Source organism: Synechococcus sp. Cruz-7E5, from assembly GCF_024345995.1.
In the GTDB taxonomy this organism is placed as follows: Bacteria; Cyanobacteriota; Cyanobacteriia; order PCC-6307; family Cyanobiaceae; genus Regnicoccus_A.
Genome location: NZ_JAGQCE010000002.1, coordinates 110,929 through 220,366, shown reverse-complemented (window position 1 = coordinate 220,366; position 109,438 = coordinate 110,929). Strand labels below are relative to the sequence as shown.

Annotated in this window: 115 protein-coding genes, 1 tRNA gene and 1 pseudogene (2 of these 117 running past the window's edge); 65 read left to right on the top strand and 52 right to left on the bottom strand. The window is 66.3% G+C overall.

Annotation, left to right across the window (positions count from 1 at the left end):
• The 3 genes in view from hsdR to KBY77_RS03845 are tightly spaced (at most 30 nt apart) and all read right to left on the bottom strand, a layout consistent with a single transcriptional unit that may run on beyond the window.
• Positions 1-1,773 carry the 5' portion of an EcoAI/FtnUII family type I restriction enzme subunit R gene (gene hsdR / locus KBY77_RS03855; RefSeq protein WP_255102263.1) on the bottom strand. Its footprint begins 573 nt before the window's first position, so the window shows 1,773 of its 2,346 coding nt (coding positions 1-1,773); its start codon is at positions 1,771-1,773; the stop codon falls past the left edge of the window.
• Positions 1,774-1,803: 30 nt separating this feature from the next.
• Positions 1,804-2,151 (bottom strand): nucleotidyltransferase domain-containing protein, encoded by a 348-nt coding sequence (locus KBY77_RS03850; RefSeq protein ID WP_255102262.1) that lies wholly within the window; start codon positions 2,149-2,151, stop codon positions 1,804-1,806.
• Positions 2,148-2,570: a nucleotidyltransferase substrate binding protein gene (locus KBY77_RS03845; protein WP_255102261.1), complete on the bottom strand. Its 423-nt coding sequence runs from the start codon at positions 2,568-2,570 to the stop codon at positions 2,148-2,150. Before KBY77_RS03845 ends, KBY77_RS03850 begins: the two co-directional genes overlap by 4 nt.
• Positions 2,571-2,842: 272 nt before the next feature.
• Between KBY77_RS03845 and KBY77_RS03840 the strand changes: the two genes are divergently transcribed.
• Together KBY77_RS03840 and KBY77_RS03835 are read left to right on the top strand one after the other, a co-directional pair.
• A complete protein-coding gene (locus KBY77_RS03840) occupies positions 2,843-3,118 on the top strand; it encodes a type II toxin-antitoxin system Phd/YefM family antitoxin (RefSeq protein ID WP_255102260.1) in 276 nt (91 codons plus the stop codon).
• The gene (locus tag KBY77_RS03835; protein ID WP_255102259.1) at positions 3,105-3,374 is read left to right on the top strand and encodes a Txe/YoeB family addiction module toxin; all 270 of its coding nucleotides are present in this window, start codon (positions 3,105-3,107) and stop codon (positions 3,372-3,374) included. The genes KBY77_RS03840 and KBY77_RS03835 overlap by 14 nt, the downstream gene beginning before the upstream one ends.
• Before the next feature lie 106 nt (positions 3,375-3,480).
• Here KBY77_RS03835 and KBY77_RS03830 read toward each other — a convergent pair whose 3' ends face one another.
• The 6 genes from KBY77_RS03830 to nrdJ form a co-directional block, all read right to left on the bottom strand.
• Positions 3,481-4,677, bottom strand: coding sequence for a restriction endonuclease subunit S (locus KBY77_RS03830; protein ID WP_255102458.1), 1,197 nt, complete (start codon positions 4,675-4,677; stop codon positions 3,481-3,483).
• On the bottom strand, positions 4,674-6,464 hold the full coding sequence (locus KBY77_RS03825; RefSeq protein WP_255102258.1) for an N-6 DNA methylase: 1,791 nt from the start codon (positions 6,462-6,464) through the stop codon (positions 4,674-4,676). Before KBY77_RS03825 ends, KBY77_RS03830 begins: the two co-directional genes overlap by 4 nt.
• Before the next feature lie 761 nt (positions 6,465-7,225).
• Positions 7,226-8,983: an ATP-dependent endonuclease gene (locus tag KBY77_RS03820; protein ID WP_255102257.1), complete on the bottom strand. Its 1,758-nt coding sequence runs from the start codon at positions 8,981-8,983 to the stop codon at positions 7,226-7,228.
• Positions 8,984-9,125: 142 nt separating this feature from the next.
• Positions 9,126-9,956 carry a DUF4393 domain-containing protein gene (locus tag KBY77_RS03815; protein WP_255102256.1) on the bottom strand — a complete coding sequence of 277 codons (831 nt, stop codon included), beginning with the start codon at positions 9,954-9,956 and terminating at the stop codon, positions 9,126-9,128.
• A gap of 211 nt (positions 9,957-10,167) precedes the next feature.
• Positions 10,168-10,437, bottom strand: coding sequence for a hypothetical protein (locus tag KBY77_RS03810; RefSeq protein ID WP_255102255.1), 270 nt, complete (start codon positions 10,435-10,437; stop codon positions 10,168-10,170).
• Positions 10,434-12,752: a ribonucleoside-triphosphate reductase, adenosylcobalamin-dependent gene (gene nrdJ / locus KBY77_RS03805; RefSeq protein WP_255102457.1), complete on the bottom strand. Its 2,319-nt coding sequence runs from the start codon at positions 12,750-12,752 to the stop codon at positions 10,434-10,436. The genes KBY77_RS03810 and nrdJ overlap by 4 nt, the downstream gene beginning before the upstream one ends.
• Before the next feature lie 653 nt (positions 12,753-13,405).
• Between nrdJ and KBY77_RS03800 the strand changes: the two genes are divergently transcribed.
• The 3 genes from KBY77_RS03800 to KBY77_RS03790 all read left to right on the top strand — a co-directional run bounded on the left by KBY77_RS03800 (position 13,406) and on the right by KBY77_RS03790 (position 16,151).
• Positions 13,406-15,070 carry a peptide chain release factor 3 gene (locus KBY77_RS03800; protein ID WP_255102254.1) on the top strand — a complete coding sequence of 555 codons (1,665 nt, stop codon included), beginning with the start codon at positions 13,406-13,408 and terminating at the stop codon, positions 15,068-15,070.
• Positions 15,071-15,130: 60 nt separating this feature from the next.
• A complete protein-coding gene (locus KBY77_RS03795; RefSeq protein WP_094556608.1) occupies positions 15,131-15,355 on the top strand; it encodes a hypothetical protein in 225 nt (74 codons plus the stop codon).
• 106 nt (positions 15,356-15,461) lie between these two features.
• A complete protein-coding gene (locus KBY77_RS03790; RefSeq protein ID WP_255102253.1) occupies positions 15,462-16,151 on the top strand; it encodes a CPP1-like family protein in 690 nt (229 codons plus the stop codon).
• Here the strand turns inward: KBY77_RS03790 and hslO are convergent.
• Both hslO and KBY77_RS03780 read right to left on the bottom strand, forming a co-directional pair.
• The gene (gene hslO, locus KBY77_RS03785; protein ID WP_255102252.1) at positions 16,148-17,062 is read right to left on the bottom strand and encodes an Hsp33 family molecular chaperone HslO; all 915 of its coding nucleotides are present in this window, start codon (positions 17,060-17,062) and stop codon (positions 16,148-16,150) included. The two genes, KBY77_RS03790 and hslO, sit on opposite strands and share 4 nt — an antisense overlap.
• Positions 17,063-17,081: 19 nt before the next feature.
• Positions 17,082-17,729 (bottom strand): ABC transporter ATP-binding protein, encoded by a 648-nt coding sequence (locus tag KBY77_RS03780; protein WP_255102251.1) that lies wholly within the window; start codon positions 17,727-17,729, stop codon positions 17,082-17,084.
• Positions 17,730-17,814: 85 nt separating this feature from the next.
• On the opposite strand from KBY77_RS03780, the gene KBY77_RS03775 reads away from it, so the two are divergent.
• Together KBY77_RS03775 and KBY77_RS03770 are read left to right on the top strand one after the other, a co-directional pair.
• A complete protein-coding gene (locus KBY77_RS03775) occupies positions 17,815-18,267 on the top strand; it encodes a DUF3531 family protein (protein ID WP_255102250.1) in 453 nt (150 codons plus the stop codon).
• Positions 18,268-18,275: 8 nt separating this feature from the next.
• Positions 18,276-19,055 (top strand): 16S rRNA (uracil(1498)-N(3))-methyltransferase, encoded by a 780-nt coding sequence (locus KBY77_RS03770; RefSeq protein WP_255102249.1) that lies wholly within the window; start codon positions 18,276-18,278, stop codon positions 19,053-19,055.
• Here KBY77_RS03770 and KBY77_RS03765 read toward each other — a convergent pair.
• A complete protein-coding gene (locus tag KBY77_RS03765; protein ID WP_255102248.1) occupies positions 19,021-19,413 on the bottom strand; it encodes a hypothetical protein in 393 nt (130 codons plus the stop codon). The genes KBY77_RS03770 and KBY77_RS03765 overlap by 35 nt on opposite strands.
• Before the next feature lie 152 nt (positions 19,414-19,565).
• On the opposite strand from KBY77_RS03765, the gene KBY77_RS03760 reads away from it, so the two are divergent.
• On the top strand, positions 19,566-20,312 hold the full coding sequence (locus KBY77_RS03760) for a TIGR00297 family protein (protein WP_255102247.1): 747 nt from the start codon (positions 19,566-19,568) through the stop codon (positions 20,310-20,312).
• On the opposite strand, the gene KBY77_RS03755 is transcribed toward KBY77_RS03760, so the two are convergent.
• The 7 genes from KBY77_RS03755 to KBY77_RS03725 form a co-directional block, all read right to left on the bottom strand.
• Positions 20,230-21,168, bottom strand: coding sequence for a sigma-70 family RNA polymerase sigma factor (locus tag KBY77_RS03755; RefSeq protein WP_255102246.1), 939 nt, complete (start codon positions 21,166-21,168; stop codon positions 20,230-20,232). The two genes, KBY77_RS03760 and KBY77_RS03755, sit on opposite strands and share 83 nt — an antisense overlap.
• 128 nt (positions 21,169-21,296) lie before the next feature.
• Positions 21,297-21,977 carry a GDSL-type esterase/lipase family protein gene (locus tag KBY77_RS03750; RefSeq protein WP_255102245.1) on the bottom strand — a complete coding sequence of 227 codons (681 nt, stop codon included), beginning with the start codon at positions 21,975-21,977 and terminating at the stop codon, positions 21,297-21,299.
• An 11-nt stretch (positions 21,978-21,988) separates the two neighbouring features.
• Entirely contained in the window at positions 21,989-23,560 is a 1,572-nt protein-coding gene (locus KBY77_RS03745; protein WP_255102244.1) for an ABC transporter permease subunit, read from the bottom strand.
• On the bottom strand, positions 23,557-24,312 hold the full coding sequence (locus KBY77_RS03740) for an ATP-binding cassette domain-containing protein (RefSeq protein ID WP_255102243.1): 756 nt from the start codon (positions 24,310-24,312) through the stop codon (positions 23,557-23,559). Before KBY77_RS03740 ends, KBY77_RS03745 begins: the two co-directional genes overlap by 4 nt.
• Positions 24,313-24,386: 74 nt before the next feature.
• A complete protein-coding gene (locus KBY77_RS03735; protein WP_255102242.1) occupies positions 24,387-24,632 on the bottom strand; it encodes a hypothetical protein in 246 nt (81 codons plus the stop codon).
• Positions 24,633-24,657: 25 nt separating this feature from the next.
• Positions 24,658-25,626: a putative selenate ABC transporter substrate-binding protein gene (locus KBY77_RS03730; protein WP_399212158.1), complete on the bottom strand. Its 969-nt coding sequence runs from the start codon at positions 25,624-25,626 to the stop codon at positions 24,658-24,660.
• Between the two features lie 15 nt (positions 25,627-25,641).
• The gene (locus tag KBY77_RS03725; RefSeq protein ID WP_255102456.1) at positions 25,642-26,820 is read right to left on the bottom strand and encodes a pyridoxal phosphate-dependent aminotransferase; all 1,179 of its coding nucleotides are present in this window, start codon (positions 26,818-26,820) and stop codon (positions 25,642-25,644) included.
• A 199-nt stretch (positions 26,821-27,019) separates the two neighbouring features.
• On the opposite strand from KBY77_RS03725, the gene KBY77_RS03720 reads away from it, so the two are divergent.
• From KBY77_RS03720 to KBY77_RS03710, 3 genes are all read left to right on the top strand, one after another.
• Complete coding sequence (locus KBY77_RS03720) at positions 27,020-27,676, top strand: uracil-DNA glycosylase family protein (RefSeq protein WP_399212247.1); 657 nt, start codon at positions 27,020-27,022, stop codon at positions 27,674-27,676.
• 38 nt (positions 27,677-27,714) lie between these two features.
• Positions 27,715-28,959 (top strand): (E)-4-hydroxy-3-methylbut-2-enyl-diphosphate synthase, encoded by a 1,245-nt coding sequence (gene ispG / locus KBY77_RS03715; RefSeq protein ID WP_255102454.1) that lies wholly within the window; start codon positions 27,715-27,717, stop codon positions 28,957-28,959.
• Between the two features lie 101 nt (positions 28,960-29,060).
• Positions 29,061-30,395, top strand: coding sequence for a S41 family peptidase (locus KBY77_RS03710; protein ID WP_255102240.1), 1,335 nt, complete (start codon positions 29,061-29,063; stop codon positions 30,393-30,395).
• Here KBY77_RS03710 and KBY77_RS03705 read toward each other — a convergent pair.
• From KBY77_RS03705 to mfd, 5 genes are all read right to left on the bottom strand, one after another.
• Positions 30,386-30,838 (bottom strand): hypothetical protein, encoded by a 453-nt coding sequence (locus tag KBY77_RS03705; protein ID WP_255102239.1) that lies wholly within the window; start codon positions 30,836-30,838, stop codon positions 30,386-30,388. The two genes, KBY77_RS03710 and KBY77_RS03705, sit on opposite strands and share 10 nt — an antisense overlap.
• Positions 30,835-31,401, bottom strand: coding sequence for a hypothetical protein (locus KBY77_RS03700; RefSeq protein ID WP_255102238.1), 567 nt, complete (start codon positions 31,399-31,401; stop codon positions 30,835-30,837). The genes KBY77_RS03705 and KBY77_RS03700 overlap by 4 nt, the downstream gene beginning before the upstream one ends.
• 126 nt (positions 31,402-31,527) lie before the next feature.
• Entirely contained in the window at positions 31,528-31,716 is a 189-nt protein-coding gene (locus tag KBY77_RS03695; protein ID WP_255102237.1) for a hypothetical protein, read from the bottom strand.
• A 123-nt stretch (positions 31,717-31,839) separates the two neighbouring features.
• Positions 31,840-32,127, bottom strand: a complete 288-nt coding sequence (locus KBY77_RS03690; RefSeq protein WP_255102236.1) for a SemiSWEET family sugar transporter — start codon at positions 32,125-32,127, stop codon at positions 31,840-31,842.
• A 117-nt stretch (positions 32,128-32,244) separates the two neighbouring features.
• On the bottom strand, positions 32,245-35,808 hold the full coding sequence (mfd, locus tag KBY77_RS03685) for a transcription-repair coupling factor (RefSeq protein WP_255102235.1): 3,564 nt from the start codon (positions 35,806-35,808) through the stop codon (positions 32,245-32,247).
• Positions 35,809-35,947: 139 nt separating this feature from the next.
• Between mfd and KBY77_RS03680 the strand changes: the two genes are divergently transcribed.
• The gene (locus KBY77_RS03680) at positions 35,948-36,850 is read left to right on the top strand and encodes a hypothetical protein (protein WP_255102234.1); all 903 of its coding nucleotides are present in this window, start codon (positions 35,948-35,950) and stop codon (positions 36,848-36,850) included.
• Here the strand turns inward: KBY77_RS03680 and KBY77_RS03675 are convergent.
• On the bottom strand, positions 36,759-37,586 hold the full coding sequence (locus tag KBY77_RS03675; RefSeq protein ID WP_255102233.1) for a hypothetical protein: 828 nt from the start codon (positions 37,584-37,586) through the stop codon (positions 36,759-36,761). The two genes, KBY77_RS03680 and KBY77_RS03675, sit on opposite strands and share 92 nt — an antisense overlap.
• Positions 37,587-37,647: 61 nt before the next feature.
• Here KBY77_RS03675 and KBY77_RS03670 point away from each other — a divergent pair, with 61 nt between their 5' ends.
• Together KBY77_RS03670 and KBY77_RS03665 are read left to right on the top strand one after the other, a co-directional pair.
• Positions 37,648-38,433, top strand: coding sequence for a TerC family protein (locus tag KBY77_RS03670; RefSeq protein WP_255102232.1), 786 nt, complete (start codon positions 37,648-37,650; stop codon positions 38,431-38,433).
• Positions 38,430-38,792, top strand: coding sequence for a DUF6464 family protein (locus KBY77_RS03665; protein ID WP_255102453.1), 363 nt, complete (start codon positions 38,430-38,432; stop codon positions 38,790-38,792). The genes KBY77_RS03670 and KBY77_RS03665 overlap by 4 nt, the downstream gene beginning before the upstream one ends.
• 24 nt (positions 38,793-38,816) lie before the next feature.
• Here KBY77_RS03665 and KBY77_RS03660 read toward each other — a convergent pair whose 3' ends face one another.
• From KBY77_RS03660 to KBY77_RS03635, 6 genes are all read right to left on the bottom strand, one after another.
• Positions 38,817-39,464, bottom strand: coding sequence for a TMEM165/GDT1 family protein (locus KBY77_RS03660; RefSeq protein WP_255102231.1), 648 nt, complete (start codon positions 39,462-39,464; stop codon positions 38,817-38,819).
• Positions 39,465-39,484: 20 nt separating this feature from the next.
• The gene (locus KBY77_RS03655; RefSeq protein ID WP_255102230.1) at positions 39,485-39,766 is read right to left on the bottom strand and encodes a P-II family nitrogen regulator; all 282 of its coding nucleotides are present in this window, start codon (positions 39,764-39,766) and stop codon (positions 39,485-39,487) included.
• 28 nt (positions 39,767-39,794) lie between these two features.
• On the bottom strand, positions 39,795-40,790 hold the full coding sequence (locus KBY77_RS03650) for a sodium-dependent bicarbonate transport family permease (protein WP_255102229.1): 996 nt from the start codon (positions 40,788-40,790) through the stop codon (positions 39,795-39,797).
• Positions 40,791-40,942: 152 nt separating this feature from the next.
• Complete coding sequence (locus tag KBY77_RS03645) at positions 40,943-41,776, bottom strand: carbohydrate ABC transporter permease (protein ID WP_255102228.1); 834 nt, start codon at positions 41,774-41,776, stop codon at positions 40,943-40,945.
• On the bottom strand, positions 41,773-43,395 hold the full coding sequence (locus tag KBY77_RS03640; protein ID WP_255102227.1) for a 2-isopropylmalate synthase: 1,623 nt from the start codon (positions 43,393-43,395) through the stop codon (positions 41,773-41,775). The genes KBY77_RS03645 and KBY77_RS03640 overlap by 4 nt, the downstream gene beginning before the upstream one ends.
• A gap of 39 nt (positions 43,396-43,434) precedes the next feature.
• On the bottom strand, positions 43,435-44,085 hold the full coding sequence (locus KBY77_RS03635; RefSeq protein WP_315856455.1) for an NYN domain-containing protein: 651 nt from the start codon (positions 44,083-44,085) through the stop codon (positions 43,435-43,437).
• 99 nt (positions 44,086-44,184) lie between these two features.
• Between KBY77_RS03635 and KBY77_RS03630 the strand changes: the two genes are divergently transcribed.
• From KBY77_RS03630 to KBY77_RS03620, 3 genes are all read left to right on the top strand, one after another.
• The gene (locus tag KBY77_RS03630) at positions 44,185-45,798 is read left to right on the top strand and encodes a glycoside hydrolase family 57 protein (protein ID WP_255102226.1); all 1,614 of its coding nucleotides are present in this window, start codon (positions 44,185-44,187) and stop codon (positions 45,796-45,798) included.
• Positions 45,791-46,810 (top strand): acyltransferase, encoded by a 1,020-nt coding sequence (locus tag KBY77_RS03625; protein WP_255102225.1) that lies wholly within the window; start codon positions 45,791-45,793, stop codon positions 46,808-46,810. Before KBY77_RS03630 ends, KBY77_RS03625 begins: the two co-directional genes overlap by 8 nt.
• A gap of 75 nt (positions 46,811-46,885) precedes the next feature.
• A complete protein-coding gene (locus KBY77_RS03620) occupies positions 46,886-47,329 on the top strand; it encodes a universal stress protein (RefSeq protein WP_255102224.1) in 444 nt (147 codons plus the stop codon).
• A gap of 15 nt (positions 47,330-47,344) precedes the next feature.
• Here the strand turns inward: KBY77_RS03620 and crtL are convergent, their stop codons facing one another.
• Both crtL and gyrA read right to left on the bottom strand, forming a co-directional pair.
• A complete protein-coding gene (gene crtL, locus KBY77_RS03615; protein ID WP_255102452.1) occupies positions 47,345-48,583 on the bottom strand; it encodes a lycopene beta cyclase in 1,239 nt (412 codons plus the stop codon).
• Positions 48,580-51,183, bottom strand: coding sequence for a DNA gyrase subunit A (gyrA, locus tag KBY77_RS03610; protein ID WP_255102223.1), 2,604 nt, complete (start codon positions 51,181-51,183; stop codon positions 48,580-48,582). The genes crtL and gyrA overlap by 4 nt, the downstream gene beginning before the upstream one ends.
• A gap of 68 nt (positions 51,184-51,251) precedes the next feature.
• On the opposite strand from gyrA, the gene KBY77_RS03605 reads away from it, so the two are divergent.
• The 7 genes from KBY77_RS03605 to rsmD all read left to right on the top strand — a co-directional run bounded on the left by KBY77_RS03605 (position 51,252) and on the right by rsmD (position 57,261).
• Complete coding sequence (locus KBY77_RS03605) at positions 51,252-52,415, top strand: homocysteine biosynthesis protein (protein WP_255102222.1); 1,164 nt, start codon at positions 51,252-51,254, stop codon at positions 52,413-52,415.
• A 412-nt stretch (positions 52,416-52,827) separates the two neighbouring features.
• Positions 52,828-53,196, top strand: coding sequence for a CAAD domain-containing protein (locus KBY77_RS03600; RefSeq protein WP_255102221.1), 369 nt, complete (start codon positions 52,828-52,830; stop codon positions 53,194-53,196).
• Positions 53,197-53,267: 71 nt separating this feature from the next.
• Positions 53,268-54,431: a GuaB3 family IMP dehydrogenase-related protein gene (locus KBY77_RS03595; protein WP_255102220.1), complete on the top strand. Its 1,164-nt coding sequence runs from the start codon at positions 53,268-53,270 to the stop codon at positions 54,429-54,431.
• 214 nt (positions 54,432-54,645) lie between these two features.
• Complete coding sequence (gene trxA, locus KBY77_RS03590; protein WP_006170349.1) at positions 54,646-54,969, top strand: thioredoxin; 324 nt, start codon at positions 54,646-54,648, stop codon at positions 54,967-54,969.
• Between the two features lie 35 nt (positions 54,970-55,004).
• Positions 55,005-56,060, top strand: a complete 1,056-nt coding sequence (locus KBY77_RS03585; protein ID WP_255102219.1) for an LOG family protein — start codon at positions 55,005-55,007, stop codon at positions 56,058-56,060.
• On the top strand, positions 56,057-56,689 hold the full coding sequence (gene hisH / locus KBY77_RS03580) for an imidazole glycerol phosphate synthase subunit HisH (protein WP_255102218.1): 633 nt from the start codon (positions 56,057-56,059) through the stop codon (positions 56,687-56,689). The genes KBY77_RS03585 and hisH overlap by 4 nt, the downstream gene beginning before the upstream one ends.
• Entirely contained in the window at positions 56,686-57,261 is a 576-nt protein-coding gene (rsmD, locus tag KBY77_RS03575; protein WP_255102217.1) for a 16S rRNA (guanine(966)-N(2))-methyltransferase RsmD, read from the top strand. The genes hisH and rsmD overlap by 4 nt, the downstream gene beginning before the upstream one ends.
• 1 nt (position 57,262) lies before the next feature.
• Here the strand turns inward: rsmD and petG are convergent, their stop codons facing one another.
• Positions 57,263-57,376: a cytochrome b6-f complex subunit V gene (gene petG / locus KBY77_RS03570; RefSeq protein WP_006170345.1), complete on the bottom strand. Its 114-nt coding sequence runs from the start codon at positions 57,374-57,376 to the stop codon at positions 57,263-57,265.
• 73 nt (positions 57,377-57,449) lie between these two features.
• On the opposite strand from petG, the gene KBY77_RS03565 reads away from it, so the two are divergent.
• From KBY77_RS03565 to KBY77_RS03500, 14 genes are all read left to right on the top strand, one after another.
• Positions 57,450-57,848 (top strand): cytochrome c, encoded by a 399-nt coding sequence (locus tag KBY77_RS03565; RefSeq protein ID WP_255102216.1) that lies wholly within the window; start codon positions 57,450-57,452, stop codon positions 57,846-57,848.
• Positions 57,845-58,639 (top strand): RNA methyltransferase, encoded by a 795-nt coding sequence (locus KBY77_RS03560; RefSeq protein WP_255102215.1) that lies wholly within the window; start codon positions 57,845-57,847, stop codon positions 58,637-58,639. Before KBY77_RS03565 ends, KBY77_RS03560 begins: the two co-directional genes overlap by 4 nt.
• Positions 58,640-58,672: 33 nt before the next feature.
• Positions 58,673-59,761, top strand: coding sequence for a serine hydrolase (locus KBY77_RS03555; RefSeq protein ID WP_255102214.1), 1,089 nt, complete (start codon positions 58,673-58,675; stop codon positions 59,759-59,761).
• A gap of 6 nt (positions 59,762-59,767) precedes the next feature.
• Positions 59,768-61,219 carry a DUF3370 domain-containing protein gene (locus KBY77_RS03550; protein ID WP_255102213.1) on the top strand — a complete coding sequence of 484 codons (1,452 nt, stop codon included), beginning with the start codon at positions 59,768-59,770 and terminating at the stop codon, positions 61,217-61,219.
• Positions 61,216-62,301: a magnesium chelatase ATPase subunit I gene (gene bchI, locus KBY77_RS03545; RefSeq protein WP_255102212.1), complete on the top strand. Its 1,086-nt coding sequence runs from the start codon at positions 61,216-61,218 to the stop codon at positions 62,299-62,301. The genes KBY77_RS03550 and bchI overlap by 4 nt, the downstream gene beginning before the upstream one ends.
• 4 nt (positions 62,302-62,305) lie before the next feature.
• Positions 62,306-62,767: a crossover junction endodeoxyribonuclease RuvC gene (ruvC, locus tag KBY77_RS03540; protein ID WP_255102211.1), complete on the top strand. Its 462-nt coding sequence runs from the start codon at positions 62,306-62,308 to the stop codon at positions 62,765-62,767.
• On the top strand, positions 62,767-63,372 hold the full coding sequence (locus KBY77_RS03535; protein ID WP_255102210.1) for a 5-formyltetrahydrofolate cyclo-ligase: 606 nt from the start codon (positions 62,767-62,769) through the stop codon (positions 63,370-63,372). Before ruvC ends, KBY77_RS03535 begins: the two co-directional genes overlap by 1 nt.
• A gap of 53 nt (positions 63,373-63,425) precedes the next feature.
• Entirely contained in the window at positions 63,426-63,641 is a 216-nt protein-coding gene (locus KBY77_RS03530) for a hypothetical protein (protein ID WP_255102209.1), read from the top strand.
• A 51-nt stretch (positions 63,642-63,692) separates the two neighbouring features.
• Positions 63,693-64,214: a hypothetical protein gene (locus tag KBY77_RS03525; RefSeq protein ID WP_255102208.1), complete on the top strand. Its 522-nt coding sequence runs from the start codon at positions 63,693-63,695 to the stop codon at positions 64,212-64,214.
• Positions 64,215-64,260: 46 nt separating this feature from the next.
• Positions 64,261-64,680, top strand: a complete 420-nt coding sequence (locus tag KBY77_RS03520; RefSeq protein ID WP_255102207.1) for a SufE family protein — start codon at positions 64,261-64,263, stop codon at positions 64,678-64,680.
• 34 nt (positions 64,681-64,714) lie between these two features.
• Positions 64,715-66,019, top strand: coding sequence for a homoserine dehydrogenase (locus tag KBY77_RS03515; protein WP_255102206.1), 1,305 nt, complete (start codon positions 64,715-64,717; stop codon positions 66,017-66,019).
• Positions 66,020-66,318: 299 nt separating this feature from the next.
• Positions 66,319-66,591 carry a hypothetical protein gene (locus KBY77_RS03510; RefSeq protein ID WP_255102205.1) on the top strand — a complete coding sequence of 91 codons (273 nt, stop codon included), beginning with the start codon at positions 66,319-66,321 and terminating at the stop codon, positions 66,589-66,591.
• A gap of 47 nt (positions 66,592-66,638) precedes the next feature.
• Positions 66,639-68,225 (top strand): ABC transporter substrate-binding protein, encoded by a 1,587-nt coding sequence (locus tag KBY77_RS03505; RefSeq protein ID WP_315856456.1) that lies wholly within the window; start codon positions 66,639-66,641, stop codon positions 68,223-68,225.
• Positions 68,222-69,241 (top strand): ABC transporter permease, encoded by a 1,020-nt coding sequence (locus KBY77_RS03500; protein WP_255102204.1) that lies wholly within the window; start codon positions 68,222-68,224, stop codon positions 69,239-69,241. Before KBY77_RS03505 ends, KBY77_RS03500 begins: the two co-directional genes overlap by 4 nt.
• 9 nt (positions 69,242-69,250) lie before the next feature.
• On the opposite strand, the gene KBY77_RS03495 is transcribed toward KBY77_RS03500, so the two are convergent.
• Positions 69,251-70,858, bottom strand: a complete 1,608-nt coding sequence (locus KBY77_RS03495) for an alpha/beta fold hydrolase (RefSeq protein WP_255102203.1) — start codon at positions 70,856-70,858, stop codon at positions 69,251-69,253.
• 41 nt (positions 70,859-70,899) lie between these two features.
• Here KBY77_RS03495 and KBY77_RS03490 point away from each other — a divergent pair, with 41 nt between their 5' ends.
• Positions 70,900-72,075 carry an MFS transporter gene (locus KBY77_RS03490; protein WP_255102202.1) on the top strand — a complete coding sequence of 392 codons (1,176 nt, stop codon included), beginning with the start codon at positions 70,900-70,902 and terminating at the stop codon, positions 72,073-72,075.
• A 14-nt stretch (positions 72,076-72,089) separates the two neighbouring features.
• On the opposite strand, the gene KBY77_RS03485 is transcribed toward KBY77_RS03490, so the two are convergent.
• Positions 72,090-72,320: a hypothetical protein gene (locus tag KBY77_RS03485; protein ID WP_255102201.1), complete on the bottom strand. Its 231-nt coding sequence runs from the start codon at positions 72,318-72,320 to the stop codon at positions 72,090-72,092.
• A 130-nt stretch (positions 72,321-72,450) separates the two neighbouring features.
• Between KBY77_RS03485 and KBY77_RS03480 the strand changes: the two genes are divergently transcribed.
• The 5 genes and pseudogenes from KBY77_RS03480 (at position 72,451) to KBY77_RS03460 (ending at position 75,567) form a co-directional block, all read left to right on the top strand.
• The gene (locus KBY77_RS03480; RefSeq protein ID WP_255102200.1) at positions 72,451-73,164 is read left to right on the top strand and encodes a peptidase; all 714 of its coding nucleotides are present in this window, start codon (positions 72,451-72,453) and stop codon (positions 73,162-73,164) included.
• Between the two features lie 161 nt (positions 73,165-73,325).
• Complete coding sequence (locus tag KBY77_RS03475; protein ID WP_255102199.1) at positions 73,326-73,745, top strand: hypothetical protein; 420 nt, start codon at positions 73,326-73,328, stop codon at positions 73,743-73,745.
• A 152-nt stretch (positions 73,746-73,897) separates the two neighbouring features.
• Positions 73,898-74,197: pseudogene (locus KBY77_RS03470) on the top strand (methyltransferase); the annotation flags it as partial.
• Positions 74,198-74,251: 54 nt separating this feature from the next.
• Positions 74,252-75,043: an SDR family NAD(P)-dependent oxidoreductase gene (locus KBY77_RS03465; RefSeq protein WP_255102198.1), complete on the top strand. Its 792-nt coding sequence runs from the start codon at positions 74,252-74,254 to the stop codon at positions 75,041-75,043.
• Positions 75,044-75,081: 38 nt separating this feature from the next.
• Positions 75,082-75,567: an N-acetyltransferase gene (locus tag KBY77_RS03460; protein WP_255102197.1), complete on the top strand. Its 486-nt coding sequence runs from the start codon at positions 75,082-75,084 to the stop codon at positions 75,565-75,567.
• A 91-nt stretch (positions 75,568-75,658) separates the two neighbouring features.
• On the opposite strand, the gene ychF is transcribed toward KBY77_RS03460, so the two are convergent.
• Positions 75,659-76,750, bottom strand: a complete 1,092-nt coding sequence (ychF, locus tag KBY77_RS03455) for a redox-regulated ATPase YchF (protein ID WP_255102196.1) — start codon at positions 76,748-76,750, stop codon at positions 75,659-75,661.
• Positions 76,751-76,853: 103 nt separating this feature from the next.
• On the opposite strand from ychF, the gene KBY77_RS03450 reads away from it, so the two are divergent.
• Positions 76,854-78,050, top strand: coding sequence for an efflux RND transporter periplasmic adaptor subunit (locus tag KBY77_RS03450; protein ID WP_255102195.1), 1,197 nt, complete (start codon positions 76,854-76,856; stop codon positions 78,048-78,050).
• 18 nt (positions 78,051-78,068) lie between these two features.
• Here KBY77_RS03450 and wecB read toward each other — a convergent pair whose 3' ends face one another.
• Positions 78,069-79,193, bottom strand: a complete 1,125-nt coding sequence (gene wecB, locus KBY77_RS03445; protein ID WP_255102194.1) for a non-hydrolyzing UDP-N-acetylglucosamine 2-epimerase — start codon at positions 79,191-79,193, stop codon at positions 78,069-78,071.
• Positions 79,194-79,298: 105 nt separating this feature from the next.
• On the opposite strand from wecB, the gene KBY77_RS03440 reads away from it, so the two are divergent.
• Positions 79,299-80,507 (top strand): type IV pilus twitching motility protein PilT, encoded by a 1,209-nt coding sequence (locus KBY77_RS03440; RefSeq protein WP_255102193.1) that lies wholly within the window; start codon positions 79,299-79,301, stop codon positions 80,505-80,507.
• A 15-nt stretch (positions 80,508-80,522) separates the two neighbouring features.
• Here the strand turns inward: KBY77_RS03440 and KBY77_RS03435 are convergent, their stop codons facing one another.
• Together KBY77_RS03435 and tsaD are read right to left on the bottom strand one after the other, a co-directional pair.
• Positions 80,523-80,705 (bottom strand): high light inducible protein, encoded by a 183-nt coding sequence (locus KBY77_RS03435; RefSeq protein ID WP_255092993.1) that lies wholly within the window; start codon positions 80,703-80,705, stop codon positions 80,523-80,525.
• Between the two features lie 33 nt (positions 80,706-80,738).
• The gene (tsaD, locus tag KBY77_RS03430; RefSeq protein ID WP_255102192.1) at positions 80,739-81,803 is read right to left on the bottom strand and encodes a tRNA (adenosine(37)-N6)-threonylcarbamoyltransferase complex transferase subunit TsaD; all 1,065 of its coding nucleotides are present in this window, start codon (positions 81,801-81,803) and stop codon (positions 80,739-80,741) included.
• 77 nt (positions 81,804-81,880) lie between these two features.
• On the opposite strand from tsaD, the gene KBY77_RS03425 reads away from it, so the two are divergent.
• Both KBY77_RS03425 and psaJ read left to right on the top strand, forming a co-directional pair.
• A complete protein-coding gene (locus tag KBY77_RS03425; protein ID WP_255102191.1) occupies positions 81,881-82,360 on the top strand; it encodes a Photosystem I reaction center subunit III in 480 nt (159 codons plus the stop codon).
• An 11-nt stretch (positions 82,361-82,371) separates the two neighbouring features.
• Positions 82,372-82,488, top strand: coding sequence for a photosystem I reaction center subunit IX (gene psaJ, locus KBY77_RS03420; protein WP_255102190.1), 117 nt, complete (start codon positions 82,372-82,374; stop codon positions 82,486-82,488).
• Positions 82,489-82,579: 91 nt separating this feature from the next.
• Here psaJ and gmk read toward each other — a convergent pair whose 3' ends face one another.
• Positions 82,580-83,155 (bottom strand): guanylate kinase, encoded by a 576-nt coding sequence (gene gmk, locus KBY77_RS03415; RefSeq protein WP_255102189.1) that lies wholly within the window; start codon positions 83,153-83,155, stop codon positions 82,580-82,582.
• 67 nt (positions 83,156-83,222) lie between these two features.
• Here gmk and KBY77_RS03410 point away from each other — a divergent pair, with 67 nt between their 5' ends.
• The gene (locus KBY77_RS03410; protein WP_255102188.1) at positions 83,223-85,022 is read left to right on the top strand and encodes an NFACT family protein; all 1,800 of its coding nucleotides are present in this window, start codon (positions 83,223-83,225) and stop codon (positions 85,020-85,022) included.
• Positions 85,019-85,834: a twin-arginine translocase subunit TatC gene (gene tatC / locus KBY77_RS03405; protein ID WP_255102187.1), complete on the top strand. Its 816-nt coding sequence runs from the start codon at positions 85,019-85,021 to the stop codon at positions 85,832-85,834. The genes KBY77_RS03410 and tatC overlap by 4 nt, the downstream gene beginning before the upstream one ends.
• 12 nt (positions 85,835-85,846) lie before the next feature.
• Here tatC and KBY77_RS03400 read toward each other — a convergent pair whose 3' ends face one another.
• On the bottom strand, positions 85,847-86,197 hold the full coding sequence (locus tag KBY77_RS03400; protein WP_255102186.1) for a DUF3067 family protein: 351 nt from the start codon (positions 86,195-86,197) through the stop codon (positions 85,847-85,849).
• 148 nt (positions 86,198-86,345) lie between these two features.
• On the opposite strand from KBY77_RS03400, the gene petC reads away from it, so the two are divergent.
• From petC to KBY77_RS03375, 5 genes are all read left to right on the top strand, one after another.
• Positions 86,346-86,882: a cytochrome b6-f complex iron-sulfur subunit gene (petC, locus tag KBY77_RS03395; RefSeq protein ID WP_197165427.1), complete on the top strand. Its 537-nt coding sequence runs from the start codon at positions 86,346-86,348 to the stop codon at positions 86,880-86,882.
• Positions 86,883-86,928: 46 nt separating this feature from the next.
• Positions 86,929-87,861, top strand: coding sequence for a cytochrome f (gene petA / locus KBY77_RS03390; protein ID WP_255102185.1), 933 nt, complete (start codon positions 86,929-86,931; stop codon positions 87,859-87,861).
• Positions 87,862-87,897: 36 nt separating this feature from the next.
• The gene (gene lgt, locus KBY77_RS03385) at positions 87,898-88,791 is read left to right on the top strand and encodes a prolipoprotein diacylglyceryl transferase (RefSeq protein WP_255102184.1); all 894 of its coding nucleotides are present in this window, start codon (positions 87,898-87,900) and stop codon (positions 88,789-88,791) included.
• On the top strand, positions 88,791-89,630 hold the full coding sequence (gene cobM / locus KBY77_RS03380; RefSeq protein ID WP_255102450.1) for a precorrin-4 C(11)-methyltransferase: 840 nt from the start codon (positions 88,791-88,793) through the stop codon (positions 89,628-89,630). Before lgt ends, cobM begins: the two co-directional genes overlap by 1 nt.
• Before the next feature lie 28 nt (positions 89,631-89,658).
• A tRNA-Val gene (locus tag KBY77_RS03375) sits at positions 89,659-89,730 on the top strand.
• Positions 89,731-89,770: 40 nt separating this feature from the next.
• On the opposite strand, the gene KBY77_RS03370 is transcribed toward KBY77_RS03375, so the two are convergent.
• Positions 89,771-90,190: a tellurite resistance TerB family protein gene (locus tag KBY77_RS03370; RefSeq protein WP_255102183.1), complete on the bottom strand. Its 420-nt coding sequence runs from the start codon at positions 90,188-90,190 to the stop codon at positions 89,771-89,773.
• 68 nt (positions 90,191-90,258) lie between these two features.
• Positions 90,259-91,887, bottom strand: a complete 1,629-nt coding sequence (locus KBY77_RS03365) for a Ppx/GppA phosphatase family protein (protein WP_255102182.1) — start codon at positions 91,885-91,887, stop codon at positions 90,259-90,261.
• Between the two features lie 111 nt (positions 91,888-91,998).
• On the opposite strand from KBY77_RS03365, the gene KBY77_RS03360 reads away from it, so the two are divergent.
• Both KBY77_RS03360 and KBY77_RS03355 read left to right on the top strand, forming a co-directional pair.
• Entirely contained in the window at positions 91,999-92,880 is an 882-nt protein-coding gene (locus tag KBY77_RS03360; protein WP_255102181.1) for a 4-hydroxybenzoate polyprenyltransferase, read from the top strand.
• Positions 92,877-93,788, top strand: coding sequence for an LD-carboxypeptidase (locus KBY77_RS03355; protein ID WP_255102180.1), 912 nt, complete (start codon positions 92,877-92,879; stop codon positions 93,786-93,788). The genes KBY77_RS03360 and KBY77_RS03355 overlap by 4 nt, the downstream gene beginning before the upstream one ends.
• On the opposite strand, the gene ispD is transcribed toward KBY77_RS03355, so the two are convergent.
• On the bottom strand, positions 93,785-94,474 hold the full coding sequence (gene ispD, locus KBY77_RS03350) for a 2-C-methyl-D-erythritol 4-phosphate cytidylyltransferase (protein ID WP_255102449.1): 690 nt from the start codon (positions 94,472-94,474) through the stop codon (positions 93,785-93,787). The two genes, KBY77_RS03355 and ispD, sit on opposite strands and share 4 nt — an antisense overlap.
• Before the next feature lie 78 nt (positions 94,475-94,552).
• On the opposite strand from ispD, the gene KBY77_RS03345 reads away from it, so the two are divergent.
• From KBY77_RS03345 to fabG, 3 genes are read left to right on the top strand one after another with little or no spacing between them, the layout of a single operon-like run.
• Positions 94,553-95,401, top strand: a complete 849-nt coding sequence (locus tag KBY77_RS03345) for a glycosyltransferase family 9 protein (RefSeq protein WP_255102179.1) — start codon at positions 94,553-94,555, stop codon at positions 95,399-95,401.
• Positions 95,402-95,430: 29 nt separating this feature from the next.
• Positions 95,431-96,561, top strand: coding sequence for a TrkA family potassium uptake protein (locus KBY77_RS03340; protein ID WP_255102178.1), 1,131 nt, complete (start codon positions 95,431-95,433; stop codon positions 96,559-96,561).
• A gap of 48 nt (positions 96,562-96,609) precedes the next feature.
• On the top strand, positions 96,610-97,368 hold the full coding sequence (gene fabG, locus KBY77_RS03335) for a 3-oxoacyl-[acyl-carrier-protein] reductase (protein WP_255102177.1): 759 nt from the start codon (positions 96,610-96,612) through the stop codon (positions 97,366-97,368).
• A 7-nt stretch (positions 97,369-97,375) separates the two neighbouring features.
• Here the strand turns inward: fabG and KBY77_RS03330 are convergent, their stop codons facing one another.
• Positions 97,376-97,624 carry a hypothetical protein gene (locus KBY77_RS03330; protein ID WP_006170298.1) on the bottom strand — a complete coding sequence of 83 codons (249 nt, stop codon included), beginning with the start codon at positions 97,622-97,624 and terminating at the stop codon, positions 97,376-97,378.
• Positions 97,625-97,823: 199 nt separating this feature from the next.
• On the opposite strand from KBY77_RS03330, the gene groL reads away from it, so the two are divergent.
• Entirely contained in the window at positions 97,824-99,509 is a 1,686-nt protein-coding gene (gene groL, locus KBY77_RS03325) for a chaperonin GroEL (protein WP_255102176.1), read from the top strand.
• Positions 99,510-99,530: 21 nt separating this feature from the next.
• Here the strand turns inward: groL and KBY77_RS03320 are convergent, their stop codons facing one another.
• Genes KBY77_RS03320 through KBY77_RS03295 form a run of 6 tightly spaced genes read right to left on the bottom strand, consistent with a single transcriptional unit; the run spans position 99,531 to position 105,593 of the window.
• Positions 99,531-100,238: an N-acetylmannosamine-6-phosphate 2-epimerase gene (locus KBY77_RS03320; RefSeq protein WP_255102175.1), complete on the bottom strand. Its 708-nt coding sequence runs from the start codon at positions 100,236-100,238 to the stop codon at positions 99,531-99,533.
• Between the two features lie 5 nt (positions 100,239-100,243).
• On the bottom strand, positions 100,244-101,605 hold the full coding sequence (locus KBY77_RS03315; protein WP_255102174.1) for a hypothetical protein: 1,362 nt from the start codon (positions 101,603-101,605) through the stop codon (positions 100,244-100,246).
• Positions 101,606-101,613: 8 nt separating this feature from the next.
• Positions 101,614-102,486 carry an ABC transporter permease gene (locus KBY77_RS03310; protein ID WP_255102173.1) on the bottom strand — a complete coding sequence of 291 codons (873 nt, stop codon included), beginning with the start codon at positions 102,484-102,486 and terminating at the stop codon, positions 101,614-101,616.
• Positions 102,487-102,546: 60 nt separating this feature from the next.
• Positions 102,547-103,554, bottom strand: a complete 1,008-nt coding sequence (locus KBY77_RS03305; protein ID WP_255102172.1) for an ATP-binding cassette domain-containing protein — start codon at positions 103,552-103,554, stop codon at positions 102,547-102,549.
• 52 nt (positions 103,555-103,606) lie between these two features.
• Positions 103,607-104,605: a heme o synthase gene (locus KBY77_RS03300; protein ID WP_255102171.1), complete on the bottom strand. Its 999-nt coding sequence runs from the start codon at positions 104,603-104,605 to the stop codon at positions 103,607-103,609.
• Positions 104,598-105,593, bottom strand: coding sequence for a heme A synthase (locus KBY77_RS03295; protein ID WP_255102170.1), 996 nt, complete (start codon positions 105,591-105,593; stop codon positions 104,598-104,600). Before KBY77_RS03295 ends, KBY77_RS03300 begins: the two co-directional genes overlap by 8 nt.
• A gap of 200 nt (positions 105,594-105,793) precedes the next feature.
• Here KBY77_RS03295 and KBY77_RS03290 point away from each other — a divergent pair, with 200 nt between their 5' ends.
• The 4 genes from KBY77_RS03290 to KBY77_RS03275 form a co-directional block, all read left to right on the top strand.
• Entirely contained in the window at positions 105,794-106,693 is a 900-nt protein-coding gene (locus tag KBY77_RS03290; protein WP_255102169.1) for a cytochrome c oxidase subunit II, read from the top strand.
• A gap of 89 nt (positions 106,694-106,782) precedes the next feature.
• Complete coding sequence (gene ctaD / locus KBY77_RS03285) at positions 106,783-108,453, top strand: cytochrome c oxidase subunit I (RefSeq protein WP_255102168.1); 1,671 nt, start codon at positions 106,783-106,785, stop codon at positions 108,451-108,453.
• Between the two features lie 208 nt (positions 108,454-108,661).
• Complete coding sequence (locus KBY77_RS03280) at positions 108,662-109,186, top strand: cytochrome c oxidase subunit 3 (protein ID WP_255102448.1); 525 nt, start codon at positions 108,662-108,664, stop codon at positions 109,184-109,186.
• A 93-nt stretch (positions 109,187-109,279) separates the two neighbouring features.
• Positions 109,280-109,438: the 5' end (the start) of an AbrB family transcriptional regulator gene (locus tag KBY77_RS03275; protein WP_255102447.1), read on the top strand. Its footprint extends 234 nt past the window's final position; only the first 159 of its 393 coding nucleotides appear in the window; it begins with the start codon at positions 109,280-109,282; the stop codon falls past the right edge of the window.

Genomic DNA, 109,438 nt, shown 5'->3' with positions numbered 1-109,438 from the left:
GATGCAGACCTTGGCGGGGCGGGGCGGGCGCCCCTCGGGTTCCTCGGTCTCCGCGCTGACGTCCGCCTTGGCCTCAGTGGGATCAGCAGGAGACGGCGAACGGCGATCAATCACATCAGGCTCCACCACCCCATCCCACTCCGGATCGCTGAAGTGGTGATGGGCCTTCACGAAGTCGTAGATCGTGAAATAGTCCTTGCCATCGAACAGGCGGGTGCCGCGGCCGATGATCTGCTTGAACTCGATCATCGAGTTCACGGGCCGCAGCAGCACGATGGCGCGCACATTGCGGGCGTCCACACCGGTGGAGAGCTTCTGAGAGGTGGTGAGGATGGTGGGGATCGTCTTTTCGTTGTCCTGGAAGGCGCGCAGCCAGGTGTTGCCCAGCTCGCCGTCGTTGGCAGTGACCCGCTGGCAGTAGTTGGGATCCGTGCTGCTTTTGAGCTGGTTGATCAGGTCGCGGATCGCCAGGGCGTGGTCCTGGGTGGCGCAGAACACGATCGCCTTCTGGCGCTGATCGATCTGCTCCATGAAGATGCGCACCCGTTCCCGCTCGCGCCGCTCGATCTCGATGATCTTGTTGAAATCGGCCTCCTTGTAGAGCTTGCCGGCCTCGATCTCCCCTTCCACCACCGTGTCGTCGGGGGTGTAGATGTATTCATCGAGGGTGGTGCTGATCTGCTTGACGCGGAAGGGCGTGAGGAAGCCGTCGTTGATGCCCTCCTTGAGCGAGTAGCTGTACACCGGCTCGCCGAAGTAGGCGTAGGTGTCTGTGTTGCCTTGGCGGCGGGGGGTGGCGGTGAGGCCCAGCTGCACGGCGGGGGCGAAGTATTCGAGGATGCCGCGCCAGGTGGATTCGTTGTTGGCACCGCCACGATGGCATTCGTCGATCACGATGAAGTCGAAGAAATCGGGCGGGTACTGGCCGAACCAGGGGGAGGGCTTGCCGTCCACCGGCGGGCCGCTCATGAAGGTCTGGAAGATGGTGAGGAACACGCTGGCGTTGGTGGGCACGCGGCCCCTCTTGCGCAGGTCGCCCGGTTCGATCCGCGCCAGGGCGTTCTCTTCGAAGGCGGCAAAGGCGGTGAAGTCGTTGAAGGCCTGATCGGCGAGGTTGTTGCGATCGGCCAGAAACAGGATGCGGGGTCGGCGCGTGGGTGCGCCGGAGAGGTTCCAGCGGGCGGCAAACAGCTTCCAGAGGATCTGGAAGGCGATCGAGGTTTTGCCGGTGCCGGTGGCCAGGGTGAGCAGGATGCGGTTGCGGCCGGCGGCGATCGCCTCCAGCACCTGGGTGACGGCGATCTCCTGGTAGAAGCGGATCTGCCAGCTGCCGCCCTTGTCGGGGTAGGGGATGGCGGCGAAGCGATCGCGCCAGGCGTTCTCGACCGCGAAGGTGCGCTGCCACAGCTCCTGGGGGCTGGGGAAGCCATCGACTTCCCCCTCCTCGCCCGTGGCGCGATCGATGGCGTAGACGCCCTTGCCGTTGCTGGCGTAGGTGAAGCGGATCTGGAGCTTGGCGGCATACTCCTTGGCCTGGCCCACGCCTTCGCTGAGCGGCAGGGAATCGGCCTTGGCCTCCACCACCGCCAGCTTGGTGTTGCGGTGGATCAGCACGTAGTCGGCGCTGAGGGACTTACCGCGCCGGCCACCGCCCTGCAGGCGCCCCTGGGTGATCGAAAACTCGCGGCGGATGCGGCTGCCCTCCACCACGCCCCAACCAGCGGCAGCGAGCAGCGGATCAATCAGCTCGGCGCGGGTTTCGGCCTCGTTCATGGCAGCAGGGAGGCCGAGGGCGCCATGGGATCAGTCTGGCCCATCCGGCCGGCGGTATAGCTCCAGGCCGGCCCGCTGGATGTGCTCCAGCAGGGCGGGATGACGAATCGCGCTGTAAGCGGAGAGATCGATCATCCAGGGCAGCAGCAGGTCGTCGAGATCGGCATCGATGCGGGCCAGGGCGGCGGCGTTGATGGCGGGGCCGATCAGGGTGAGATCGATGTCGGAGGCGGGGCGGTGGCGAGCGAGGGCGCGGGAGCCGTAGAGGATCGCGGCTTCCACCTCGGGGTGGCTGGCGAGCACCTGTTGGATGGCCCCAACCGCCGCTTCCGGCAGGCCGATCGCCTGCGCTGTGGCCGGGGGAGGACGCACGGTCATGACGGCAGCTGGCTCAAGGCCGAGAACCGATTCCGTAGGGCACCGAACAACGGCGCATAGCAATCGATCACATCGCGGGCGATCGCCTGGGCCTGCTCGAGGTTGTAGGTGTGCGAAGACTGATTGCGGGCCTTGATCATCGCCATCCAACCCTCGCCGTCGCTGATCAGTGCGTTCTGGAACGCCAGACGGGTGGCATCCCGCGAGCCGATGAGGCCGGTGATCCCCTGGTGCTGCAGATAGTCCTTCAGCAGATTCCAGGCGAGTTCATGGGTGAACTCAAAACTCTGGATCAGGCCCTGCTGCTCCAGCTCAGTCAGCGGCCGTTGGCGCGCCAGAGCCACGCCACGCTCCAGCACCTGGAGGGCCCGCTCGAAGTTGTCGAACCGCTGGCGCCAGCGGACGTCTGCATCGGCCATCGACTCAGGCTAGGGAGAACATCGCCCCAAGGCAGTTCAGCCCAGGGATGTGGCACCTCCAATGCAGGAAAAGTAGGCCGGCGGATGCAGGAAAAGCCGAGCCCGCGCTTCTGGCCGCCATAGGCGCCAGCGGTGAGTGCCACGGCGTGGAAGCCCTTGCGGGGGCCGCCCACGTCGATGCCGATCACGGTGGGGACGGTCAGGGTGGGGACGGTCACAGCGGCCACGCCCTCCACCCAGCTAGCCTGATGTACAGGTTATTGGACAACACCATGCAGGTGGTCAGCTTTTCGGAGGCCCGGGAGAGCTTCAAGGCCGTGCTGGATCGGGTGGAGGCCGATGCAGACGTGACCCTGATCACCCGGCGGCACGCCAAGGGGGCGGTGGTGATGTCGCTCGACACATACAACAGCCTGATGGAAACCGTGCACCTGCTGCGTTCCCCGGCCAATGCGGCCCATCTGCAGCGGTCGCTGGAGCAGGCCGGGCGTGGGGAGCTCCTTTCCCATGGGCTGATCGATCCGGATCTGGCCGATGCCGGCGATTGAGCGGCTGGCCTGGACGGCTGCCGCCTGGGACGACACCCTCCACTGGCAGAGCCAGGACCGCAGGCAGCTGCGACGCATCAACCAGCTGATCCAGGCTTGCCTGCGCGATCCCTTCGCTGGCATCGGCAAACCCGAGCCCCTGCGGGAAAACCTGGCCGGCTGCTGGTCGCGCCGCATCGATGAAGAGCGCCGGCTGGTTTATCGGTTGGATGGCGAGCTTCTTGTGATCCTGGCCTGCAGGGTTCACGACCGGTAAGACAGCGCGGCGAGGTGCCAGCAGGTCGCCTACGCAGCCGTCATGGCAGCGTCTGAACTGGTTGGAGGGCTGAAGGCGCGATGAACTGGAGGCCAAAGCCTGGGGCTCAGAGTTCGCCGTTGAACGCCTGGTGCAGGAGGGTCTTCTTGAGTTCCTCCAGGGCGGCGAGTTTGAGTTCGTAGATGCTGGCGAGGCGCTGGGTTTCTTGACGGAGGTCGGCGAGCTCCTTAACAATCAACTTCTGGTCGGCAAGTGGTGGAAGGGGCGCAACGAAATCGCCAAGGCTTCGGGCGGACAAATTAGGCTGAGCAGTACCATTCTTAAATTCATTGATCATACTTGCACAAAGTGAGCTTCTGAAGTATGCGATGAGATACTCATTCAAGGCTGTTTCATCAGGGCGCACGATAACCAAAGATGAGGCGATTGCGCCTTCGGTCAAATCACCGACGCATGCAAACTTTCCGAGCGAACCGCGCAGGCAGAAGAGGATGTCTCCTGCACGTATCTTGCCATTGCTCAGCAGGTCGAAACGCTCTCTCGGAATGTAGTCCATATTTGCGAGATCAAGTCCATCGTCTGTCAGATGGCCTGCATTAATGAAGGGAATCCCCGTTGCACTTCTGGCCTTCTTTGATGGATAGTTCGAGCCTCTATCTCCATTCTCAAAAGCACAGAAGTTTCTAAGTTGTTTCTCCTCCCACCCCTCCCCGCGCCGGCTGAATACGGATTGAAGATGGCTCTCAAAGAGCGCGCGGGCGTTCTGAAGGTTCCGCTCGGCGTTGGCTTTGGCGGTGGCGAGGCCCGCAAACGCTTCGTCGAGCAGGGCGACGATTCGCTGCTGTTCGGGAAGTGGGGGGTATGGAATCTCAACGGACATTGCCAATCCGATGTTGAGATTCCTAACGGTGCTGCCCGCCGCAAGTCGATCAAACTGGCTAAACACCAGATCAGAACTAAGAACGTAATAAAGGTATTCTGGATCGACTTTTGGTTGGCGCAACACAAGCCATCCATCATGAATGCAACCCGTGGTTTTCATGATGTATGGCCGGCCGAAACTCATCGAGTTCGATAGGATGAAATCGCCTTCGTAAACAACTCGCGAACGCCTAGCGCCCTCAGGCTTTATCTTCTCTTCTGTTTTGTAGATGTATTTGCCGCTCGCTGTCGCGTCTCCAATCTTGATCCAGTTGATGCCATTCGAGTCAGCAGATAGGTAATTCTGAATTGGGCGAGGTGAACCTCCCCGTTCGATTTCGCAGATTTCACCCAGCTGCCTTGTCTGCCATCCTTCCTTCATACCCACGCCCTGATCCTCCCCAGCACCTCCGCACTTTCCGCATCCAGCGACACGATCTCTGCCATGATCTCCTGCGGGCTCCGCAGCGCCACCGCCTCTCCCCCATGGGGGTTCTTCACCGAAAGATCCCAGCTCTCTGGATCAATGGAGTCCATCGCCACGCTCCAACTCTTGGGCGAGTCGGCAAACGACTTCTGCAGCTCCACGAACTCCGCCAGGTCGCGGTCGTTAAGGGGGTTCGTTTTGCCAAGGTTGCGGCCGGGATCGAGCTGGTAGAACCACACCTTGTGGCTGGGCGCACCCTTCTCGAAGAACAGCACCACCGTTTTCACACCCGCGCCCTGGAAGGTGCCGCCGGGGCAGTCGAGCACCGTGTGCAGGTTGCAATCGGACAGCAGCTTCTGGCGCAGGGCCACCGAGGCGTTGTCGGTGTTGGAGAGAAACGTGTTTTTGATCACCACGCCGGCGCGGCCGCCCGCGCGCAACAGGCGGATGAAGTGCTGCAAAAATAAAAAAGCGGTTTCGCCGGTGCGGATCTCGAAGTTCTGCTGCACCTCCTTGCGTTCACTGCCGCCAAACGGCGGATTGGCGAGGATCACATCGAAGCGGTCGCGCTCCTGCACATCGCTGAGGTTTTCGGTGAGGGTGTTGGTGTGCAGCACCTTGGGCGCCTCGATGCCATGGAGGATCATGTTCATGATCGCGATCACATAGGCGAGGCTCTTCTTCTCCTTGCCGGTGAAGGTGCGCGACTGCAGCGTCTCCAGATCCTCCGTGCTCAGTTCGCGCCCCTCGGCACCGCCCTTGCGCATGAACTCAAACGCTTCGCACAGGAAGCCGGCGGAACCCACCGCCGGGTCGTAGACCGACTCGCCGATCTGCGGGTTCACCACCTGCACGATGGCGCGAATCAGCGGCCGGGGCGTGTAGTACTCACCGCCGTTGCGGCCGGCGTTGCCCATGCGCTTGATCTTTTCCTCATAGAGCATCGAGAGCTCGTGCTTCTCGGCCTGGGAGCGGAAGCGCAGACCATCGATCACATCGATGATTTCGCGCAGGTTGTAGCCGCTGCTGATCTTGTTGCGCAGTTCACCGAAGATCTCGCCGATCTTGTACTCAATCGTGTTCGGCCCGCTGGCGCGCTGCTTGAAGCGCTCCAGGTAAGGGAACAGGCGCTGGTTCACGAAGTCGCGCAGGTCGTCGCCGGTGAGGGCGGCGTGGTGATCCAGCTGGCCGCTGGCGGTCTTCGGTGCCGCCCAGCTGTTCCAGCGGTAGGGCTCTTCCAGGATGGGAGCGTAGCTGCGGCCCTCCAGGGCAGCCACGGCGGCCTTGTCGTCTTCGAGCCCGTCGAGGTACTTGAGGAACAGCAGCCAGGAGGTCTGCTCGGTGTAGTCGAGCTCGGTGCCGCAGCCGGCCTCCTTGCGCAGGCAGTCGTCGATGGCGCGGAACGCCTGCTCGAAGGAGCTGGGGGCCGAGGCGGCGCGGGAACCGTTGGGAGCGCGGGTGCGGGGGGCGCGGCTGGCGGCTTGGCCGTTGCCTGAGGCTTCCACTGCCGACCCATCCGCCAGGGCCACCGAGCCACCGCGACCCCGGCCAGGCACGATCAGCCGTCGGCTCAACAGATCAGCCTTCACCGCTTCGTAGCTGGCTTCGTCCCACTCCAGGGTTTCGCGGAGGCGGCCGTTGCCAGCGGATCCGCCCAGGGCTTCGAGGGCGCCGAGGAACTCGTCGGCGAGGTCGTCGTTGCGTCCGGCGTCGCTCAGTGGGTTCTCAGCGGCGTAGGTCAACGGGGAGAGGAGTTCTGTTCTCTCAGGATGCCAGCAGGCTTACGAGCTGGGCAAGGCTGATCGACGATGAACTCCGCCCAGAGGTTGCGGCAAGGAGATGCACGCAGGCTTGAGCTTCTCGGAGTAGATCAGCAGTCTGGGTTTCGGGGAATTGAAATGTGTTTATCCCCGCCTAGACACTGGCATGGAACGAGCCATAGCATTCCAGGCGGTTCATCGAGAATCAGTTTGATTGTTCTGTTCACCAATTGACGTCTCGGATATCCGGGTCGGACCCAAGAATCTTCTCAAGTGCTTCCGCCACGCGCCGGACCTGGGATGTCGTGTCAATCTTTTTGAACCATTTCCTGATTGTCGATTTGCAAGGATTAGTAAAACACAGGAACTCGTCAGCGTCTCCGCTCTGGTGGCCACAGCAAAGAGCAAGACGGAATCCGTCGTTCTTGATGGGGATGTACAGTCCCCAGTCTTATGGGATCATCTCATGAGTTTCGATTCCATGGTCCTTGAGCTTTGCCAGGAGATATTCGGCAAGTCGTTGGTCCCAGAGACCCGGATTGATCTTCTCTTCCTCGCCTTCGTAGGGCGCAAACTTTGCCGAGCGGAAACCAGCATGAGTTTTCATCGTCCTCCTGCCGAACGATTGAGCTGAGGCGCGAGCGCCGGTGTGGCGCTCGGCCCGCTGGACGGATGAAGGACCACTCCGAGAGGTGGGCCAATTGCCATGCTGATGCGAGTCGACTCCTACGAAGGGTTAGAATTCACATAATTGCCCACGCGAGCATTTGTTGGATAGATGCAGGGTGTGGACATGCCGCATGCAGTCCTCTTGTATTTAGATCGACGTTGAAACGCGCCCACTCACGCTCTGACTTTTCGGCAAGGCCCAAGTGCGCCTCAATGTCGCCGAGCTGCCAAAGCCAGATGTTCTGCGCGAGAAGTTTCGAGTGAAGAGAAACTATGTGCGGCTGAGCGCCGATATGTTGTGCTAAAAGAACGAATGCCTGCGCCGAGGTAACGACTCCGCCCTGAGGCAGGCCGTTAGGGCCAACCGAGACCCTACCGGCGGCGGCTAGTGACGCCAACTCCAGCTTCAATGCAGATATGTCGGGATCGGTAGCTACCAGGTATCCATCGCGGACTGCTCCACTGAACGCGTAGTCCAAGTCGACAATTGCTTTGCAAGGTACGTCCATTGCGGCGAGGATTTCAGTCGACTTCCTAGTGTCGTTGACGCCGCTCTGAGCAACAAGCGCGCAGCGCTCTTGGCCGAGGCTGCGGCCGGCTATGGCCTCATAGATGGCAGGAAGCAGGCGCAATTCGGTCTTTCCTTCAGTTAGCAACACTCGGTCGGCAAAGAGAACTTGGCTTGAGTTCCCAAGAGTGAAGAGTTGCTCCATCTGATGAACCGAGTTCGGCACTGCTCTCTGGATGGCGTCACGCAACCTACTCCTGGCATACGTACCCCGCGCAGCATCTTTCCTCATGAGCAGGGCGAACTGCGCATCGGACGCAGGCACGAGCTGAGCCGAGTGCGTCGAAAAGATAACTTGGTATCCTGTCCTTCCAAGAGACTTGAGTGCGGCACGAATTTGCTCTACAGCGAACGGGTGGAGGTAGAGCTCTGGTTCATCGATAAGTAGAAGCGTCGTGCCAAGCCCAGGTCCAGCGCCACGGCGGACCTCTGCCAAGTGCCGGACCAATGCCATCTGCACTGAACGCTGGGTTCCGTGACCATACGAGCCAAAGTCACGGGGAGAGTTTGTGCCCTCTTGAAGTCGCAGTGTGCCGCCCTTGACGAGGTCTTCAAGCTCGGGGACCGGAAAGTGCAGCTTCGCGCCAATACCAGGAAAGAGGTCGTTGACCTTGACTGTGATCTGATTCTCGATCGTGACTAGCTCGGCAAAGCGCATGTCGCCATCTGCGCTGACACGACGGGAGATCTCCTGAAGGAAGCCGGACAGCTCTACGGCGTGGGCCGCTCTGACCGGTGCAATGAACTCAGCGAGCAACTTGCCGATAGTGGTCGTTGTCTTCGACTTTGCCGCGTCTTCTGCAGCGTTCTCCATCGCGCCAATACGGATTGGCTCTGGAAGTAGGGCGCCCAGCGCGTTGTCGATTCCTGTTGGATTGGCGTTCCAAGACAATGTTGTCGGATCCCATACCGATAGGGTGATCTCGCCGGCTTTGCTAGCAGTAGGTGGCTGTGTGCGCTTCACCTTCAGCGTCTCTCCTGCTATGTAAGGTGTGATCTGCCGCTGCTGAGGGGGAGGCATTTCCGCCACATGCGCCGCCGTAACGCCAGTGATTGTTCCAACGACCTCGATGGGCAGTGCGGCACTATGAAAATCTGCTTTCGCAAGCAACGATCGCCGAAGCAGCCACTGAATAGCGGTGATTGAGTTGCTCTTGCCCGAGTTGTTATAGCCGATGATCGGCGTGTAAGTGCTTAGCGGAAGGGCGCAACTAGAGACCGATCTGAAGTTCGAGATCTCGACCGAATCAAGCAAGATTGCCATTGGCGTGCCTCTCTGACGGGCGGTTTTTTTGTGAAGCCTAACGCTCTCTCAGCAGCGGGCGAAAGTGTTTTGGAGGATCTCCTCCTAGGTTCCGGAAAGTGGCATTTCCCGCCTGCTGGAGTGGACTGGTTGGCCTTGCTTCTTATGAATCAGAAAGGCCAACTGCCTTAGCGAATCGTTCTCCCCAATCAGTGCGATACATCACGCCTAATCCCAACTCAACAACCTTTCCACTCTGTGTGTTGCCCTCCCTCAACCGTATGACGTCTGGGTGGTCATCAGCCCAGTCATACAACGTGTCACCGACGAGCATTATTGCATAGTCAACCACGATCAACCCCAGCCGCTGCCAGTTCTCGACGATTGCCGCTAAGCCAGGAATTGCCACTAGAGCATCATCATCAGAATCAGCTGTTCTAAGAATATGATTCTGAAGTACACTAAATCCATCTTTACCTTCGGTTTTAAGAATTGCCCGAACAATACCGATTGAGCCAGCTTTTCCAGCAAGCACCGACTTAAGAAGCGCTGCATCTTCAGCACTTAACTGCCTTATGACTTCTACAAAAGCTGGGTGTGCGTTTGAAGCAACTTGCTTGTCCATGGAAGTAGCAAGGAGATTCAGATACATCTCCTTAAGATCTGCTTCTTCAAAGCAAAATGCGAGGCCTTGAAGCGCTGGTCCAGCAATTGACGCCTTGGGCTCGACAAGCTGATCAACAGGTATATTTGCTGCCTTTGCAGAAAGCTCATCTCCAAATCTTTCTGAAAAGTATATTCGTGCCTTTTCGATTGCGAAGTTTACAGCCGCGAGTGGCAGAAGTGCATTGTTGATCGTTTGTGAAATTGTTACTGCCGCTTCGCCTAGATGCGCAGCCGCTTCACGTGCCTTTGGGTCCTCGCCGGCAAGCCTGATCAGCTCCCCAGCCAGTACAAGCCCGTCTTTTGCATCCTGGAGGGGATTCGCTGACATCTTCACTCTGTTGCGATGAGCATTGCTCAATATAGGCCTACCTTGATATTGGATGGTTTCCGTGAACCATCCCTGACGGGCTTTCCTTCCCGTGAACCAGTCGATGGCGGTTTGGATGATGAGATAAGAATCCCTCTGGGGCGAAGGTTTTAGTTACCGACTATTCAACCGTAGCCGTGGTCTGCAAACCCACCTCCCAGCAGATATTCACTCAATACAAAGAGGAGCAGGTGCTGGTGGGCGTGAGCTTCATCAGCGACCACAGCGCGCCGTATTGAGCCTGGCTGAGCGACAACTCGTTCTGCATGCGCTTGCCCATCGGTGTGCCCGGGGCTGCAGTAGCCCCCAGCTCGGTGTTGATCACCGCCAGCCCCTGGCACATCTTCTCGATGTCAGGGTTGAGATCACTGCTGGCCCGGGCAGGCAGGCTCAGGCACAGCAGACTGATCACCACGCCCGCAGGCCAGCTGCGGCAGCTCATGAGGCGGGTTTGGCCAGGGGCATCAGGCACTTGTCGGAATCACAGCCGGCGGGTCCAGCTTCCACCAGTTCGCCCTGGTCGTAACGCTGCAGCGCTTCAAAGAAATCTGCGGTGCGGCAGCGGGCGGCCACTTCCTGCTGCAGGCGCGTGTAAGTGGCCTGGTCGATCGGCTCGAACGGCAGCCGCGGGAAGGTGGCATTGGCATCGAAGCGGGCCAGCAGCGCCGCCGAGATGTAACCCTCCCCTCCATCGATCGCCTGGTGGATCGCCTCGGCCAGTGGCTCGATCTCGTTCTCGCGGAACTCCACCGTGGCGGAGGTGTTATGGGCCGTGTAGTGCTTCTGCACCTGCATGTAGAAGTCGAACTGGGCCAGGGCCGAGAAGTTGTTGATCTCCACCGCATCGGCGCCCGGGATGTTCGCCCAGCTCACCTCAGTGGGAATCTCCACCAGCCATTCGCCGCAGCGGGGATCAAAGGGATCATCCAGCAATCGCCCCTGCTCGTCCTTGTCGGATTGGCTGGGAACGATCGTGTAGCCGTAGTCCATACAGGCCAGCGCCACCGGATCGTTCTTGCGGAAGGTGATGCGGCGGATGAAGCGCTGCGCCTTGGGCGGATGCCAGCCGGGGCTGGCGCCCGTGAGCAGGCTCTTGGTGCCGGCCGGTTGCACGGTGGTGCAGCGGTTGGGGCGACGCAGACCGTGGCGGTCGCAGTAGTCCCACACCGCTTCATTCACGATCTGCTTCCAGCGGCCCAGATACTCCGCTTCCTGGGCCTTGAACTTCAGCCCCTGCTCCGTTTCAGGGCGGCCCTGCTCCCACCAGTTCAACCAAGGGGTGCCGAAGGCATGCACGAAGAAGTCGAACAGGCCGGTGAAGCTCACCCCCACAATCGGATCCCAGGCGCGGCTCTGGCGGTAGCGCTCCACTTCGAAGTCGTGGTTGAGCAGGCAGGCCACCGCCAGGCCGCCAGCCTTGAACGCATCGGCCTGGGCCTGGTGGTCAGCCGGATCGATCCGGTTCAGATGAACTTCCGCCAGGTTGCAGTGGAAATCAGCACCCAATATTTCACCGCATGGATTCAGCCCATAGCGCCCTAGACGGTGCTCCAGCTCGGCGGCACTGATCTCTGGATGATTCAGCTGCAACCAGCGGCCGGCTTCCTCGCGGCCCTGGTCCACATAGATGTCGATGAACTCGCTGCGCAGCTCCGGGGTGGTCAGCAGGTCGGCATTGGAGCGGGCAATCGCTTCGGGCGCGAACTGGATTGCCCCTTCGCCGCTCTGGAACTGCTTGACCACCGCCTCCAGCACCACTTCTTTTGAAGGGCGGCTGTGGAACACCCGGGTGTGGTTGGCCATCCGCAGCGCATCGCGCTCGGGGTCAATGCTCCAGTTGCCCTCGGCGTCCTGTTGCCAGAGGTTCTCCTTGGCGCCGGCAGCAGAGGAATCCTCCGCGGAGAACTGGCGCATGCCGGCGCTGCGGCGGATATTGCCGGCCACGATCGTGACCGCCGCCTCATCGATCAGCAGGCAGCACTCCACCGAGCTGAGCCGGCGGCCGATCGCCTTGTTGAGGATCTGGGCCACGCGGCCGTACAGGTCGCCCAGCTTCACGGGGTTGGCCATGCCGCCGAAGCCCTTGAGCGTTTCGCCCACCGGCCGCACATCGGAAAGGTCCACGCTCACCGTGATCGGCGTCTCGGCGTCGAAGCGCTCATCACTGCTGAGCTCCAGCAGCAGCTGGTAGCTGTCGACCCAGCCGCGGCGGGTGTCGCCCACCTTGATCGACACCCGGTTGCCATCGATGCTGTGGCTGGTGGCCTCCTGGCGCGCTCCGGCGGGGGTGAGGCCGATCGGGCTGACGCTCTCGATCACCAGCCGGTTGCGCACCAGCGGCAGCCGCTCGATCAGGTGCGGCTCGATGATGGCGCCGGTTCCGCAGCCCATCATCGCCAGGTCCATCATCAGACCGAAGGCTTCCCAGTCGATCAGGTTGGTGGAGGTGCAGTTGTAGGCGCCGGAGAAGTTATGGCGCTGCTCGATCCAGGGGGTGCCACCAATCCACAGCCAGCGCCCCGACGGCAGCGCCTGCTGGTGCTTCTGCATGCGCCGGATCAGCTCCACTTCCTCGGCATTGAGCTGGCCCAGCTGGCGCAGACCCTCCAGGTTGCGCTCGGCCACCTGGAGCCAGCTCTCGCGGCCGCCTGGGGTGCGGCGGGAATAGGTGCGGTAAAAAACGGGGTTAGCCGCCGGGGCCGTGGGCGGGAAATCAGGCTCCAGCAGGCCGTTGGCGCCGATCTGGCCGCCCTGCAGCCGGCCCGAGCCGGTGCCACTGGCATGCGTTGCCACGAGATTTACAAAATCAACTTGTTCGACCTTTGGAAGCGGCTTGGCTGAGAGGGTCACAACAAAGAATCTCGGAGCTTGAGCGGCAACTTACGCCAGGGCTAGCGGCCAGACCAGGGGCTAACCCCACAGATTGTGTGAATTGTAGCCAGCCTTACCGTTCCATTCGAGAAGCTGGTGGGCCTCCATCGAACTGGCCATTCGCGCAACAAGCCCCTATCGCCAAGGGGAATCCACACCTCTTTCAACCTGGGCAGGCAGGATGCTCATCACTTGAGGGGTCTAAGCGAAACCGTTCAAGAATCATAATGAGATTACGCTCTTCAGTCGTGAACAGCTGAGCTTGGTCTTTGTGTCGATTTTCAAAATGGCTGCTTTCCTTCCCATCGATTGGAAGATTTTGGGATGATAATTTGGATTGGTCTGGGCTGAGGAAGAAGCTTTGATCCACTTGGTTTGACCTCCAAGAAACAGTTTCAAGCTCAAGGCGTTGCAGCGCCTTGAGCTTTTTCGCGTGGGTTCCCCCAAACGCATCATCAAGGCTACCGCCACCAATGGGGTCTGCAAGCTCTGGCGGCCACCAGTGGCAGCGCCCTGGCGTGGCCTGTCAGGCTGGCTCCATGACCAGCAGCACCAGCACCAGGGCACCACAGAGCGGGGCCGTGGACCCCGAGCAGCAGGCCCTGGCTGATGCCGTGGCCCGGCGCCGCAATTTCGCGATCATTTCCCACCCCGACGCGGGCAAGACCACCCTCACCGAGAAGCTGTTGCTCTACGGCGGTGCCATTCAGCAGGCCGGGGCGGTGAAGGCCAAGGGCGAACAGCGCAAGGTGACCTCCGACTGGATGGAGCTGGAGAAGCAGCGCGGCATCTCGATCACCTCCACCGTGCTCCAGTTCGACTACGACGGCAGCACGATCAACCTGCTCGATACCCCCGGCCACCAGGACTTCTCGGAAGACACCTACCGCACCCTGGCCGCCGCCGATAACGCGGTGATGCTGGAAGACGCCGCCAAGGGCCTCGAGCCCCAGACCCGCAAGCTGTTCGAGGTCTGCCGCATGCGGCGGATTCCGATCTTCACCTTCATCAACAAGATGGATCGGCCCGGGCGTGACCCGCTGGAGCTGATCGATGAGATCGAGAGCGAGCTGGGCCTCACCTGCTGGCCGGTGAACTGGCCGATCGGCAGCGGCGACCGCTTCCGCGGTGTGATCGATCGCCGCAGCCGCGACGTGATCCTGTTCACCCGGGCCGAGAGGGGTCGACAGGCCGCCGAGCGGCGCCTGGCTGCCGGCAGCCCCGAACTGGCCGACCTGGTGGAGCCGGAACTCCTGGCTCAGGCCCTTGAGGAACTGGAGCTGCTGGATGGCGCCGGTGCCGACCTCGACCTGGAGCTGGTGCATGCAGGTGAGCTCAGCCCGGTGTTCTTCGGTTCGGCGATGACCAACTTCGGTGTGCATCCCTTCCTCGATGCCTTCCTTGAGCTGGCCCAGCGGCCGGTGGCCCGCACCAGCCACGACGGCCCCGTCGATCCGCTGCGGCCCGAGTTCAGCGGCTTCGTGTTCAAGCTGCAGGCCAACATGGACCCCCGCCACCGCGACCGCATCGCCTTCGTGCGGGTCTGCTCAGGCCGCTTCGACAAGGACATGAGTGTGCGCCATGCCCGCAGCGGCCGCACCATCCGCCTCTCACGCCCCCAGAAGCTGTTCGGCCAGGACCGCGAGGTGGTCGAAACCGCCTACCCCGGTGATGTGATCGGCCTGAACAACCCCGGCATGTTCGCCATCGGCGACACCCTCTACGTGGGCCAGAAGGTGGAATACGAGGGCATTCCCTGCTTCAGCCCGGAAATCTTCGCCTGGTTGCGCAACCCCAACCCTTCGGCCTTCAAGAGCTTCCGCAAGGGGGTCAATGAGCTGCGCGAGGAGGGGGCGGTGCAGATCCTCTACGACACCGACGCCAGCAAGCGCGATCCGATCCTGGCGGCCGTCGGTCAGCTGCAGATGGAGGTGGTGCAGTACCGGCTGGAGAACGAATACGGGGTGGAGACACGCCTGGAACCGCTTGGCTTCAGCGTGGCGCGCTGGGTGGCGGGCGGCTGGCCGGCGCTGGAGAAGGTGGGCCGCATCTTCAACTGCAAGACCGTGCGCGATGCCTGGGACCGGCCGGTGCTGCTGTTCAAGAACGAGTGGAACCTCAACCAGCTCAAGGAGGATCACCCCGAACTCGAACTCAGCGCCGTGGCGCCGGTGGTGAGCGGCGTGGAGCCGATCGCGATCTGAGCCACAGCCCGCCGCTGGCCTCGCCAGAATCAATTGCAACGAAAGGTCAAGGTGACGGCCATGCCTCAGCCGATCTGGCTGGTTCGCCCCCGCCGGGATGGAGGGTCTGATTACGTCCGCTTCCTGCCCAGCCATGAAGCCGTGGAGATCCGCGAAGGCAGCCACCTGCCCCCCCAGATGCCTCTGCTCAAGCGCCGTCACTGGCTGGCGATCGAGGAAGCGGAAGCCCGGCGCCTTGAGCTGCAGCAGGACGCGGGCTACCACTGCAGCGAACCCCTGTTCTGAGCCGCCGCCACCGGGCCGTCAGGTCTCATTAAGCCCCTGATGCACAGCGCCTCGCCCCGCGCCTCGATACGCTCGGGCCACGACCCAGCCCCACGCAGCGGAGGCCATGACCATCGGTTCTGAACCTGCCCCCAGCGGCAGTCCCTACGAAAGGCTCGGTGTCACCCCCGACGCCAGCTTCGATGAGGTGCAGGCGGCTCGCCAGCATCAGCTCGATGCGGTCGCTGACGACCCCCAGGCCCGCGCCCAGGTGGAAGCCGCCTACGACGCGGTGCTGATGGAGCGGCTGCGGGAGCGGCAGCAGGGCAAGGTGAGCAGCGCTGCGGCCACCGCCTCCAAGCGGGAGGAGATCAAACCACCGGCGGCGAGGGTCCCCTCCCGGCCTTCCCTGCCCCAGTTGCCCTCACTGCCCCAGTTCAGCGGCGGCAACAAGCTGCAGGCACCCAGCTTCTCCATGCCCAGCTTCTCCCTGGCCGAAGGCCGTGAGCGCTGGTTTCCCCTGGTGGCGGATGGCTTGCTCCTGCTGCTGCTGCTGGTCACGCCGCCTGGCTCAGCCGAAGTGCTGCTGGCCCTGGCCACCGGCGTCACGGTGGTCAATCTCAGGCGCCGCAACGGTCGCTTCCTTGCCGCTGTTGGCTGGAGTTTCGCCTTGCTGAGCGTTGGCCTGCTCCTGGGCGGTCTGCTCACCCTGGGGCTTGATCCGGCCCTGCCGCTCGGGCTGCCCCTGTCATTGCAGCAGGTGCAGAGCCTGCCGGCCCTGATCCTGCTGCTGCTCGGTGCACTGCTGATCGCCTAAGCCAGCGAGAACTCGGCGATCAGCTCCCGCAGCTCTCCTTCCTCCACTCCATACACCTCATTGCAGAAGTGGCAGGTGAGTTCAGCGCGGCCGTCCTCGCGCAGGATCGAGGCGAGCTCCTGCTCACCCAGCATTCGCAGCGCATTGACGCTGCGGCGGCGGGTGCAGGGGCAATGGAAGGTCACATCCTGACGGGCCTCGGCGTCCTCCAGCAGCTGGGGATCGAGGTCGGGGAAGATGTCTTCCAGCAGCAGTTTGAGGTCGTCCTTGCAGGCGGCCAGGCGAGCGCTGAAGCCGCTGATCTCCCGGCAACGATCCTCCAGCAGCGCCACCAGCGCAGGCTCTCTCGCCGCCTTGGGCAGCACCTGCACCAGCACGCCGCCGGCGCAACGCACCCCGCTGCTGTCGATCTGCTCGCCCACGAACACCGCCGAGGGGGTCTGCTCGGAATGGAGCAGGTAGGAGGCCACGTCGTCGCCGATGCCGCCGCTCACCAGTTCCACCGTGCTGCTGAACGGCTCCCCCTTGCCCTGGTCGCGCACCACGTGCAGGTAGCCGGTGCCGGTGGCCTGGCGGAAGTCGAACTGATGCTGGCCGTCGTCCTCCTCGATCAGGTCGAGTTCCAGGCCGGGATTGCCCACGTAGCCGCGCACGCTGCCGTCGCGGCCCGCATCAACCATCAGCCCGCGCAGGGGTCCGTCCGACTGGATGCGCAGGTTCACCCGCCCGTGGGCCACCTTCATCGAGCTGGCCAGCAGCAAGCCGGCCGTCATCGCCCGCCCGAGCAGGGCTGTGGTCAGGTACGAGAGCCCATGACGCCGCCGGGCATAGCGGCTGGTGACCGTGGTGAGCGCCGCCACCAGGCGGATTCCCCCATCGGCCGCCGTGGCCCGCACCAACTGATCGGGCATCGCTGCGCCCTCCGCCAACTCAGGGCATCGTACGGAGTGCCGGCAGGGCCTGAAGGCCCCCGTCGCTCAGCCGCCAGGCCTGCCCCACCACCCCCTGGAACACCTCCGGCTCATGGGTGACCACCAGCAGGGCCCGCTGGCGGCCGAGCTGGGCGATCAGCTGCAGCACCTCGTGGCGCACCGACCAGTCCAGCCCAGCGGTGGGCTCATCCAGCAGCAGCACCTTCGGGTCGCGCAGCAGCTGCACCGCCAGCGCCAGGCGCCGCTGCTGGCCACCGCTGAGCCGCTCCGGCGCCTGCTGCAACGACACCCCCTGCAGGCCCACCTGGCCCAGCACCGCTTCCAACCGCTCGCTGCCCAGCCGGCGCTGCCCCAGCTTCAGCTCCTGGCCCACACTCAATCCGAGGAAATGGCGTTCGGGGAACTGGAACACCAAGCCGCTGAGCCAGCGCCGCTGGCGGGCCGTCACCGGCTGGCCCTGCCAGAGGATCTTGCCGCCACTGGGTTCCGCCAGCCCGCTGATCAGCTCCAGCAGGGTGCTCTTGCCACTGCCGCTGCGGCCCGCCACCAGCACCGGCTCACCCATGGGCAGCGTCAGAGTGACGTCGCGCAGCACCGGCTCAGGCGTGGTGGCCGGGTGGTAGCGGACCGATCGGAGCTCCAGCATGGGGGACTACGGACCGCACCAGCTTGCAGCAGCCGCCACCGTGTTTGATGGGGGTCACCAGTCGATGCTGGAAGGAGCAACGCCCATGGAAATACGCTTCCGCGAGGTTGATCCGTTCAACTGCTGGATCTGGCTGCGCTTCCCCAATCCCCCCGGTCAGGGGGAGCGGGGCTATGTCGACACCGTGTTCGACAGCTGGTTCTTCCTGGGCAAGCTGGGTGGCTTCAACGCCGAAAGCCTGCAGGTGCATGAGGAGGGGATCGACCTCAGCGCCATGAACTACGACATCGAGGCCGCCGAGGCGACCCTCCCCGCGCTGATGCACAGCATGGGTGAACCGGAATACCGCGACGACTGGTGCCGTTGCTGGGTCGACCTGGGCACCAGCGATGGGGTGGCCCTCGATGTACTCATCAACGCCCTGCGTCAGCTCGACAACGACGTGGTGGAGATCGAGGAGATCGTGATCGGCGGCGTCAATGACGACTGGCCCGTGGAGGAGGTGCCCGAGGCCCTCTTTCCCCACGGGGCCAACTGAAGCCGGTGGTGCGTGAGCTGCGCCGCCTGCTGATCGCCCCCGAGCGGCTGGCGGCTGGCCCCACCCTGGCGCTGGTCGCTGAAGAGAGCCGCTACCTCAGCCGCGTGCTGCGCTACGGCCCCGGCCAGCGCTTCGCCGTGGCCGATGGCCGGGGGCAGCTCTGGAGCGCCGTGCTGCTCGCTGGGTCCGAGGCCCGGCTTGAGCAACCGCTCGACCAGCCCCTGCAGCGCCAGGAAGCCGCCAGCCCCTGGCTGGAGCTGGCGGTGGCTGTGCCCCGGCTGGATTTCGATGTGGTGGTCCGCATGGCCTGCGAGCTGGGGGTGGACCGCCTCCAGCCCCTTGTTGCCGAGCATGGGGCAAACCGCGGCAGCTGGAAGGCAAACCGCTGGCAGACGATCCTGCGGGAGGCCTGCGAGCAGTGCGAACGCCTCTGGCTGCCCCAGCTGCTGGAGCCGCTGGAGGCGATCACCTACCTGAGCGAACTGCGCTCAGGGCTATCGCTGCTGGCCAGCACCCGCGACGCGCAGTTGCCTTTGGTGGGTGCTGCCCTGGCACAAGGAGCATCATTTGCCGCAGCTGGAGTGGCGCTGGCGATCGGAGCGGAGGGCGGCTGGAGCACCCCCGAAACAGCGGCAGCTCAGGCTGCCGGCTGGCAGGCCGTGAGCCTCGGCCCCCACATCCTGCGCACCTCCACAGCGGCCGTGGCGGGTCTGGCCTCACTGGTGCAGTGGCGGGATGCCAGGGGCCAACAGCTCAGCGGCCGAGCATGCCGCTCGCCATTTCCTTGAACATCCCCAGGTTGGCGCCGGCGCGGCGGCGGGCCCTGGGCAGCGCTCCGGAAGGGCTCAGGCGCTCGGGGGAGAAGGTGATGACGCTGGGGGCCGGACGGTTCTCCTGCTCAAGACGCAGCTCAGCGGCGATCGCCTCGGCGGTGGTCAACACCGGGGCGGCTGAGGTGGCACCTGCAGCGGCTGAGGTGGCAGCTGCTGCAGGAGCGGCCACAGGCGCAGCTGGTTCAGCCGTGGCGGCCTTGCCCTTGCCACCCTTGTCCTTGGCTGGCGTTGCCGCCACGGGAGCCACCACCGCTGGCTTGGCGGCCGCGTCCTTGTCGAGGTTGAGGAAGAACTTCTTGGGCTTGAAGATCATGACGCCGGCCAGCCAGGACGTGTGGGCTGATTATCCGCCGCGACGGCTCCGCCACCGCCAGCCCTTAGGGGAGCGCAACAGAGGCCTGCAGCGCTGCCAGCAACGGCAGCACCATCGGCGCCGGGGAAACTGGTGGTCGCTGTGTGTCCGCCATGCCTCCCGCCCCGCCGCCTGCGGCCCAGTGGCTGCTGGCCTTCGCGATCAACACCGTGTTGATCGCCCTGGTCCAGCGGCTGCCGCTGCTCACCAGGGCCGGCTGGGTGCACGCCGGCATCCTCGGCACCCTGCTCTGGGGCTCCCTGGGCTGGCGTGGCTGGCTGGCGGTGGTGCTCTATCTGGCCCTGGGCTCGGCCGTGACCCGGCTGGGAATCCGGCGCAAGCAGGAGCAGGGGCTGGCGGAGGGCCGCGGCGGCCGGCGCGGCCCTGAAAACGTCTGGGGATCGGCGGCCACAGGCGCCGTGCTGGCCCTGCTCACCACCCTGCCGGGGGCGCCTGATGAACTGTTGATGCTGGGCTTTGCCGCCAGCTTCGCCGCCAAATTGGCCGACACCTGCGGCAGCGAGATCGGCAAGCGCTGGGGCCGCACCACCGTGCTGATCACCACCCTGCGGCCGGTGCCCCCAGGCAGCGAAGGGGCCATCAGCCTGGAGGGCTCCCTCGCCAGCCTCGCTGGCAGCACCGTGATGGCCGCGGTGCTGCTGGCCCTCGGCCTGCTGCCCACTGCCAGCGCGGCCCTGCTGGTGACCGCGGTGGGGCTGGTGGCCACGCTGATCGAGAGCCTGATCGGCGCCACCCTGCAGGGGCGCCTGGTCTGGCTCAGCAATGAACTGGTGAACGGCCTGCAGACCTTGATCGCCGCCCTGCTGGCGATGGGCCTGGCCCCGCTGCTGGGGCTCTGAGCACCGGCCAGACCGGCGGAGCCTGGCGGGTCCGCACCAGCTCCTGGATCTCTGCGCGCAACAGCAGCACCAGCGCATCGAAGCGCCGCTGGATGACCCGGGCCGGCAGCCCCTGATCCGCCCCCAGCCGCCGCCAGGAGGCGCCATGCAGCACCCGCTCCAGCAGCAGCTGGCGCTGGCAGGGATCGAGCCGATCCAGCCGGCGGTTCATCCAGCGCTGGTTCTCGCCTTCGCAACAGAGCGACTCGTCCTCCCCCTCATGCTCAGCCCGGCGCGACTCCGTCCGCTCCCTGGCCGGCAGGCGATCCAGCAGCGTGCCGCCCCGCTCCTCCCCTTCGGCGGTGGGGGCATCGAGGCTGCGCAGCCGCAGGGCCTGATGCAGCTCCAGTGCCTCGCGCCAGCGCTGGCTCGAGCAGCCCAGGGCAGCCGCCAGCTCCGCCTCCCCCAGGGCAGGCAACTGAAGATGCTGGCGCTGTTGCTGCAGGTCCTGGCCGCGGCGGTGCAGCTCGCGCAGCTGGCGGGAGCAGCGCAGGGGATGGCCGTGATCGCGCAGGTGGTGCTGCATCGCCCCGCGGATGTAGGGCACCGCAAAGCTGCTCAGGGCGGTGGATCGAGACGGATCGAAGGCCTCGATCGCCCGGATCAGCCCAAGGCAGCCCAGCTGCACCAGGTCGTCGAGCGGCACTGCAGTGCTCGCGCTCTGGCGCACGGCCACCCGGCGCACCAGGGGCAGATTCAGCTCCACCAACCGGTTGCGCAGGCGGTGGTCGCCGCTGCTGCGGAAACGCTGCAGCAACTCGGCATTGAGGCTGCGCAGGTCCTGGTCCTGATGGGGCTGGGGGCGTGAATCGGGCATGGCGGGGACAGCGGTGGGTCCGTGTTTCCACCCTCTGTCTCCCGGCACCGCTGGCGCTTCACCCCAACCGGGGAACTCCCCTCCCCCAGATGGGTGACTTGTCGTTGATCAACACCAGGCCGGCGGGCTCAGCGGGCCAGCGTGCGGGCCAGACCCAACTCCAGACCCGCCCAGCTCTGCAGGGCTGGCCACTGGCGCACCCGCTCGTACACCCGGACATGGCCGTCGGCATTGAGATGCAGGCCGTCGGCACCGAGCAGCCGGCTCCAGTTGGGGTCCTGCAGCAGGGGCTCCAGCAGGGGCAGGAAGGGCACATCGGCCTCCAGGCATGCCTCCTCCAGCAGGCGCTCGTAGTGGTGCACGGCGGCCAGCTCATACCAGAGACAGCCCGCGAAGGGCATCACCGCTTCGTCCACGGGCGTGAGCCCGATCACCAGCACCGGCGCCAGCCGCACCGCCTCCCGCAACAGCTGCTGCACCCCGAACAGGAAGGCCTCCGGTGCCAGCTGGTGGCGACCGTCGGGCCGCCCGACCCGGGCCGTGTCGTTCAGGCCCACGCTGATCACGATCCCCTGGGGAGCCTGACGGCGCAGCTCACCCCGGGAGCCCACCTCCCCATGCAGTCGCGCCGCCAGTCGCTCCAGGCCATCACCGCGCACCCCCAGGTTGTAGAGCACCGGTCCATCGGGCAGCCCCATCCAGTGGCGCCGCAGCCGCTCGCACCAGCCGCCGCCATCTGGATCGCCCCAGCCATAGACACCGCTGTCCCCCAGCACGATCAGCTTGCGCGGCGTCGCTGTCACGGCCATGGGCTCGGGCGTCAGGCCGCCAGCAGGCGCCGGCGGAGGCGGTCGCTGAGATCTTCCCCCATCAGGGTGAGCAGTACATAGACCCCCACCAGGGCGACCAGCTGATCGATCGCGAAGGAGCTGAGGGCCTCCAGCAGCAGGCTGCCCAGTCCGGCGGCACCCACCAGGCCCACCACCACCGTCTCGCGCAGGATCACATCGGCGCGGTAGGCGCCGTAGGCAAGGTACGAGCGGGCCAGGGCACTGAAGCGGCCGTAGAGCAGGGCCAGCCTGGGGCCAGTGCCGGCTGCGGCCAGGGCTTCCTCCGCCTGCATCGGGGCCGACTCCTCCGCCTCCAGCAGCAGGCGGCCGAGGATGCCCAGGTTGTGGAACGCCAGGGCGAGGGCAGCCGTGAGCACCCCCGGCTGCAGCACGAACAGCAGCAGCAGGGCAGTGAGCGGCGGCGGCCAGAGGCGTCCCAGGGCCCAGACGGCCTGGATCAGCACCCGGCCCCATCGCCAGGGGGCCAGCAACAGCAACAGCAGCGGTGCGCTGCCCACCGCCAGGGCGGCCGCCAGCAGGGTGAGCCCGAGGGTGGAGCCGATCAGTGAGGGCCAGGGCAAGGCCGCCACCGCTGGCCAGTCGGCCGTCCAGGGGGGCAGGGGCTGGAGTTGCCCCAGCTGCAGCGGGCTGACTCCCAGGGCCGCGGCCACCAGCACCAGCAGCGGCAGCAACAGCACCAGGCCCAGAGCCACCTCCCGGCCACCGCGCCCGACGGAGCGGCGCGTCAGGCCGAAGCGGGCAGGCATCGCCCAGCGCTTGCGCAGCGCCCGCAGCAGGGCCTCCAGAGCCAGCATCACCAGCAGCAGGACCCACAGCCCACTCCAGAGCTCACTGAACTGCAGCGACTGGAGCGTGAGGCGCAGATCGGTGCCCAGCCCGCCGAGACCGAACACTCCCAGCAGGGTGGCGCTGCGCAGAGCGCACTCCAGCCGGTAACCGCCATAGCTGATCACCCCGGGCTGCAGTGCCGGCCCCAGGGCGGTGAGCAGGGCTGGGACCGCCGGAGCTCCACCCAGGCGCAGGGCCTCCAGTCCCTGGGTGGGGAGAGCGTCGAGCAGATCACTCACCACCCGCGCCACCAGGGCGGCGTAGGGAATCGTGATCGCCAGCACGGCAACAACCGGTTGCAGACCCAGCAGTTGCAGCAGCAGCAGGCCCCAGAGCAGCTCATGCATCGCCCGCGGCACCGCCAGCAACCGCCGGATCAACTCCGCCGGCAGGGCGCTGCCGATGGCCGTGCGCCACACCGTGCGGGAGCTGAGCACTCCCCCCAGCAGCCCCAGCGCCAGGCTCAGGGCCCAGCCCAGCAGGGCGATCCCCACCGTGACCCCCAGACCGGAGAGGACCGAGCCCAGCACCAGGGGATCCAGCGAGGGGTTGAAGGCCGACCAGGCGAACTGGCCGATCAGATCCCAGCCGCCGCCGTGGCTGAGGCCAGGCAGCACCAGCAGCACCGGCAACCAGGCCAGAGCTGGCAGCAGCGGCAGCAGCGGCGGGGCCAGGCGCAGCGACCGCCAGCTCCAGGCAGACGTGGCCGTCATGCTTCCGAGCGGTAGAGGGCCGCCAGCTGGTGGCCAGCCAGCGCCGAGGGCGCGGCATCCAGCACCACCCGGCCCTGGCGCAGAGCCACCACCCGATCGAAGCCAGCGAGCAGGTCGGGGCGGTGCAGGCTGAGCAGCAGGGCCCGACGGCCGCTGGCCTGCTTCAGCAGCAGATCCAGCAGGTCACGCGCCAGTCGCGGATCCAGATGGGCCAGGGGTTCATCCGCCAGTAGCAGCAACGGGTCCTGCCGCAGCAGGCGGGCCAGAGCCAGCCGCTGGCGCTGGCCGCCGGAGAGGGCGGTCACAGGCTGCGCCAGCAGATCGGCGCTGAGGTCCACCCGGGCGAGAACCTCCGCGTTGGCGGTGGTCTCGACGGGCAGCATCAGGTTGAGCAGGGCCCGCGGCCAGCCCCAGCGGGCCAGCCGCGCCGCGTTGAGGTTCTGCTGCACCGTCAGCTCTTCGATCAGGCGCAGGTCCTGCCAGAGGGTGCCGATCAAAGCCTGCTGAAGCCTGCGCCTGCGCCTGGAGCGCGCCGGGGCGGCACCGTTCCAGAGCACCTCGCCGGCTACAGGTCTGATCAGGCCGTTGGCCACGGCCAGCAGGGTGCTTTTGCCCGCACCGCTGGGGCCCACCAGTGCCACCCGCTCACCCGGCCGCAGCTGCAACGACACATCATCCAGCCGCGGGGCGTTGCGGCCCGGCACCCGGACGGAGCGCAGCTCCAGCAGAAGACGGTCGGGGGAGCTGCTCAAGACAGAGAAATCTGGCCGGGACAGGACAGGGAACTTCCAGCACCCGGCATCATGGACCTCAGGCAGGCATGGCCTCAGGCAAGCAGGGCTTTCAGGGCAGCTTCCAGACCCACGCGCTCGGCCGGATCACCCACAAGGCGGATCTCCCCGCTGCGGGGCCACCAGTTCAGGCGGATGTTGGTGTCCTCGTCATCGAGAACGTACATCTCAAAGGCCCCCTGATGCACCCAGTGGCCGGGTTCCCCCAGCTGGGCGACGAGGGCCTGAAGCTCCTCCAGACTGCCGTTGAAGCGCATGCAACCGCTCGGACCAGACCCCACGCTAAGGGGGGCCCAGGGGCGTGTCTCAGCGGATCTTGCCGATTTCGCGGCCCACCTTCTCGATCGGGTCGTACAGACGCGGAGGCGCAGGAATGAATCGCTTCGCTCCGAAGAGGTCGAGGATCTGGGCCTGTTTGGGATTGCTGGCGCGCAGATTCAGGAAGGTGGATTGAAGCCTGGTGGTGAAGCCCTTGCCGAAGCGCTGGTCGAGATTCGGCTGGGCGAGCCAGTGGTAGTTGGCGTAACCGGGGGTGCGCCAGATCACGATCACCTTCTTCGGGTCGGTCTTGCCGGAGCTGAGGCTGCTCTGCCACACCTCCTCGTTCACCACCCCCGCCTGGTAGGCGCCGCTCTGCACGAGGGCGATCGTGGCGTCGTGGCTGCTGCTGAAGCCCGGGGCGCCGCCGGCGAAATCACTCAGCCGCACGCCGGCCTGGCCGAGGAAGTACTGGGGCATCAGCCGACCGGAGGTGGAGCTCTCCGAACCGAAGGTGAAGCGCTTGCCCTTGAGCACGCTCAGCCCCTTCTGATTGGCGATGGGCTTGATTCCACTGGCGGTGTTGGCGATGAAGAAGCTCTGGAAGGAGGGGTCGATGTCGCGCTGGGCGATCACCTTGGCGCCGGGCTTCTGCAGCCGGGCCTGAACGCCGGTGAGGGCTCCGAACCAGACCAGATCCAGATCGCCGCGGCGGAAGGCACTCACGGCGGCGGTGTAATCGGTCACCGGCACGTACTTCACCGGCACGCCGAGGCTGCGGCTCAGCTCATTCGCCAGCAGGGGGTAGAGGCGGTTGAGGGTTTCGGGTTTCTGGTCAGGAATGGCGCTGATGCGCAGCAGCTTCTGCTGGGCCTGGGCGCCGGCGAGCTGGGGTGCGGCCTGCTGCAGCTGGGGCGGCAGGGCCGCTGGCGTGAGGACCAGGGCGAGGCCCGCCAGCAGAGCCAGGCGAACACCGCCACGCGGAAGGCGTGGGCGAAGGAGGGGCAAGGAGAACATCGGTGGTGCTTCGATTTACAGGGATGTGAGGAAGTGGCCGAGCCGACCCAGGCCGTCGCGCAGGGTGGCGGGGGAGGCGGCGCAGGAAAGGCGTACGCAGCGGTCGTCACCGAAGGCGATCCCAGGCACCACGGCCAGGCCCACCTCGTTGAGCAGACGGTTGCAGAAGGTCATCGAATCGAGCCCGTGAGCGCTCACATCCGGGAAGGCGTAGAAGGCCCCCTCAGGTGGCTGCAGGGTGAGCCCAGGCAGGGCGGCTAGACCCTGATGGAGCAGGGCGCGCCGTTCACTGAACTGCCGTGCCATCTCCACAACGCAGTCGCGCGGTCCCTTCACCGCCGCCAGGGCACCGAACTGGGCGAAGGAGCAGACGTTGCTCGTGCTCTGGCTCTGCAGGGCGATCGCGGCACTCACCACCGCACTGGGGCCGGCCAGAAAACCCAGCCGCCAGCCCGTCATGGCCCAGCCCTTGGCGAAGCCATTGACGATGAACACCCGATCGCTGAGGTCGGGCGCCACCGCCGCGAAGCTGTGGTGCTCATGGCCCGGGGCCAGCAGAAACTCGTAGATCTCGTCGCAGACCACCGCCACCTGGGGATGACGGCGCAGCACCACGGCGATGGCCTCCAGCTCCGGGCGGCTGAGCACCATCCCGGTGGGATTGGACGGGCTGTTGAGCACCAGCAGGCGGGAAGCCGGGGTGATCGCGGCCTCCAGCTGCTGGGGATCCAGGCGGAAGCCGTGCTCGGCGTCGCTGGGCAGCAGCCGCACCGTGGCCCCGGCCAGCTGCACCATCTCCGGGTAGCTGAGCCAGTAGGGGGCTGGCAGGAGCACCTCATCGCCGGGGCCCAGCAACACCTGGAAGAGGTTGAACAGAGCCTGCTTGCCGCCATTGGTGACCAGCACCTGCTCGGCCTTGGTGGCAACCCCGTTTTCCTCACTCAGCTTTACGGCGATCGCCTCGCGCAGGGCCGGCTCGCCGGCGGCCGGGCCATAGCGGGTGGCGCCGGCCTCGAGGGCATCGATGGCCGCCTGGCGGATGAAGGGCGGTGTGTCGAAGTCGGGTTCGCCGGCGCTCAGGCTGCAGATGTCCTGGCCCTCGGCGCGCAACTGCTTGGCGCGGGCGGCTATGGCCAGGGTGAGCGAAGGCTGCAGGGCTTCGGCCCGGGCCGAGAGCTTCAACGGACGGGGCATCGGCGGGGGCGCGGCCGACGGCCGCAGCGCGAAGCGGCCGCTGGGGCCGTGGCGCTCCGAAAGAAGCGCCTGGGAGATCTTGCATCCTGCCTGACGCCCTTCCAGGGAAAGGTTCAAGCGGGCACCGTCGCGCCAGGCACCTGGACAGGTGCCCCCCGCTGCGGCCAGCGTGGGCGCTCAGCCACAGGGGAGAAACAGCGTGGAGGGTGATTCCGGCACGGCACGGCAGGATGCAGCCCTGCAGGAAGCGGCGCTGCAGCAACTGGCCCAAGACTGCTCCGAATGCCGCCGCTGCCCCCTGGCGGAAGGCCGCCAACAGGTGGTGGTGAGTCGGGGGTACCCCCGTGCCGCCCTGATGGTGATCGGCGAGGGGCCCGGCGCCCAGGAAGACGCCAGTGGCTCCCCCTTCGTGGGCCGGGCCGGGCAGCTGCTCGATCGGATGCTCGCCAGCGTCGGCATCGACAGCAACCGCGACGCCTACATCTGCAATGTGGTGAAGTGCCGTCCACCTGATAACCGCAAACCCACCCCCCAGGAGATGGCCGCGTGCCTGCCCTGGCTGCTGAAGCAGGTGGAGCTGGTGCAACCGCAGGTGGTTCTGCTGGCTGGCGCCACCGCGGTGGAAGGGGTGCTGGGAATCAAAGGCGGCATCACCCGCCTGCGGGGCCAGTGGCGGTCCTGGCAGGGGCGCTGGTGCCTGCCGATCTTTCACCCCTCCTATCTCCTGCGCAATCCCTCGCGGGAACCGGACACCCCCAAGTGGCACACCTGGCAGGACCTCAAGGCGGTCAGGGGTCGGCTTGAGCAACTCAGGGCCGCCCCGGACCCCGCTCTGGATTCGTCAGGCGACCCCTGATCTGTGGCAGGGTGAGCCCACTTCCCGGCCCCCTGGCGATGACCGGCACCCTCGCCCGCCCCGACACCAGCCTTCCGGGTCTCCCCGCCGACTGGGCCAGCAACCCCCGCTACGACACCCTGATCCGCCGCCGCAAGACACGCAGCGTGCGCGTGGGCGACATCTGGGTGGGCAGCGAGCACCCGGTGGTGGTGCAGTCGATGATCAACGAGGACACCCTCGACATCGAAGGCGCCACTGCCGGCATCCGCCGCCTGCACGAAGCGGGCTGCGAGATCGTGCGGCTCACGGTGCCGAGCCTGGGCCACGCCAGAGCGGTGGGGGAGATCCGCAAACGCCTCGAAGACAGCTACCAGCCCGTTCCTCTGGTGGCAGATGTGCACCACAACGGCATGAAGATTGCCCTGGAGGTGGCCCAGCACGTCGACAAGGTGCGGATCAACCCGGGCCTGTATGTGTTCGACAAGCCCGATCCAAACCGCACCGAGTTCACGCCCGAGGAAGTGGCGGCGATCGGCGCGCGCATCCAGGCCACACTCGAACCGCTGGTGAGCCTGCTCAAGGAGCAGGACAAGGGCCTGCGCATCGGCGTGAACCACGGCTCCCTGGCCGAGCGGATGCTGTTCACCTATGGCGACACCCCCCTGGGGATGGTGGAGAGCGCCATGGAGTTCATCCAGATCTGCGATCGCCTCGACTTCCACAACATCGTGGTGTCGATGAAAGCCTCGCGGGCGCCTGTGATGCTGGCCGCCTACCGGATGATGGCCGACCGCATGGACGCCGCCGGCTTCCACTACCCCCTGCACCTGGGCGTCACCGAAGCTGGCGACGGCGACTACGGCCGCATCAAGAGCACCGCCGGCATCGCCACCCTGCTGGCCGAAGGCCTGGGTGACACGATCCGGGTATCGCTCACCGAGGCGCCCGAGAAGGAGATTCCGGTCTGCTACTCGATCCTGCAGGCCCTGGGCCTGCGCAAAACGATGGTCGAATACGTGGCCTGCCCCAGCTGCGGCCGCACCCTCTTCAACCTGGAGGAGGTGCTGCACGTGGTGCGCAACGCCACCGCCCACCTCACCGGCCTCGACATCGCCGTGATGGGCTGCATCGTGAATGGTCCCGGCGAGATGGCCGACGCCGACTACGGCTACGTGGGCAAAACCCCTGGCACCATCTCCCTCTACCGCGGCCGCGATGAGATCCGCCGGGTACCGGAAGCCGAAGGTGTGGAGGCCCTGATCGCCCTGATCAAGGAGGACGGTCGCTGGGTCGATCCCTGACCAGTCACATCCTGACTTGCCTGTGACCGTCTCCGATCCCTCGCCCAGCCCTGCAGCTCGGGCTAGTTTGTAGGGACAGTCAAACTCCAGGGAATCAGCCAATGGGCAGGGGTCGCACCGGCATCGCCGTTCTCGCCGGACTGGGAGCCTGCGCCACCGCCGTGATCGTCGGCACCGACTGGCTGGGATCCCCGAGCGCCGCCTCGCTGATCACCGACAGTCCGAAGGAGGTGATGGATCAGGCCTGGCAGATCGTCTTCCGCGACTACCTCGACACCACCGGCAAATACACGCCTGATCAATGGCGCAAGCTGCGACGCGACTTGCTGGCCAAGAGCTACGGCAGCACCAAGGAAAGCTATGAGGCGATCAGGGGGATGCTTGGCACCCTTGATGATCCCTACACCCGCTTCATGGATCCGCGGGAGTTCAAGGAGATGCAGATCGACACCTCGGGAGAACTCTCCGGGGTGGGCATCCAGCTGAGCCTCGACAAGGAGACCAAGGAGCTGGTGGTGGTCTCACCGATCGACGGCTCCCCCGCCTCTGAAGCCGGCGTGCAGCCGAAAGACGTGATCGTCTCGATCGACGGCAAGAGCACCAAGGGGATGAGCACCGAGGATGCAGTCAAGTTGATCCGCGGCCAGGCCGGCACCAAGGTCACCCTGGAGCTGCGCCGCCGCAGCCAGGTGGTCACCGTGCCACTCACCCGCGCTCGCATCGAGCTGCATGCGGTCGAGCACCAGATCAATACCGGCCCCGACGGCGTGAAGGTGGGCTACATCCGCCTGAAACAGTTCAACGCCAACGCCGCCAAGGACATGCGCGCTGCCCTGCGCGATCTCGAGCAGAAGGGGGTGCAGGGCTACGTCCTCGACCTGCGCAGCAACCCCGGTGGTCTCCTGATGGCCAGCGTGGAAATTGCCCGCCAGTTGCTGGATGAGGGCATCATTGTCTCCACCCGCACCCGTGACGGCATCCAGGACGTGCGCCGCGCCAATGGCCGCGCCCTGACCAGATCACCGATCGTGGTGCTGGTCAACGAAGGCTCGGCCAGTGCCAGCGAGATTCTCTCCGGCGCTCTTCAGGACAACAAGCGGGCCACATTGGTGGGCCAGAAAACCTTCGGCAAGGGGCTGGTGCAATCGGTGCGGGGACTCTCCGATGGCTCCGGCATGACCGTGACCATCGCCAAGTACCTCACCCCCAGCGGCCGCGACATCCACAAGCACGGCATCGCCCCGGATGTGTCGGTGAAGCTGAGCGAAGCGGAGGCCGCCAAGCTCAAGCTGGAAGATCTGGGCACCGCCAAGGATGTGCAGTACCGGGCGGCTGAATCCACCCTGGTGAAGAAGTTGCGTGAAACCAGCGCCTCCCGCACCACCTTCAACCCCACCAGCGCCAATCTGCCGGCCGCCTTACCCATTCAGCGATAGGGCGCCAGCCCGAAACCCTCGCTCTGGCTGGGGCTCCTGCCGGAGCTTCCAGGCCAGGGGGCAACTTGCACAGGGCGGGGGAAGGTACGGCTGCCGCTGCGATCGAGGCGGGTCATCAGGGAGCGACAGCCGCCGGCAGCGCCGATGGCTTGCCCCACGCGGCGAGGGTCGATCGAGCGTTCCCAACTCGCCGGCCAGCCGCGGCGGCGACCCTGCTGCTCAATCAGGGCACGGGCGTCGCCTTCACCGAGGCGGCCCTCCTCATAGAGGCACTGGACCACGGCCAGTGTGTCGGCCGGCAGTGAACCGGAACCCTGGCTGGAGCCATAGCCCGGTGCCGGCAGACCGCCACCGAAGCCACCACCGAAACCCCCGCCGAGACCTCCCACCCCGCCGAACTGGCCGAGTGCGCTCAACAGAAGTGAAAGAAGAACGTTGTTCATCGCAGGGAAGGGGTGCGAAGGGCGAGGCCGGCAGAGGTACGCCGACCGCAGTAGCGGTCGAACAGCTGGATCACCTGCTCGGGAGGCAGCTGGGCGGTGTAGCGCGCCTCCAGTTCGCTGAGGCGCTCCCGGGCTGGGTAGCTCTGCAGGGAGCGCCACTCCAGCGGCGCCCGGCTGGCCAGAGTGGCCGCCATCGCTCTGTGATGACCCGGATCCGTGATCAGACCGCCGCGGCAGGCCTGCATCCGATGGGTGGCTTCATGGGCCAGGGTGTTCCACACCGAGACCGGATCCCGGTGCACGCGGCACACCAGGATCGTGTCGCTGCTCGGGTGATAAAGACCTTGGAGGCCACGCTGCCCGCAATCTCGCTGCATCACGCGCACACCGGTGGCGGAAAGCCGCTGTCGCAAGACGTCGATGGACTGCCAGTAATCGAGAGCTCCTGCCGGTGCCGGTGCCAGGCACATCAGCGGGGCGGCAAGACAGGCAAGACCAACAAATCCGGGCCACTGGCCATGGAGCAGACGATCAAGGCTTAGGGCGAGCGTTGAACGAGCCACGGGAGTGACATATCACCCATTAACCATGACGCCGAGAGAGTGCCAAAAGATGACCAGGGTTCCGCCAGGTTCTGACCGGATGTGTCCGGCTTGTTGGAGACCCAGCGCCTCTTAAACAGGCAAGACTCAGGCCGCGCCGCTGACCGGCTGCATCAGACCGCCACCAGGGTTGGAATCGTCGTCGTCGTTCTCCTGGTCGTTCTGGAACAGGGCGAAGAGGCCGAGGGCCAGCACGCTGATCAGAGCTGAAGCGAGCGCATACCCGCTCTGAACACCAGCCGTGACACCGCCGTATCCACCCACCAATTCACCCATGTTCGCGTTTCAATTCTTCGCACTGTAACGAACTTTTGCGGAGATGAGACAGAAGACAATCTGAAGCCTTCCTTAACCCGCCCAGGTTGGGGCGAGGCCCAGCACCAGAGGCTCAGCCGCTCTTCACCACAACCGGTCGTCCCCACGCCGCAGGGACTGCACCTTCCTCTCCAGCACCACCAAGGCCGGCACCAGGGTGAGGGCATTGGCGACGATCAGGGGGCCATCACCGGTGATCAGTCCATAGATCCCCCAAGCCGTGATCCCAAGCGTGAACAGCAGGTACATGCGCAGCGAGATGCCGCGGGTATCGCCGCTGCGGACGGTCTTGATCGCCTGAGGGAAGAAGCTCAACGTCGTGAGGGTGGCGGCTCCGTAGCCCAGAAGCGTCACGGGCAGGGGCTGGGTCATGGCTGGGGCGGGAACCGAGCGAATTGTCTCCGACGCAGTTTCCTCCGATGCATTTTCTCCCTCCCTCAGCAGCCGATGGCGCATGGAAAGGAACCCTTCAGCAGCACCCCTTCCGGGTTACACCACCAGCACCGCCTCGTTCTTCACCCTGAGCTGCTCGATCCGCTGGGCGTCGGTGAGGCCATCGGCTCCGGGGATCTGCTCGGCCATGGCCGTGAGCCACTCCTTGAGGGTGTCGAGCTGGCGGTCGGCAGCCAGCACATTCAGCCCCCGGGCCAGCACCTTGGCGGTGCTTCCGCCGCCCCCCTGATACACCAGCCGACCGTGCAGATGCTGGGGCAGACCCTGGCGCAGCAGGCGGAAGGCGGGTTCCTCCATCGGGGTTTCCAGCACGAGGTTGGGCTTCTCCAGCCGGATGCGCGAGAAGCCGCAACGCCGTGCCAGCAGCTTCAGCTCCATCAGCTGCAGCAGGCTCGCCACCGGCGAGGGCAAGGCGCCGTAGCGGTCCACCCAGTCGGCGGCCAGCTGCACCAGCTCCTCGCGGGCGCGGCAGTCGGCGGCGGCGCGGTAAGCGGCCATCTTTTCGTCGCTTTCGGGAATCCAGTCGGCGGGGATGAAGGCGGTGATCGGCAGATCGATCTGGGTCTCTTCCACCACGGGGATGTCCTGCCCCTGGATCTCAGCCAGCGATTCCTGCAGCATCTCCATGTAGAGATCGAAGCCGATCACCTCCATCTGGCCGCTCTGCTCCACCCCCAGCAGGTTGCCCACGCCGCGGATCTCCATGTCGCGCATGGCCAGCTGGTAGCCGCTGCCCAGCTGGGCGAATTCCTGAATCGCCCGCAACCGTTGCCGCGCCGCCTCACTCAGGGAGGCATCACCGGGATAGAACAGCCAGGCATGGGCCTGGATACCGCTGCGGCCCACCCGGCCGCGCAACTGATACAGCTGGGCGAGACCGAAGCGGTGGGCGTCCTCCACCAGAATCGTGTTCACGCGCGGTATATCGAGGCCCGATTCGATGATCGTGGTGCAGAGCATCACATCGGCCTCACCGGCGTTGAAGGCCACCATCGCGCTCTCCAGTTCCCCCTCCGCCATCTGGCCGTGCGCCACCAGCAGCTTCAGGCCCGGCAGCATCTCGCGCAACTGGCCCGCCACCTCCTCGATCCCCTCCACCCGCGGCACGACATAGAACACCTGGCCGCCGCGGTCGAGCTCCTGGCGGATGGCGCTGCGCACCGCCTCCTCATCGCGGGCGGCCAGGTGGGTCTTGATCGGGCGGCGCAGGGGCGGTGGGGTGGTGATCAGGCTCATCTCCCGCACCCCTGAGAGGCTCATGTAGAGGGTGCGCGGAATCGGTGTGGCGGAGAGAGTGAGCACATCCACGTCTTTACGCAGCGCCTTGATCTTCTCCTTCTGGTTCACCCCGAAGCGCTGCTCCTCATCCACCACCAGCAGACCGAGCTTCTCGAAGTGGGTGCCCTTGCTCAGCAGCTGGTGGGTGCCCACCACCACATCCACCGTTCCATTCCTGAGGCCATCGAGAATCGTCTTGCGCTCGGTGGTGGTGCGGAAGCGGTTGAGCAGGGCCACCTTGAGCGGATAGGGAGCGAAGCGTTCGCTGAGCGTGCGCCAGTGCTGCTGGGCCAGCACGGTGGTGGGCGCCAGCAGGGCACATTGCTTACCGGCGGTCACCGCCTTGAACACGGCCCGGATCGCCACTTCCGTCTTGCCGAAGCCCACATCGCCGCAGACCAGCCTGTCCATCGGCTCGGGCTTCTCCATGTCGCGCTTCACTTCGGCGATCGCTTTCACCTGATCGGGCGTGGGCTCGTAGGGGAAGGAATCTTCGAGCTCTCCCTGCCAGGGGCCATCGGGAGGGAACGGGAAGCCGGCCGCCTGCTGACGCTCCGCGTAGAGCTTCACCAGGTCCATCGCCACCTTGCGCACCGCCTTGCGGGCGCGCTCCTTGGCCCTGGTCCAGGCCACCCCGCCCATGCGGTTCAGCTCCGGCGGACTGTCGGTGCTGGCGCGGAAACGCCCCAGACTGCCCAGCTGGTCGGCCGCCACCCGCAGCAGCCCATCGGCGTACTGCACCACCAGGTAGTCGCGCGACTCACCGCTGATCGCCAGCTTCTCCAGCTTCAGGAAGCGGCCGATGCCATGGTTGCGGTGCACCACGAAGTCGCCGGGACGCATCTTGTTGGGGTCCACAGTGCGGCTGGCCGCCTTACGGCGCCGGCGCACGTAGCCCGAGGCAGCCAGGCTGTGCTGGCCGAAGAATTCCCGGTCGGTGAGCAGCACCAGCTTCCAGGCCGGCAGCTGCAGACCCTCCAGCTCGGCGGTGCCCTTGAGCTTCAGCGCCACCGGCGTGGCCTGCTCGATCAGGCGCTCGATCGCCGGGACATCGTGGGGGTTGGGCACGAAGCGGGCGATGCAGTCGTGCTCCTCCAGCAGCGCCACCGCCCGCGAAGGCTGGGCCGACACCAGCCACACCCGCGCCTTCTCCAGCTGATACCCCTTCACCAGCGCAGCCAGGCGGCCGAACTGATTGGGGTGGGCCGGCACCGGACGGCTGGATAGATCGAAGGCGTTGGGGTGGCGGTCGCTCTCGTGCAGCTCAGCCAGATCGAAGCCGGCAAAGCGATCGGCCGCCGCCAGGGCTTCCGCCACCGGCCGGTGCAACGACGGTGGCAGGGCGTCCGGTGGCAGCGGGGCAGTCACCTCGGCGTGGTGGTCGCTGGCGTGGTCGAACCACTGCTGGCCGTGGGCCAGTCCCTGCCGGCGTTCATCCACGGCGATCAGGGTGGCGCCTGGCAGGTAGTCGAGCAGGGAGGCGGGCTGCTCCCAGGCCAACCCCATCAGGCGACGCATCCCCTCGGGCGTACCCCCCTCCAGCAACTGCTCGAGGGCCTCAGCGCCCAGCAGCTCCGTGAGCGCCTCCGGCATCGACTCGCGCAAGGCGTCTGCGATCAGCGGGGCATAGCCCGTGGGGGTGAGCCGCACTGCCTCGATCGAGTCGAGGGAGCGCTGGGTGGCGGGATCGAACTCCCGCAACTTCTCCAGGTCTTCCCCGAAAAATTCCAGCCGCACCGGCAGCTCGGCACTCACCGGATACACATCGACGATGTCGCCGCGACGGCTCCAGCTTCCCTCCTGCTCGATCGTCGGCACCCGCTCGTAGCCCAGGCGGGTGAGGGTGTCGGCCAGTTGCTCGAGGTCGATCGTGCTGCCTTTGCGCAGGCTCAGGCAGCGGGCGGCCAGGGCGGCAGGCGGCGGCAGGTGGGGCTGCAGGGCGCGCTCCGTGGCCACGATCGCTCCCGACCAGGAGCGGCCCGTGGCGTCGAGCAACTCACTGAGCACCTGCAGCTGGCCCCAGGTGATCTCGCTGGTGGGATCGAAGGGTTCATAGGGGGATCCTTCGCTGGTGGGATACAGCTGGGCTGTGGGCCAGCCCATCAGCTCCAGCAGGGCGGCCCAGCGGCCGGCCTCCTCCAGGGTGGGCACGATCACCACCAGGGGCCTGCCGCCGCGACGGGCCAGGGCACTGGCGATCAACGCCCGGGCAGCCCGGGCCGCCCCACTCAGCCGCAAGCGCTCGGGCCGCCCACTGCGCTCAAGCACCTCCCCGGTGAGGGGCACCTGCTCGAGCTGGCGCACCAGGGCGGTGAGGGGCATCGGAGAGCAGGCGGGCAGAAGAATTGATCTTCGCAAGCGGAGGCCTCGGCCGCGGCCTGCCGCCAGCGGCCTTCCCACGCGCTATGACCAGAATCTGAGGCCATCAGCTCCAGCCTCCGTCCGTGCGCCTGGCGCCGTCATGAGCAACGCCCGCCGTCCCTCGCGCCGATCTCGCCCAGCCCGCCGCTCCCGTGGCCAGAGGCCCCGAAGATCCACGGGGGGGCTCAGTGCTCTGCTGATGGGCATGATCCTCAGCGCCGGGGGCGCCATGGCCGCCCTGGCACTGCTCTCCCCCCAGCCAGGCCGCGACGACACTCTCCTGGCTCTGCAGGACCTCACCATCCAGCTGCAGGAGGTGGTGCTTGCCAGCCGTCCGCAGCCGCCGCGGCCCGGCGATCGGGTGCTCACCGGCGTTGATCTGCCTGAGCTTCTGGCCCAGCTGAGGACAGCCGATCAGAGCTGGCTGCCACGAGCCGAGCCCCTCGGCAACGGCCGCATCCGTTATGTCTACAAACGGCGCCTCGATGATCCCCCGCTGACCATCGCCCAGATCGAGGAGCTGCGCCGCAATCCCCCCAGCTACCAGGCCGAACACGACGCCATCGCCAGCCTGCTGACCATGCTCGAGCGGGCAGGGGTACAGGTGGTGATCGGACCGCCTCGCAAAGCTCGGGCCGCTGGGGAGTGGGAACCGGCAGCCCGCACCCTGCGCATCCGCCCCGACGTGATCGAGAAGGGGAGCGTGGAGTTCGCCAGAGTGCTCAACCACGAGGCGATTCACGTGGCCCAGAGCTGCCGTCGTGGCGGTCTGGGAGCCCGGCCCAGCCTGCTCGGTCTTTCGATCGTGCTGGATCCGATCAGCCAGCGCCATCTGGAGGATCCCGTCTATGCCAACGCGAGCCCCGCTGAGATCCGACTGGAGCAGGAGGCCTATGCCAACCAGAACCAGCTCAGCCTGGGGCCGGCCCTGCTGGCGAAGGAATGTCGTGCTCCGGGCAGGGCGCGGTGGGGGCTTCCAGCCGCTGGGCCAGAAGTGCGTTGAAGCGCAGCAGATCGTCGTCGCTGAGCTGCTGGCGGCTGGCCAGGTTGAAGTCGCGCTCCAGCAGGGCGCGTCCCTCCGCCGCTCCCCAGCCCAGCCGCGCCAGCAGCACATCGGAGCTCCGCAGGAGGTCGGCGCGGCGCAGGGGCAGGGCGGCCTGGACCGGATCCACCCCAGGCTCCAGCCTTCGCAAGGCGCCGAGGTAGGCGAGCAGATCGGCGTAGCGGATCAGACGGCTGCGGCTGGGATGACCGAAGGCCCGCTCCAGGTAGATCGACTCCTGCTCCCGCTCCCAGCCCAGCTGTCTCAGCAGCCGCTCCAGCTCGGCCAGTTCCTCGCTCCAGTCGTCGGGATCAGCCAGCGGTTCGGCTTCCGCAGCAGCCGGCCGACCAGGAGGCGCGGTGGTTTCGAGGGCCGGAGCAGGCGCTGAAGATGCCGATGGTGGTGGTGCTGGTGCTGGTGTTTGTGCTGGTGCTGGTGCTGGAACGGCTGGTGGACTGGCTGGTGGAGCAGGTTGCTCATCGGGCTGAGCTGCCGGCTGGTGAGCACCGATCGGTTGTGACAGCCGGGCAGGGTCCTGCAGCCGCCGCAGCAGCCGCTGCAGCGCACGGTCTTCAGCGGCCTCGGCCGTTGGCGCCTCCCCGAGGGCGCTGCCCAGGCAACGGCCGTCGTCCCAGGCACTAACCTCCACGACCCGCTGGCCGGAGTCGGCATGGGCGAGTCGTGCCCGAAGCAGCATGGCGGGGGTGGCCGGTGACAGTGACTTTCTAGAGTGGCGCCACCGAACCCGCTGCACGCCAATGGAAGCGGAGTCGATCCCCTCCCTCACTCCCCTGCTTGAAGGGGCGGATCAGTGGGGGGAGCTGCTGCTGCTGCTGCCACTGCTGGTGGCTCTCGAAGCGGTGCTCTCCGCCGACAACGCCATCGCCCTGGCCGCCATCTCCCGGCGGCTGCATGATCCGCAACGCCAGCGTCAGGCCCTCAACCTCGGACTGGGTCTGGCCCTGGTCTTTCGCCTGGGGTTGATCCTGCTGGCCCGCTGGGTGCTGAACTTCTGGCCCCTGCAGCTGGCCGCCGCCGGCTATCTGCTCTGGCTGTGCGGCAGCAACCTGCTGCAACCCGGCGATGAAACCGGCGGTGACGGGCCGGAGCCGGCCGTCGACGCTGCTGCCACCACGGCGCTTCATGCCCAGGCAGCCAAGGACTCAGGCAGCCATCACGGCGCTGGCGGGCTGGGGTCCGTGGTGATCACCCTGGCGGTCACCGACCTCGCCTTCTCCCTCGACAGCGTGTCCGCCGCGGTGGCCGTCAGTGATCGGCTCTGGCTGGTGATGACAGGCGGGGTGATCGGGGTGATCGCCCTGCGCCTCACCGCCGAGCTGTTCATCCGTTGGCTGAGTGTGTACACCAACCTGGAGCGGGCCGGGTACCTTGCTGTCGGACTGGTGGGGCTGCGCCTGCTGCTCCGCCTCGGGCTGCCCCAGTTGGTGCCGCCTGAGTGGACCCTGCTGCTGCTGGTGGCGTGTCTGTTCCTCTGGGGGTTCTCCAGACGAGTGAGCGGCGAGGCCGGTGAGGTGAACCCCTGAAGCCCTTACGCATCGAACTTCGCCAGGCCGGCAGTGGCCTGCTGCTTGCTCAGCTCGAGCTTGATGAGCTGGGTGAGATTCCCCAGCCCGGCCGTTGGTTTCTGCATGGAAGCCGCAGTTTCCTGGTGCTGCAGCGGCACCACCGCTACCAGCTGCGCAACGGACGCTATGAACTGGCCACGGTGGCCCTGCAGGTGAAAGCGGAGCGCCAGCCCAGGGAGGCTCGCTGGTGGAACGGAGGCTGGGTGATCGGCGACCCCAGCTGCCGCTTCAACGCCCGTTCACCGCTGTTGCGCTGTGCCGTGCTCCCAGAGGGCCCCTGCGAGCGTTGCGCCCATTACAGCGGGCGGCAGAACTGAAGCGGCTCAGCCACCGGTACGCCCTCAGCCCAGGGCCTGGCGCAGGGCCACCGCGGCAAACGCCAGGAACAGGCCACCGCTGAGCCGGTAAAGCAGACGCTCGGAGAGGAGCTGGCCGATCCATTTGCCCGCCCCAACCGCCAGACCCGTGACCAGGGCATGACCCGCCAGGGTTCCCGCCAGCAGGGCGTTGAAGGTGAATCCCGGCGCCGTGGCCAGAAAGACGGTGGCGAACTGGGTGCGATCGCCCAGTTCGGCCATGAACACCAGCAGGAAAGCTTCACGCACTACCAGCCAGCCCCCCGCCCGGCTCTGGTCCTGGCTGGCTTCGGCGGCATTGACCAGATCCTCGGCCTCCTGGGCTTCCTGCTCGGCGGCCTGGGCACCCATGGCCTGGGCATCGATCAGCAGCTTCAGACCGAACCCACCGAAGAGCAGGGCCGCCAGCCAGGGCACCAGCTCAGGCGGCAGCAAACTGCGCAGCCCCAGACCCAGGGCCAGTGAAATCAGCGTGACGGCCGCCAGGGCGGCGAATGCCCCGATGAATACCCAGCGGGCCCGGTGGCGGGCGGCCAGCAGAAAGGCCACGAAAAAGGTCTTGTCCCCCAGCTCCGCCAGGGTGATCGCCGTGAAGCTGGAGCCGAACGCGGCGATGGCGGGATCGCTGGCCATGGAGTGTTTGGGGCTGGTGCTCAGAGCGGCTCGGCCTGGGAGACGAAGCCAACTCCTCCGTAGTACTCCAGGATCGGCCGCAGCCCCTGGCGGAGGGTCTCGATCGCCTCGTTCTCGCAGAACACCATGACGTGGACATTGGCGCCCAGGCCACTGAATTCCATCGATTCCGAGACCGAGCCATGGGGCCCCCGCCCCGTGACATGACGGACAACCGAGTAACCGGGAGCGCCGGCGGCATCGATCAGGTGCACCACCTTCTCAAGTTCCCGTTCGCTGCAGATCAGATCAAGACGTTGCATGGCAATTGCCGGACAGTCAGACAGGGAATCAGACGGCAGGGATGACCAGCCTCACCATCGCCATATAAAGCGGGATGCCCACGATGATGTTGAACGGAAAGGTCACCCCCAGGGCCGTGGAGATGTAGAGGCTCGGGCTGGCCTGGGGCACGGTCATCCGCATCGCTGCTGGCACCGCGATGTAAGAGGCGCTGGCGCTGAGCACGATGAACAGGAGTGCATCCCCCTGGGGCAGCCCCAGCAGCCACGAGACCGCCAGCCCAACACCGGCATTGAACAGGGGCATGAGCACGGCGAAGCCGATCAGGAAGGCCCCGGCCCGCTTGAGATCTCCCACCCGCTGGGCCGCCACGATGCCCATGTCGAGCAGGAAGAAACTGAGTGCTCCGTAGAAGAGCTTGCCTGTGAAGGGCTCCATCTTCTCCAGACCCGAGGGGCTGTAGGCCGCCACCAGCACACCGATCACCAGACTGCCCACAAGCAGGAACACAGAGCTGTTCAGGAACGCTTCGTGCAGCAGCGCGCCCCAGCGCATGCCCTGCCCCTCTCCCGGCGACGGCTTCCCCCCAGCCAGCTTCACCAGCAGCAGGCCGACGATGATCGCCGGGGATTCCATCAGCGCCAGGGCCGCCACCATGAAGCCGTCGTGGGGCATGCCGGTGAGGCCCAGGAAGCTCTCCGCCGTGATGAAGGTGACGGCACTGATGGAGCCGTAGGTGGCGGCGATCGCGGCTGCGTTGTAGGTGTCGAGCTGCCGCTTGAGCACCAGGAAGCTGTAGAGGGGCACCAGAGCCGACATCAGCATCGCCGCCGCGATCGTGCTGATCACCTGGGGGCCGAGGCCGCTGTGCAGCAGCTCCACACCCCCCTTGAAGCCAATCGCCAACAGCAGATAAAGGGAGAACAGCTTCGGCAGAGGTGCCGGGATCTCCAGGTCGGATCCCACCAGCACCGCGATCACCCCGAGCGCAAAGAACAGCACCGGTGGCGAGAGCAGGTTCTGCAGAACCAGGCTGGTCTCCATCGGCGGCCCGGCTACCTGCTGAACGTGACCGGGAGACTATCGGCGCGGCCTGGAAGGGGCCGGACGACCGATGGGATCAGCACAGATCGAAACGACAGGGACCCTCGGCAGCGCCAGAGGCAGAGGGTTTGACCGTGTACTGGACAGGCGCCTCAGCCCTTCACCGCATCGCCGCTGGCGCTGGGGAGGATGTAGCGCTGCAGCAGTACGAACAGCACAAGCACCGGCAGAATCGAAACCACCGATCCTGCCGCCACCAGCCGCCAGTCGAGGGAGAAGCTGCTGGCCAGTTGCTGCAATCCCAGGGGAAGTGTGTAGAGCCTGGGGTCATCGAGGATCACCAGGGGCCAGAGGAAATCACTCCAGGTGCCGATGAACACAAACATCGCAAGGGTGATCAGGTCGGCCCGGGCGGCGGGGATCATCACGTTCCACCATTCCCCCGCCGGGGTACAGCCATCGATGCGGGCCGCCTCCTCCAGCTCCACCGGCACACCGAGAAAACTCTGACGCAGCAGAAAGATGCCGAAGGCCGTGGCTGCCTGGGGCACAATCAAAGCCCACAGGGTGTTTCTCAGGCCCAGTTGAACCATCATCAGATAGAGCGGAATCATCACCACCTGGAAGGGAATCAGGATGGTGGCCACCACCAGGGCAAGCACCAGGCCCCGACCGGCGAAGCGCATCCGCGCCAGCGGATAGGCCGCCAGCGAACAGAACAGCAGGTTGCCCAGAACCGCCAGCAGGCTGACCACCGTGCTGTTGAACAGGTAGAGGCCCAGGGGATGGTCGGCGAAGAGGCGGCCGTAGGCCTCCAGGCTCGGCTGGGCCGGAATCAGGGACGGCGGGGTTGAGAAGATGTCTTCGGCGGGCCCCTTGAGCGAGGTGCTCACCAGCCAGAGCAGGGGCACGAGCATCAGCAGGGCCAGCAGCAGCAGGGCACCCAGTTGCAGGGCGCTCGCCCAGAGAGGCCGCTGCTCCTTCACAGCCGCGGCAGCTCCGCCACCGGCACAGACGCCATCTGGGGATGCAGGGGCTGGCGCTCCATGCCATGCACCAGCCGGTTGAGGGCGTTGACGAAGGCCTGGGCCGCGGCCACCACGATGTCGGTGTCGGCGGCATGGCCGGCGTAGAGCACTCCTTGATGGCGCAGGCGGATCGTGACCTCACCCATGGCATCGATGCCGCCTGTGACCGACTTGACGCTGAACTCCACCAGCTCGTTGGGCACCCGCGCCAGGCTGTTGAGGGCCTGGCAGACGGCATCGACCGGACCGGTGCCGATGGCGGCTTCGGTCAGCTCGGCGCCATCACTGGTGGTGAGGGTGACGGTGGCCGTGGGCCGCAGGTTGGTGCCGGTGCTCACCTGAACCAGCTTGAGCACGTAGCGGGCCTCGGGCTGCTGGGCCTGATCGCTGACGATCGCCTCCAGATCCCGGTCGGTGATTTCCCGCTTGCGATCAGCCAGTTCCTTGAAGCGGGCGAAGGCCTCGTCTAGGTCGTCGCGATCGAGGCTGTAACCCAGATCCTCCAGGCGTGCCCGGAAGGCACTGCGGCCGCTCAGCTTGCCCAGGGAGATGCGGTTGTCGGCCAGGCCGATGGTGCGGGCATCGACGATCTCGTAGGTGAGGCGGTTCTTGAGGACACCGTCCTGATGAATGCCCGATTCATGGGCAAAGGCGTTGGCACCCACGATCGCTTTGTTTGGCTGCACCACCATGCCGGTGAGGTTGCTCACCAGGCGGGAGGTCTTGTAGATCTCTTCGGTGCGCACCCCCGTCAGCGGCTCACTGCTGCCGGCCTCTCGGCCGAGGAAGGGGTTGAAGTAGGCGCGGCGCACGTGCAGCGCCATCACCAGCTCCTCGAGCGAGGCATTGCCGGCCCGCTCGCCGATGCCGTTGATCGTGCACTCCAGCTGGCGGGCTCCGTTCTTGACAGCCTCGAGGAAGTTGGCCACCGCCAGGCCGAGGTCGTTATGACCGTGCACGGAGATCACCGCCTGATCGATGTTGGGCACATGCCGGTTGATGCCGGCGATCAGGCTCCCGAATTCGGCCGGGGTGGCGTAGCCCACGGTGTCGGGGATGTTGATCGTGGTGGCGCCAGCAGCGATGGCGGCCTCAATCACCTCATAGAGGTAGTGGGGATCAGAGCGGCCCGCATCTTCGCAGGAGAATTCCACGTCATCGACCAGGGAGCGGGCATAGGCAACCATCTCCGCGGTGATCGCCACCACCTCGGCACGACTTTTGCGCAGCTTGTGCTCCAGATGGATGTCGCTGGTGGCGATGAAGGTATGGATGCGCCGATTGGCTGCGGGGGCCACCGCCTCGGCACAGGCCTTGATATCGCCGCGGGCTGCCCGGGCGAGACCACAGATCACCGGTCCATCTGGGGTGCCGACGGCGGCGGCGATGCGCTGGACAGCATTGAAATCACCAGGGCTGGCAAAGGGGAAGCCGGCTTCGATGATGTCGACGCGAAGGCGGGCGAGCTGGTGGGCAATCGCCAGCTTCTCCTCCAGGTTGAGGCTGGCACCGGGGGACTGTTCACCATCCCGCAGGGTGGTGTCGAAGATCAGTACGCGGCCCGGGTCCTTGGCCATGACCGTTGCAAGTCGATGTGACTATGAGTTGAATCGATCCTAGAGGGGCGGGGAGATCACCACCTGGCTGGCACGGCTCTCCCCAGACTCCTGCGGACGGCGCACCAGCTCCCGGCTGAGCGGCTCGACCCTCACCGGGCTCTCCAGGCCACGCTGAAACACCGGCGGCTGGACCGCTTCGGCCTTCTCCAGTTGCTTGCGCCAGCCGGCCAGATCCAGGAAGACATCCACGGCGTTGCGCAGCTCCCTGGGCACCATCCCATCGGCGTTGAGCAGCGTGATCCGGATTCCCTTCGCCCGCAGGGTTTCAACAACCCGCTCCAGATCCCGGCTGCCGCTCAGCAGCCAGACCTCATCGAGGCGGTGGGCCACCATCATCAGATCCAGGCAGATCTCCACATCCAGGTTCGCCCGGGCGAACTGGCGGTGGTCGGGATCCGCGCCGAACTCCCGCAGGGGTTTGCTGCGAACCGTGTAGCCGAGGCTGGTGAGCGCATCACGGAAGGGCCGCTGATCGGCAGGATCCTTCAGGCCCGTGTACCAGTAGGCGCCATCGAGTTCCACGCCGGCGTCGGAGGTGGCCAACTCCAGCAGCCGGCGTGGATCGAAGAACCAGCCCAGCTTCTGCTGGGCATAGAACATGCCGTGGCCATCCACGATCACCACGCGCCGAATCTTGCCTTGATCCACCTGCAACCCATCTCGCCTCATCGCTTCAGCGTAGAGACGTGTGTTCTTCAGGACTCACAGAAGGGTGCCCCGTAAGGTGGCTTCATTGATGGATGGTCGATGGCCACAGGCACCCTGGCCCTGGTCCTTCATGCCCATCTCCCCTTTGTTCGGGACAGCCAGCCCGGCTCCCTGGAGGAAGACTGGTACTTCCAGGCCCTGCTGGAGAGCTATCTGCCGCTGCTGCAGGTGCTGGAAGACAGCCGGGATGATCCCGACCAGCGGCCCTGCCTCAGCCTCGGGCTTTCGCCCACCCTGCTGAGCCTGATCAGCGATCCAGTGCTGATCGCGCGCTTCCCCGCCTGGCTCGCCCAGCGCCAACTGTTACTGCGGCAGGCCCCATCCAGCCACCGCAGCGCTGCCACCGCCCTGGCCGAGACCCTGGAGAGCACCCGCCAGAGCTGGATTGAGAGCGGCGGCCAGCTGCTGCACCGCTTCCGGCAGCTGCAGCAGGACGGAGTGCTCGACCTGCTCACCTGCGCAGCCACCCACGGCTACCTGCCGCTGCTGCGCCACAGCCCCGAAGCCGTGCGGGCCCAGCTGATCAATGCCGTACGCGAGCACCAACGGTTGCTGGGGGAGCGGCCGCTCGGGATCTGGCTGCCGGAGTGCGCGTACTACGAAGGTCTTGATCTGCTCCTGCGCCAGTGCGGCCTGCGCTACTCGGTGCTCGATGCCCATGGCCTGCTGCATGCATTGCCGCGGCCGCGCTACGGGGTCTACGCGCCGATCTGCTCGCCTGCCGGCATTGCCTTCTTTGCCCGCGATGGCGCCGCCACCCTGCCGGTGTGGTCGGCATCGGAAGGCTATCCAGGCGATGGCAACTACAGGGAATTTCACCGCGACCTGGGCTGGGATCTGCCCGAAGCGGAGCTGCACGCCCATGGCATCAGCACCGCCAGGCCCCTGGGGCTGAAACTGCACAGAGTCAGCAGCCAGGGCTCTGCTCTCGATCAGAAGCTGCCCTACGACCCGGAGGCAGCCGCCCAGCGGGCGGTGGAGCATGCCAGCGCCTACCTGGCCGGCCGCAGCGAGGAGCTGGAAAGCCTGGCTGCGGCCATGGCCCGTCCCCCCCTGCTGGTGGCACCGTTCGACGCGGAGTTGTTCGGCCACTGGTGGTACGAGGGTCCCCAGTTTCTCGCCGAACTGTTCCGCCAGGCGCCTGCCGCAGGGGTGGAGTTCAGCAGCCTGCGCGGCTCGCTCATGCGGGAGGAGCCCCTGCAGATCTGCCGCCCTTCCCCATCGAGCTGGGGGCAGGGCGGCTACCACCACTACTGGCTCCACCAGAGCAATGCCTGGGTCGTGCCGGAGTGGCATCGCGCCTCCGCGGCGATGGTGAAGCGGGTGAATGGCGGCGTGGCCTCGGATCACCAGAAGAGGCTGCTTACTCAGGCGGGACGGGAGCTGCTGCTGGCCCAGAGCTCAGACTGGAGTTTCATCCTTCGGGCCGGCACCACCACCGGACTGGCCCGGGAGAGGATCCACCGTCATCTCGATCGTTTCTGGCGGCTGATGCATGCCATCGACACCGGCGCGGCGTTGCCCGCTGGCTGGCTCGAGAGCATTGAGACCGACGATGGTCTCTTTCCCCAGCTGAACGCGGCGGACTGGGCCAGTGTCAGCGGCCAGCAGCCCTCTCCACCAACCGACGAGCGTCCCATCACCCATGCCTAACTCACCCGCACCGCGTCGGCGCGACCAGGCCATCGATCTGATGCGCGCCACCTGCATCCTCTGGATCGTTGGCTTCTGGCACCTGCTGGGTTATGCCCCCTCGATCGATGGCTACAAAAACGACCTCACCTACCGGCTGACAGTGGTGGTGCTGGGGCTGTTCGTATTCATCTCGGGGCATCTGATCGGCAGGGCCCGGATCACCAACGCAGCCGAGGTCTGGCGGTTCTACCGGCGACGGATGATCCGGATCTATCCCCCCTACCTGGCGGCCCTGCTGCTCTTCGATCTCTGCGGACTGCTCAAGCCGGGGCAGTTCGCCGGGGCAGCGCTGCTGACTGCGAGTTTCAGCCTGGAGCCACCCCTGACCCTCTGGTACATCTCGATGATCGTGGTGTTCTATCTGCTCGCCCCGTTGCTGCTGCTGCTGGTGCACAGCCTGAGCAAGACGCCCTGGCGCTGGACATCGAACCGGCTGGTGGTGTGTGCCGGGATCATCGGCCTCAACGTGCTGCTCGGCAAACTGCTCGATGGGGTGGATCCGCGCCTGTTCCTCTACTTCCCGTCCTTCATTGCAGGCCTGGTGCTCTCCCCTTCGCTGGTGGAGCCGCGGGTGAGCGGCCGCAACATCACCCTCACGGCCCTGGCCACCGTGGCGGCCACCCTGTTCTCCTTCCACCACCAGGCCCGGATCGACGAGAGCCTGAATGCCATCCCCCTGGCCGTGTTCGGTCCACTGCTGACCTTTCTGGTCTGTGAACGCTGGGGCCGCCATCTGCGTCTGCCCCCCCTGATCCTGGCGATCAGCACCGCCAGTTTCTTCATGTACCTCTTTCACCGGCCCATTTTCCTGCTCTTCACCAGCCGCGGTTTCCCCAGCAGCGCAAGCCCTCAGCTCGCCGTGCTGCTCCTGCTGGCCCTGCCGGTGATCGTGGCGGTCTCCTGGACGGGGCAAGCCCTCTACGACGCCGCTGTGAAAAGGCTTCAGCGGCCAGCCACCGCCCCTGGCTGAAGAGCTCGGGCACCAGCCCGCGTACGCTCCTTGACAAGGACTTCCTCGGGCTTGCCATACCCCAGGCCTCCAGCCATGTACTCACATCTGCTCGTTCCCATCGACGGATCCGACGTCTCCCTGAAGGCTGTTCATGGGGCCGTGGCATTCGCCAAGGAGATGGGTGCCCGTATCACCTTCCTGAATGCCCGCAGTGTTCTGCCGGTGTCGATGGTGGGCACCGGAACCATGCTCGATGCCAGCACACTGGAGCACCTCAGCCTGGTGGCACGGGAAAATGCCGAGCGGATTCTGGCGGACGCCCAAGCTGTGGCCGAAAGCGCCGGTGTGCCATGCAGCAGTGAGGGAGTGATCAACGATCTCCCCCATGAGGCCATCATCGAGGCGGCCACTCACCACGGCTGTGACCTGATCTTCATGGCTTCCCATGGGCGCCGGGGCCTGAGTGGATTGTTGCTGGGCAGCCAGACTCAGAGGGTGCTGATCCATGCCACCCTGCCGGTCCTGGTGTTCCGCTGAACGTCCGCGGGGCGGCTAACCCCGCAGGGCTCGCCAGAGCAACCCCGCTTCGCGCCCCTTCGGCTGCATCAGCCCCCAGCGCACATCGGCTGGCGCCGCAGCAAACAGGCGCACCATCGCCGACACCAATTCGCTGAGACTGAGGGTGTTGGTCAGAAAGCCGTACCACTGCTGCTCGGGCAGGGCGAAAAAGGTGCTGAAGAACGCGCGCAGATCCTGCTCGGAGAAACGCATCAGCTTCTCCAGGCCGAACTGGTAGATGCCGTGCTTACGCACCAGCTCCGGGGTCCACAGGGCGCCCCAGGCCGTCTCAGCCACCTGGGCGGCGGAGAGCTCAGGCCGGGCCAGGGCGGCGAAGATCGCCGCCGCCAGGCCCGGGGCACGCCGCAGCAGGGAGCCCACCATGTAGCCCGAAGCGGGGTGTACCAGGCTGGCGGCTCCTCCGAAGCCCAGCACCCTCTGGCTGAGATCGGGCAGCGGCAGGTTCATCGGGAACAGGCAGCGCTCCTCGTGCTCCACCTGCAGTACCGCCACGCCCCGGTGGGCCAGCCTCCTCAGCAGGCGATCACGGAGCACCTCGATCGGCACCGGCGGTGCCAGGGCCAGGGAGGTTTCCTCCACGAAAAAGCGCCCCCCGCCCAGGTCCATGGCGTACAGGAAGGTTGGTGGCCCCTGGCGGTCCTCAAGGCTCAGGTGGTCGCTGCGGTAGTCCATCAGCACGAACTGGCCTGGAGGCACGGGATCCGCCGTGAAGCTGCCCACGATTCCGTAAGCAGCCTGGGCGGCCACGGGTCCAAGGGCCGGCCGGCGCACGAACACCGGGTCGTGGCCGGTGGTGTCGATCACCAGGCGGGCCCTCAGCACCTCCCCCTCCCGGGTGGTCACCTGGGAGCCCTCTGCGTCGTGGATCAGCTCAGCAGCCAGTCCCCGCCGCCAGTCCATGCCGGAGCAGCGCTCCAGCCAGTAAGTCTGGAGTTTCGCGCGATCAAAAAGGCCATAGTCGTGGCTGTGGGCCACTGGATCAGCACCGAAATAACTGACGCAGTTCGACCAGCGATGCTCAAGGAGATGGGCGATATCGCGCTGGTCAAGCTCGGCGGCCCAGATGCCGTAGGTGTTCTGCCAGGGGCTGGCGGGATCGTCAGCCGCCAGCCCCATCACCCTCAGTCCGAGAGGGACGAGCTCACTGGCGATCGCCAGTCCCGCCGGCCCGGCACCGAGAACCAGCACATCGGCCGCGGCGGGAAGCGTCAGGGGGACTCCGGTGTCGTGGAGGCATCAGGGGTGCCTTCAAGCTCCTCGTCCTCAGGGGCCGGCGGCACGAGCACCACCTCACTGAGACGATCACCGCTGTCGAGCTTCTGCAGGCGCACACCCGTGGCGGCCCGCGACTGCTGGGGTATCGCATCGGCCTGCATGCGCACGATCACGCCCCGCTCACTCACCAGCAGTAATTCCTCCCCGGGGCCCATCACCGTCAACCCCACCAGCACGTCCCCGTCGCGGCGGAACTTGATGGCGCGCAGGCCGAGGCCGGCCCGGCGCTGCAGACGGAACTGGGTCACCGGCACCCGCTTGCCCAGCCCACTGGCGGACGCCACCAGCACCCAGGGGCCCTCGGCGCTGACGCCAGCTTCCGGAGCCTCCTCCTCCTCGTCGCTCTCGACCGCGGCTGAACTGGCCACCTGATCGGCCAGTTCAGCCGGCAGCACGTCCATGCTCACCAGCTCATCTCCCGGCCGCAGGGCCATCGCGCGCACACCCCGGGCAGTGCGGCCCAGGGGCCGCAGTTCGCCATCGACAAGGCGGAAGTGGATGGTCATCCCCTTCAGCGAGCCGATCAGCACGCTGTCGCCCGGCAGGGCTAGCCGCGCCCAGCGCAGGGCGTCACCGTCTTCAAGGCTGATGGCGATCAGCCCGTTGGATCGGATGTTGGCGAAAGCCGAAAGCCGAGTGCGCTTGATATAGCCGCCGCTGGTGAGCATCAGCAGTTGAACATCGTCGTCGAAAGCACTCACCGCCACCAGCGAAGTGATCTGCTCTTCACGGGGAATCGGCAGCAACTGCACCACCGGGGTGCCCTTCGCGCCGCGGCTGCCGACCGGCACCCGGTAGGCAGGAACGGCATAGACCACGCCGCGATCGCTGAACAACAGCAGGGTGTCGTGGTCATTGCAGCTGATGAACAGGCGCACGGCCTCCTCACCCTGGCTGCGGGTTCCTGCCTTGCCGCGGGTGCCGCGACTGGTTGCTTCGAACTCACTCACCGGCATACGCTTGAGATAGCCGTTCTCAGTGAGCAAAACCACAGAACGCTCGTTGGCGATCAAGTCGATGTCTTCAAGCCCACCCTCAAGATCCAGAATCTCGGTGCGACGTTCCGACGGATAGCGCTCCCGCAGCTGAATCAACTCGGCTTCGATCAGTCCAAGCACCCGCTCGCGCCGGCCCAGAATATCTTTGTAGTCGGCGATCTTGGTGACAAGATCTTCATGCTCCAGGCGAATCTTGTCGGCTTCAAGAGCCGTGAGCCGCCGCAGCTGCATCTGCAGAATTGCATCGGACTGGATCTCACTGAGTCCATGGCGCTCCTGCAACTGCAACCGCGCCGTGGCCGCATCCGAGGCCGCCCGGATCAGAGCGATGATTGGATCAAGCTGATCCAGGGCGAGCAGCAGACCCAGCAGGATGTGATCCCGTTCCTCCGCCTTGCGCAGCAGGTAGCGAGTGCGCCGCTCGATCGTCTCGATGCGGAACTCGAGGAACACCTCCAGCATTCGCCGCAGGGTGAGCAACACCGGTTCGCTATTGACCAGCGCCAGCATGTGGGCGCTGAAGTTGCTCTGCAGGGGCGTGAGCTTGAACAGGTTGTTGAGCACCACCTGGGGATAGGCATCCCGGCGCAGTTCGATCACGATGCGCATGCCGTCGCGATCGCTCTCGTCGCGGATGTCGGAGATGCCGTCGAGCTTCTTGTCGTTCACCATCTCGGCGATGCGCTCGATCAGCGCCGCCTTGTTGGTCTGATAGGGCAGCTCGGTGATGATCACCGCATCGCGATCCGGCCGACCGGGGACTTCCAGAGTTTCGATCGATGCCACACCGCGCATCGTCACCGAGCCGCGGCCGGTGGTGTAGGTCTCGCGGATGCCGCGGCGACCAAGAATCTGACCGCCGGTGGGAAAATCAGGACCGGGAATCAGGGCCAGCAAGGCCCGGTCCTCGATCTCCGGATCGGCGATCAGGGCCAGCAGACCATTGATCAGTTCGGTGAGGTTGTGGGGCGGGATGTTGGTGGCCATGCCCACCGCGATGCCCGAAGAGCCATTCAGCAGCAGGTGCGGCACCCGCGCCGGCATCACCGTGGGTTCCTGCTGGGAGCCGTCGAAATTGTCGATGTAATCGACGGTTTCCGCTTCGATGTCTTCGAGCAGGCTGTCTGTGGTAAGTGCCTGCAGCCGCGATTCGGTATACCGCATTGCGGCCGGGGGATCGTTGTCGACCGAGCCGAAGTTGCCGTGGCCGTCGATGAGCGGCATGCGCATCGAGAAGTCCTGGGCCATGCGCACCAGGGCGTCGTAGACGGCCGTATCTCCATGGGGGTGGTATTTGCCAAGCACCTCGCCCACCACCCGGGCGCATTTGCGGTAAGGCCGGTCGCTGGTGAGGCCGAGCTCGTACATCGCGTAGAGGATGCGCCGGTGCACCGGTTTGAGCCCGTCGCGGGCGTCGGGCAGAGCCCGGCCCACGATCACGCTCATCGCGTACTCCAGATAGGAGCGCGACATCTCATTGCGCAGGTCGGTCTGGATGATCCGTCCGTCGGACTCGCCGGGACCCGTTGGATCCGCCATCTCGCACCACAATGCCGAAGGCCAGGTTAAGCGAGGCTGGGTCCACCCCCTCGTGGTTGCCAGCGCCGATGGGCTCCGCCCCCCCCCGCTCCCGCACAGAAGCTCAGCTGCGGGAGCGCCAGAACGCCGGCGACCTGGCGGTGCTCAGCGGCATGGACTTCCGTGCCCTGGTGGCCGCCGAGGGACTGGAGGCGGCCTACGCCTGCACCGACGTGGTGGTGGCGGCCAACGCCGAGTTCACCGACCAGGCCACGCTCCAGCTCAGCCTTGGCCCCTGTGATCCCCCCATGCGCCTGCGCGAAGCGCGGCTGGACGGGGTCACAGCCCTGGGAGCCAGCGGCAGCGGTGGCCTGACCCTGCCGATCGGGGGCGGGATCTCGGACCCGGAGCGCCGGGGCGGCGCCCAGGTGCTGGGCAAGCTGCTGGCTGGCCAGGAGGTGGAGCTGGTGGCCAGCGGTGAAGGCACGGCCCTGCACCCTCGCCGTGAGCTCCAGACCCGCCTCCAGCTCGAACGCCTTGGCGTGGCACGCCTGCTGCTGCATCGCGCCATCAGCGAAAACGGCATCGTGGCGGTGAGCAGCGCCGAAGGGGTCACCCACAGCCCCTACGGCCCCCTGCTGGGCCCTTACGGCAGCGCCCTCTACAGCAGTGGCGGCTGCCGCAGCATCGGTCTGACCATGCCTGGCCTCAGCTTGCTCGGCCCCGGCTCGCCCGTGCTGGTGGGAGGAGCGATCGGCTGGGTGATCGGTGCCGGCAGCGGCCACCAGCCCCAGATCAGGCGGTTGCCGAGCGGCCATGCCCGCGGGCCGGGGGCCGTGGCGGCGGTGAGCGTCGATCTGGCGGAGCTCAGGGCTGAGTGGATCCGCCCCTGCCACTTCGAAGGCCATGGCAGTGCCCTGCTGGTGGCGATCGCGGCACCGGTTCCCCTGATCAACCTGGCGGTGGCCCGCCAGGCAGCCTGCCGCGACGACCAGCTCGAGGCCCCAGTGCTGGATTTCTCGATTCCCCGCCGCATCCGACCAAGCTTCGGCTTCGTTCCCTACAGCCACCTGCTCGCCGGCGAGATCCAGGTGGACGCCCGCCGCCTGCGCTGCGCACCTGCCCACAGCCCTCGCCTGGCAGAGGAGATCAGCTCCGGGCTGATCCAGCGCCTGCGCGATGGCTCGTTTCCCCTGAGGCTTCCCCTGCTCCCCTTGAGTGATCGCCCGGGCCTGATCCCGCTCGAAGGCTGAGCGCAGCAGCGGCAGGGACAAGCCGGAAGAAACGGCGTAAGCTCCACCCGCGTTTTCGCGCATTAATTCGGTGGTCGAGTCCTCTGCTGCGTCCCATGAGCCCGAAGAGAGCCAGGACCTGCCATCAACGCCCCAACTCAGTGAGGCTGAGCTCATCGCTCAGCCTGGTCCCAGTCCATCAGCCCCGGACGAAGCAGTGACCGCTGAAGCCGAGCCGAGCGCTGATGGCGAGCCGAGCGCTGGTACCGAGTCCGCCATGGAGCCTGAACCGCAACCAGCTCCAGAACCCGAGCCCACAGCGGTCCCCGAGCAAGAAACAGAACCGCAACCAGTCCAGGAGCATGAAACTCCATCGCCACCTGATCCTGAACCTGCGCCCGCATCGTTTGTTGAGCCCTCGGCCGATCCAGCCGTGGCCACAACCCTGCACATCCCGGCCAGCGAAGCAGGCATCGACGGGGACGGAGGTGGAGAGTGGGATCTGCTCATGGGCAAGGTCCGTGACTGGTTCAGTCGCGGTGACTTCCAGCAGCAGCTGAAGCAGTACAGCGGCCCCCTGAAGCTGCTGGCGGGCTTTGTGGTCCTGCTGCTTCTGCTCAGGATCTACGCAGCCCTGCTCGGAGCGATTGAGAGCCTGCCCCTGGTTCCCGGCCTGCTGGAGCTGGCCGGGGTGATCTGGTTGAGCCGCTTCGTGCTCACCCGCCTGGTGCGCAGCAGCGACCGTCAGACGCTGCTGGCCTCGTGGAAGGAGCGCTGGGCGTCGTTCCGCGGCCAGCCCTGAGGCCAGGTCCGTTGCAGCCTGGACCGGGCCAGACCGGTTGATAGCTTGTCCCGACTGCAGAAACCCCAGTGGTGTCCATTCAGTTAGGTCGATCCCGAACCGTCCGCCGCGCCTATGGGATCGACGAGATCGCCCTGGTGCCCGGCGGTCGCACCGTGGATCCCGAGGTGACCGATAGCCGCTGGAGCATCGGCGGCATCGATAGGGAAATCCCGATCATCGCCAGCGCCATGGACGGTGTGGTGGATGTATCAATGGCGGTGGAACTCTCCCGACTCGGGGCCCTGGGGGTGCTGAACCTGGAGGGGGTCCAGTGCCGCTACGACGACCCGAACCCGATCCTCGATCGCATTGCTGAGGTGGGCAAGGAGGCCTTCGTGCCCCTGATGCAGGAGCTCTACGCCCAGCCCGTGCGGGAGGACCTGATCCGCCAGCGCATCGCAGCGATCAAGAGCGCTGGTGGCATCGCCGCCGTCAGCGCCACCCCAGCCGCGGCTCTGCGCTTCGGCCAGGTGGTGGCAGAAGCTGGCGCCGACCTCTTCTTTGTCCAGGCCACCGTCGTCTCCACCGATCACATCGGCCCTGCCGGACGCGAGACCCTCGATCTGGCCACGCTCTGCCGCGATTTCGGCATTCCCGTGGTGATCGGCAACTGTGTCACCTATGACGTGGCTCTCGAGCTGATGCGCGCGGGCGCGGCAGCCGTGATGGTGGGCATCGGCCCCGGCGCCGCCTGCACGTCGCGGGGTGTGCTGGGCGTGGGCATCCCTCAGGCCACGGCGGTCGCCGATTGCGCTGCCGCGCGCGACGATCACGAGCGGGAGACAGGTATTTACGTGCCGATCGTCGCCGACGGCGGCATCGTCACCGGTGGTGACATCTGCAAATGCATCGCCTGCGGAGCCGATGCGGTGATGATCGGCTCACCGATCGCCCGGGCCAGCGAAGCCCCCGGGCGTGGCTTCCACTGGGGCATGGCCACCCCCAGTCCGGTGCTGCCCAGGGGCACCAGGATCAGCGTGGGAACCACCGGCAGTCTGGAGAAGATTCTGCGCGGGCCTGCCAGCCTCGACGACGGCACCCAGAACCTCCTCGGGGCCCTGCGAACCTCGATGGGCACTCTTGGCGCGCGCACCATCAAGGAAATGCAGCAGGTCGAGGTGGTGGTGGCCCCATCCCTGCTCACCGAGGGGAAGGTGTACCAGAAAGCCCAGCAGCTGGGCATGGGCAAGTAGTCCTCCACACCTGGGCTCTTGATTCCAGCCCGAAACGACAGAATCCCGGCGAAGATGGGCGTTAACCTCAAGGTGTGGGGGCTCCGGCTCGCACACTCCTCACACCAACCCGCCCGGCGCGTCCGGGCATTTTGTCTTCCTACGGTTGCTCCGCCGTCAGCGGGGATTCCGGGTCCTCGTTGCTAGATTCCAGGTACCTTGTCTCCTCCCTCGAATGTCCAGCGCCACTGCCGTCACCGATGCTTCCTTTGAGCTGGATGTGCTCAAGAGTGACGTGCCCGTGCTGGTCGATTTCTGGGCCCCCTGGTGCGGTCCCTGCCGCATGGTGGCCCCGATCGTCGACGAAATCGCCAAGGAATTCGAGGGCAAGCTGAAGGTCTACAAGCTCAACACCGACGAGAACCCCAACGTCGCCAGCCAGTACGGCATCCGCAGCATCCCCACCCTGATGATCTTCAAGGGTGGGCAGAAAGTGGACACCGTTGTGGGCGCGGTTCCCAAGAACACCCTTTCCGGCACGATCGCCAAATACCTCTGAGCATTCCCTCCACTTCCCCCGCCTCAGCGTCATTGATGACCCCAGCCTCTCCCTCACTGGAGCGGTTGGGCCATTCCCTGGTTAACAACCCCCATCGCCTGCTGATCGAGCGCTCGCTCCACTCGATCCTGGAGATGGCCAGCATCGCCGATGAAACCGACGACTGGCAGCTGATCTCCGGTGCCCTCAGCGATCTGCATGAGGCTCTGGCTGCCTTCCACCCCCACCGCACCACCCGCAAGGTGGCGGTGTTCGGATCGGCCCGCAGCCTGCCGGAGAGCTCCACCTACCAGCTGGCCGAGGAAGTCGGTCGTGAGGCCATGGCCAGCGGCTTCGATGTGATCACCGGCGCTGGCGGCGGGGTGATGGAAGCGGCGAACCGGGGAGCGGGGGCGGAGCACAGCTTCGGGCTCAACATCCAGCTGCCCTTTGAGCAGGAACCCAACCCCTACGTCGCAGCAGCAGGCGACCGCCTGGTTCATTTTCGTTACTTTTTCACACGCAAACTCTTCTTCCTGCGTGAGAGCGATGCCCTGGTGGTGCTCCCCGGCGGCTTCGGCACCCTCGATGAACTGTTCGAAGCACTCACCCTGATCCAGACAGGACGCACCGCTCCGATTCCGGTGGTGCTGCTGGCACCGCCGGGCCATGAGCTATGGCAGGACTGGCCTCAGGACCTCCTCACCGGCCTCGAGCGCGATGGGTTGATCGGTCCAGACGACAGGGGCCTGCTCAGCCACGCCAGCTGTGCCCGCGAGGCGATCGAGCTGATCCGCCACTTCTATCGGGTGTTCCACACCACCCGCGTCACCGACGATGGGCTGGAGCTGCTGCTGCACGTGCCTCTGGCGGAGGCTGATCTGCTGACCATCCGCTCCGGCTTCCGGGATCTGCTGCGAAGCGGCGATTTCGAGCTGGGGGAAAGCTGCGACGACAACGATCGCCTGCGGCCCTGCCTCCAGTTCGACTTTGATCAACGCCGCGTCGGCCGCCTCTACCAGCTCATCGCCGCCATCAACGCCCTCGATCTGCCCCGTTGCGACGACCTGATCCATCCGGAGCAACGCAGCTGCCTGGAGCCACAGCCATGAGCCTGCGGATCGGCCTGATCGATTACGGGATGGGCAACCTGCATTCGGTGGCCCGGGCTGTGGAGCGTCTTGGCGCCGAGCTGATTCCCGTACTGGACGCCCCCGCGATGGAGACCTGCACCGCCCTGATCCTGCCGGGGGTGGGTTCATTCGACCCGGCCATGGAGCGCCTCCACCAGGCCGGACTGGCGGATCCAGTGCGGGAATGGAGCGCCAGGGAGCGCCCCCTGCTGGGGATCTGCCTGGGGCTGCAGTTGCTGTTCGAGGGGAGCGAGGAGGGAGAAGCGCCAGGCCTCGGACTGCTCAAGGGCAGGGTGCGGTCCCTACCGTCCACTCCGGGGCATCCGATCCCCCACATGGGCTGGGCCCCCCTGATCTCCACCAATCCGAGCCCCTTGCTGCCAGAGGGCCATTCAGCCGCCTGGGTCTATTTCGTGCACTCCTACGCCGCCGCTCCCGATGACCCGGCCTGCACCACGGCAGAGGTGCTGTTCGCCGATCAGCCTGTGACCGCGGCGGTGTGGCAGGGAGCCCTGGCGGCCTGCCAGTTTCACCCCGAAAAGTCTGGTCCCCAAGGGCAGCGCATGCTTGAGCGCTGGCTGGCCTGGGTGGGAAAGGACGGGGCATGAGCCTGCGGCTGAGTGGCGGTCGCAAATTGCTCAGCCCGACAGGGCAGCACACCCGCCCGACCAGCTCCAGGGTGCGGTTGGCGGTGCTCAACCTGCTGGCGAGTGAACTGAGTGGTTGCCGCTGGCTCGATCTCTGCTGCGGCAGCGGGGTGATGGGCTGCGAGGTCCTGCAAAGGGGCGCCAGGCTGGTGGTGGCCATCGATCACGACCGGACAACCCTCGGCATCGCCCGGCGCAATCTGGAGGCCGTCAACGCTGGTATGAATCCGGCCAGCGACCTACGCGTGATCAGAGCCGACCTGCCGCAATGGCTGATGCATGGCCCAGCGCAACAACTGGGGGAGGAAGCAGAGGGCGGCTTCGATCTGATCTACGCAGATCCCCCCTACGCGTCAGGTCTTTATGCGCCGATCGCCGAGGCTGTGGCCGCGTCCGGCTGGCTGGCCGAGGGGGGACGGCTGCTGTGGGAATGCTCAAGCCAGACTTATCCGGAGGTGCCTTACGGCTGGCAGCTCAGCGACCAGCGGCGCTATGGCAGTTGCGGCCTGATGATCCTGGTGCCTGCGGCCTGACTCAGCCGCCCAGAGCGCTGCCACGGCGGTACTGGTTCCAGGCCGCCACGAACAGTCCCACCAGGGTGATCGGGATCAAACCCAGAACGATGCCGCAGAGGAGGGGTTCAATCATCGAGAGCCGGAAGATTTGCCTTCCGCAATTCTCCCACGGCCAAGGCAGGCTGGGAGGGTCTTCCGAGTGATCCGTGACCGGCGATCCTTCCACCATCCTGGAGACCACCCAGGCGCCGGTTCAGCGCCAGGGCCTGATCACCGCCCTGGTGCTGCTGGCAGCAGCCGGCTGCATCCTGCTGCTGCTGCTCATCCTTCCGGCGGCCCGCAGCGACCCGTACACCCGCCGCACTCTTGAACTCTCGGGCTCCGCTGAAACTGGTGGTCGGCTGTTTCGGATGAACTGCGCCGGCTGTCACGGCATCGCCGCCCAGGGGCTGGTGGGTCCCAGCCTGCATGGGGTCAGCAAGCGCCGCAGCGACCGCCAGCTGATCCGCCAGGTGGTGAGCGGCCGCACTCCGCCGATGCCGCGCTTCCAGCCCGAACCCCAGGCCATGGCCGACCTGCTGGCCCATCTGCACAGCCTGGAGTGAGGGCCGGTTCGGCGCCCGAGTGCCCAGAGCTGGCCTTGGTGCTGGTGGAGCCCGCCGGCCCCCTGAATGTGGGCAGTGTGGCCAGGCTCTGCGCCAATTTCGCGCTTCACGACCTGCGGCTGGTGGCCCCCCGCTGCGATCACCTCGGCGAGGAAGCCCGGCGCATGGCTGTCCACGCTGGAGCGTTGCTTGAAGGTGCCCGGGTCTATCCGGATCTGGCGTCAGCCATCGCCGACCGCACCCGGGTGGTCGCTGCCAACGGACGGGTGGACTCCCAGGCGGTGCCAATCGAAGGGCCAGCCCAGGCCATCCCCTGGTTGCTGGGTCACCCGAGCCCGAGCCGGCCTGAGCCAGCGCGACGGGACAGCGCCGGGGCGCTGGTCTTCGGGCGGGAGGACCGGGGCCTGAGCACCGACGAACTGCTCCAGGCGGGCCGCATCCTGCGGATCGGCACCGACGCCTGCTACCCCTCACTCAACCTGTCCCATGCGGTTGCCATCACCCTGCACGAACTGCGCCGCTGCCAGCAGGGAGACAGTGAACGCCGACCAGGCGGCCCGGCCCAGTCGATCGGGCCAGAACCCGCTGCTCGGGAGCTGCTCGAAGCCGCCCTCGCCGATGCCGAGGAACTGCTGCTGGAAGTGGGGTTTGTGCTCCCTCACACGGCCCATGCCCGGATGGCCAAGCTGCGGGCGCTGCTGCAGCGTGCCCAGATCAGCGCCGAGGAAGTGGCCCTGGTCAGGGGCATGGTCCGTCAGCTGCGCTGGGCCAGCCAGCGGGGAACCCCCTAAGGTCCTGCCATCTCCGTCGCCCCTGGCTGCATCGTGCGTACGGGCCGCTCCCCCCGTTCCGGATCCCCCGGCTGGTTCCAACCCCTCGCCCTCATCCTGCGTCTGCTGGTGATGGGCCTCGGCCTCGGTGTGCTCACCGGCACCGCCTTGAAACAACTGGCTCCGAAGCTGGCCCAGGGGGCGATGGAAGCCCCCAAGGCAAGCAGCGCCAGCTCACCAGTGCCCACCCCCAGGGGGGGGCTGGCCCTGGGCCGCTTCGAGCCCAGGGTGGAGCTCACCAAGCTCAGCCAGAGCTGGAAGGCCCTGGCCGCCGAGCAGAAGGATCTCAAGGTGGGCGGCTTCCTGCTGGTTCTCGATGACGGCCGTTTCGCCCAGCTCAATCCCGACACACCCCTGCCAGCGGCCAGCTCGATCAAGACCCCCATCCTGCTGGCGGCGCTCGACGACCTGGACGCCGGCAAGCTTCGCTGGAACGAGCCGCTGCCCCTCACAAAGGAGGTGATGGGTGGGGGAGCCGGCTGGATGGCCAGCCGGCCGCTGGGCACCCGCTTCCCCTTTTATGAGGCCGCCACCGAGATGATCCGGGTGAGCGACAACAGCGCCACCAATCTTCTGATCAAACGTCTCGGGGGCAAGGCCGCCACCAATGCCCATTTCCAGGCCCTTGGCCTTCCCGCCACGGTGATCAACAATTGGCTGCCCGATCTCGAAGGCACCAACACCACCAGCCCCCGCGACCTGGCCCGCTCGATCGCTCTGGTTGACATCGGCGAGAAACTCAGCCCCCGGGCCCGCGACCATTTCCGCACGATCATGGCGACCTCCCGCACCAACACCCTGCTGCCCGCAGGTCTGCTCAAGGGTCTGGGGGGCACCTCCAGCGACCCCGACAGCGAGCTGATGGCCCGGGGAGTGACCGTGCTCAACAAAACCGGCGACATCGGCATCGCCTACTCCGACGCCGGGCTGATCGAACTGCCCAACGGCAAGAGAGCCGTAGCAGGGTTCATGGTCAAAGGACCGTTCAACGATCCCCGCTCCACCGATCTGATCCGCGCGATGGCCGCCGCCGTGAGCCAGACCCTCGTGGGTCGCAGCGACCCCTCATCCCAACCGCGCTGAGCCCTGATGCCTTTCCTGACCATGGCCGCCGGGCTGCTGCTCTCGGCCGGCGCGGCCCAGGCCCAAGCCCCGGCAACGGCCCCTGCAGCGGCACAGCCCCCCAGTACCGAGCTGAGGGCTCAGCAGGTACGTCCACTCAGCGGCGGGCTCGACCGGGTGGCGGTCGTCAACGACAACAACCCCGAGCTGATCATCCAGCCCGGCATTCTGCTCTCCACCTTCAACGGCCGCGGGACCCTCTCCGGTCAGCCCTTCTCGAGCCCCGACGCGCACCTGAACGTTCCCCTGCAAGGGCGCTTCGACCTGTTCAGCCACCACGTCTATGCCGGGCGTCCCGAAACCCTCGACTCGGTGCTCTGGCTGGGGGTGGTGGCGGCCCCTGTGAACAGCAAGCCGGTGCGGCTGCGCGTGCTGGGCGGATCCACGGCCCTCTCCCAGTCGAGCGATCCAAGCCAACCTGCGGCCCCCTTCCTGCCCCTGCCTGCGCTGATGTCCCACGACGGCAGTTCGGTATTCGCTGGTCCCGGCTCACGGGTGGCGGCTGAACTGCTCCAGAACCGCCGAGGCGACGGGATTCCCCAGGAATGGACCCTGGCCCCGGGCCAGCTCACCACCCTGCTGGCCCTGCCGATTCCCGTGAAAGGGCTGGATCCCCTGCTCAATGGCCGCAACCTGCAACTGCGGCTGGAGAGTGACGGCCCCGTGCAGATGGCCACACTGGCCGCCTTCGGGGGCGAGCAGGCGCCGGGGCCGGACGTCTGGAGCGGCCTGCTGCGCGCAGGGCTCAGCGCCAAAGAGCATGTGCCCACGCCCAGGGGGCAGACCGGGGGCATCATCTACTCGAGGGTGAGCGGGGTGCAGACCGGCAGCCGCTGGATCGCCAGACTCACCGATCCAGGCACCAAGCTGCTCTCCGTCCGCAGTGCGCCCGTGTCGTGGCCGATCGCTTCGCTGGAGCGGGGCAGCCTGGGCAGCGGTCAGGTCCAGACCGCCGAGCTCCAGGCCTTCTACCCGGGAACCGCCTGGGCCGCCCACGGCAACTACGGAGTGGAATACGACCTGACACTCCCCCTGGTGAACGACAGCAAGGGGCCAGTGGCCCTCGATCTGGCCCTGGAATCCCCTCGCAAGACCGACAAGGCCGAAGGTGGCCTGCGCTTCAACGTCACCCCGCCGCGGGCCGTGGTCTTCCGCGGCACGGTGGAGGTGAGTGGACTCGATGGGCCGGCAGGCCGACCCGCCGGCCGGCGCTGGTTCCATCTTGTTCAGCGCCAGGGAGAGAAGGGCCCGAGTCTTGGGCGCATCAGCCTGGCCCCCGGACAGCAGCGGCAGGTGAGGGTGCGGCTGATCTACCCCGCCGACGCCACCCCCCCTCAGGTGCTGAGCCTGCTGCCCGCTCCTGCGCTCCCACAGGCAGCTGTGAAACAATCCGAATCCGTGCCGGCCCCCCGTCCGTGAGTCAGACCCGCAAACGCAGGGCGTTCCCCTTCACCGCCATCGTCGGCCAGGAGGAGATGAAGCTCGCACTGCTGTTGAACGTGATCGATCCCCGCATCGGTGGGGTGATGATCATGGGCGACCGGGGCACGGGCAAGTCCACCGCTATCCGCGCCCTTGCGGATCTGCTGCCGGAGATCGATGTCGTTGCCGGCGACCCTTACAACAGCTCCCCCAGCGACCCCGACCTCCAGAGCGCCGAGGTGCGCCAGCGGGCTGAAAACGGCGAAACGCTGCCGGTGGAGCGGCGCCAGGTGCCGATGGTGGATCTGCCCCTGGGCGCCACCGAAGACCGCCTCTGCGGCACGATCGACATCGAGAAAGCCCTGAGCGAAGGGGTTAGGGCCTTCGAGCCGGGCCTGCTGGCCAAGGCCAACCGGGGCCTGCTCTACGTCGATGAAGTGAACCTGCTCGACGACCACCTGGTGGACGTGCTTCTGGATTCGGCCGCGTCCGGGTGGAACACGGTGGAGCGGGAGGGGGTGTCGGTGCGCCATCCGGCTCGCTTCGTGCTGATCGGCTCCGGCAACCCCGAGGAAGGGGAACTGCGCCCCCAGCTCCTGGACCGCTTCGGCATGAGCGTGGAGGTGCGCACGGTGCGCGATCCGGAGCTGCGGGTGCAGGTGGTGGATCAGCGCACTGGCTATGACAGCGATCCTGACGGCTTCAACAGCCATCACCAGGGCGCCCAGGAGGCGCTGCAGGAGCGGGTGGTGCAGGCCCAGCATCGGCTCCCCCAGGTAATGATCGACCCTGATCTGCGCATCCGCATCTCGGCTGTGTGCGGCGAGCTGGACGTGGACGGACTGCGCGGCGACATCGTCACCAACCGGGCGGCCAGGGCCCTGGCCGCTTTCGAAGGCCGCACCGAAGTGAGCGACGAGGACGTGGCCCGGGTGGTGGCCTGCTGCCTGCGTCACCGGCTGCGCAAGGATCCGCTGGAGCAGATCGACTCCGGCGATCGCGTGATCAAGGTGTTCTGCAAGATCTTCGAGATGGCGGACACCGCCCGCGACGCCTTCCAGCTGGCATTGGCGGCCTGAATCCTTGCGCATCCTCGGCATCGATCCAGGCCTGGCCCGCGTCGGCTATGGCCTGATCGAAACCGGCCCGCCGCAGCGACTGCTGGATTGCGGGATGATCCGCACCGAGGCCGGAACTCCCGAAGGTGAGCGGCTGGTGGAGATCGCCCGCGATCTGCGCTGGCTGGTGCGCCGCTGGAGCCCTGAGCTGGCCTCCGTCGAGAAGTTCTTCTTCTACCGCTCCAGCACCACGATTTCGGTTGTGCAGGCCAGGGGTGTGGTGATGATGACCCTGGCCCGGCTGAAGGTGCCGGTGGTGGAGTTCCCGCCGATGCAGATCAAGCTGGCCCTCACGGGCTCAGGCCATGCCGACAAGAACGACGTGCTGGACGCCGTCATGCGGGAACTGGAGCTGGAGCATCCCCCCCGCCCCGATGACGCCGCTGATGCCCTCGCCGTGGCTCTCACCGGCTGGTTTCAGCGCTGATGGCGGGCGAACCGGGGCTGGGCGACCCCAAACCCGTCTGGCGCCGGCATTTTCGCCAGCGGCGGGCTGATCAGCCCGAGGCGCAGCGGAAGCGGCTGCTGGCTCAGGCCCTGACCGGGGTGCCGCCCCTGCTCGGGGCAGACCAGCGGCTTGGGCTCTACTGGCCCCTGGCGGGTGAGCCGGATCTGCGTGAGCTGACCCGGGCGCTTCCAGGCCGGCTGGCACTCCCCGCCATCCGGGCTCTGGCAGACAAGAAGAGGCTCGGCTACGAGGTCTGGGGGAGCACGGATCCTCTCCGGCCCGATGCCACGGGGGTGCCGGCGCCGGTGCCGGCAGGCACATCTTTACCAGCCGCGGCCCTTGGCCTGCTGCTGGTGCCGGCCCTCGCCTTCGACCGCCGCGGCTTCCGGCTGGGCTACGGCGGTGGTTGGTTCGATCGGCTGCGAGCCGATCCCTCCTGGCGGGCAGTGCCGGCCCTGATCGTGGCCCCAGCCAGCTGCGCGGTGGAGCAATTGCCGGTGGACCCGTGGGATGTTCCCTTCGATGGCTGGCTCAGCGAGGGGGGGATTGAATGGTTGCAACCTGTTGAGAGGTCAGGGCATTGATCGTCCCAGCGCCGATCCTTTGCCAGGATCCCCGGGTTCGAGCCCCTACTTCCTTGGACCTCAGCTTCGATCACTCCCGCCCCTCTCCCGCCCGTCGGGTCGGTGCCACCGCAATCGGGGCCGGCACGGTGCCCGAGCGGGTGATGGCCGCTGAGCTGGGCCACCGCTCCCAGCCGAGTGAAGCTCTCTCGATGATGGTCAGCTCGATGGTGCGCATGGTCCAGGCCGGCAAGGGTCAGGCTGCCGGCAGCCGCTGGTCAGCCTCCTGAAGTCGCCTTAGTTTTGGAGCCACTTCCCTCGGACGCGACCACGCCCTGCCGATGACGACTCCACGTTTCACCGGGCTGTCCAGCCAGCTCGCCCTGGCGGCCCTGGCGGCATTGGTTGGCTTGATCGCGGCTCCAGGCAGGGTCGAGGCTCACGCGATCGAATCCAGCCTGGATCGGCTGGAATCCCTGCGGGACGGGCTGATGCTCGAAAGTCACTTCTCCAATGGTGAACCCGTGGAGGGGGCCACAGTGAGGCTGGTGCCCCCCAATGGGGGCCAGCCCGTGGAGGTGGGTCAGATCGATGCCAAGGGGCGCCTCAGCTTCAACATGCCCAAGGGCGCCGATGGCAACTGGGAGTTGCAGGTGGATGCCGGTCCCGGACACCGGGATTTCCTTGAGGTGCCCACCCAGGCGGGCCAGGCCCAGCTTGATCAGGTGAGCAGTGCCGATCCGGTGCTGAAGCCAACGCTGCTCTCAGTGCATCAACACCGATCGCTGCTGCTGATTGGCGGAATCACCGGGCTGGGCGCTCTGGTGGGTGGGTTGGCGATCCAGCAGCGCCGCCGCGGCTGAGAGCAAGCGCCACACTGGGGCCACTTCTCACACCCTGACCCCGTCCATGAGCACCGGCAGCGACAGCCTCGACGCGATCGTGGAGCGCCTGCGGGGCACCAGCGACCCCAAGCGCCGCTACGAGTACGTGCTGTGGCTGGCCAAGAAGCTCGCCCCCCTGCCCGAGGAGTTCCGGCAGGAGGTGTTCAAGGTGAAAGGCTGTGTCTCCCAGGTGTATGTGGTGGGGCAACTGGTCGACGGCAAGCTCCACTGGCAGGGGGATTCCGACGCCCAGATCACAAAGGGGCTGCTGGCACTGCTGATCGCCGGGCTGGAGGGCCTGGCGCCTGAACAGGCCGCTGGTCTGGACCCTGGCTTTCTGGCCGAGACTGGCCTTCAGGCCAGCCTCACCCCCTCCCGAGCCAATGGCTTCCTGAACATTCTGAAGATGATGCAGGCCCAGGCCAGGAGCCTGGCGGCGGAATGATTTCTAGGATCATCGGTTTCGCGCTGTAATCGGTATGACCATCGGCATCGGCTTGCTCGGTCTGGGCACGGTGGGAGCCGGTGTCGCCGAGATCCTCACCTCCCCAGGCGGGCGCCATCCACTGGTGGCGGAGCTGGAGCTGCGGCGCATCGCCGTGCGCGATCCGAGCCGCCCCCGGCCCGTGGCCCTGCCTCCCGAGCTGCTCAGCACCGACCCGGCGGAGGTGGTGAACGATCCCTCGGTGGAGATCGTCGTGGAGGTGATGGGTGGGCTGGAGCCGGCCCGCAGCCTGATCCTCGCTGCCATTGCCGCCGGCAAGTCGGTGGTGACGGCCAACAAGGCCGTGATCGCCCGCCATGGCGAGGAAATCGCCGATGCCGCAGCCCGCCAAGGGGTTTACGTGCTGATCGAAGCGGCGGTGGGCGGAGGCATTCCCATCATCGAACCCCTCAAGCAATCCCTTGGAGGCAACCGCATCCAACGGGTGAGCGGCATCATCAACGGCACCACCAATTACATCCTCAGCCGCATGACGGATGAGGGGGCTGCGTACGCCGAGGTCCTGGCTGAGGCCCAGAAGCTGGGTTACGCCGAAGCCGATCCCGCCGCCGATGTGGAGGGCCATGATGCGGCAGACAAAATCGCGATTCTCGCCGGGCTGGCCTACGGCGGTTCGGTGGAGCGTTCCTTGATTCCCACCGTCGGCATCAGTGACCTGCAGGCGAGGGATGTGAGCTACGCCAACCAGCTGGGCTACCGGGTGAAACTGCTGGCTGTGGCCCAGCACCTTGGCACTGCGGCAGATGGCAGCGAGTGCCTAGATGTGCGTGTGCACCCGACGCTCGTCCCCTCTGACCATCCACTGGCGGTGGTCAATGGGGTCAACAACGCGATCCTGGTGGAGGGAGATCCCGTAGGGCGGGTGATGTTCTACGGGCCGGGGGCAGGGGCAGGCCCCACCGCTTCGGCCGTGGTGGCTGACATCCTCAACATCGCCGGCATCCGCCAGGTGGGAGGCATCGGCGGAGGGCTGGATCCCCTGCTGGCGGCCAGCCGCTGGCGCCGCTGCAGTCTGGTGGAGACTTCCCGCACCAGCCACAGGAATTACGTGCGCCTGCAGACCAGCGACCAGGCTGGAGTGATCGGCCGCATCGGCACTTGCTTCGGTCACGAAGACGTCTCGATCCAGTCGATCGTGCAGCTGGAGGCCAGCGGCGGACAGGCTGAAATCGTGGTGATCACCCACGAGGTGGAGGAGGCCCGATTCCAGGCGGCCCTCGCCGCGATCCAGGCCCTCTCAGGGGTCCAGAGCGTGGCAGCCTGCCTGCGCACCCTCTGAGGCCCTGAGGCCATCAGCAGAGCTGCTGGTGGCCAAAATGAGTGCTCATGCCGCAGCGGTTGACGAGCAGGGGCAGAGCAGGGCCAATATGTAAACATTCCTTCATCAGCATTCGGATGCTCATCCGCTCACCTGGCACCGCACGTTGTCCAGGTTGAACGCCACCTGAGCCACCCCTGCGAAATCCTGAGCCGACAACGGCCTCTTCCCACTCCTCTGCTTCCTGGTACCCAGCCCTGACCGCCGTCCCTGCCAGCCCTGATCAGGGCTGCCGTTCGCCCCACCACCCAGCGACCGCCATGACCCTCCATCAGGGTGACTGCGTTCACCTCGCCGCCGATCTGGCCATTAGCGCCGGTCCACCTGGCGGCGAGAGCCCCTCCACCTGGACCATCGGCAAGACAGCTCAGGACACGGTGTACCAGGTGATCGGTGTCGATGCACCCCGTGACCGCTGCTGGGTGCGTCGCTGGCCCCTGGCGCGGCACGGCTCTCCGGTGTTCGAGGTGTCGATCCGCCAGGTGGAACTTCATCACCTGCCCCATTCCCAGAGCTGCCCGTCACGGTCTTGAATGGGAGCCTCTGAGCACCCAGGAGCCTCCTGAACGCTTTGCCTGGCTTGAAGCGGCTGCGCACGGTGTCCTTGCTGGCCATGCTGATGGGGGCGCTGCTGGGTTGTCAGACCCAAGGCCCCGGGGGGCGGCTGGTCGTGGGCAGCCGCACCCGAATCGACTCGGTTGACCCGGCCGCCACCTACAGCTTCGGTGCTCTCCAGCTGATCAGCGCGATCGGCGATCCGCTCTACGCGATCGATGCCAAGGGTCAACTGGAACCACGGCTGGCCACGGCCCTGCCGAAGCTGAGTCCGGATCGGCTCACCGCCTGGGTGCCGTTGCGGCAGGGAGTGCGCTTCCACGACGGCACCAGCTTCGATGCCGCCGCCATGGTGTTCACCCTGGAGCGGTTTCTGGCCATCGGCAAGCTCAGCTATCTGCTGGGTGATCGCATCGTTTCGGTGCGAGCCAGCGGCAGCCATGAGCTGGAACTGAAGCTGCGGCGCCCCTTCACCGCTCTGCCCCAGCTGCTGAGCGCCGTCAGTCTCACGCCCCTGTCCCCCACTGCCTACCGAAGCCACGACAAGCGCTTCCTCAACGACCGCTTCGTGGGCACCGGCCCCTACAAGCTCACCTTCTTCGCCGATCAGCAGCAGCGGCTGGAGCCCTTCAGCGACTACTGGGGCGAGCGGCCAGCCAACAACGGGCTTGACCTGGTCAACCTCAGCAACTCCACGGCCCTCTACGGAGCCCTGCGCAGCGGCGAGGTGGATGTGCTGCTGTCCACCAGCCTTGAAGGCGACCAGCAGCTCTCCCTGCACCAGGACGCCCAACGGGGGCGTTTGCTGGAAGGAGTCGGTCCGGCGCTGGAGATCGGGTACCTGACCCTGCTCAGCGACCAGCCGCCCCTGAAGAACCCGCTGGTGCGCCGTGCCATTGCCCACAGCCTTGACCACGACCTGATCAGCCAGCGGGTGACCCATGGCCTTCGGCCGCCGCTGCGTGATCTGGTGCCCCCCAGCCTGAGCGGCTCCGAACCGACAGCCTGGCCGGCCTACGACCCTGTGCAGGCGCGGCGGCTGTTCGAGCAGGCCGGCTACTGCCGGGGCCGCACGCTGAACCTGCCTTTCACCTTCCGCTCCAACATCCCCGCCGACAAACTCTTCGCCCTGATCTGGAAGGAACAGCTGCGCAGGGATCTGGGTGACTGCATCGTTCTGGAGGTGAGCGGCATGGAATCCACCACGGCCTACCGTCAGCTCGGCGAGGGGGCTTTCGCCTCGATCCTGCTGGAGTGGATGGGCGACTACCCCGACGCCGATAATTATCTGCAGCCGCTGCTGGGCTGCGACAAGGCCGTGGGCTATCGCTGCCTGGAAGGGCCCAGTGCCTCCAGCGGCAGCTTCTGGACCCGCCCGGGCCTGAACGAGGAGCTGCTCCTCAGCCAGAGCCTGGAGGGAAGCAAGCGAATCGAGCTGCTGCAGCGTCTGCAGCGGGACACCGCCGCCGCCGCCCCCTACATCCCTGTCTGGCTCGTGGCGCCGCGGGCCTGGGCCCAGGCCAGGCTGAGCACTCCGGTGTTCGATGGTTCCGGCCGCGTGGTGCTCAGCCAGCTTCAGCAGCGGCCTGCCGCTTCGAGGCCTGCGCCATGAGCCGCCGCCGTCAGCTGCTGGGCTACCTGGGCAGCCGGCTGCTGCTCGCTCCTGTGATGCTCTGGCTGATCGCCACTCTGGTGTTTCTGCTGCTGCGGCTGGCGCCTGGGGATCCCATCGACGCCCTGCTGGGCACACGGGCACCGGAGGCGGCGCGTCAGGCCCTGCGCCAGCAGCTGGGGCTCGATCAGCCCCTGCCGGCTCAATACGGCCATTTCCTGGCCGATCTGGTCAAGGGGAATCTGGGGGAATCGCTCACCAACCAGACCCCGGTGCTGGAGGTGATCCGCCAGAGCCTGCCGGCCAGCCTCGAACTGGGACTGTGTGCGCTGCTGATCGCCGCAGTGCTGGGGTTGGCGGTGGGCTTCAGCGGCATCGCTCGCCCCGAGGGCAGGCTCGATCTGGCAGGCAGGCTCTATGGCATCGGCACCTATGCCCTGCCGCCGTTCTGGGCGGCGATGGTGATCCAGCTGATCTTCGCCGTCTGGCTGGGCTGGCTGCCGGTGGGGGGGCGCTTCCCCGCAACCCTGATGCCCCCGAGCGGCAGCGGCTTCTATCTGCTCGACAGCCTGCGTGCCGCCAATCCCCAGCAGCTGGCCGGAAGCCTGCGGCACCTGGTGCTGCCCGCCAGCACCCTGGGCCTGCTGCTCAGCGGCATCTTCGCCAACGCCCTGCGACTCAACCTCCGCAGGGTGCTGCGCTCCGACTACGTGGAAGCGGCCAGGAGCCGCGGGCTGAGTGAAACCCGGGTGGTGCTGCGCCATGCCATGCCGAATGCACTGCTACCTGTGCTCACGATCACCGGTATCACCGTGGCGTCACTTATCGGCGGCGCCCTGCTGATCGAGGTCACCTACTCCTGGCCCGGCATCGCCTTCCGACTGCAGGAGGCCATCGGCCAGCGCGACTACCCCCTGGTGCAGGGGATTGTGGTGGTGGTGGCGGCCCTGGTGGTGCTGGTGAGCGTGACGGTGGACATGCTGGTGGCGGTGCTGGATCCACGCATCCGCTTCTGAGCCACGCCTTCAGCGGCCGATGCGGTCACGCCAGCGCCGGGCATTGCGGCCGTCGAGCACATAGGCCGTCACACCATCGCGGCTGCGGCGCTGCGGGGCCATCGTCATGGCCGTATCCACCGACGTCAGGAACTCGGTGGTGAGGCTGAGCAGCAGCTCCTGCACCCGCACCGGCTCCACTCCCACCAGGCCATCACCGAGCCGCCAGAGCGCCTGCTCATGCTCCTTGACGCGCACCACGGAAAAGTGGCTGCCGCCCTCCACCATCACCAGACGGCTGCGTGGATCCGGGTGCTGCAGGAACAGTGCCAGCTGCTCGCTCACCGGCGGGGTGACCAGATCCAGCCCGCCGCCTGTGATCAGCAGCGGGGCCTTGAGGCGCTCCAGACCACGGGCAGGCCAGAGCAGGCTGCCGAAGCCGTTCAGGCTCACCACGGCAGCCAGGGTTCTCGGCTGGCCGCTCGCCGGCTCAGGCAGGGGCACCTCCTGAAGCTGACATTGCAGCAACCTTGAAATGTTGATCAGGGGGATCACATCCAGAGCCCGGTCGCAGCGGCGGGCCAGGCCCGGGAGCGGGCGCAGACCGGCCGCCAGCAGCGCCGAAAGCCCCCCCAGGGAGTGGCCCATCAGCACCACCGAGTGGCCAAGCCGGGGAATCTGCCCCTGCCGTTCCGCCGCCAGGACCGCCTCCACATCGGCCAGACGATCAGGCAGGGTTTCAGCTCCGGGCGGGGGGCGCTGGCCATCGAGCATCTGGCGCACCGCCGTCTCGTTGCTGCCTGGGTGTTCGATCAGCACCACCGGCCAGCCCCGGGCTGCCAGGCCCTGGGCCATCCAGCCGAGCTGGGCACTGCTGCCCCCCAGTCCCGGCATCAGCACCACCCATGAGCCCTGGCGGGGCGCCACGGCCGGCCAGAGTTCCAGCTCCAGCGGGGCTGACCGGTGGGCCACCTTCAGGGCGATGGATCTGGGCCTGAGGTCAGGCTGAATCGCCGAGAGCCGTCCCCTGGTCCCTGAATCCTCCCGGAAGCTCAGCGGCAGGTCCCGCAATCTCTCCAGCGCCAGAGTCTGCTCCTCCAGCTGCTGCCGCCAGAGACCCGCGAGCTGCAGCAGACCATCGAGATCGAGGGTGAGCTGGGGCGTGGGCACCGCCAGCAGCAGTTCCACGAACCGAATCGGCTCAGGCCGCTGCAGGCGCTCCCGCAGAGTGGTGAGCAACAGCACACCGCTCCCGGGCTTTCCTCCGGCGAACAGTTCCCCCACCTCCTGCAGCACCTGGCGGCCAGCCCAGCTCTGCAGCAGCTGCAGAGCGAAGCCCCGGTCAGGCAGCAGGGGCGCCCGCAGCAATGACACCAGATCGTCGCGACTGCGTTCGTCGAGCAGCTCGAACCAGATAGCCAGCTCATTACGGCTGCCCTTCGGGTCCCGGCTCCAGGCATCGAGCTGGTGCAGGTCGAGGGGCAGCGAGAGGCCATCGAGCTGCACATCCAGCCGGTCGGCGGCCCGAGCCGAAGCTGCCAGCAGCGGCGTCACCGAGCCCACCAGCAGACTGGTCAGGAGTGCCAGCCCCCGGCGAACGTGTTGTGACTGAGCCGCAGGCAGGAGCAAGCCAAACAATCTGGTGGCTCCAGTTTCCCGCGCCGCTGCGCGAACTGACCGTGATCCGCCTGGTGGGCAGCTTCGGGGCTGGGGGGATTCTCTATCTCACCCCGGTGGTGTTCCACCAGGCTCAGTTCTCGGCCCTGGAGGTGGGTCAGGGCCTGGCCGCCGCGGCACTGGCCGGCACCCTGGGGCGGCTGCTGAGCGGCTGGTGGCTCGACCATGGCCTCAGCACCACCCGGCCGGTGCTACTGGCGGCACTGATCTCAGTGCTGGCCGACAGCCAGCTGTTCAACGCGGAAACCTTCGCCGCCTTCGTGCTGGGGCAGGTGCTGCTGGGCACAGCGATGGGGATCTACTGGCCGGCGATCGAGCTGGCGGTGCCCCTGAGTGCGCCGCCCCTGCCCAGCAGCCGTGCCTATGCGCTGGTCAGAACCGGTGACGCCCTGGGCGTGGCCCTGGGGGTGCTGCTGGGAGCCCTGCTGGCGAGCAGCCGACACCTGCGCGGCATCTATCTGGTGGACATCGCCTGCATGGTGGTGGTGATCACCCTGCTGCTGCGCTCACCTCTGGCCGTGGCAGCCGCCACCAGCGACGGGGATCGCCGGCTTGCCTGGCGCCAGTGGGTGAAGCCCCTGCTGCCCCTGCTGGGGGTGACTCTGCTGGCCACGGCCATGGTGTCGCTCCTGCAGAGCGCCTTGCCGCTGGATCTGGTGCGGGGTGGGCTGGAGCGGGCACCGCTGAGCGAGAGCCTCGGGGCCCTGCTGCTGGGCCTGCAGCTCAGCTTGCTGCTGCTGTTCCAGTGGCCCCTGGGGCGCTGGCTGTCGGAGCGGCCGGTGGCCTTTGGGCTGGGCTGGAGCCTGCTGGGCTTTGCGCTCGGCAGCCTGCTGCTGGCCCTCTCAGCCCTGGGCTGGCAGAGCCTGCCCCTGCTGGTGCTGGCCCAGGTGCCCCTGGCGGCAGCGGCGGCGGCCTTTCTTCCCACCGCCAGTGAAGCAGTGATCGAAATCACTCCGGCAACGCACCAGGGGATGGCTCTGGCCCTGTTCTCCCAGTGCTTCGCGATCAGCTCGTTCGTGGCTCCCCTGGTGGGGGGCTGGCTGCTGGAAAACCAACGGCACGGAGCCGGCCTCTGGCTGATGATGACGATGCTGAGCCTGCTGGGTCTGCTGCTGGTGGGGGAGCTGAACCGCTTCCATCCCCACCCCGGTCAGCGGCGGATCCAAGCAGGCCCCTGAGCGATGGCCCGCCCTCAGGGGCCCTCGACCTGGGCGTTGGCATTGGCCTGCTGGGCACGGATCCAGGCTTCCGACTCATGGGGGAGCGGCTCGGTGCCGTATTCCCAGTCGTCGTAGTCGGGGTCGTTACGGATCCGCTGGTGCAGTTCCTTCTGAACCTCGAAGTTGTGGGGGTGATCGGCGGGAGCGGCCGGATCGATTGGCGCTTCCGGATCGTTGGCGGGAGACGTCTGGGATGTGGGCATCACCGGCCACTGCAGCTGGTTCAATTGTCCCCCCTCAGCGGGGGCACCGCCGGGACAGACGCTGGAGCGGGTCCGCCGTAAAAATGGAGCCGCCAAAGCGAAAAATCCGACTGTGACGTATTGCGTGGGCATGCTGCTGCAGGAGGGTCTGGTGATGGCCTCCGATTCGCGTACCAATGCCGGCGTCGATGATTTCGCCAGGTTCTGCAAGATGACCACCTTTGAGCGGCCAGGTGATCGGGTGATCGTTCTGCTCAGTTCCGGCAGCCTGGCCGGCACCCAGGCGGTGGTGAGCCTGCTGCAACAGCGTGCCAATCGCAACGACGGCAGCTCCACCCTGTGGACCGCCCAGACCCTGTTCGATGTGGCCATGCTGGTGTCGGATGCGATGCGCGACATCGAACATCGCGATGCCCCCTTCCTGGAGGGCAGTGCACTGAAATTCAACGCCTCCTTCATTCTGGGCGGCCAGATCAGGGGAGAAGCCCCGCGGCTGTTCCGCATCTACGCCGAAGGCAACTTCATCGAGGCTGGCGAGGACACACCCTTCCTGCAGACCGGCGAAGCGAAATACGGCAAGCCGATCATCGACCGTGTGATCACCCCAGCCACGACATTGGCCGACGCCACCAAGTGCGTACTGGTGTCCTTTGATTCCACCATGCGCAGCAATCTGTCGGTGGGCATGCCGATCGACCTGATCTGGTACGAGCGCGACAGCCTGGCCATTCGCCACAGGCGCCGCTTCCTCGAGGGCGACCCATACTTCTCAGCCCTGAGCACAGGCTGGAGCACAGGCGTACGCCAGGCCTTCCGAGGACTTCCCGCTCTGGACTGGTCCTGAGCCCTGCATTCAGAGTGAGCGAGTCAGACAACCAGACATCCATGCACCAGCCGTGAACCCTGAAATAATCCTGCAGACCGGGATGGCCTTCTGGGCCTCGAAAGCCCTGATGAGCGCGATCGAGATCGGTGTGTCACGGAACTGGCCGGGGGCCTCAGTCGTTGGAAGCCCTGCGCGAAGGCCTGGGGCTGCACCCGCGCGCGGCCAGGGATTTTCTGGATGCCCTCGTGACCCTTGGCTTCCTGAAGCGAAAGGCAGAGATCTACAGCAACACCCCCGAATCCGACGCTTTCCTGGATCCCGGGAAGCCGTCATACATGGGCTGCACTCTTGAGTTGGCCAACTCACGTCTCTATCCCTTCTGCGGCCATCTCAACGAGGGTCTGCGCACGGGCCTGCCGCAGAATGAGCTCAGGTCTGGAGGACCAGCCCTATTTGAAACCCTCTACGCCGATCCCGCGCGCCTCATGGAGTTCCTGGCTGCCATGAGCGGGATCAGCGGAGGCGCCAACATGGCCATTGCCAGAATGTTCCCATGGAACGAACAGCTCACATTTGTGGATGTCGGCACCGCTCAGTGAGACCTGGCCGTCCAGATTGCTCTCACCAACCCCCATCTGGAGGGTATCGGCTTTGACTTGCCGGAGGTGGCGCTGATTTATAATGACTACGTTTCATCTCATGGCCTGTCGACTCGGCTCAGGCTTGAACCTGGTGATGTTTCAAACAGGAGTTACCCAAAGCTGATGTCATTCTGATGGGTCACATCCTGCACGACTGGGACCTGTCCACGAAACGCATGCTCATCCAGAAGGCATTTAACGCATTGCCTGATGGTCGTGCTCTCGTGGTCTACGAGGCCATCATCGACGACAATCGATCCCAGAATACTTTTGGACTGCTGATGAGTCTGAACATGCTCATCGAAACACCGGGCGGCTTCGACTACACCGGCGCCGATCGCGATCAAGTGACCGAGTACGGGCCAGCGTGGCCGGTTCAGCCTCGATCCGGCTGCAGACTGATGGGCTAAGCGGAGCCTGACCTCTGATCAGAATTCCAGCCATCATGTTTTCCCATGTCACAGATGGACCAACTGCCAGCGGGCGTCGTCGTGGTCACCGGTGCCAGTCGCGGCCTGGGGCTCGAGCTTGTGAATCAGCTCCGCCAGCGCGGGCGGCCCGTGATTGCTGTGGTGCGCAGGATCGGGAGCTGCACCCTGCCGGCCCACGACGACGACCTGCAATTGGTAGAAGCTGATCTTTCCACCCCCGCCGGAATCGAGGCCGCCATCGAGGGCATCGAGCTTGCCCTGGGCGCCCGTAGCCTCGCCGCCCTGGTCAATGGAGCCGGGGCGGTAACGCCGGTCGGTCCGCTGGTGGCTCACTCCAGCAACGCCATGACGGCGGCGCTGACGCTCATGGCCATTGCCCCCGCGCGGCTGAGTGTGGCCTTGGCACAGCGCATGGTGCCCGCAGCCCGGGTGCTGAATCTCTCCACCCGCTCAGCCCACGAAACCTTCCCAGGGCTCTCTCTGTACTGCATGAGCAAACACGCCCTGCATTCCGTGAGCCGCTCCCTGCAGCTTGAGTGCCCGGCCACCATGGCGGTGGCCGAGCTCATCCCCGGGGAAGTGGATACGGACATGCAGGCGGACCTGCGCACTCCCGATCCGGCCGACTTCAAGATGGCGGCCTTCTTCCGCATGAACCAGCCCAACTTGATCCCCACGGAACTGGCCGTGGCTTTCATCGCCTGGGTACTGCTGGACACCCCTCTGGAGGATTACGCCCGCACCGACCCCTGGTATGTCTATGACGCAAGCACCCACTGCCAGTGGCTGCCGCAGGGGGTGGCCTTCAACTATCCAGAGCCGTGACCTGAGCCCTGGAAACCACACAGCCATGCCAACACCCCATGATCCGCCTTCTGAGAATGCGCGCAGAAGCCTTCTCTGGCTTCATCAAACAAGCAATCGAGAGCTCTCTTGACGATATCGAAGGCTTGAATCGATGGCCCAAAACAGAATCTCTCGAACTTGCACAAGCCGAGATCAAAAGGCTTCTCCCCCAGGGCCTGTCAACGCCTAACAACATCTTTTTGGAGATCGTTGAAAACGACAGCAAATTGGCAATCGGCTTCATCTGGGTCAGCCTTGGCAGCAGAGGATCTGAGCAGATCGCATTCATTCATCAGCTATTCATCTATCCCCAGCACAGACGCAAGGGGCATGCCCGAGCAACATTGGAAGCGTTAGAGGCCGCCCTCCTGGCGCAGGGGGTTGCAGCTATTGTCTTGCACGTGTTCAACTCCAACAAGACTGCTCAGCAGCTTTATGCAACAGCTGGATATGAAGTAGCCAGCCTGAACCTGCAGAAAAAATTGGCACAACCTGCTGGCTGAAGCGTCGGCTCAATGACAGTTCCAATCTCTTGAGATCACGCCATGTTCAGATGCTCCCGCTGTGAGCGGCGGGAGGCTGAGGCTTATCTCTTCAGACGTTGAACAGAAACTCCATCACGTCTCCTTCCTGGACCACATAATCCTTACCCTCACTGCGCAGCCAGCCGCGGTTGCGGGCTTCCGGCAGGGAGCCGGCCTCCACCAGCTGGGAGTAGGCCACGGTCTGGGCACGGATAAATCCCCGCTCGAAGTCGGTGTGGATCACACCGGCAGCCTGGGGGGCAGTCATACCGGCGGTGATCGTCCAGGCGCGGGTTTCCTTCTCGCCGGTGGTGAAGTAAGTGCGCAGGCCCAGCAGGCGGTAGGTGGCGTGGATCAGGCTCTGCAGCCCGCCCTCGCTGACCCCCAGGCCCTCCAGGTAATCAGCGCGCTCAGCCTCGCCCAGCTCAATCAGTTCCGCCTCCACCTGGGCCGAGATGCGCACGGCCTCGGCTCCTTCCTTCAAAGCCAGCTCCTCCACGGCTCGGCTATGGGCATTGCCCTCGGCCAGATCGTCTTCCGAGACGTTGGTGGCGTAGATGATCGGCTTGGCGGTGAGCAGCCCCAGGGGCTTCACCATGGGCACCTCCTCCTCCCCCAGCTCCACGTTGCGGGCGGCACCTCCCTGCTCGAGCTCCGCCTGGATCCGCGCCAGGGCTGCATCCTCGGCCTGGGCCTCCTTGCTGGTGCGCGCCTGCTTCTTCAGCCGCTCACGGCGCTTCTCGATCTGGCCCAGATCCGCCAGGCCCAGCTCCAGATTGATCACTTCGGCGTCACGCACCGGATCCACATCACCCGACACGTGGATGACGTCGTCGTCTTCGAAGCAGCGGACCACGTGCACGATCGCGTCCACCTCGCGGATGTTGGCGAGGAACTTGTTGCCCAGGCCCTCCCCCTGACTGGCCCCCTTCACCAGACCGGCGATGTCGACGAACTCCACCCGGGTGGGGACGATCTCGCGAGAGCTGGACACATCCGAAAGCCTCTGCAGACGCGCATCAGGCACTGCCACGACGCCCACATTCGGCTCGATCGTGCAGAAGGGGAAATTGGCCGCCTGGGCCTGGGCGTTGGCCACCAGGGCGTTGAACAAGGTGGATTTGCCCACGTTGGGCAGCCCCACGATTCCGGCTTTGAGCATGGGGCGAAATCTAGACGGGGGCTCCTCCGGGGGCAGGGCCACAGTTGGGAGCAACACCAGGAAGACTGGTCGCAGTGAATGGAGCACGGCCATCGCCACGCGGATGCTCGAACAACCCCCAGCCCCGAAGCCACCCCAGGCTCCGCTCTCACCCAGCGTGTCCACACCGGCTGGAGAGGGGGCTTTCGGCCTGGCTCCGCGACGCCGCTGGCGGCGACTGGCGGCCGGGGCCGTGGCCTTGCTGGTGGTGGTGGGCGGTGTGACCATCTGGCAACGCCAGCGCCAGGCCGCCAAACGCAGCAACCTGGCCGATTTCACCGTGGTGGCCCAGCGCGGCACCCTCCCGGGAGTGGTGAGCGCCAGCGGCGAGCTGGAGGCAGGTCGCAGCGTCAACGTGAGCCCCAAGCGCGGCGGTGTGCTCGAGTCGCTGTACGTGGATGAAGGCGACCGGGTCAGCGAGGGCCAGCCCATCGCCCTGATGGACAGCGGTGACCTGCGCCAACGTGAGCTGGAACTGGAGGCCCAGGTGCGCCTGGCGGAAGCTGAGGAGAACCGAGCTCGCTCCGACTACGAACGCCGACTCAAGCTGTTTGAGCAGGGGGCCATCAGCGAGGACGACATCGTGTCCTTCCGCACCCGTGCACTCACGGCCAGGGCCTCACTGGACGTGGCCCGCAAGCGCTTCAACCAGCGCACTGTGGAACGCGCTGAGCTCACGATCCGGGCCCCCTTCGATGGGGTGATCACCCAGCGTTTCGCCGACCCCGGCGCTTTCGTGACTCCCACCACCTCCGCCTCGGCCAACGCCGGCGCCTCAAGCTCCTCTGTGGTGGAGCTGGCCCAGGGGCTGGAGGTGGTCGCCAAGGTGCCCGAGAACGACATCGGCCGAATCAGCATCGGCCAGAGCGCCAGCGTGCGAGTGGATGCCTTCCCCGACAAGAGATTCGCCGCACGGGTGATTCAGGTGGCACCGCGGGCGGTGAAAAACAACAACGTCACGTCGTTCGAGGTGAAACTCTCACTCAGCGATCCCAACAACCTGCTGCGCATCGGCATGACCGCCGACATCGACTTTCAGACCGGCAGCCTTCCCCCACAGACCCTGGTACCCACCGTGGCGGTGGTGACGGAGGAAGGTCGGCCGGGCGTCCTGCTGGTGGGCAAGGACAACCAGCCCCGCTTTCAGCCGGTGACCCTGGGATCGAGCAGCGGTCGCAACACACAGATCATCACGGGTCTCAAGGAAGGCACCCGGGTGTTCATCGACCTGCCCCCCTGGGCCAAGAAACGGGATTCCTGACGGCGGCCGGATGCCCGATCAGCTGCGGCCTCCGCTCAGGAAGTTCCGGCTGGCCTCGAGGATCCGGCCACTGGCCTGGCCATCGCCGAAGGGGTTATGGGCCTGGGCCATGGCGGCATAGGCCTGGGGATCGTCCAGTAGCCGGCTGGCTTCGTCCACGATCGACTCCCTGTCGGTGCCGATCAGGCGTGCCGTTCCGGCCGTGACCGCTTCTGGCCGTTCCGTGGTTCTCCGCAGCACCAGCACCGGCTTGCCCAGGGCCGGAGCCTCCTCCTGCAGACCGCCGGAATCGGAGAGCAGCAGGGTGCAGCCCCTGATCGCCCCCACCAGCTCGTCGTAGTCGAGCGGTTCGCAGAGGTGAGCGCGGGGATGGTCGCCCAGCAGCTCCTGGAGGGGCTCCCGCACCGTGGGGTTGCGGTGCAAAGGCAACAGCAGGGCCGTGTCGGGGTGGCGGTCCAGCAGCTGACGGAATCCCTCTCCGATGCTGGTGAGACGCTCCCCCCAGTTCTCTCGGCGGTGGACAGTGGCCAGAATCACCCGCTGCCGCTCCCAGTCGAGACCTGGAACCTGGGGCAGGGGTGCCGAAGCGGCCATCAGCAGCAGAGCATCGATCACCGTGTTGCCCGTGACCAGGATCTGCCCCACCACGCCCGACGCCTTCAGGTTCGCCTCGGAGACGCTGGTGGGGGCGAAGTGCAGCTGGGCCACCTGGGAGATCAGGCGCCGGTTCGCCTCCTCCGGGAAGGGATCGAGCAGGTTGTCGGTGCGCAGCCCGGCCTCCACGTGGCCCACGGGGATCTGCTCGTAGAAGGCCGCCAGGGCCGAAGCGAAGGCGGTGGTGGTGTCGCCCTGCACCAGCACCAGATCGGGGCGATGCTCCAGGAACTCCTCGCGCAGTCCCTGCAGTGCCGCGCAGGTGACATGGGTGAGGGTTTGCTTCGGGGCCATCAGGGCCAGGTCGCGGTCAGGGGTGAGCCCGAACAGATCCATCACCTGGGCCACCATCTCCCGGTGCTGACCCGTGAGCACCACCCGGGTGCGGAAGCCCGGATCGCGCTGAAAAGCCAGGATCACCGGCGCCAGCTTGATCGCTTCAGGCCGGGTGCCCAGCACGATGCTCACGAGCGGTGCGGTGGCGGACAAGGGGGCGAGGCGGTGGCTCGGATCCTAGGGAAGGGGGCCCGCAGGCTCTTCCGTGACAGGGGCTCAGTTTCGAGCAATGCTGCTTGCACTGGCCGCAGCCAACCCGTGAACCCGCTCGAGAGCAGCAACGCTCCCCAGGCCCTGGTCGATGCCGCAGCAATCAGGCTGCCGCCCCCACCTCCGCCGGCTCCGGCCCCTGTGGATTCGGTCCATCCAACGCCGGAATCCGTGCGCCCGACCTTCGGCGATCTGCCTCCAAGCCTTGAAGCGATAGTGGCAATCGCCGAAGCCAGGGACTTCTCCGACGTGCACATCGGCGTGGGCGAAACGCCTCGCTATCGCGACCAGGGGGTGATGGTGAACACGGGCTGGCCTGCCACCGACCGGGAGCAATTCCGGCTCTGGCTGGAGGAGATCATCGAGCCAGCCGACCTGGATCGTTTCCGTCGCGACCTGGACTTCGACGGGGCTTACGCATTCCCCTTCGCGCGCGTACGCATCAACCTGCTGGAGAGCGTGCGCGGCCCCGCGATGGTGCTGCGGCTCATCCCTTTAGAGGCACCAACCCTGGATCAATTGGCGATGCCACCGGTGATGAAGCAGCTGGCCAACTATCCGAAGGGGCTGGTGCTGATGACCGGCCCCACGGGCTGCGGCAAGAGCACCACACTGGCCGCGATGATCGACTGGATCAACCGAACCGCCGCCAAGCACGTCATCACGATCGAAGATCCGGTGGAGTTCGTGCACACCAGCCGCACCTGCCTGATTCGACAGCGGGAGGTGGGGCATCACACCAAGCACTTCCACACCGCCCTGAGAGCTGCGCTGAGGGAGGATCCCGATGTGATCCTGATCGGTGAAATCCGCGACCGCGACACCCTTACCACTGCCCTTGAAGCCGCCCAGACCGGCCACCTGGTCTTCGGAACCCTCCACACCAATTCAGCCGTTCGCACGGTGGACCGGGTCATGGGACTGTTCGATCCGGCCAGCAAGGAACAGATGCGCCGCGAGCTGGCGGAATCCCTGCTGGCGGTGATCTCCCAGGGGCTGATCCGCACCGTGGACGGGAAGCGCAGGGCCTATCACGATCTGCTGGTGAACACTGAAGCCTGCCGCGACTACATCCAGCGCGGGGATCTCGACGAGGTGGAGCAGATCATGGCCCGCAGTGCCTTTGACGGAATGCAGACCATCAATCAATCATTGGCCGCACTTGTGGAAGAGGGTCAGGTGGATCCCCGCGAAGCCCTCTCCCACAGCCTCAAACCGAATGAACTGGCCCAGACCCTGCGCGGTCGGATCAGCTGAGGGAGCCGACGCTGCTCAGGAGCGGGTGACCAGCCGGATCAGCAGCAGACTCGCCAAGCCCAGGGACAGGCCAAGCATGGCCAGGCGCCCGTTCCAGATCTCAGCCTGGGGAGTGAAACCACGGCGCCAGGCATTCAGTTCCTGTGGGTCGACATCGACGGGCTCGAGCAGGTTCTCGCTGATCTCAGCAGGGGCCATCTGTTCTCGTCCCAAGACAGAGTTACCAATACTCTAAGGCGACTTATATCCGGACCGCGTTTCGTAAAGGCTGCCGGCCTGCTCGAGCGGAAGGCGTGCCATCACCCCCAGATCGCAGCCGCTGCGGTCCCCGCTGGCCAGTCGGGCCGCGCCTGCCACGCCGATCATGGCGGCGTTGTCGGTGCAGTAGGCCAGGGGAGCCACGCGCCACTGCAGGCCGAGGACGGCGCAGCGCTCCTCCATGGCCTGGCGCAGGCGGCGGTTGGCAGCCACTCCGCCCACCAGCACCACCGTGTCCAGCCCCTGATCCAGAGCGCAGCGGCAGCTGCGCTCCACCAGCACCTCCGCCACCACCCGCTCGAAACTGGCGGCGATGTCGGCCACAGGAAGCTCCTGCGGCTCCTGCTCGAGGCGCTGCACCAGCCGCAGCACCGCGGTCTTGAGACCACTGAAGCTGAAGTCGTAAGGATGGAACCCACCCTCTGGCCTGGACACCCGGCCCTTGGGCAAGGGGAAGCGTTGGGAATCGCCGGCGGCGGCCGCCGCCTGGATGGCGGGGCCGCCTGGGTAGCCCAGTCCCAGCAGCCGCGCCACCTTGTCGAAGGCCTCCCCGGCCGCGTCGTCATGGCTGCGTCCAAGCCGCTGGTACGAGCCGACCCCATCGACCCGCACCAGCTCCGTGTGGCCGCCGCTGACCAGCAGCACCAGGTAAGGGCCTGGTGGAAGCGGCTCCCCCAGCTGCACCGAGCAGAGGTGCCCCTCAAGGTGGTGCACCCCCAGAAAGGGCAGGCCGTGCAGGCGGGCAAGGGTGCGACCGGTGATCGATCCCACCAGCAGGGCCCCCACCAGCCCCGGCGCCACCGTGGCGGCGATTGCGTCGAGATCGGCGTAGTTCAGCCCAGACTCCGCCATCACCCTCTCCACCAGCTGGGGCAGGGCCTCCACATGGCGCCGGGAGGCGATTTCCGGCACCACACCCCCCCAGCGGGCGTGCTCCTCCACCTGGGAGGCCACAGCGCTGGCGAGCACCTGGCGATCGCGCACGACGGCGGCGGCGGACTCGTCACAACTTGTTTCGACGGCCAGAACGGTGGGCATGGGCTCCAGGGAAGTCCCCTACTGTCCGCGTGTGACATCCTGCCTTCCCGCAGGTCTTAATCCCAGCACCGGACACGATGCGCCGTCTCTTTGCTGTTCTGATTTCAGCCTTCCTGATTTTCGGCTTCGCCCCCATGGCGCACGCCGATCTGGCGGGGCTGACCCCCTGTGCTGAAAGCCCCCGCTTCCAGCAGCGGGCAAGCCAAGCCACCACCGACCAGGCCAAGGCCCGGTTCGCGAACTACAGCCAGGCCCTCTGTGGCACCGATGGACTGCCCCGTCTGATCGTCGATGGCCGCTTCAGCCATGCCGGTGATTTCCTGATCCCGGGCCTCCTCTTCCTGTACATCGCTGGCACGATCGGCTGGGCCGGCCGTAGCTACCTGATTGCCATCCGCGGCAGCAAGGACGCCACCATGCGTGAAATCCAGATCGATCTGCCGCTGGCGTTCAAATCCACCCTCTCCGCCGCCGTCTGGCCCCTGGCAGCCTTCAGTGAGTTCACCGGCGGAAAAATGGTGGAAGCCGACGCCAAAGTGACCGTTTCCCCCCGCTGATTCCTGGAACCATGAAGAAATTCCTCACCACCGCCCCCGTTGTGGCCGCCGTCTGGTTCACGCTCACAGCCGGGATCACAATCGAGATTTTCCGCTTCTTCCCTGATCTGATCTTCCACCCTCTCTGAAGCCTGCATCAGGCCTCATTGATCGCTCAAAGCGGCCCTTCAACCGGCCGCTTTTTTCATGTCTGTTGCTCCCTCCTTCATGGCAGGTATATCAGACGGGGTCACCGAACCCCAGCAGCAGCTCCAGCTCCTGCAGGGCCATGCCAAGGTCGGCGTTCACCAACACGGCGTCAAACTCAGACTCGGCCAGGAGTTCCTGGCGTGCGCGCGCCAGCCGCCGCTTGATGGCCTCCTCGTTGTCGGTGCCCCGCCCACGGATGCGCCGCTCCAGTTCCTCAAAACTGGGGGGCTTGATGAACACCTGAAACCCGGCCGGAAAGCTGCGCCGCACCTGACGGGCCCCCTCAAGCTCGATCTCCAGCAACACCGGTTGTCCCTTGGCCAGATGCTGCTCGACAGGAAGGCGCGGCGTGCCATAGAGGTTGCCGGCAAACTCGGCCCACTCCAGAAAACCACCCATCTGCACCTGGGACTCGAAGCGCTCGCGATCGAGAAAGTGATAGGTGGCTGCATCGATCTCACCGGGCCTGGGCGCACGGGTGGTGGCCGACACCGACAGCCAGAGGTCGGGATGGCGCTGCAGAAGAGCCGCCACGAGCGTCCCCTTGCCCACACCGCTGGGGCCGCTGATCACGGTGAGCCGTCCTGGCGTTGAAGGCGATCCCATGGGGGTCATCGGCTGGCCAGCAGAGTAGAGGGATCCAACCGCACGCTCCGGCGTGGAGCGGCCGCCCATGGCGCCCCAGACACAGCCAAACCCGGCCATCCAGGCCATGGATCTCACCACCCTGCGGGCGGTGCTGGCGGAGCTGCGTCCCCTGCTGGTGCCGGCCCGCTTCGAGAAGGCTCAGCAGCCCAATCCTCACACCCTGCAGCTGGGGCTGCGCGGCCTGAGCGGGATGCGCTGGCTGGAGATCAGCTGGCTGGCGACGGCCCCCCGATTGCTGGCGATCGATCCGCCGCCCAAGCACGGGGATGGCAGCACCCTGGCCCGCGTTCTGCAGCACGGCCTGGCGGGACTGGCCCTGGTGGCGATCGAGCAGGAGGGCTTCGAGCGGGTGGTGGATCTGCATTTCGCCCCCCGGCCCGGGGAACCAAGTGGCCGCCGTCTGGTGGTTGAGCTGATGGGCCGCCACAGCAACGTGTTCCTGCTCGATGCCCAGGGACGGGTGGTGAGCCTGGCCCGCCAGGTGCGGGAGCAGCAGTCACGGCTGCGGCCGATCGCCAGTGGCTCCAGCTATGTGCGCCCGCCGGCCCTGCAGTCGGATCCACCCAGCCTCAAGGAGCCCCAGGAACGCTGGCTGCGGCGGCTGCAGCTGGTGCCGGTGTCCTTGCGTCAGGCCCTGCAACAGAGTTACCAGGGGATCAGTCCAGCCCTGGCGCTGCAGCTTGCCGATGGGGCGCCGGTGCCGGCGGTGGAGTTGCTGGCCCAACCGGTGGGCGAACTCAGGCAAGAGCACTGGGATCACCTCTGGGCGCGCTGGCAGCGCTGGCTGCAGGACCTGGAGCAGGAGCGCTTCGGCTGGGAAGAATGTGACTCAACGACTGGCTCTGGCGGCTCCAGCCACTACCGCTGCTGGGGGACCGCCAGCCGTGGGCCCGTGAACGCCCCCCTGGCGGCTTACTACCGCAATAGGCTCGGCCAGGGGGAACTGCAGCGACGCCGGGCCAGCCTGGAGCTGAAACTGCTGGCGGCCCGGGAGCGGGAGGAACGCCAGCGGCAGCAGCAGCAGGCCCTGCTCGATGAGGTGGAGAGCGGGGATGAACTGAGCCGGCAAGCCGACGCCCTGCTCTGTCTGGAGGCCCCCAGCCGCGAGCAGGTGGCCGAGGCCCAGGCCCTCTACCGGCGGGCCCGGCGGCTGCGGCGCTCGGTGGTCTCGATCACCCCCCGGCTGGAGCTGCATCAGCGCCAGCTGGAGCGAATCGACGCCAGCCTGGCCTTCCTCGCCCTGCACAGCCTGGAGATCAGCCCCGGCCAAGGCAACCATGTCGTGGATCTGGAGGACGCCCTCAGCCAGCTGGAGGCCCTTGAGCAGGAGAGCGAGGAGCTGCTGGCCAGGGGAGTTGCTGAAGGGCGCCGCTCCGGCCGCCGCGGTCCGCCCCGCCCAGGCCCTGCCAGCACCCCGTCCCCCCTGGAGCTGCTCACCCCCGGGGGCCTGCGGGTGCAGGTGGGCCGCAACCACCGCCAGAACGAGTGGATCAGCCTGCGCCAGGCCCGCCGTGGCGATCTCTGGTTCCACGCCCAGGAATGCCCGGGCAGTCACGTGATGCTCAAGGCCTCGGCATGTGTGGCAGCCGACGCCGACCTCCAGCTGGCCGCTGATCTGGCCGCCCACTTCAGCCGAGCTCGTCACAATGGGCGCGTGCCGGTGCTGAAGGTGCCCTGCGATCAACTGCAACGCCTTGCCGGGGCTGCCGCCGGCACCGTGACCCACAAGGGCGGGGAGGTGGTCTGGGCCTCGCCCCAGCGGGCCGCCCACTGGCTCGCGGCGGCGGAATCTGTGCCTAAGGTCCCAGCGGAGCCAGGGCCATGAGCGAACCAACCCCATCCACAGCCAGCGGCGGAGCATCCGGAACCGCTCTGCCCGCGCCGGCACCCATCCGCGTCAGCCGCCCGGATGAGTTCCCCGCAGAAGTGGAGATGACCCTGGTGGAACACCTGGAGGAGCTGCGGTGGCGCGTGCTGCGCAGCCTGCTGGCCCTGGTGGTTTCGGCGGCCGTCTGCCTGGTGCTGGTGCGCCCCCTGGTGCGTGTGCTGCAGGTGCCGGCGGTAGGCATGCGCTTTCTGCAGCTGGCACCTGGCGAATTCCTGTTCGTCTCCCTGAAGGTGGCCGGCTACGCCGGACTCACCCTGGTGCTCCCCTACATCCTCTATGAGCTGCTCTCCTTCGTGCTGCCCGGGCTCACCCGGCGCGAGCGACGACTGGTGGCCCCGGCAGTGGCGGCATCGGCGGTGCTGTTCATGGCTGGCCTGGCCTTCGCCTGGTGGGCTCTGGTACCCGCTGCCCTGCGCTTCCTGGTGAACTACGGGGCCGATGTGGTGGAGCCGATCTGGTCGATCGAGCGCTACCTCGACTTCGTACTGCTGCTGATGGTGGCCACCGGACTGGCCTTCGAGCTGCCGGTGTTGCAGCTGCTGCTCGGGGCCTTCGGGCTGGTGGGATCCCGCACCATGCTGGGTGCCTGGCGCTGGGTGGTCCTGGGCTCGGCCCTGGCCGGTGCCGTCCTCACCCCCTCCACCGACCCGGTGACGATGTTGCTTCTCACTGGAGCAATCACGGCCCTGTTCCTGATCGGGGTGGCGCTTGTGGCCCTGGTGGAGCAGGTGAGGCCTGAGCCTTCCTGAAACGCTCTGAGGTCAGAGCAGGAATTCACTGCTGCGCCCATCCGCTGCCGGCTCCAGAGCCAGGCTCATCGCCTTGCCGAGCCGCGGCCGATCTCTCGTGGTGCTCAGCCACTCCCTCACCTGCTCCGCCACCTGCAGGTTGTTGAGCACCTCCACCAGCTCCCGCAGACGGGCTTCGTAGCCGGCGGCATCGAGCGGGAAAGACTGCTGCTCTAGATAAGCCCACATCACCTGCAGGTACAAGCGACCGCGGCGCTGGACCAGCTGCAGGTCGTAGGAGGCCTGCCAGCGGGAGCGCAGCAACGTGATCACCTCCTCATAACGAAGAGGCGCCGGGGCGAAGGGAGCGGCGGGATCGGACAACGGCGAGGACGGCGAGGAGGAGCGCAGCGGTGGAAGTCACAACAGCATGTTGCGGCAGCTGATCAGACGCCCGATCTGGCCGCCTGGGGCCGGAGGTGCAACGGTCATAATGATCGGCACGTTGCTTCGGCACCAAGGAACGCCTCGTATGACCCAGATCCCTGTGAGCGATGTGCCCGGAATGGGTCGTCGGCAGTTCATGAATCTGCTCACCTTCGGCACGGTCACAGGGGTTGCCCTTGGCGCTCTCTACCCGGTGGTCAACTACTTCATCCCCCCCAGGGCCGCTGGCAGTGGCGGCGGCACCACAGCCAAGGATGAGCTGGGCAACACCGTCACCGCCACCGGCTGGCTCTCCACCCACAAGGAAGGAGACCGCAGCCTGGTGCAGGGGCTCAAGGGTGATCCCACCTACCTGCTGGTGGAAGGTCCCGAAGCGATCGGCAGCTACGGCATCAACGCCATCTGCACCCACCTGGGCTGCGTCGTGCCCTGGAACAGCGGCGCCAACAAGTTCATGTGCCCCTGTCACGGCAGTCAGTACGACGCCACCGGCAAGGTGGTGCGCGGGCCGGCACCCCTCTCCCTGGCTCTGGCCAACGTCACGGTCGAGAACGACACCGTGTTCCTGAGCCAGTGGAGCGACACCGACTTCCGGACCGGCGACAAGCCCTGGTGGGCCTGATCCACCCCGTTCTCCCTTTCCTTCGTCGCCCGTTCGCCCACCCACCATGCGTCGTTCCCTCTCCCTGCTGCTGAGCTCCCTGCTCGTCGCTTCTGCCCTCCTGGTCGCTCCCCAGGCCAGCTGGGCCTACCCGTTCTGGGCCCAGCAGAATTACGCCAGCCCCCGCGAAGCCACCGGCAAGATCGTTTGCGCGAACTGCCACCTGGCCAAGAAGGCCACCCAGGTGGAGGTGCCCCAGGCTGTGATGCCCGACACCGTCTTCAAGGCGGTGGTCAAGATTCCCTACGACACCTCGGTGCAGCAGGTGGGAGCCGACGGCAGCCGTTCCGGCCTGAACGTGGGGGCGGTGGTGATGCTCCCAGATGGCTTCAAGCTCGCTCCTCCTGAGCGACTGAGCGAGGAGCTGAAGGAAGAAACCGCTGGTGTTTACTTCACCCAGTACAGCGACAACGATCCCAACATTCTTCTGGTGGGCCCCCTGCCTGGCGACCAGCACCAGGAGATCGTCTTCCCGATCCTCTCGCCTGATCCCGGCAGCGACAGCTCCATTCACTTCGGCAAGTATTCGATCCACGTTGGGGGCAATCGAGGCCGTGGCCAGGTGTATCCCACTGGTGAGAAGAGCAATAACGGCGTCTTCAACGCTTCCGTGGACGGCACAGTGGCCGCCATCACCCCTGGAGAGAACGGTGCTTCCGTGGTGGAGATCAGCACCGCCGATGGTCAGAGCGTGAGCGAAACCATTCCCGCCGGCCCAACCCTCACCGTGGCGGTGGGTGACAGCGTCAGCGCAGGTGCCCCTATCTCAGATGACCCCAACGTGGGTGGCTTCGGTCAGCTCGATGCTGAAATCGTCCTCCAGAATCCTTTCCGTATCTACGGGATGCTCGCCTTCTTCGCGGCGGTGGCTCTGGCCCAGATCATGCTGGTGCTGAAGAAGAAGCAGGTGGAGAAAGTCCAGGCCGCCGAGGGCATCTGAGCGTTGTTCACCATGCCGTTCGCCTGAGTGCATTCGTTGGAGTTTCTCTCCCCGGCCACTGCCCTGGCTGTTTTCACCTCACCGGGTCCCCTGATTGTTCAGCTGGGCCCCTTTTCCCTGCGCTGGTACGGCCTGCTGATCGCCTTGGCAGTGCTGGTAGGTCTGCTGCTGGCCACCCGGCTGGGCAAGGCCCGAGGCATCGACCCCGCCCTGATCGCTGACCTGCTGCCACTGCTGGTGCTGGCCGCTGTGCTGGGCGCCCGCCTCTATTACGTGTTGCTGGAGTGGCGTCAGTATCAGCTCAACTGGCTGGAGGCGCTGGCCATCTGGCGCGGCGGCATCGCAATCCACGGGGCTCTGATCGCCGGCACCCTTGCGGTGATCGCCTACTGCCGCTGGCGCAAGCTGGCGTTCTGGAACCTGCTGGATGTGCTGGTGCCCTCCGTTGCCCTCGGCCAGGCGATCGGGCGCTGGGGCAATTTCTTCAATTCAGAGGCCTTCGGCCTTCCAACCGACCTCCCCTGGAAGCTCTACATACCCGCCCTCAACAGGCCGGCACAGTTTCTCGATCAGCAGTATTTCCACCCCACATTCCTCTACGAATCCATCTGGAACCTCGCTGTGGTTGCCTTGCTGCTGGCGCTGTTCCGCGCAGGGCTCAAAGGCCGCATCCCCTTGCCGCCCGGCGCCCTGAGCTGCGTCTATCTGGTGAGCTACAGCCTCGGCAGAGTCTGGATTGAGGGGCTGCGCACCGACCCACTCTGTCTTTTCTCCACGCCGCCCTTCTGTGAGGGAGGCCTGCGCATGGCCCAGCTCATGAGCCTGCTGCTGATCACTCTCGGCAGCTTCGGCCTCTGGCGGATCTACGGCCAGGACCGCCCCTTGCCAGACCCGGGCGGTGCTCCACTCCTGCCGCGGAACCCCTCTTGATCGAACCGTCGACCCCAGCGCCAGGTGCCACCAGCCCTGTACTGATAGTGGGTGCAGGCCCCGGCGCCGTCGATCTGATGACCGTGCGGGCAACGCGCGCCGTTGAAGCCGCTGATGTCCTGGTGTGGACGGATTCACTGGTTTCGCCCCAGATCGCCGCCCTGGCCCCAGCGCACTGCGAACGGATCCGCACCAGCACACTCACCCTGGAAGAGGTGATCGATCTGGTGGTGGAGCGGGCACGGTCCGGCTTGCGGGTGGTGCGCCTGCACGATGGCGATCCCTGCCTCTACGGAGCCCTGGCGGAGCAGATCTGCCGCCTGAGCGAATCAGGGCTCGAGGTGGAGGTGGTGCCTGGCCTGAGCGCCTACCAGGCCACCGCCGCCGCTCTCAAGGCCGAGCTCACCATTCCGGGGCTGGTCCAGACCATCGTGCTCAGCCGTGCGGGTGGGCGCACCGGGGTGCCGGAGCGGGAATCACTGGCACACTTGGCTTCCTTGCGGGCTTCCCTCTGCCTGTACCTGAGCGCCCGCCATGTGGAGTCGGTTCAGCAGGAGTTACTGGAGCACTACCCCGCCGACACCCCGGTGGCTATCGGCTACCGGGTGAGCTGGCCGGATCAGTGGCTGCAGGTGGTGCCGCTGGAGCAGATGGCGGCTGTGAGCCGAGAGCGACAGCTGATCCGCACCACCCTGTATGTGGTGAGCCCAGCCTTGGCCGCGCCTGATCAGGCTCGCTCCCGGCTGTACTCCCCGAGCCATGATCACCTGTTCCGGGCTGCAACCGCTTCAGACTCAGCCGAGCCTGAAGCGGTGCAGGCAGCGGGATCAGTGAGCTGAACCGCGGTGTTTTAGGATCAACGGGTGCGGGCGATTAGCACAGCGGTAGCGCACTTCCTTCACACGGAAGGGGTCACTGGTTCGAATCCAGTATCGCCCATTCTTCAGTTCAGGCCGGGGCCGAGGCCCGCCTCTCAGGATCAGGCCGCCACCGGACTGCAGACCAGTTCGGCATGCAGGATGTCCATCACCTCAAGAATCCGGGCTGTTTCGCTGTCAGGTATCTCAAGCTGAGCAGCGAGATCGGAGAGGATCTGTTGTTCCTCGGGCACCAACGGCCCGTCGGAGCGCATGATCTCAGCCGCCACCGCAAAGGCGGTGCGGCGCTCGTGCGGATCGAGTTGCAGAGCCGCGCGGGCCATCAGGATCGGTGCACCATCTCGGCGCAGGTCAGCGAGCAACTGGTCGAACAGCTGAATCATCACCGCATCTCCCATCTGATTGAAGGGCACGCGGTAGTCGAGGGAGTGGCGCAGGGCCCGGGAACCGGCGCGGGTAAGCACCCCATCCCAGGACACGGCGGCAAGGGCCACGGCCACGAAGGCGGTCGGAGAATCCATGGAACTGGCGGCTCGAATGTCCTTCATATGTCATGGCGAAAGCTGGACCAATCATGCGGTCGTCGTCGCTACCGGCTGTCGGATTCCACCAGCAATCGCACCCCTGTTGCCTCCGCCAGGGGCTCGGCGCACCCCTGCAGGCTCCAACGCTCCAGGCTCAGATCCAGGGGTGAGGCCGGCTCGAGCCCGATGCTCAGCTCACTGGTGCTGCAGGCGATCCGCAGGCCCGCCACCGCAGGCGTGGGACGGCGATCGAGGGAAGCGGCCAGCCGCAGAAGCATCGCCATCGCATTGACAGTGCGCCTCTGCTCCCGGCCCGGCAGCAGAAGCCAGGCCTCGTGGCGCTTCTTGGGGAGGCTGCGGCGGTGATAGCGGGCAATCGCCGCCACCATCAGCTGCTCGGTTTCGGAGTAACCGAGCAGGTCGCCATGGCGGATCAGATACCAGCTGTGCTTGTGGTAGGCCCCGATGTTGATGTGCTGGCCCGAGGCATGCAGCATCGCCGCGGCCCAGAGCAGTTGTCGCCCCTCTCCTTCGTCGTGGTGCAGCACCCCGCGACAGCGGTCGTAGAGGCTGAGAGCATGCTGGGCCACCCGATCCGCACGTGCCTGGACGACGCCGTAGCGCTGGGCCAGCTGCAGCACCGTGCGACGGCGGATGCTGCTCTGGTAGGCAAAGCGATCCACGATCAGGTCGTGGCGGAGCATCCAGTCGACGATCAGCCCTTCACGCAAGGCCCGCTCGCTGATCACCATTTCCCCGACCTGCAGCATCGCCATCGCCTGCTGCAGCACCAGCGCCCCCGGCACAATGATCTCAGCGCGGCGCTCATTGATGGCCGGCAAGGAGCGCCGCTGCTCCGGCGTCAGGGTCGTCAGCCGGTTGACCTGCTGATTGATCTGCTCCCGGCTCATGCGGAATCCCTGCAGGCGCAGGGGGGGGCGCTCCTGTTCGGAGGCCACCAGTGCCGCCAGGGCCGTGGCGGTGCCGCTGGTGCCCACCATCACCGGCACCTCCCCCGGCCGCAGCTGACGCTTCACGCGCTCCACAGCCGGCTCCAGGGAACCCTGGATGAACGCCCGCAGGAAGGTGAGCCGGGCTGCCGGCATCGGGTCCTCGCGGATGAAGTCACGCTGCAGTCGCACTGCACCGATGCGGGTGCTGGTGAGTTCACGGGCATCAGCCCCGTCAGCCAGGATCAGCTCGGTGGAGCCACCGCCGATGTCGAGGATCAGGTGGGGGGTGTCACCGAAGGCCATGCCCGAGAGCACCCCGAGATAGATGAGGCGAGCCTCCTCCTGGCCGCTGACCAGATCCACCTCCAGACCCAGTTGCTCCTGGACTGCCTGCACGAACAGTCTTCCGTTGGGCGCCTCCCGCACCGCGCTGGTGGCGGCCGTGAGAATCTGCTCAACGCCGTGGCTCTCGGCCAGCTGACGGCAGTGTCGCAGGGCGATGAAGGCGCGCTCGATCGCCTCGGGGGTGAGGTCTCCCGTTTCGGGATCCCGCTCTCCCAGCCGGGTGGACGACTTCTCCGCCAGCACCAGGCGGAAGCTGCGCAACTCCGGGTCCACCGCCGCGATCAACAGGTGGATGGAGTTCGAGCCGATGTCGATGGCCGCCACATGCCGTAGCCCAGTGCCTGAGCCCTGGCTGACGGGAGCGACCACCGTGACGGCGGGGTCGGGAGGGACCATCGGGCGACCAGCCGGCACTGACCGCGCCACTTTGCCACCGAAGCCCGCAACCATTCGCCCCATGTCGCTGCCCCAGGCATCCCCAGCCCCGAAGCGCCGTAACCTGCGCCGATGAACATCCGCGCCTCCCTGCGGGGTTGGTTCGAGCTGCTGCGCTGGCACAAGCCCAGCGGACGTCTGATCCTGCTGATCCCGGCCGGCTGGGCCCTCTGGCTCACCCCCCAGGCCCCGCCAGCTCCCTACCTGGTGGGCCTGATCGTGGCCGGCGGGCTGGCCGTGAGCGGTGCCGGCTGCGTTGCCAATGACCTCTGGGACCGGCGCATCGATCCACTGGTGGAGCGCACCCGCACGCGCCCCCTGGCCAGTGGCCAGGTGGGCGTGGTCGAGGCGGTGCTGCTGCTGCTGGTCTGTCTGCTGGTCGCGCTGACAGTGGTGCTGGCTCTGCCGGCGCCCAGCCGCGGCCTCTGCCTGACCCTGGCGGTGGCCACCCTGCCAGCGGTGCTGCTCTATCCCTCGGCCAAGCGCTGGTTTGCCTATCCCCAGCTGGTGCTGGCCTTCTGCTGGGGGTTCGCGGTGCTGATCCCCTGGGCCGCAGCCACGGCCGCTCTGGGGGGAGGCTGGCCCCTGCCGCTCGCCTGGCTGGCCACCCTGCTGTGGACCTTCGGCTTCGACACCGTCTACGCCATGGCCGACCGGGCGGATGATGCCGCCCTGGGGGTGCGCAGCAGTGCCCTCAGCCTGGGGGATAGCGCCCCCACCGCTGTGGCCCTCAGCTATGGAGCAGCCGCCCTGCTGCTGGCGATGGCAGCAACCAACGCCGGGGTGAGCTGGATCTTCTGGCCCCTGTGGACCCTCGCCGCCGCAGGCATGCAGCGGGAAGCCCAGCGCCTGCGGGGGCAACCGCCGCGCTCCCGCTACGGGGAGCACTTCAGCCGCCAGGTGCAACTCGGCGCCCTGCTGCTGCTGGCCCTGGTGCTGGGGCGAGGGGCATGAGCGACTGGTTGCCACCCCCCCTGCGGCCGGGGGATCGGGTGAGGCTGGTGGCGGCCAGCTCTGCCCTGGCGGAACGCCAGCGGCTGGAAACGGGCATCGCCGTGCTCGAGAGCTGGGGACTGAAGGTGGAGCTCCCCTTCGCCCCGGAGCGGCGCTGGGGGTATCTGGCCGGCAGGGACCATGAACGTCTTTCCGACCTGCTCCCGGATGGTTCTGCCACCAATGGCGAAACGGCGGCCCTGCTGGCCTGTGTGCGAGGCGGCTGGGGAGCGGCCCGCCTGCTGGAGCAGTCGCTGTCCCTGCCTGAGTGCTGGTTGCTGGGTTTCTCTGATGTGACCTCCCTGCTGCTGGCCCAGCAGGCCCGGGGGCGGCGCGGCGCGGTCCATGGCCCCATGGTCACCACCCTGGCGGCCGAGCCGCCCTGGAGCCAGGATCGCCTGCGCCGGCTGCTCTTCGGGGAAGCGCCGGGAGCGTTGCAGGGAACCCCATGGCGGGGCGGGCGGGCCGAAGGACCACTGCTGGTGGCGAACCTCACCGTCGCCACCCATCTCCTGGGCACGCAGCACCTGCCCGACCTCAGGGGGGCGGTGCTGATCCTGGAAGACGTGGGCGAGGCCCCCTACCGGATCGAGCGCATGCTCACCCACTGGCGCCTCTGCGGCGCGCTGCAGCAGCTGGCCGGGATCGGCTTCGGCAGCTTTCAGGGATGTGAGGAGCCCGACGGTGAGGGGGTATCAGCCGGTGAACGGTTCAGCCTCGAGCAGGTGCTGCGCGAACGCACCGCGGATCTCGGCATCCCCGTGCTCGCAGACCTCCCCGTAGGCCATGAGCCCGGCAACGGCGCCCTGCCCCTGGGGGTGCCCTGCCGCCTGGATGGGGAGTGCGGGGAGCTGAGCCTGCTGCTCTAGGCCCCGCCGCTGCGGGCAGCCAACACCGCCCCGGCGATGACGAGATCAAAGGGGGTGGTGAGCTTGATGTTTGAGGCCGAGGCCTCGATCACCCGCACCGGCCAGCCCAGGCGCTCGAACAAGGAGGCGTCGTCGGTGACGCTCCAGCCCTCGGCCGCTGCCGTGGCATGGCCGAGGAGCAGCTGGGCCAGGGGAAAACCCTGGGGGGTCTGGGCCGCCCAGAGCACCTGGCGATCGGGGGTGTCCTCGATGGAGCCATCGGCCGCCACCCGTTTGATCGTGTCCGACACCGGCACCGCGGCGATCACAGCCTCCCCCCGGGCGGCAGCGGCGGCGCACCGGCTGATCAGCTCCGGCTCAACCAGGCAGCGGGCACCATCGTGGATCAACACCGCTTCAGCGTCTGGAGGCAGAGCAGCCAGACCGAGGCGCACCGACTCCTGGCGGGTGTCCCCGCCCTCGATCCAGTGCACGGGGCACTCAGGCCCCGCAGCCGCCACCACTGCCTCCACCTCCGCCTGATCCCTGCTCTGGCCCACCACCCCGATCCAGCTGATTTCGGGCGTGGCCAGGGCCGCCTCCAGGGTCCATGCCAGGACGGGGCGCCCTGCCACGGGCAGCAGCAGCTTGTTGCGCTCACCGCCCATACGGCGGCCACTGCCTGCAGCGGCGATCAGCAAATGCACAAGGGACTCCCGCGCAGCGGACAAACCAGACCAGATTCATACAATCAGGCCGCCCGCCGCCTTCCAGCCACCGCTCCGATGCGTGTACTTGTACTGATCCCGGGCGGCATGGCAACCCAGCTGCAGGCCGTTCCGGCGGTGGCCGCCGTCGCCAGCCACCTCCATGCCCAGGTGCAGGTTGCCTGCAGCGCTGGGGTGGCTGCTGCCTGGAAGCTGGTACCGGCCGTGGAGAAAGTGCTTGGCTACGGCTTCGATCAGGGGGTGAGCCTGGCCGACTGGGCCAACCTGCTGGGGGGGGTGCGCGAGCCCGATTTCCAGGTCTGCCTGAACCTGGGCAGCGGCTGGCCGATCGATCTGATGCTGTCCCTCGGCCACATCCCCACCCGTATCGCCACAGGGGGCTTCTCAGCAACCACCACCGTCAGCCGCCAGCCGGGTTGGCCCAACCAGACACTCGAGGCCTGGCTGCGGCCGATCGGTGTGCCCCTCGATGCGGCCGGCTACCGCCTCAGCCTGCCCAAAGCCGCCCTGGAGAAGGCGGTGGCTGCCGCGCCGGCAGGCGATGGCCCGCTGCTGCTGCTGGCCCCTGACCCCCAGCCCACGGCGGCGGAACCCGACTGGCCGACCCAGCGCTGGCAGGAGCTGCCGGAGGCGATCCGGACCCGGCTTCCCCAGCTGCGCGTGCAGCAGGCCCGCCGTGATGGCAGCCCCCTTGAGCGGGCCGCCCAGGTGGCCGCCGCCGACGTGGTGCTCAGCCGTGACCCGATCACCACCGAACTGGCCCTGCTCAGCGGCACCCCCCTTGTAGCCCTGGGTCGCAGTCGCGACAGCCTGCCCGTCAGAGCGGGTGTACAAGGACTCGGTCTGGCCTCGTCCCTGCACGAGCTCGATGTTGCTGACGTCCTGCAGGCCCTTGGCCTGGGCTAAGCGTCCACTCATCAACCCCGGGCCCTCGGATGCCTCCACTCACCAGGCGCCGACGCCCCAGGCCTCCCTCATCCCGGATCCGACAACCCTGGCGAACCCCCCTGATCGCCCTGGTGGCCCTGGTGAATTTCTCGGCAGCGGGGTACCGCTTCACCGAGGGCTGGGACTGGGGCGACTGCTACTGGATGGTGCTGGTGATCCTCACCACCCTGGGCTGGAGCGACGGCACCACCCAGCCCCTCTCGGGGGCCGGACGTGTGGTGACCACCCTCTCGATCGCCGGAGGGCTGGTGGTGGTGCAGATGACCATCCAGGGCCTGCTTGGGCTCACCGATTCCGGCTACTTCCGCCGGATGCGCGAACTCCGCTTCCGCCGCTGGCTTCTCACGATGAATGACCATGTGATTCTCTGCGGCTATGGCCGCATCGGCCGGGAGATCGCCGACCAGATCACCGCCGAGGGCGTACCGCTGCTGGTGGTGGAGATGGATCAGACCCGCAAGGATGCCGCCGAGGAGAGCGGCCTTCCCGTGCTTCAGGCCGATGCCACCCTCGATGAAACCCTGCTGGAAGCCGGCATTCACCACTGCCGCAGCCTGGTGGCCGCCCTGCCCAGCAACGCCGCCAATCTCTATGTGGTGCTCAGTGCACGGGGCATCGCCCCCCGCTGCCGCCTGATCGCCCGCTCCGACAGCGATGAGGCGGCGCGCAAACTGCGGCTGGCCGGGGCCGATCAGGTGGTGAGTCCCTACGTGGCCGGCGGGCGCAGCATGGCAGCAACGGCCCTGCGGCCCCTGGCGGTGCAGTTCATGGACCTGCTGGCGGGATCGGAGTGCGAGGTGGAGGAGTTTCAGATCAGCAGCAACGGCCAGCTGCTGGGGGATCTCAACGGCCGCACCCTGGCCGAGCTGGAACTGCGCAAGCGCACCGGTGCCCTGGTGCTGGCCGTGCGCATGCCCGCTCCGAAGGTGAACAACCCATCTGTGTACCGCGGCATCACCAGCACGCCCCTTCCCCCGAAGCTGATTGCCAACCCCAACGGTGATGTGAGGCTGTTGCCGGGCCAGCTGCTGGTGGTGATGGGCAGCAAGGAGGAACTCCAACGCCTCGCCCAGCTGCTGGGCCCAGCCGTGGAGGGGGTCGAAGCGATGACCAACTGAGTACGGCCATGAGGCGCATACGATCACTCCCTCCCTGCTGGCTTGCCGATGACCGGATCCGCTGTTGCCCCACTCACGGGCCAGGTGGCTCTCGTCACCGGAGCCAGCCGTGGCATCGGACGGGCCATCGCCCTTGAGCTGGCCGCCAGCGGAGCGGAGGTGGTGGTGAACTTTGCCGCCTCCGCTGACGCCGCCGATGCGGTGGTGGCGGCCATCACCGCCGCCGGCGGCCGGGCCTGGAGTCACCGCGCCGATGTCTCCCAGGAGGCGGAGGTGGACGCCATGGTCAAGCAGGTGCTGGAGCGCAGCGGCCGACTCGACGTGCTGGTGAACAACGCCGGCATCACCCGTGACGGGCTGCTGATGCGCATGAAGACCACCGACTGGCAGAGCGTGATTGACCTCAACCTCAGCGGCGTCTTCTTCTGCACCCGAGCTGTCTGCCGCACCATGCTCAAGGCCCGCAGCGGCCGGATCATCAACATCACTTCAGTGGTGGGGCTGATGGGCAACCCCGGCCAGGCCAACTACAGCGCCGCCAAGGCCGGGGTGATCGGCTTCACCCGCAGCACTGCCGCCGAGCTGGCCAGCCGTGGGGTCACCGTCAACGCCGTGGCCCCCGGCTTCATCGCCTCCGACATGACCAAGGACCTGGACGTGGAGCGGATCCAGGCGGCCATTCCCCTGGGCCGCCTCGGTCAGCCCGAGGACGTGGCCGGTGTGGTGCGCTTTCTGGCCGCCGATCCCGCCGCGGCCTACATGACCGGCCAGGTGCTGCAGGTGGATGGCGGCTTAGTGATGCGCTGAGGCACGATCACGACTGGATCGGCTGCCCCAGCTCCTCCCGCAAGCGGCGGATTCGCTGCAACAGCCGCAGCCGGCGGCTGCGGGCCGTGATGGTGAGAAAGAGCCGCAGAGGCACGTAAACCAGAGCCATCGCCAGCCCAAGGCCGGCGATGACCAGGAACACCATCAGACTGGCCCCCGAGACCGTGTCGATCGCGGGGTCGGTTAGCGCATCGGCCACCGACGCCGAAAGGCTGGCGCGCAGGTTCTCCTCCATGGAAGGACCCTATCGACAGATGGAGCCGGCCGCAGCGCCCGGGTGGGCGTGCGATTCGGCTTTCCCCACCCGCAGTCCCCTGACTGGGCCACAGCCGCTGTGGGACGCTGAATCCAATTGGGTACGGAGGCCGTACCCATTTCCGCCTGGGAGGTCGCTCCACCCCGGCATCAGCCCTTCTCCACCTCCTCCACGACCGATGGCCAAGCTGATCAGTTTTTCCGACGCCTCCAGGGGCTCGCTCGAGCGGGGGGTGAACGCCTTGGCGGATGCCGTGCGGGTCACGATCGGACCGAAGGGCCGCAACGTGGTGCTGGAGAAGTCCTTCGGGGCACCCGACATCGTCAATGACGGGGTGACGATCGCCAAGGAAATCAGCCTGGAGGATCCTTTCGAGAATGTGGGAGCCCGGCTGATGCAGCAGGTGGCCTCCAAGACCAAGGATCAGGCGGGCGATGGCACCACCACCGCCACGGTGCTGGCCCAGGCACTGGTGCACGAGGGACTCCGCAATGTGGCCGCCGGCGCCAACCCGGTGGGGCTTCGCCGCGGGATGGAGCGGGCCGCCGCCCGGGTGGTGGAGGGCATCGCCGCCCTCTCCCAGCCCGTGGCCGGCGACGCCATCCGTCAGGTGGCCACAGTCAGCTCCGGTGGCGACGAGGAAGTGGGCCGGATGGTGGCCGAAGCCATGGACACGGTGAGCACCGACGGGGTGATCACCGTGGAGGAATCCCGCTCCCTCTCCACGGAGCTGGAGGTCACCGAGGGCATGGCCTTTGATCGGGGCTATTCCTCCCCTTACTTCGTCACCGATGGCGACCGCCAGGTGTGCGAGTACGACAACGCCCTGCTGCTGGTGACAGATCGCAAGATCGGCAGCATCAATGATCTGGTGCCGGTGCTGGAGGCCGTTTCCCGAGCCGGTTCACCCCTGGTGATCCTGGCCGAGGACGTGGAGGGGGAGGCGCTCGCCACCCTTGTGGTCAACAAGAACCGTGGGGTGCTGCAGGTTGCGGCCGTGCGCGCGCCAGGATTCGGCGACCGCCGCAAGGCCATGCTCCAGGACATCGCCATCCTCACAGGCGCCACCCTGATCAGCGAGGACCGGGCCATGACCCTCGAGAAGGTGGCCCTGGCTGATCTCGGCCGCATGCGCAGGATCACGATCAGCAAGGACACCACCACGATCGTGGGCACCGAGGACCACAGCGCCGCCGTGGCCGATCGCGTGGCCTCGATCCGCCGTGAACTGGAAGCCACCGAATCCGAGTACGACCGCGAGAAGCTGAACGAACGCCTGGCCAAGCTGGCTGGCGGAGTGGCCGTCATCAAGGTGGGCGCGCCCACCGAAACCGAGCTGCGCAACCGCAAGCTGCGCATCGAAGACGCCCTCAATGCCACCCGGGCTGCGGTGGAGGAGGGAATCGTGGCGGGCGGTGGATCCACGTTGCTGCAACTGGCCAGCGAACTCGACTCGCTGATCGCCGACCTGAGCGGAGATGAGCGCACCGGCGCTGAGATCGTGCAGCGTTCCCTGTCGGCCCCAGCCCGTCAGATCGCCGAGAATGCCGGCGCCAACGGCTCGGTGGTGGTGGCAGAAGCCCAGCGCCTGGGCAAGGGCTACAACGCCATGACCGGCGCCTACGACGACATGGTGGCCGTCGGCATCCTTGATGCCGCCAAGGTGGTGCGCCTTGCCCTGCAGGACGCCGTTTCAATCGCCGCGATGCTGATCACCACCGAAGTGGTGATCACGGACAAACCGGAACCGCCGGCCCCCGCCGGTGGCGGTGGCGGAATGGACGGCATGGGCGGTATGGGTGGCATGGGAGGGATGGGTGGCATGGGTGGCATGGGTGGCATGGGCATGCCCGGAATGATGTGAGCCTGCCCGCAGGCCGCTGCTTCAGCGGCCTGCGTCCATCCGCCCCACGTAGGCGGCCACCTGCAGATCCACCCCAGTGATTGCGGTGCCAACGACCACGGCGTCCGCTCCAGATTTGATCGCTCTGACCGCCTGGTCTGCCGAAGCGATTCCCCCTTCGCAGATCAGGGCAGTTTCAGGGGGCAGCTGCTGGCGCAAAAGCGGCAGCAGCTCCCAGGCCGGGGGGCGAAGTTCTGCCGTGGCCTCGGTGTAGCCCAGCAGGGTGGTGCCCACCCACTGGCAGCCGAGAGCCGACGCTCGCAGGCCGTTCTCGAGGCTGTCGACATCGGCCATCAGGGGAACCTTCAGATCACGTTGGGCCCGCTCGATCAGGCTCGCCAGTGCCTCCCCCGCCGGGCGGTGCCTGACGGTGGCATCGATGGCCACGATGTCGGCCCCCGCTGCCCATACCGCACGCATCTCCTCCCATCCAGGCGTGATGTACACGGAGCTGTCGGGGTAGACCCGCTTCCAGAGACCCACGATCAGGGCCCCGGGGCAGCGCTGTCTCACGGCACCGATGTGCTCCGGGCTCTCAAGGCGAACTCCGAGCGCACCATTGGCCAGGCTGGCCTCCGCCATCGCGGCGATCACCGAGGGATCACGCATCGGCGACCCCTGGGGGGCCTGGACTGAGACGATCAGGCGACCCTGCAGCGCTCCACGAAGGAGCCTCGAATCAACGGCCACAGTCCTCAGGAGGCCTGACGTTGGTCGTCCTGCTCCAGAGCGTCCGGCAGCCACGAACGCAGTGAGTCGAGGGCGGGATGGCTGGGAGCGGGTGCGGTCGATCCGGGCGCCGGCCGGTTAGACCGAGCACCACGGCCGGAGGAGCTGTTGCGCTCGCCACGCCACCGCCCCTGGTCCTGCCTGGTGGGCTGAGGAGGCTGCTGCAGAGCGAAGGGCGGTGGGGCGATCGGGGCCCGAGGTGCGGGCGGCTGGGACGGAAAAGCGTCAAGGAATGGATGGGGAGGAGCAGAGACATCTGGTGCGGCCTGGTACTCGCCGATCAGCGGCGCCTCAGCTGATGCCGCCGCAGGTTCCACGGGTTTGAAGGCCGATTCATCGTCGTTGCCGAAGGTGCTTGCCACCTCCTCGACACAGTCCTTGAGCAAGCCACGCAGGCGGGAGAAGGGATTACGACGAGGCGGAGCAGGCTTCTCGGGAGCCTGCTCCGCCGGAGCGGAAGCAGCTGGAATGAGGGCCGTCGGAATCGGGATTGCTTCTGCTGAAAGCTCCTCCTTGAGTGGAACCAGGGGTTCAGCCTGGAGTTCAGTCTGAATTTCATTCTGGAACTGAGCCTCCACCGTCGGGAAGGCCTCCAATTGCAGCTCTTCGGGCAGGACTGCGGCCATCACAGGCGGGACGATCGGGGGGGCCAGGGGCCTTTCCGCCAACTCCGACTGCATCGCGAAGATGGCCTGGACGTTGAAGCTGGGCAAGGGTTCGAGTCCGGGAATCGGGCCGAAGGCCTCGGCCAGGGGCGGCAGCGGCTCTGGGGCCGAAGCGGCCGCCGGCTCAAGACCAGAGGGCTCAGCAGCGACGGGCTCAAAGGCAGCAGGTTCAACTTCCGCCACGTCAAGGTGCATCACTTCAGGCTCAACAGCCTCGCCATCGTCAATGGCTGCTGCTGCAGGCTCCAGCTCAGGCTCCGGCTGATGCTGCTGCTGCTTCTCAACCCTGGTCGGCACCAGCCATTCCGCGGGCAGGGGGACTGAATCCTCATCGACAGGGTGAGTGAGCAAGGGCTCCGTCGCCGAGGAGGTCGCGACCGCCTCTGCTGGCTGGGACCAAAGGAGAGCCTGTGTGCCAACTGCAGCAGGGGTTGGGCTCACCAGTTGTTCGCGCCACCAGAGTCGGGCAGTCTCATCAAGAGCCTGGTCCTGGATCAGACTCTCCAGCGCCTCGACCCCATGGCGGTGAGCCCAGCGCAGGGAGTGAGCCGCGAGCAAGGCACCGTCTCGCTGCTCCAGAGCCTCGCGCAGGTCCTGAGGAGAAAGCCTTGTGCTGACCTGGGACATGGCGTCTGCGGCAAGGAGGGAATCGGTGGTGGACACGGGGTGACTCAACTGAGTTTGCGATCCAAAACAGGGCGGATCAGGAGAAAGAGGCCTAGGGCAAGAGCGGCGAGTATGCCCAGACAGGTGAGACCTGTGAGATCGCCGTAGGGGGCTTCCAGGACGACCGCCTGTAGAGAAAAGCTGCCGGCGTAGGCAGCGCGAATGGGCTCAATGGCGAAGGTAAGTGGATTCAGGGCCGCAAGCCAGCCCAGCCAGGTGGGCATGAAAGAAATCGGAGCCAGCGCGGTGCTGGCGAACAACAGGGGCAAGTTGGCCACGAAGATCACCGCGATCAACTCGATGTGACCCGGCAGGGTGAAGGCGAGCCCCAGGCTGAGGGCCGTCACGGCAAACACCAGAAGCAGCAGGGTCACCAGCACCAGCAACAGGCCGGCGCCGCCCGGCCAGCCGTAACCCAGCAGGGAGGCTGTGACCATGATCGCCAGGCTCTGAACCAGGCTGAGGCTGGTGATGTAGAGCACCGAAGCCAACACAATCGAACTGCGGGAGCGCAGCGGGGCCACAAGAAGCCGGTTCAGGAAGCCGAATTCCCGGTCGAACATCACCGGCAGTCCGGCGTTTAATGCCGCACTGAAGGCGGTGAAGACGATCACCCCAGCTCCCAGGAAGCGGCCATAGCTCATGCCATCCGGCAGCAGACCTTCCGGAGCCTTGGCGAAGAGCGCCCCGAACAGCACCAGCCAGATCAGGGGCTGCAGCACCCCCGCCACCAGGGTGGAGGGACGTCGGGCCAGCTGCAGGAACAACCGGCGGGTGAGGGCCAGGGTCTCCTGGCTGAGGTCAGCGAAGGCGGAACGCTGGGCCGGGCCCTGATCGGGCAAGGCGGCGTTGAGCGTCAGGGGCGAAGCGCTGGTCATGGCCGGGGGACGGAAGAAGCGGGCGGTCGGGTGATCGGGCAGGACATGGTGGGGAAGAACTCAGCGCATGGCCTGCTTGCGCTCGGCCTTGGGATCACGGTTGCCGACCACCTCAAGTTCGGCATCCATCAACGTACGGCCGGTGGCCTGCAGGTAGACGTCATCGAGGCTGGGACGGCTCTGGGAGAGTGAGAACACGGAAAGCTCGGCCTCACTCAATTGGCGGCGCAGTTGCTCGATCACGGCCTCCCCATCCACCACCAGGTTGAGGGAATGTCCCTGGGCACGGTTGACCACCACCTGGCGCACGCCAGGGCAGCCCTGCAGCACCTGCTGCACCCGGGCCGACTCCGACTCATCACTGAATTCGCGCACCCGCAGAGTGACGCGATCGCCTCCAAGTGCGCGCTTGAGCTCGCTGGGGCTGCCCTCGGCAATCACCCGGCCACCGTCAAGGATCGCCAGCCGATCGGCGAGGGCATCGATCTCCTCCAGGTAATGGCTGCTGAGCAGAACTGTGGTGCCTGCGTCGCGCAGCTGCCGCAACACCTGCCAGATCACCCCACGGCTCTCGATATCCAGTCCGACGGTGGGTTCATCCAGCACCAGTACAGAGGGCTGATGCAGCAGGCCGCTGGCCAGATCAAGGCGGCGACGCATGCCACCGGAGTAAGTGCCGCAGCGACGGTCGATCCAACCCTCCATACCCAGAAGCTGGATCAGATCGTCGATGCGCTGGCGCAGATGGGGCGCGGCCAGGTGGTAAAGAGCGCCTTGGAGGTGCAGCATCTCCCGTCCGGTGAGAATCTTGTCGATCGCCACCTCCTGGGCCACATAGCCCAGGCGCTCGCGCACCTGGCGCGGCTGCTGAAGGGCATCGAGTCCAGCCACACGAACCCCACCCGCATCCGGGGCCAACAGGGTGCAGAGGATGCGCAGGGCGGTGGTCTTCCCAGCACCGTTTGGTCCAAGCAGGCCATAGAGGCTGCCGGCAGGAACATGAAGGCTGAGGCCATCAAGGGCCACGACCGGCCCGTACGCCTTGCTGATCTGATCCAGATGGATCATGGCTTCTGGCTGTACTGCTGACACACCGGCCCGGCCAATGGGAGCTTGCAATCTAGAAAGCGGGGGAGGGGAGATTGAGAGCAGCCAGCAATTCTCCGGTCTGGAGGCTGAAGGTTTCAGCTCCGGGCAGCCTGGCCAGCAGCAGCAGCAGGCAGATGCCGAATAGATAAAGGATCGACCAGCGGAACAGTCCCCGGGCCGGGGCGACCTCATCGGGATTGAGGCCCAGGGTGTGGGCCATCTGCAGCAAACGGGCGTTGAAGGGGATCACCAGCAGGCCGTAGAGCCAGCCGCCGGTGGGGAGTACGAGCACACCCAGCAGGCTCACCAGCACGGTGGCGCGGGCGTAATGGCCTATCGCCACTGCGGTCACCTCGGTCCCTTTGACCACCGGCAGCATGGGAATCCCGACCGAGCGGTAGTCCTCCTTGAGCAGGAGGGCCAGCGCCCAGAAATGGGCCGGGGTCCAGAGCATCACCAGGCCGAACAGCCACCAGCCGCCCAGACCCACATGGCCGGTGGCTGCAGCAGCGCCCACCAGAGGGGGGATCGCTCCGGCCACCCCACCGATGACGATGTTCTGGGTGGTGCGGGGCTTGAGCAGGGCGGTGTACAGCAGCACATAGCTGCACAGGCCCAGCAGGGAAAGCCCAGCAGCCAGACAATTCACGCCGCTCACAAGCAGCAGGGCAGCCGCGCAAGTGAGGGAGACCGCCACGGCGAAGGCGGTGGCGGCTGAAAGCCGGCCTGAGGGCAGGGCACGGCCGCTGGTGCGCAGCATGCGCCCATCAAGCTCCTGCTCCCAGAGGCAATTGAGAACCCCGGCAGCCGCAGAGGCCAGGGCGCCACCTCCGAGGGTGCAGGCCAGCCGCGGTGCCGTCATCGGCCAGCCCTCGGAGAGGGCCATTCCTCCAAGGGTGGTGGCCAGGAGCAGGGGAATCAGCCTGGGTTTGGCGATTTCGAGCCAGGGTGGCAAGCGCACCTTGGCTCGGGAAGGGACCACCTGGTCGCGGCTGCTGAGCTGGGGGCTGAGGCTGGTGGCGCTAACCATGGCAGGACTCGAGACGGGCGTTCTGGGGCTGGACGGAGGTGATTGCCTCGGAGGAGGGGATCGGCCGGTGGAGCATCGCCAGAGCGCTGAGCACCGCCACCAGCAGGGCGGCGGTGAGCTGGTGGGCCACCGTGACCAACGGCACCGCCAGGGAGAGGCGAAGCGTGAGCACCCCAAGGGCGATCTGCAGGCAAACCAGCAGAAGCGCGGCGAGGGCATAGGGGCCTTGTCGACTCCGTTTCCGGCTCACCAGCAGGTGGGCAGCCGCCAGCACCAGCACAGAGGCCGCCACGGGAGTAGCCAATTGACGGTGCAGGGCCAGCCAGCCGCAGGCCACACCTGACCTCAGGCAGCTGCCAGAGGCCCACTGGGTGGCCATCAGCGCACCGCTGACAGCCTGGATGAAAACAGCCAGAGCGGTGATGGCGGAGGCCAGCCACCAACCGTTGCGCCCAAGCCAGGCCAGAGGCGAAGCAACTATCGGCTCTGCAAACCGGGCCCGGGCAGCGGCTGGCTGGGCCATGGAGGAAGGGGCCAGCAGTTCACAATCAGCCAGTCCCTGGTGGATGGCACTCACCAGGGCAACAAGCACGAGGGCGGTGGAGAGGTGGGCAGTCACCACATCGAAACGGAGAAGCTGGGTGACAGTGAGAGCGCCGAGCAAGCCCTGCACCGCCACAAGGCCAAGAGCGGCTGCGCTGGCAGCGATCAGCCAGACCGGACGCCTGCCGGCGGGCCGCCTGAGCACAACCACCTGGAGGGCCACCAGAGCCAGCCCGACAAGAAAGGCATCCAGCCGGTGAAACCACTCCAGGAAGACCTGAAGGTTCATCTGGCGGCCCGGCAGGAAGGTGCCGTAACAAAGTGGCCAGTCTGGACAGGCCAGGCCGGCTTCCATGACCCTGGTGGCTCCACCGATGCCCACCAAGGCGATCAGCGCCACCACGAGATGGGAAGTCAGGAGAGTGGTTAGACGGGCGGATCGCATCTGCGAAAGCTAGCGATCACGGTTGGTGCTGCCGTCCGGTTGTGGGGAAGCACTCACGTGCTCGGCCAGGGCCCAACAGCAACGACTCGCCATCATGTGCTGAGTTCCTCACAGGTTTTCAACGCACACCGAAGGCCTGCGGACAGCCACGAGCGCCACGCCGGCGATCCCCATATGGTGGAGTGAGCTTTGTTCCAGTCGTGCCGATCCCCTCAGCCATTCTCAGCCTCGTTCTGGGAATGGCCCTTGTGCTCACTGGCCTCTGGATTGGCCAGAACGTTGAACTGCTGCCAGTTGCAGCCAGCTTGAATGCGCCGATTTACGACCAGCTGTTCAAGGTGCTTTTCAGCATTGGCAGCATCCTGTTCATCGGAATTTTTGGGCTTCTGTTATTCAGCTTGATCCGTTTCCGCCGCCGCGACGGTGAGACTGGAGATGGCGCAGCCGTCGAGGGAAATCTGCAGCTGGAGATTTTCTGGACCGCAATTCCAGCGATCGTGGTGCTGTTCGTTGGCATTTACAGCTACGACATCTATGACCGCATGGGTGGCATGGTTCCCCTCAGCGATCCCCACTCCATGCATGGCGCGGCGATGGCGCCGCAGGCGAGCGATGGCAGCTCAGGTGCCGTGATCCAGGCCTCCGTTCTCGGCACTCCCCCTGAGCCTTCCAAACGGATCTGGGGTGGAATCGGGTCCGGCCAGATCTCGGCTGGGCCAGCTCTCCCAGTCGAAGTGACCGCACTCCAGTTCGCCTTCCTGTTCCATTACCCGCAGGGCGACATCACCAGCGGCGAGCTGCATGTTCAGAAGGGTCAACCTGTTGAGTTACGCATGGAGGCCCGCGATGTCATCCATGCCTTCTGGGTGCCCGAGTTTCGTCTCAAGCAGGACATCATCCCCGGGCAGCCGACCCTGCTTACATTCACCCCGATCAAGGCCGGCAGTTATCCGATCATCTGCGCTGAGCTTTGCGGCCCGTACCACGGCGGCATGCGCTCCACAGTGGTGGTGCATGAGCCAGACGAGTTCGCAACCTGGTTCGAGAAGAACAACACAGCCACCGTGGCCATCGCTCCCAGCACCAGCTCCACCGGCTGATCTGGCGGCCGCGCTGAGCGGGCCTGAAGGCCCCAGCCTCCGGCAATCCAGCAGCTCAGTTTTCCCCCACCGCTTCGCCGCTCGCCCCCATGACCATCGCTCTTCCGCCTCAGACCAGTTCTTCGCCGCCTGGGCTTCAGCCCGAGGGTTGGCTGCGTTATCTCAGCTTCAGCCTTGATCACAAGGTGATCGGCCTGCAATACATGGTGGCAGGCTTCTTCTTCTATCTAGTCGGCGGAGCACTGGCCGGGATGATCCGGGTTGAGCTGGTGAGCCCGATCTCGGATTTCATCAGCCGGGAAACCTACAACGAGGTGCTGACCCTACACGGCACGGTGATGATCTTTCTCTGGATCGTGCCAGTGGTGAACGGTGCTTTCGGAAACTACCTGATTCCATTTTATGTCGGTGCCCGCGACATGGCTTTCCCGCGGCTCAATGCCGTGGCCTTCTGGCTGATTCCGCCGGCAGGTTTCCTGCTGATCGCCAGTTACTTCATCGCCGGTGCGGCCCAGTCAGGCTGGACGGCCTACCCACCCCTCAGCCTGACCACTCCCGCGGCGGGTCAGGTTGTCTGGATTCTGAGCGTGCTGCTGCTGGGCGGCAGCTCCATCTTCGGTGGCATCAACTTCATCGCCACGGTCCTGAAGATGCGCAGGCCAGGCCTGAAGATGATGCAGCTGCCGATGTACTGCTGGGCCATGCTGGGCACCAGCATTCTGGTGGTTCTCTCCACGCCGGTTCTGGCAGGCACTCTGGTGCTGCTCAGCTTCGACATCATTGCCCACACAGGTTTCTTCAATCCTGCCCTGGGCGGCAACGCGGTTGTCTATCAGCACCTCTTCTGGTTTTACTCCCACCCTGCCGTGTACATCATGGTGCTCCCTGCCTTCGGACTGGTGAGTGAGATCCTGCCGGTGCACGCCCGCAAACCGCTGTTCGGTTACACCACAATGGTGTACTCGATTCTGGGCATCGTGTTCCTGGGGCTGATCGTCTGGGCCCACCACATGTTCACCAGCGCCACACCGCCCTGGATGCGCCTGTTCTTCACGATTGCCACCGCCTTCATCGCCGTGCCCACCGGCATCAAATTCTTCAACTGGCTAGCGACCCTCTGGGGAGGCAAGATCGCCCTGAACAGCGCGATGCTGTTCTCTTGCGCCTTCATCGTTCACTTTGTCTTTGGAGGTATCACCGGCGTGGCCCTGGCCCAGGTGCCCTTTGATATCCACGTTCACGACACTTACTTCGTCGTTGGGCATTTCCACTATGTTGTTTACGGCGGAACGGTGTTTGTGATCTTCGGATCCATTTACCACTGGTTCCCGAAATTCACCGGTCGGATGCTTAATGAAGACCTCGGCCGGTTCCACTTTCTGATCACCTTCATCGGTTTCAACCTCTGCTTTGCTCCCCAGCACTGGCTCGGCCTCAACGGCATGCCCCGTCGCGTCGCCGAATATGATCCCCAGTTCACACTGATGAATCAGATCAGCAGTGTCGGCGCTCTGCTGATGGCAGTGAGCACCCTGCCGTTTCTGATCAACGTGTTCTGGAGTGCCTTCTCCGGCCGTGTAGCCGGCGACAACCCCTGGAACGCTCTCACACCTGAGTGGCTCACCAGCTCGCCTCCACCGGTGGAAAACTGGAAAGGAGAAGCCCCTTTGGTGCAGCACCCCTACGGCTATGGGGTTCAGCCTGGCCAGATCGATCTCGGAGCCGCTACCGGCCGCGAGATCTGGTCCAGCGGTCAATGATCAGGTCATGGCCTGGCCGTCGCGATGACTGCAGGCCCAGCCTTACGTCCAGCCATCCCTGATTTCCTCCTTCATCGCCAGGAGCCCAATGACAGCCTTCTCCCCCAGCTCGGATCAATCTCCCTCCAACACCCTCGCCCCGCCACTGCCTGACGGATCGGCGCCCTTGGCCCAGGTTGCGACCGAGAACGGCCATCCCGACCACCGCATGTTCGGCCTGGCCACATTCCTGGTGGCCGACGGCATGACCTTCGCAGGCTTCTTCGCCGCCTACCTGACCTTCCGGGCCGTGAATCCACTGCCAGCCGGTGCGGTCTACGAGCTTGAGCTGATCCTCCCCACGATCAACACCGTGCTGCTGGTGTTGAGCAGCTTCACCTTTCACCGCGCCGCCAAGGAACTGCGCCACGATCAGCTCGGGGCCTGCCGCCTCTGGTTGCTGATCACAGCGGGGCTGGGCCTGGCTTTCCTCGGAGGCCAGATGGTGGAGTACTTTTCACTACCCTTCGGCCTCACCGACAATCTCTATGCCAGCACCTTCTATGCCCTGACTGGATTCCACGGTCTGCACGTATCGCTGGGGGCTCTGATGATTCTGATCGTCTGGTGGCAAGCCCGCACCCCCGGACGATTCACGGCCGATCATCACTTCGGCGTTGAAGCCGCCGAGCTCTACTGGCACTTCGTCGATGGAATCTGGTTAGTTCTTTACGGCATTCTCTACCTGCTTTGAAGGGACCCTTGCCGAATCTGCATCCCCCTGGCCACAATCGGAGCTAGGACTGTCAAAACCATGTCGAACGTCATGCCGTCACTCGGCAGAACCATGCTCCAGGGCAAGGAGTTGCTCGACAAGGCCCGCTCCCTGAGCAACTGCTCGGAAGATGAAATCGCCCGGGGCTGCGGCTACGTGAGCCCGGGGGGACGGGTCCTCAAGAAGAGCTTTTACAGGGCTCTGGTGGAAGCCAAGGGCTACCGGCTGGGG

What these genes read in the sequence shown, in the direction of transcription:
- KBY77_RS03850 (WP_255102262.1), bottom strand. Translation starts at nt 2,151, where the DNA reads ATGACCGTGCGTCCTCCCCCGGCCACAGCGCAGGCGATCGGCCTGCCG.
- KBY77_RS03845 (WP_255102261.1), bottom strand. Translation starts at nt 2,570, where the DNA reads ATGGCCGATGCAGACGTCCGCTGGCGCCAGCGGTTCGACAACTTCGAG.
- KBY77_RS03840 (WP_255102260.1), top strand. Translation starts at nt 2,843, where the DNA reads ATGCAGGTGGTCAGCTTTTCGGAGGCCCGGGAGAGCTTCAAGGCCGTG.
- KBY77_RS03835 (WP_255102259.1), top strand. Translation starts at nt 3,105, where the DNA reads ATGCCGGCGATTGAGCGGCTGGCCTGGACGGCTGCCGCCTGGGACGAC.
- KBY77_RS03830 (WP_255102458.1), bottom strand. Translation starts at nt 4,677, where the DNA reads ATGAAGGAAGGATGGCAGACAAGGCAGCTGGGTGAAATCTGCGAAATC.
- KBY77_RS03820 (WP_255102257.1), bottom strand. Translation starts at nt 8,983, where the DNA reads ATGGCAATCTTGCTTGATTCGGTCGAGATCTCGAACTTCAGATCGGTC.
- KBY77_RS03815 (WP_255102256.1), bottom strand. Translation starts at nt 9,956, where the DNA reads ATGTCAGCGAATCCCCTCCAGGATGCAAAAGACGGGCTTGTACTGGCT.
- KBY77_RS03810 (WP_255102255.1), bottom strand. Translation starts at nt 10,437, where the DNA reads ATGAGCTGCCGCAGCTGGCCTGCGGGCGTGGTGATCAGTCTGCTGTGC.
- KBY77_RS03800 (WP_255102254.1), top strand. Translation starts at nt 13,406, where the DNA reads ATGACCAGCAGCACCAGCACCAGGGCACCACAGAGCGGGGCCGTGGAC.
- KBY77_RS03795 (WP_094556608.1), top strand. Translation starts at nt 15,131, where the DNA reads ATGCCTCAGCCGATCTGGCTGGTTCGCCCCCGCCGGGATGGAGGGTCT.
- KBY77_RS03790 (WP_255102253.1), top strand. Translation starts at nt 15,462, where the DNA reads ATGACCATCGGTTCTGAACCTGCCCCCAGCGGCAGTCCCTACGAAAGG.
- hslO (WP_255102252.1), bottom strand. Translation starts at nt 17,062, where the DNA reads ATGCCCGATCAGTTGGTGCGGGCCACGGCGGCCGATGGGGGAATCCGC.
- KBY77_RS03780 (WP_255102251.1), bottom strand. Translation starts at nt 17,729, where the DNA reads ATGCTGGAGCTCCGATCGGTCCGCTACCACCCGGCCACCACGCCTGAG.
- KBY77_RS03775 (WP_255102250.1), top strand. Translation starts at nt 17,815, where the DNA reads ATGGAAATACGCTTCCGCGAGGTTGATCCGTTCAACTGCTGGATCTGG.
- KBY77_RS03765 (WP_255102248.1), bottom strand. Translation starts at nt 19,413, where the DNA reads ATGATCTTCAAGCCCAAGAAGTTCTTCCTCAACCTCGACAAGGACGCG.
- KBY77_RS03760 (WP_255102247.1), top strand. Translation starts at nt 19,566, where the DNA reads ATGCCTCCCGCCCCGCCGCCTGCGGCCCAGTGGCTGCTGGCCTTCGCG.
- KBY77_RS03755 (WP_255102246.1), bottom strand. Translation starts at nt 21,168, where the DNA reads ATGCCCGATTCACGCCCCCAGCCCCATCAGGACCAGGACCTGCGCAGC.
- KBY77_RS03750 (WP_255102245.1), bottom strand. Translation starts at nt 21,977, where the DNA reads ATGGCCGTGACAGCGACGCCGCGCAAGCTGATCGTGCTGGGGGACAGC.
- KBY77_RS03745 (WP_255102244.1), bottom strand. Translation starts at nt 23,560, where the DNA reads ATGACGGCCACGTCTGCCTGGAGCTGGCGGTCGCTGCGCCTGGCCCCG.
- KBY77_RS03730 (WP_399212158.1), bottom strand. Translation starts at nt 25,626, where the DNA reads ATGTTCTCCTTGCCCCTCCTTCGCCCACGCCTTCCGCGTGGCGGTGTT.
- KBY77_RS03725 (WP_255102456.1), bottom strand. Translation starts at nt 26,820, where the DNA reads ATGCCCCGTCCGTTGAAGCTCTCGGCCCGGGCCGAAGCCCTGCAGCCT.
- ispG (WP_255102454.1), top strand. Translation starts at nt 27,715, where the DNA reads ATGACCGGCACCCTCGCCCGCCCCGACACCAGCCTTCCGGGTCTCCCC.
- KBY77_RS03710 (WP_255102240.1), top strand. Translation starts at nt 29,061, where the DNA reads ATGGGCAGGGGTCGCACCGGCATCGCCGTTCTCGCCGGACTGGGAGCC.
- KBY77_RS03705 (WP_255102239.1), bottom strand. Translation starts at nt 30,838, where the DNA reads ATGAACAACGTTCTTCTTTCACTTCTGTTGAGCGCACTCGGCCAGTTC.
- KBY77_RS03695 (WP_255102237.1), bottom strand. Translation starts at nt 31,716, where the DNA reads ATGGGTGAATTGGTGGGTGGATACGGCGGTGTCACGGCTGGTGTTCAG.
- KBY77_RS03690 (WP_255102236.1), bottom strand. Translation starts at nt 32,127, where the DNA reads ATGACCCAGCCCCTGCCCGTGACGCTTCTGGGCTACGGAGCCGCCACC.
- mfd (WP_255102235.1), bottom strand. Translation starts at nt 35,808, where the DNA reads ATGCCCCTCACCGCCCTGGTGCGCCAGCTCGAGCAGGTGCCCCTCACC.
- KBY77_RS03680 (WP_255102234.1), top strand. Translation starts at nt 35,948, where the DNA reads ATGAGCAACGCCCGCCGTCCCTCGCGCCGATCTCGCCCAGCCCGCCGC.
- KBY77_RS03675 (WP_255102233.1), bottom strand. Translation starts at nt 37,586, where the DNA reads ATGCTGCTTCGGGCACGACTCGCCCATGCCGACTCCGGCCAGCGGGTC.
- KBY77_RS03670 (WP_255102232.1), top strand. Translation starts at nt 37,648, where the DNA reads ATGGAAGCGGAGTCGATCCCCTCCCTCACTCCCCTGCTTGAAGGGGCG.
- KBY77_RS03660 (WP_255102231.1), bottom strand. Translation starts at nt 39,464, where the DNA reads ATGGCCAGCGATCCCGCCATCGCCGCGTTCGGCTCCAGCTTCACGGCG.
- KBY77_RS03655 (WP_255102230.1), bottom strand. Translation starts at nt 39,766, where the DNA reads ATGCAACGTCTTGATCTGATCTGCAGCGAACGGGAACTTGAGAAGGTG.
- KBY77_RS03650 (WP_255102229.1), bottom strand. Translation starts at nt 40,790, where the DNA reads ATGGAGACCAGCCTGGTTCTGCAGAACCTGCTCTCGCCACCGGTGCTG.
- KBY77_RS03640 (WP_255102227.1), bottom strand. Translation starts at nt 43,395, where the DNA reads ATGGCCAAGGACCCGGGCCGCGTACTGATCTTCGACACCACCCTGCGG.
- KBY77_RS03630 (WP_255102226.1), top strand. Translation starts at nt 44,185, where the DNA reads ATGGCCACAGGCACCCTGGCCCTGGTCCTTCATGCCCATCTCCCCTTT.
- KBY77_RS03625 (WP_255102225.1), top strand. Translation starts at nt 45,791, where the DNA reads ATGCCTAACTCACCCGCACCGCGTCGGCGCGACCAGGCCATCGATCTG.
- KBY77_RS03620 (WP_255102224.1), top strand. Translation starts at nt 46,886, where the DNA reads ATGTACTCACATCTGCTCGTTCCCATCGACGGATCCGACGTCTCCCTG.
- gyrA (WP_255102223.1), bottom strand. Translation starts at nt 51,183, where the DNA reads ATGGCGGATCCAACGGGTCCCGGCGAGTCCGACGGACGGATCATCCAG.
- KBY77_RS03605 (WP_255102222.1), top strand. Translation starts at nt 51,252, where the DNA reads ATGGGCTCCGCCCCCCCCCGCTCCCGCACAGAAGCTCAGCTGCGGGAG.
- trxA (WP_006170349.1), top strand. Translation starts at nt 54,646, where the DNA reads ATGTCCAGCGCCACTGCCGTCACCGATGCTTCCTTTGAGCTGGATGTG.
- KBY77_RS03585 (WP_255102219.1), top strand. Translation starts at nt 55,005, where the DNA reads ATGACCCCAGCCTCTCCCTCACTGGAGCGGTTGGGCCATTCCCTGGTT.
- hisH (WP_255102218.1), top strand. Translation starts at nt 56,057, where the DNA reads ATGAGCCTGCGGATCGGCCTGATCGATTACGGGATGGGCAACCTGCAT.
- rsmD (WP_255102217.1), top strand. Translation starts at nt 56,686, where the DNA reads ATGAGCCTGCGGCTGAGTGGCGGTCGCAAATTGCTCAGCCCGACAGGG.
- petG (WP_006170345.1), bottom strand. Translation starts at nt 57,376, where the DNA reads ATGATTGAACCCCTCCTCTGCGGCATCGTTCTGGGTTTGATCCCGATC.
- KBY77_RS03550 (WP_255102213.1), top strand. Translation starts at nt 59,768, where the DNA reads ATGCCTTTCCTGACCATGGCCGCCGGGCTGCTGCTCTCGGCCGGCGCG.
- KBY77_RS03535 (WP_255102210.1), top strand. Translation starts at nt 62,767, where the DNA reads ATGGCGGGCGAACCGGGGCTGGGCGACCCCAAACCCGTCTGGCGCCGG.
- KBY77_RS03525 (WP_255102208.1), top strand. Translation starts at nt 63,693, where the DNA reads ATGACGACTCCACGTTTCACCGGGCTGTCCAGCCAGCTCGCCCTGGCG.
- KBY77_RS03520 (WP_255102207.1), top strand. Translation starts at nt 64,261, where the DNA reads ATGAGCACCGGCAGCGACAGCCTCGACGCGATCGTGGAGCGCCTGCGG.
- KBY77_RS03515 (WP_255102206.1), top strand. Translation starts at nt 64,715, where the DNA reads ATGACCATCGGCATCGGCTTGCTCGGTCTGGGCACGGTGGGAGCCGGT.
- KBY77_RS03510 (WP_255102205.1), top strand. Translation starts at nt 66,319, where the DNA reads ATGACCCTCCATCAGGGTGACTGCGTTCACCTCGCCGCCGATCTGGCC.
- KBY77_RS03500 (WP_255102204.1), top strand. Translation starts at nt 68,222, where the DNA reads ATGAGCCGCCGCCGTCAGCTGCTGGGCTACCTGGGCAGCCGGCTGCTG.
- KBY77_RS03485 (WP_255102201.1), bottom strand. Translation starts at nt 72,320, where the DNA reads ATGCCCACATCCCAGACGTCTCCCGCCAACGATCCGGAAGCGCCAATC.
- KBY77_RS03480 (WP_255102200.1), top strand. Translation starts at nt 72,451, where the DNA reads ATGCTGCTGCAGGAGGGTCTGGTGATGGCCTCCGATTCGCGTACCAAT.
- KBY77_RS03465 (WP_255102198.1), top strand. Translation starts at nt 74,252, where the DNA reads ATGGACCAACTGCCAGCGGGCGTCGTCGTGGTCACCGGTGCCAGTCGC.
- KBY77_RS03460 (WP_255102197.1), top strand. Translation starts at nt 75,082, where the DNA reads ATGATCCGCCTTCTGAGAATGCGCGCAGAAGCCTTCTCTGGCTTCATC.
- ychF (WP_255102196.1), bottom strand. Translation starts at nt 76,750, where the DNA reads ATGCTCAAAGCCGGAATCGTGGGGCTGCCCAACGTGGGCAAATCCACC.
- KBY77_RS03450 (WP_255102195.1), top strand. Translation starts at nt 76,854, where the DNA reads ATGCTCGAACAACCCCCAGCCCCGAAGCCACCCCAGGCTCCGCTCTCA.
- KBY77_RS03435 (WP_255092993.1), bottom strand. Translation starts at nt 80,705, where the DNA reads ATGGCCCCTGCTGAGATCAGCGAGAACCTGCTCGAGCCCGTCGATGTC.
- tsaD (WP_255102192.1), bottom strand. Translation starts at nt 81,803, where the DNA reads ATGCCCACCGTTCTGGCCGTCGAAACAAGTTGTGACGAGTCCGCCGCC.
- KBY77_RS03425 (WP_255102191.1), top strand. Translation starts at nt 81,881, where the DNA reads ATGCGCCGTCTCTTTGCTGTTCTGATTTCAGCCTTCCTGATTTTCGGC.
- psaJ (WP_255102190.1), top strand. Translation starts at nt 82,372, where the DNA reads ATGAAGAAATTCCTCACCACCGCCCCCGTTGTGGCCGCCGTCTGGTTC.
- gmk (WP_255102189.1), bottom strand. Translation starts at nt 83,155, where the DNA reads ATGGGATCGCCTTCAACGCCAGGACGGCTCACCGTGATCAGCGGCCCC.
- KBY77_RS03410 (WP_255102188.1), top strand. Translation starts at nt 83,223, where the DNA reads ATGGCGCCCCAGACACAGCCAAACCCGGCCATCCAGGCCATGGATCTC.
- tatC (WP_255102187.1), top strand. Translation starts at nt 85,019, where the DNA reads ATGAGCGAACCAACCCCATCCACAGCCAGCGGCGGAGCATCCGGAACC.
- petC (WP_197165427.1), top strand. Translation starts at nt 86,346, where the DNA reads ATGACCCAGATCCCTGTGAGCGATGTGCCCGGAATGGGTCGTCGGCAG.
- petA (WP_255102185.1), top strand. Translation starts at nt 86,929, where the DNA reads ATGCGTCGTTCCCTCTCCCTGCTGCTGAGCTCCCTGCTCGTCGCTTCT.
- KBY77_RS03370 (WP_255102183.1), bottom strand. Translation starts at nt 90,190, where the DNA reads ATGGATTCTCCGACCGCCTTCGTGGCCGTGGCCCTTGCCGCCGTGTCC.
- KBY77_RS03365 (WP_255102182.1), bottom strand. Translation starts at nt 91,887, where the DNA reads ATGGTCCCTCCCGACCCCGCCGTCACGGTGGTCGCTCCCGTCAGCCAG.
- KBY77_RS03360 (WP_255102181.1), top strand. Translation starts at nt 91,999, where the DNA reads ATGAACATCCGCGCCTCCCTGCGGGGTTGGTTCGAGCTGCTGCGCTGG.
- KBY77_RS03355 (WP_255102180.1), top strand. Translation starts at nt 92,877, where the DNA reads ATGAGCGACTGGTTGCCACCCCCCCTGCGGCCGGGGGATCGGGTGAGG.
- KBY77_RS03345 (WP_255102179.1), top strand. Translation starts at nt 94,553, where the DNA reads ATGCGTGTACTTGTACTGATCCCGGGCGGCATGGCAACCCAGCTGCAG.
- KBY77_RS03340 (WP_255102178.1), top strand. Translation starts at nt 95,431, where the DNA reads ATGCCTCCACTCACCAGGCGCCGACGCCCCAGGCCTCCCTCATCCCGG.
- fabG (WP_255102177.1), top strand. Translation starts at nt 96,610, where the DNA reads ATGACCGGATCCGCTGTTGCCCCACTCACGGGCCAGGTGGCTCTCGTC.
- KBY77_RS03330 (WP_006170298.1), bottom strand. Translation starts at nt 97,624, where the DNA reads ATGGAGGAGAACCTGCGCGCCAGCCTTTCGGCGTCGGTGGCCGATGCG.
- groL (WP_255102176.1), top strand. Translation starts at nt 97,824, where the DNA reads ATGGCCAAGCTGATCAGTTTTTCCGACGCCTCCAGGGGCTCGCTCGAG.
- KBY77_RS03310 (WP_255102173.1), bottom strand. Translation starts at nt 102,486, where the DNA reads ATGACCAGCGCTTCGCCCCTGACGCTCAACGCCGCCTTGCCCGATCAG.
- KBY77_RS03305 (WP_255102172.1), bottom strand. Translation starts at nt 103,554, where the DNA reads ATGATCCATCTGGATCAGATCAGCAAGGCGTACGGGCCGGTCGTGGCC.
- KBY77_RS03300 (WP_255102171.1), bottom strand. Translation starts at nt 104,605, where the DNA reads ATGGTTAGCGCCACCAGCCTCAGCCCCCAGCTCAGCAGCCGCGACCAG.
- KBY77_RS03295 (WP_255102170.1), bottom strand. Translation starts at nt 105,593, where the DNA reads ATGCGATCCGCCCGTCTAACCACTCTCCTGACTTCCCATCTCGTGGTG.
- ctaD (WP_255102168.1), top strand. Translation starts at nt 106,783, where the DNA reads ATGACCATCGCTCTTCCGCCTCAGACCAGTTCTTCGCCGCCTGGGCTT.
- KBY77_RS03280 (WP_255102448.1), top strand. Translation starts at nt 108,662, where the DNA reads ATGTTCGGCCTGGCCACATTCCTGGTGGCCGACGGCATGACCTTCGCA.